Genomic DNA, 113610 nt, shown 5'->3' with positions numbered 1-113610 from the left:
CGCTGGCCGAGCGGGGCATCTTCGGCCAGGGGCAGGTCGCCACGCTGGCCGCCAGGGTGGAGAAGGTCGAGTCGACCCGTGCCGAGACGCTGGACCACTCGGCGGCCGAGCTGCGCCGCATCGAGCGGGACCTCCACGACGGTGCCCAGGCCAGGATTGCCGCGGTCGGGATGAGCGTCGGCCTCGCCGAGAAGCTGATGGCGACCGACCCGGACGCCGCCGCCGCGCTGCTGCGCGAGGCTCGCGAGACCACGGTGTCCGCGCTGGAGGACCTACGTGGAGTCGTACGCGGCATCCTGCCGCCCGTGCTCGCCGACCGTGGCCTCGTGGGAGCGGTCCAGGCCCTCACCGCCGGGCTGCCGCTGCCGGTCACCGTCGCCATCGAGCTGCCTGGGCGGCTACCCGACCCGGTCGAGTCGGCGGCCTACTTCGCGGTGGCCGAGTGCCTGGCCAACGCGGTCAAGCACTCCGGTGCCGACCGGGCATTCGTACGCGGCAGCCACAACGGGCAGCGGCTGCGGATCGTCGTGGGCGACAACGGCCGCGGCGGAGCCGACCCGACCGGGCACGGGCTCGGCGGCGTCGCGACCCGGCTGGCCGCCTTCGACGGCACCGTCGAGGTCGAGAGCCCCTCCGGCGGCCCGACCCTGATCACCCTGGAGGTGCCTTGCCGGATCTGAGGGTGGTCCTGGGCGAGGACCAGGCGCTGCTGCGCGTCGGCCTCACCCGGATCCTCGAAGCGGGCGGGATCGAGGTCGTCGAGGCCGTCGACAACGCGCCCGCCCTGGCCCGGGCCCTGGTCCGGCCGGACGTGGACGCGGCGGTGGTCGACGTACGTCTTCCTCCGTCCTTCACCACCGAGGGCATCACCGCGGCGATCGAGGCCCGGCAGACTCGGTCAGGGTTCCCGGTGCTCGTGTTGAGCCAGTACGTCGAGCCGCTCTATGCCCGCGACCTGCTCGCCGGGGGAGAGGGCGCGGTCGGCTACCTGCTCAAGGACCGGGTCGCCGACGTCGACGCCTTCCTCGCGGCGGTGCGCCAGGTCGCCGGTGGCGGGACCGTCCTCGACCCGGAGGTCGTCGCCGCGCTCCTCACCCGCCGCGAACGCCCGCTCGACCGGCTCACCGAGCGGGAGCGCGAGGTGATGACGCTGATCGCCGAGGGGCGATCCAACGCCGCCATCGCTGCCCGGCTCTTCGTCACCGAGAAGGCGGTCGGCAAGCACATCAGCTCGATCTTCACCAAGCTCGACCTGCCCCAGGCGAGCGACGACAACCGTCGCGTGCTCGCCGTTCTGGCCTGGCTCAACGACACCTGAGCGAGGCGTCACCTACGTCGGCCGAGACGTCGCTCCCGTCGGCCGAGACGGCAGGCCGGTGCCAACTCGGCCGACCGGGCTGACGCCTCGGCGAGGGGTGGTCAGTCGTCCTGGGTCTTGCCTGGCAGGTCGAGCATGCGCTGCAGGGCGAGCTTGGCGTAGCGCTCGGTGTCGGGGTCGACCTCGATGCGGTTGATGACCTGGCCCTCGACCAGGGACTCGAGCGCCCAGACGAGATGGGGGAGGTCGATGCGGTTCATCGTCGAGCAGTAGCACACGGTGCGGTCCAGGAAGACGATCCGCTTGTCCGGGTGAGCGTTGGCGAGGCGCTTGACCAGGTTGAGCTCGGTGCCGATCGCCCAGGCCGAGCCGGCGGGAGCGGCCTCGATCGTCGAGATGATGAACTCGGTCGAGCCGACCAGGTCGGCCTTGAGGACGACCTCGTGCTGGCACTCGGGGTGGACCAGGATCTGCACACCCGGGATCTCGGCGCGCAGGTCGTCGATGGTGTCGGCGGAGAAGCGGCCGTGGACCGAGCAGTGGCCCTTCCACAGGATCACCTTCGCCGCGCGCAGCTCGTCGGCGCTGAGGCCGCCACCGGGCTTGAGCGGGTCCCAGACCACGCAGTCGCCCAGCGACATGCCGAGCTTGAGGACCGCGGTGTTGCGGCCGAGGTGCTGGTCGGGGAAGAAGAGGACCTTGGCGTCGTCCTTCTGGTCGAAGGCCCACTCCAGCACGGCCTGCGCGTTGGAGGAGGTGCACACGACGCCGTCGTGGCGCCCGCAGAACGCCTTGATGTCGGCGGAGGAGTTCATGTACGTCACCGGCACGACCTGCTCGGCCACGCCCGCCTCGGAGAGCGCCTCCCAGGCCTTCTCGACCTGCCCCAGCCGCGCCATGTCGGCCATCGAGCAACCGGCGGCGAGGTCGGGGAGGATGACCGCCTGCGAGGGCGAGGTGAGGATGTCGGCCGACTCGGCCATGAAGTGCACGCCGCAGAAGACGATGTACTCCGCGTCCGGCCGGGCGGCGGCGTCGCGCGCGAGCTTGAAGGAGTCCCCGGTCACGTCAGCGAACTGGATGACCTCGTCGCGCTGATAGTGGTGCCCGAGGACGAACACCTTCTCGCCCAGCTTCTCCTTGGCGGCGAGCGCGCGCTTGACCAGGTCGGGGTCGGAGGCGGCCGGCAGGTCGCCGGGGCACTCGACGCCACGCTCGGAGTTCAGGTCGGTGCCGCGCCCCAGGGGGAGCAGCGGGAGGTCGACAGTCGTCATGATGACGATAATACATGTCGAGGGCTCGGGACCCTCGTGGCATGGGTCACATGGTGGTACGGGCTCAAACTCGCAGGGGGCGCACGGCATCCCATGCCGGGTCGGTGTCGACCCGGGTGACGACGTCGCCGTGGGCCCAGTCGTCGACCGTCTCCTCCAGTCGCTGCGGGGCTGCGGTGGTGGGGTCGACATAGGCGTGGAGAACGCGTACGCCGTTGGTGGTCTCGTGCGCCACGACGCGACCGTCGCGCCCGAGGGTCGTGGCGAGCCGGTCCTCGAGCTGGCCGAGCTCGCGCAGAGCGTCGGGCGAGGGGAGACCTCGCTCGGCGAAACCGACGTAGGGGACCATCACGCCGACGTGATGGGTCAGGTTGGGGGCGGTGACCGGGTGCAGGGGCACGACCGCGCTCGCGATAACCGGCCCCTGGGGGCTCTCCCCGTGGAGCAGCACCCAGGCCGGGTTGCCGTCGGGGTCGACGTACTCCTTGCGGAGATTGCGTACGGCGACGCTCAGCCCGTCGAGGCCGAAGCCGTCGCGGGGTCGGGCGGTGGTGGTCTCGACCTCGCCGATCCACAGCTCGGTGCTGGACTCGCCCAGCGTCGTGTCGAGAGCGTGGAAGGCGACCTGCAGACGGGCGTCGTCGGCGAGGTCGGGGAAGGCCGGGTGGAAGAGGGTGAGGTCGAAGTGGGCGCCGTTCTGCCGGGCGGCGACCAGCACGTCGGCCAGCCGGATCGCAGCGCCGCCGGGAGTGGTGAGCACCGCCTCGACCGGATCGTCGACGGGCGGGCGCTGGTCGCTGAACTCCCAGGGTGAGACGCCGTCGGGCTCGGGGGCGGCGAGCAGCCAGCGGCGTGCCAGCGCACGATGGTCGGGGTTGCCGCCGGCCGAGACGACCAACAGCCGGCCGCCCAGCGGCCCGGGGCCGACCTCCCAGCTCAGACCGGCCTCGATCGCGTCGACCCGTCGGGCCAGCAGCGAGACGAGAGCGTCCTGGTCGTCGGCGTCGAGCGCCGCACCACAGGCCAGAGCTCCCTTCTGGGCCCACCAGGTCCAGAAGCCGTTGATCCGCCTGGTCTCTGAGTCGCCGGCCCCGCGCCGCCCGAAGATCCGCACGAAACGACCTTAACGCGACGCATGCGGAATGGTTACGACACCAAAAATGTCAGGTGGAACACCTGGTGCTTCCGTGCGCGGGTAGGTTTCGGCCATGCGAGTGCTGATCGCCCCCGACAAGTACGCAGGCACGCTCACCGCCTCCCAGGCGGCCGCCGCGATCGCGGAGGGCTGGCGGCGTACGGCGCCCCGCGACGAGCTCTCGCTCGCGCCGATGGCGGACGGCGGACCGGGGTTCCTCGAGCTGCTGCACGACGTCCTCGGTGGCGACCTCCACGAGGTCGAGGTCAGAGGCCCGCACGGTGAGCCGGTGACGGCGCAGGTGCTGGTCGACGGCGAGACCGCCTACCTCGAGTCGGCCCAGGCCGCCGGCCTGCACCTGACCGGCGGAAAGGGGGCGGAGCAGGCGAGCTCGTACGGAGTGGGCCAGCTGCTGCTCGCCGCCCGTGACGCCGGCGCGAGCACGGTCGTGGTCGGCCTCGGCGGCTCGGGCACCAGCGACGGCGGAGCGGGGCTGCTCGCCGCGCTCGGCGCCACCGCGGACCGGCCGCTCGATGGCGGCGTCGCCGGGCTCGAGGGCATCACCGAGGTCACGCTCCCCGAGCCCCCGGGCCTCGAGATCGTGATCGCCAGCGACGTGGACAACCCGCTGACCGGGCTCTTCGGCGCGATCAAGGTCTACGGCGAGCAGAAGGGGCTGGCCGAGGAGACCATGCCTCGCTGGGACGGCGTGCTCCAGGACCTGGCCGCCGCCACGTCACGCAAGACCGCGACCGAGAAGGGCGCGGGCGCGGCCGGCGGGATCGGGTTCGCGCTGCTGCTTCTCGGCGCCACCCGACGTCCGGGGTTCGACGTCGTCGCCGACCTGCTCGGACTGCCCGAGCTGGCCGCCCGGACCGACCTGGTGATCACCGGTGAGGGCTCCTTCGACCCGCAGAGCGCGGCCGGGAAGGTGCCGGCCGGGGTCGCCAGGCTGGCCGAGCAGGCGCTGCGGCCCTGCATCGTGCTGGCCGGCAAGGTCAGCATGAGCGGGCGGGAGATGCGTACGCTCGGGATCGACGCCGCCTACTCGCTCGTCGACAGCGTCGGCGAGGAGCAGGCGCTCAGCCAGGCGTACGACTCCCTGGTCCAGGTCGCCGCCAGGGTGGCCCGGACGTGGTCCGCCGACCAGCGGGAATAACCGATGATGTGCGACGATTGACCTTGAGACACACCCGCACCCACGCACAGGGAGCCCAGCTACATGACCGAGCAGACTACCGAACGCCGCGCCGACTCCATCAACCTGAGCGACGTTGCCGCCGCGAAGGTGAAGAGCCTCCTTGAGCAGGAAGGCCGCGACGACCTGAGCCTGCGCATCTCCGTGCAGCCCGGCGGCTGCTCCGGCCTGCGCTACCAGCTCTTCTTCGACGAGCGCACCCTCGACGGTGACGTCGTCACCGACTTCGACGGTGTCTCCGTCGTCGTCGACCGGATGAGCGTTCCCTACCTCAACGGCGCCATGATCGACTTCGTGGACAGCATCGAGAAGCAGGGGTTCACCATCGACAACCCCAACGCCACCGGCTCCTGCGCCTGCGGCGACTCGTTCCACTGAGTCCCAGAACGTCAGCAGCCCCTGCCGCATAGGCAGGGGCTGCTCGTATTTGGTGGCCTCCACGTTTCCTGGAAGCCACCGAACATCAGGTCAGGGCGAGGTCGTCGGCGACGTGGCCGCAGGCCTCGAGCATGGCGGTGTCGCCCGGCTCGCGGGCCTGCATCCGCATGGCGGGCGCGGGGCGGGCCGCTTCACGCACCCGTGGCGCGGGTAGGCGAAGCGCGTTGTCGGCGGCGGCGCAGTCGGCGCAGAGCTGCGCGGGGCTGTCGAGGTCGTCGTACGGAACGCGCATGTCTGTCATGCAAACGACGGTAAGCACTACCAACGGGTAGCAGAAGGCCGACTCAGCGGTAATATTTCATCTGCTGTCTACGGTCGAGCCTTAACGTCGCCCGAGGTCTCGCCGGTAGGGTTCCGCGCATGTCCGGTTCACTCCTGATCGCAGGCTCCATCGCCACTGACCACCTGATGAGCTTCGGTGGAAAGTTCGCTGATTCGCTGGTCGCCGACCAGCTCGACAAGCTCTCGGTGAGCTTCCTGGTCAACGACCTCGAGATCCGCCGCGGTGGCGTCGGCGCCAACATCTCCTTCGGTCTGGCCAACCTCGGCCTGGCGCCGGTGCTCGTGGGAGCGGTCGGCGAGGACTTCGCCGACTACCGTTCCTGGCTCGAGCGCCACGGCGTCAACTGCGACCACCTGCACGTCTCCGAGACGCTGCACACCGCGCGGTTCGTGTGCACCACCGACACCGCGATGGCGCAGTTCGCCAGCTTCTACCCGGGCGCGATGGCCGAGGCGCGCGAGATCGAGCTCGGCCCGATCGCCGACAAGGTCGGCGAGCCGTCGTTCGTGCTGATCGCGCCGGACGACCCCGACGCGATGAAGCGCCACACCCAGGAGGCGCGCCAGCGCGGCTACACCTTCATCTCCGACCCGAGCCAGCAGCTCGCCTTCGGCGACGGTGAGCTCATCCGTGAGCTGGTCGACGGCGCCGCGTACCTGTTCACCAACGAGTACGAGTCGCACGTGCTCCAGCAGAAGACCGGCTGGTCCGCCGACGAGGTCCTCGCCCGCGTCGGCACCCAGGTCACCACGCTCGGCAAGGACGGCGTACGCATCCAGCGCAAGGGCGAGGACGCGATCGAGCTGCCCGCAGCCAAGAACGTCAACGCCGTCGAGCCCACCGGGGTCGGCGACGCCTTCCGGGCCGGCTTCCTGGCCGCGCTGGCCTGGGACTGCGAGCTCGAGCAGGCCGCCGAGGTCGGCTGCGTCCTCGCCGCCTACTGCGTCGAGACCGTCGGCCCGCAGGAGTACTCCTTCACCGCCGACGAGTTCGTCGCCCGGGTCCGCGAGTCCTACGGCGACACCGCCGCGGACCAGATCGCGCCGCACATCAAGGCTTGAACTTCTCTGGCAATTCCTGCACTTCTCGGGCAATGCAACGCCAGAGAAGTGAAGGGATACCCGGTTAACCGGGTATCCCTACCGCTTCGCTCAGCTCAGACGGCGTATCCGATAGACCGGTACGCCGTCTTCGGCTTCCACCTCGCCGACGAACTCCTGGCCGCGCATGCGGGCCCAGGCGGGTACGTCGTGGTGGGCGGCCACGTCGTCGGCGGCGACGGCGATGACCTCGCCGACCTCGACGTCGCCGAGGTGGCGGCCGAGCTCGATGATCGGTCGCGGGCAGGCCTGGCCGCGGCAGTCGAGAACGACTACGGGCGCGCTCACAGCCCGGCCTCGGCGCGCAGGTCCTTGACGATCCCGGGCAGTGCGTCGAGCACGCGCTCCACATCCTCTCGCGTCGTGTCGCGGGTCAGCGATAGCCGAACGTTACCGTGTGTCAGCGCTCCCATGGCAGCAAGCACCCGAGAGGGTTCGCGGGTGTCGGAGGTGCAGGCCGACCCGCTGGCGACACCGGCGCTGATGCGGTCCAGCGCGGTCACGAGCGCCTCGCCGTCGACGTACAGCGCCGAGAAGGTCACCAGGTGGGGGAGCCGGTCCTCGGCGGGCCCGGCGACATCCACGTCGGGGATCTCCGTCCGGACCCGTTCCCTGACCAGTGCGACCAGCTCGTGCTGGCGGGCGTTGACCTCCTCACGCTCGGCGACGACGGCCTGGAGCGCGGCCGCGGCCGCCAAGGCCCCGGGGATGTTCGTGAAGCCCTGATCCGTACGCGACCACTCGTCGCCCGGGAACGGCCAGCGCCAGCGGGCGGACCGGCGTACGACCAGCACTCCCACGCCACCGGGGCCGCCCCACTTGCGGGCGGAGCCGGCGATCGCGTCTCCGACCGACGGCAGCGGCAGCCGCCCCATGGCGGCGCCGGCGTCGACGAAGAGGGATGCCGTGCCGGCGGCGGAGGCGACCTCGTCGAGGGGCTGGAGCGTGCCGACCTCGTGGTTGGCCTGCTGGACCGCGATCACGTCGACGTCCCCGCTCTGCACCGCTTCCCGGACGGCGGCGACCTCGACCCGGGCCTCGCCGTCCACGGCCAGCTCGGTGACGGGGGAGCGCTGCGACCATCGTGCGGCGTCGATGACGGCCTGGTGCTCGACGGCACTGTGACCTATGCCACCTGATCCGAGCCCCAGCAGGCCGGCGTGCACGGCGGCGGTCCCCGAGGATGTGAAAAGCACCTCATCCCGACGCACCCCCAGCGCCTCGGCGACGACCTCGCGGGCGTTCGCGAGCAGCAGCCCGGCGTTACGGGCCGGCCGGTGGAGGCGGCGGGGGTCGGCGTACCCCTGATCGGCCGCAGCGAGCAGCACTTCCCGCGCGGCGGGATGGAGGGGCTCGGCCGAGGCGGCGTCGAGGTAGGTGAAGCGGTTGGTCACAGAACCCAACGGTAGCCATACGCGACATGAGGAACCCCTGAAGATGAATCCGGAGGCGGTCGCGGTAGTCTGCCGACATCTGAGTGTTCGCATGAGAGAGAGGCTCGTAGTGGGTCTGCACTTGCCAGGGGCCGGAACGACTCCGTCCCACGCCCGCGCCCGACGTGGTGCGCTGGTGGCGACGCTGACGGCCGGCGCCCTCCTGCTGAGTGGCTGTACGGACGAGGCGGCGCGTTTCGGCTTCCCCGAGCCACGTTCTGAGCAGGGGGAGCACAACCTCGCCCTGTGGCAGGGCGCATGGATCGCCGCGTTGATCACAGGTGTCCTGACCTGGGGGCTCATCTTCTGGGCGATCTGGCGCTACCGGCGCCGCAGCGATGCCGACGTCCCGGTCCAGACGCGTTACAACCTGCCGCTGGAGATCTTCTACACGATCGCCCCGGTCCTGATGGTGATCGTGTTCTTCGACCACACCGTCAAGGTCCAGAACGAGATGCTGAAGGACGGCAACCCGACCAACGTGATCGAGGTGACCGGCCAGCAGTGGCAGTGGACCTTCAACCACGGCATCGGTGAGCCCGACCTGAGCGCGGACGAGAACCTCGTCGACGACGAGTTCGCCTACGACAGCTACGGCTACGTCGTGGGCACGGGCTCGCACATCCCGACGCTGGTCCTCCCGGAGGAGACCACCACGCGGTTCAACCTGCGCTCGGCCGACGTCATCCACAACTTCGGCATCCCGGACTTCGGCATGAAGATGGACGTCATCCCGGGTCGGGTGAACCACTACTCGATCACCACGAAGGAGGCCACGGCCACCTTCGACCCGAGCGCGGAGGACCTCATCGAGGGCACCACCTTCCGCGGCGCCTGCTACGAGCTCTGCGGCGTCTACCACGCCCGGATGATCTTCAAGGTCGCGATCCTCTCCGAGAGCGACTACAAGTCCTACGTCGACACGCTGGCGCAGAACGGCTTCGAGGCCGAGCGCCCGCTGCTCGGTGGTGGCAAGTCCACCCGCCCCGCCGACGACATCCCCACTCACGAGGAGGAGGGCGAGTGACCGCCACCGCTGCGCGCCCGGTCACCGAGGGCCGCAAGCCGCTCGGAACGCAGATCTACCAGCTGCTGACCACCACCGATCACAAGCTGATTGGCAAGATGTACCTGGTCACGTCGTTCGTCTGGTTCCTGATCGGCGGCCTGATGGCGCTGCTGATGCGCTCGGAGCTGGCCTTCCCGGGCCAGCAGGTCGTCAACGACGAGCTGTTCAACCAGCTGTTCACGATGCACGGCACGATCATGCTGCTGCTCTTCGCGACGCCGTTGTTCTTCGGCTTCTCCAACGTGATCATGCCGCTGCAGATCGGCGCGCCTGACGTCGCCTTCCCGCGGCTCAACATGTTCAGCTACTGGCTCTACCTCTTCGGCAGCCTGATCGCGGCCAGCGGCTTCCTCACCCCGACCGGCGCGGCCGACTTCGGCTGGTTCGCCTACACGCCGCTGTCCAGCGCGCAGTACTCGCCGGGTGTCGGTGGCGACCTGTGGATCATGGGTCTCTACATGGCCGGTCTGGGCACGATCCTCGGCTCGGTCAACTTCATCACCACGATCATCTGCATGCGTGCGCCGGGCATGACCATGTTCCGGATGCCGATCTTCACCTGGAACACCCTGATCACCGCGCTGCTCGCGCTGATCGCGTTCCCGATCCTGGCCGCCGCGCTGCTGATGCTCGAGTCCGACCGCCAGTTCGGCTCCCACGTCTTCGACGCCGCCCACGGTGGCCCGATCCTGTGGCAGCACCTGTTCTGGTTCTTCGGTCACCCCGAGGTCTACATCATCGCGCTGCCGTTCTTCGGCATCATCTCCGAGATCCTCCCGGTCTTCAGCCGCAAGCCGATCTTCGGCTACGTCGGCCTGGTCGCCGCGACCCTCGGCATCGCGATCCTCTCGGTGGCGGTGTGGGCGCACCACATGTTCGTCACCGGCGCGGTCAACCTGCCGTTCTTCTCCGGCATGACCTTCCTGATCGCCGTGCCCACAGGCGTGAAGTTCTTCAACTGGATCGGCACGATGTGGGGCGGATCGGTCAGCTTCGACACCCCGATGCTCTGGTCGATCGGCTTCCTGACGACCTTCCTCTTCGGTGGTCTGACCGGCATCATCCTGGCGAGCCCGCCGCTCGACTTCCAGGTCTCCGACTCCTACTTCGTGGTCGCGCACTTCCACTACGTGGTCTTCGGAACCGTCGTGTTCGCGATGTTCGCCGGCTTCTACTTCTGGTGGCCGAAGATGACTGGCCGGATGCTCGACGAGCGTCTCGGCAAGGTTCACTTCTGGCTGCTGTTCGTCGGCTTCCACGCGACCTTCCTGGTCCAGCACTGGCTGGGTGTCGAGGGCATGCAGCGACGCATCGCCGACTACCTCCCGAGCGACGGGTTCACCTTCCTGAACCAGTTCTCGACGGTGGGCGCGTTCCTGCTGAGCCTGTCGATGCTGCCGTTCTTCTACAACCTCTACATCTCGCGCAACGCTCCCAAGGTCGAGGTGGACGACCCGTGGGGTTGGGGCCGCTCGCTGGAGTGGGCCACCGCCTGCCCCGCGCCGCGCCACAACTTCGTCTCCATCCCGAAGATCCGTTCGGAGTCCCCGGCCTTCGACCTCCACCACCCGGAGATCGCCGCGCTGGAGCACGATGAAGACGATCTCGCCTCCACCAGCTCCAACAAGGAAGGCTGACCCCGATGAAGTCTGAAGCCTGGATCTTCGTGGTCTGCACCGCCTTCATGGTGCTGGTCACGCCGGCCTACTGGTTCGTCACCGCGGCCTCCGAGGAGGGCGGCGACTGGACCGGCACCTCGGCGCTGGTGATGTGCACGCTGCTGTTCGCGATGATCACCGTCTACCTCGGCTTCCACGCCATCAAGATGGACCCACGTCCCGAGGACCGTGAGGACGGCGAGATTGCTGAGGGCGCCGGCGAGTACGGCTTCTTCCCGCCGTTCTCCTGGTGGCCGCTGTGGGCCGGCCTCACCTTCGGCCTGGTGGTCCTCGCAGTTGCGATGGCCGCCTGGTGGCTCCTCATCATCGCCGCCGTGCTCGGCCTGCTGGCCCTCGCCGGCTGGAACTTCGAGTACTACCGAGGCGAGTTCAAGCACTGAGCAGAGGAACGTACGCGGGGCCTGATCCGAGATGGATCGGGCCCCGCTTCCCTTCTTGGGAAGCTCTTGGTGATGCCCGGTAGGGTTATCGCGCCTACGTCCCGGTTCAGGGCGTCGGGGTAAATGAATCAGGTCTGGAGCAGTCTCACCGTGTCAACGCAGTCACCGTTTCGCCGCCCGTCCGTGTTTGCCCGCCGCCGGGTGCTGTTGACCACCGCAGCGGCAGCCCTCGCGCCGGTGCTCGCCGCCTGCGGGGCGGACCCGGCCTCGAAGGAGCCCAAGAAGCCCGCCGAGCCGACGGTGCAGATCACGTCCAACATCGAGGACAACGCCACCGGCGTCGCGGTCGACAAGGTCGTCAAGGTCGATGTGGCCAAGGGGCGTCTCGACGAGGTCATGCTGACCGGCGCCAAGGGCACCAAGGTGCGGGGCACGATCACCGAGGACGGGCTCAGCTGGAGCGCGGGTGAGGTGCTCGAGCCGACCGCCTCCTACACCCTCGCGGTCACCGCCACCGGCGACGACGGTCTGGAGCAGACGAGCCAGATCAAGTTCTCGACCGAGGACCTCGGCCTGGACCGGCAGACCTACCCGTCGATCGCGCCGCTCGACGGCGAGACGGTCGGCGTCGGGATGCCGATCATCGTGACGTACGACCTGCCGGTGAAGAACAAGGCCGCCTTCGAGAAGAAGATGATCGTCGAGTCGACCCCGAAGCAGGAGGGGTCGTGGTACTGGGTGAGCGACAAGGAAGTGCACTACCGCCCGCGCACCTACTGGCAGGCCAACTCCACGATCAACGTGAAGCTCAACATCAACTCGGTCCCCGCCGGTGGCGGCATCTTCGGCCAGAAGGACCGCGAGATCACGTTCAAGACCGGTGACGCGCACATCTACCGGGCCAACGCGCAGACCCACCAGATGGAAGTCTTCAAGAACGGGCAGAAGATCCGGACCATCCCGATCACCACCGGCAAGGAAGGGTTCATCACCCGCAGCGGCGTGAAGGTGATCATCGAGAAGTTCAAGCGCAAGACCATGAACTCCGAGACCATCGGGATCAACCAGGGCGACCGGGAGTACTACAACATGGAGGGCGTGAAGTGGGCCATGCGGCTGACGTTCTCCGGTGAGTTCATCCACGGCGCGCCATGGTCAGTCGCGCAGCAGGGCAACGCCAACGTCTCCCACGGCTGCACCGGGATGAGCGACGAGAACGCCAAGTTCCTCTACGACATGACCCGCCGCGGTGACGTCGTCGAGACCGTCGGCACCAACCGCCAGATGACCTTCAGCAACGGGTGGGGCGACTGGAACACCTCCTACGACGAATACCGGGCGGGGTCTGCCCTCGCCTGAGTCGACATTGTGCATTGCAGTAATTAGCGTGCGACATCGTGTGGTTGATGCTTGAACCTGATGGCGACTTTACCTACGTTCCACCTAACACGTAATCGCGTTGCGCAGGGCTGACCCCGACGGCCCGCGCCGCCTTGGAAGGTGGACTCGTTGCCTCGGCCTGTGCTGGTGCTCGACCTGGACGGCACGGTGTGTCTCGGAGACACACCGGCACTTCTCTACGCCACCCGGGTGGCGGACCTCACCGACGCCCCTGAGGCGCTTCTGGAGACCGCAGCGGCCTTCCTTGGGCAGAGACTGCCCGAGACCGCTCCGAAGACGCTGATGGGCGCTCAGGACGGCTATGAGGCGGTCAAGATCCTGGGCCTGGCGGCAGGGGTTTCCGAGGAGCAGCTCAGCGCTGCGTACGTCGCGAGCCGGGAGGCGATCAGCGAGCAACCGGGCGACATCCGCACGCCCGAGGGGCTCATCGACCTGCTCGACGGGATCGACGCGCACCGGGTGATCCTGACCAACTCACCCGGCGGCCGCGGCCTCGACGCGATCCTGGAGCACCTCGGCGTACGCGACGTGGTCGACGAGGTGTGCACCGACGCGCTCAAACCGACCCGGATGAAGGGGCACCTGGACGGCTTCCTCGACCACGTCGGTGCCGCTGACACACCCGAGTGGTTGATGTCGGTCGGCGACATCTGGCGCAATGACCTTGCCCCCGCCGTCGAGCGTGGTTGTGTTGCTGCATACGTTGACGCCTTCGACCGCCGGCAGGGACCGGCACATGTTCGTGCAGGATCGTTCGTGGACCTGTACCCCGCAGTCTCGGACTGGTCGAGTGACCCGTCATCCTTCATAGCAGCTCACCCCCTCAAGGAGTCTGTCCAATGTTGAGAACCCCCAGGAACCGGTTGCTGGCGGTCGGTGCCGCCGCATCGCTCGCCCTCTCGCTCGCCGCCTGCGGTGGTGGTGAGGAGAGCACCGCGCCCGCGGAGGATCCCGACGAGATCGTGCTGTCGCTGGTGCCCTCCGGCGACGTCGACTCGATCACCGAGAGTGCGAAGGGCCTGGAGTCCTTCCTCAGCGACAAGATCGGGATCCCCGTACGCGCCGAGGTGACCGAGAGCTATGCCGCCGCGATCGTGGCGATGAAGGCCGACCAGGCCCAGGTCGCGATGCTCGGCCCGATCGGCATGGTCCAGGCCGAGGACCAGGCCGGCGCGGTGCCGGTGCTGCAGTCGGTGCGCTTCGGCTCGGGGACCTACCACACCCAGTGGTTCACCAACGACCCCGAGACCTACTGCGCCGACGAGGTCAAGGTGGTCGAGGGCTTCAAGTACTGCAACGGCACCGATGCCGCCAAGACCGGTCCCGCCGGCGAGGAGGCGCTCGCCAAGATCAAGCCCGGCACCTCGATCGCCTTCGTCGACCAGGGCTCCGCCTCTGGCTACTACTACCCGGCCACCCAGTGGGGTCAGGTCACCGGCGGCGACGCCTTGGTCGACCTCGACGCGCAGTTCGCCGGCGACCACGACGCCGCCGTCCTGGCCGTCGCGCGCGGTGACTACCCGATCGGGGTGAGCTTCGACGACGCCCGCGAGGAGGTCGCGGCCGACGAGCCGAAGGTGGCCTCCGAGGTCGTGGTCTTCGCCTACTCCACCGAGATCCCCAACGACGGCATCGTCGTCGCTGCCGGCCTCTCCAAGGAGCTGCGTACGAAGGTGACCGACGCCTTCACCGCGATGGCGAAGGACCCCAAGGGGCTCAAGACGCTGGAGGCGGTCTACGAGATCGAGGGTCTGGAGAAGGTCGACACGGCCGCGCTGAAGAAGGCGAAGTCCGTGGAGGAGAACTTCGGCGAATGAGCATCGTCTTCGACGACGTCTCGGTGGTCTACCCGAACGGCACCCGCGGCCTGGACAAGGTCTCGCTGACCATCCCGGCGGGGGAGTTCGTCGTGGTCGTCGGGCTCTCTGGGGCCGGCAAGTCGACGCTCGTCCGTACGATCAACGGCCTGGTGCCGGTCACCTCGGGATCGCTGTCGGTGGGCGGGACCGAGGTGGCCACGGCGCGCGGGCGACGGCTGCGGCGGCTGCGCGCCGAGATCGGGATGATCTTCCAGGGGTTCAACCTGGTCAGCCGCCGCTCGGTGATGGGCAACGTGCTCACCGGGCGGCTGCACGCCCAGTCGTGGGCGCGGTCGGCCCTCGGGCTGCACACCAAGGCCGACAAGGAGATCGCCTTCGAGGCGCTGGAGCGCGTCGGGATCGTCGAGAAGGCATGGGTACGCGCCTCCCAGCTCTCCGGCGGGCAGCAGCAGCGGGTCGCGATCGCTCGCGCGCTGGCGCAGCAGCCGTCGGTGGTGCTCGCCGACGAGCCGGTCGCCTCCCTGGACCCGCCGACGGCCAACCTGGTCATGCGTGACCTGCAACGGATCAACCGCGATCTCGGTATCACCACTGTGGTCAACCTGCACTTCCTCGATCTCGCCCGGCGTTACGCCGATCGGATCATCGGCATGCGCGCGGGTGAGGTGGTCTTCGACGGTCCCGCGGCCGAGGCCGACGACGCCGTCTTCGAGAGGATCTACGGCCGCTCGCTGACCGCCGAGGACGTCCTGACATGAGTCAGGCGACCCTCGAGCGCCCGGGCGGCTCGCCGAAGCAGGAACGCCCGCCGCAGCCGCCGCCGAGCCCGCTCCTCATCGGGGGCATCCTGGGCGCGGTCGCCGTGACCGTGGTGGCGGGTTGGGCGATCGACTTCTCGCTCACGCCGGTCGTCGAGCAGTGGCCGATGCTGACGATGATCCTCGAGGAGGTCGTGCACCCCGAGTGGGCGGAGATCACCGACCCGTCCTCGCGGCTGTGGACCGCGCTGATGGAGACCGTGGCCATCGCGGTCATCGCGACCTTCGTGGGCTCCCTGATCGCCCTCGGGGTGGCTCTGCTGGGCTCCAAGGTGAGCGCGCCGCCCGCGGTCTACCGGGTCACGAAGCCGGTGATGTCGGTGATCCGGTCGCTGCCCGACATGGCTTACGCGCTGGTCTTCGTCGCCGTCGTCACCGGTCCGCTCCCGGGGATCCTGGCGCTGACCATCTTCAACATCGGCATCGTCGCCAAGCTGACCTCGGAGAGCATCGACGCCGTCGATCCCGGCCCCCTGGAGGCGCTCGACGCCGCCGGGGCGACCCGCTGGCAGCGCGCCCGGGTCGCGATCGTGCCCGCCGTGCTGCCCAACTACGCCTCGTACGTCCTCTATGTCTTCGAGCTCAACATCCGCGCCTCCGTGGTGCTGGGCGCGGTCGGGGCTGGCGGGATCGGGCAGCTGATCATCCTCTACTTCACCCGAGGCGACTACCCGCAGCTCGCGGCGGTCGTGATCGTCATCTTCGCGGTCGTCGTCGGGATCGACCTGCTCTCCCAGTTCCTGCGCCGGAGGCTGGTATGACCCCGGCGCCCGCGACCACGCGGCCGAAGCCGCCGCCGAAGTGGCCCTACACCGCGGCCGGCTTGGCGCTGATCGGCATCGTGCTGGTGGCCGGATGGTCGCTGGACGATGCCAAGTGGGAGCGGCTGCCGCAGTTCCCCGGGGAGATCCTGCAGTACGCCGGCCAGATGCTCGACGGCGTGCTCACCTGGCCGGGGGCGCATCCCGAGGGCCAGGCCGACCCGGAGCTCACCTACGGGGACTGGTGGCTGCAGGCGCTGAAGCTGATGGGGGAGTCGGTGGCGCTCGCCTGGATCGGCACCTGCGTGGGGGCGCTGTTCTCGTTCCCGCTGGCGTTCCTGGCCGCCTCCACCACCGCGCCGCTGGTCGTACGCCTCCCGGTGCGGCTCTTCTTCAACGCCATCCGCGCGGTGCCGGAGATCCTGCTCGCGGTGATCGTGATGCTGCCGCTCTTCGGGCTCAACCCGATGGCCGGAGCGATGGCGATCGGCATCCACTCGATCGGCTCGCTCGGCAAGCTGACGCTGGAGAACATCGAGGCGGTCGACCCACGTCCCGTCGAGGCCGTCACGGCGGCCGGTGCGACGTGGTGGCAGCGGATCCGCACGGCCGTCATCCCGCAGATGATGCCGGAGACCGTGGCCTTCTGGCTCTACCGCTTCGAGGTGAACATCAGGGCAAGCGCGATCCTCGGCGTGGTGAGCGCCGGTGGAATTGGTGCGTTACTAAACCGTGTCCTTCGGGGCCGTGAGTGGGAGTGGGGTGGAATCATGCTAGCTGTGATCATCATCGTGACGATCCTGGTAGACCAGCTGTCAGCAGCGCTGCGTCACCGGATCCTGCACGGCGCCGAAGCCACTGTGGTGGCGGCATGAGCGAGCGCCAGCGAGCAACCAGAGGGCCGGTCATGCCGGCGCGTCCGTATTCTCAGTCTCTTCGAACGGAGGCGCCGGCATGACCAGCGCGCCGGTTCTTCCAGCCATCAGGGCCGCGATGCCGCGGCTCAACCCTTCCGAGCGTGCGGTCGCCGAGGTCGTGCTGACCCGTTCGGAGTGGGCCATCGAGGCGACCACCGCCGAGATCGCCGCCGAGGCCTCCGTCTCGACCGCGACCGTGGTCAGAGCCGCGCAGAGACTCGGGTTCCGCGGTTTCCCGCACCTCAAGGTGCTGCTGGCGCGCGACCTGGGAACGGCCAAGACCGAGACGACCGAGGGAGGCAGCCCGCTGACGGTGGTGCGTTCCTTCTTCGCCGACATCGCCGACTCCGCCTCCGACATGGTCGGGCTCCTCTCCGAGGAGCAGGTCACCCGGGCCGTGGAGCTCCTCGCCGAGGCCCGATCGATCCTGGTCGCCGGCACGGGCGTCTCCTCGCCGGTCGCCCAGGACATCGCGATGCGACTGGGCTCTCAGGGACTCAGCACCGTCGCGCCCAGCGACCATCTCGACCAGCTCATCCGGGCCCGTCTGCTCCAGCCGGGCGACGTCTGCGTCGTCGTCAGCGGCACCGGCGCCACCGCGCCCACCATCCAGGTCGCCCAGGCGGCCGTCGCCGGGGGAGCGGCCGTCATCGCGCTGACCTCCTTCACCGGCACCCAGCTGACCAAGCTCGCCGAGGTCGAGCTGGTCACCCCGCAGGGCGGTCGCGCCGGGTTCCGCCAGGAGCTCGACTCGATCATCCGGATCCCGCAGCTCATCCTCGGCAACGCACTCGTCGCCGCCGTGGCAGCCCGCGACCCCGAGGCCGCGGCCAATGTACGCGCCCGGGTACTCGAGGTCGTCGGCGGCGAGCTCGACCCGCAGGGCTGAGCACCCCAACAAGGCCGAGTCGGCGCGTTAGAACGCGCCGACTCGGCATTCTTCAGAGGTACGCCGCGAGAAGGTCTGCCTCGGCGCGGAGCTGCTCCGCCTTCTCGCCCGCGCCGTGGGACTCCAGGTCCGTCGCGGCGCTCAGCCGCTCGGTCTGCTCCGCGGAGATGATGCCTCGGACATCGTCATCGGTCAGGTCGCGTCTCGCGGCCTCGGTGGCACCGACGCCGCTCGCGGCGCCGGCGATCGGTCCGTCGCTCACGAGGGCCTCCTGCGCCACCGGGAGGGCCTCGGCGTTGGCGATGGCGGAGAGCGTCGAGCGGAGCACGGCCGTAGCCGTGGTGTCGCGCGCCTTGCGGGCGGTGAGGAGGTCGGCTCGGAGTCGAGCCTGGAGGCCGGTCATGTGCTGGACCCTAGGATCCGCGTCGAGTCGCGAGCAACCGGGTTTCTGCCGCTGGAACGCTCAGAAAACGCACGTGGCGCCGTTCCCCGCAGGGAACGGCGCCACGTGGCGTACGGCTTCAACCTCAGCGGCTGAGGGGCTCCTCGATCGCCGAGTGACGGTGATCGTCGAAGTCGTGACCGTCGACCTGGTGACCCTCGTGGGCGGCCAGCTCGTGGGCCACGTGCTCGGCGTGGTGGTGTGCCTCGCTGAGCTCCTCGGGGGTCGGCTTGTCCACGTCGTGGTCGTAGTAGAAGGCCCGGAGCTTCGCGCGGAGCGACAGCTTGCCGTTCTTCTTCAGCTCCGGCTCGTCGCCGGCCCGGCCGCGGTCGCGGACGGTCATGGCGAAGGCCTCGTCCTCGGGAAGCGGGAGGTGCTTCTCGTGGTAGGCGCCCTCCGGCGTACGGATGACCGTGCCGGTCTCGTAGCCGTGCAGCAGCTTCTCGTTGTCGTGACGCTGCAGCGAGATGCACCAACGACGCGTGATGATGAACGCCGCGATCGGACCCAGGAACACGAACGCCCGCAGGAAGTAGGTGATCTGGTTGATCGAGAGGTCGAACTTGATCGCGATGATGTCGTTGCCGCCGGCTGCCCAGAAGCCCGCGTAGAACGTCATCAGCGCGACGAACGTGGCGGTGCGGGTCGGAGCGTTGCGCGGGCGCTGGAGCAGGTGGTGCTCGCGCTTGTCGCCGGTGATCCAGGCCTCGATGAACGGGAGCATCAGCACGACCATCCAGGCCGCCATCGGCAGCACGATGACCGGGAAGAAGATGTTCCACGACCAGGTCGAGCCCCAGAAGTGCGACTCCCAGCCCGGCATGATGCGCAGCGCGCCGTCGGGCCAGCCCATGTACCAGTCAGGCTGCGAGCCGGCGGTGACCTTGGTCGGGTCGTAGGGCCCGAACTTCCACACCGGGTTGAGCGAGAAGAAGGCGCCGAGCAGGGCGGTCACACCGAAGGTGATGAAGAAGAAGCCGGTCATCTTGGAGATGTAGTTCGGCACCATCGGGTAGCCGACGACGTTCTTCTCGGTGCGTCCGGGTCCAGGCCACTGGGTGTGCTTGTGGTAGATCAGCAGGATCAAGTGGGCACCGATCAGCGCCAGCAGCAGCGCCGGGATCAGCAGCACGTGGATCGTGAACAGGCGTGGAATGATGTCGTCGCCTGGGAACTCGCCTCCGAACAGGAAGAACGAGATGTACGTCCCCACGATGGGGATCGCCATCATGAACCCGTCCGCGGCCCGGATGCCGGTGCCGGAGAGCAGGTCGTCGGGGAGCGAGTAGCCGGTGAAGCCCTCGAGCGTGCCGAGGAGCAGCAGCGTGGCGCCGATGACCCAGTTGATCTCACGCGGCTTGCGGTGCGCGCCGGTGAAGAACACGCGCATCATGTGGATCATCATCGAGGCGATGAACAGCATCGCCGCCCAGTGGTGGACCTGGCGCAGCAGCAGGCCGCCGCGCACGTCGAAGGAGATGTCCAGCGTCGAGGCCATCGCCTCGGACATGTCGATGCCGCGCAGCGGCGCGTAGGAGCCCTGGTAGGTGATCTCGGCCATCGAGGGCTTGAACCACAGGGTCAGGAAGGTGCCGGTGACCAGCAGGACCACGAAGCTCCACAGCGCGATCTCACCCAGCATGAACGACCAGTGGTCGGGGAAGATCTTGCGGGAGAGGAACTTGCTCAGTCCGCCGATGCCGAGGCGCTCGTCGGCCCAGTTCGCGGCCGCGCCTGCCTTGGTCGGCTTGCCCGCCGGGGCAGCGGCTTCGGTGCCGTTGCTGGCGGCAACCTTGGACGTGTCGGTGCTCACTGGCCGCCCTCCTTGTAGCCGTACTGCTCAGCATCGGCGGCGTGGTCCTTGGACCAGTCGTCGAAGATCTCGTCGATGTCGTAGGTGTTGCGCTCCCAGTAGCTGACGCCCACAGGCTCAGGGTAGTCCGAGAGGGCAACCAGGAAGCCGTCCGCGTCGACGCCCAGGGGCAGCTGCGGGAGGTGGCGTCCGGCCGGGCCGAAGATGACCTTGCCGTGGTCGGCGAGGTCGAAGGTCGACTGGTGGCACGGGCACAGCAGGTGGTGCGTGGTGCGCTCGTTCAGCGAGATCGGGCAACCGACGTGGGTGCAGATCTTGGAGTAGGCCACGATGCCGTTGACCGACCAGTTGCGGGTCACGTCGTTGTCGATGTCGTTGGGGTCCATCCTCAGCAGGATGGTGGCCGCCTTCGACTTGGCGATCTGCAGCGGCGCGCCGTGCAGGCTGCCGTCGAAGATCGTCGCCGGCTCGGCGTTGACCAGGTCACCGATCTCCAGGTCGCCCGGGCGGATCGGGGTGCCGACCACGTCGCGTACGACCCGCACGCCGGCATCCCAGACGGTGTGCTCGAGGCCGGCGCCCGGGTAGGGCTGCTCCTCGGTGATCTGGGCGTTGGTCTGGCCCAGGTCCCTGAGGATGACGACCGCGGGCAGGCCGAGGAGGGCGGCCGAGCCGATCATCGCGTTGCGGATGAAGGGGCGGCGAGCCATGCCGGACTCGTGGAGCGCGGCCTTGAGCTCGGCGACGGCGGCCTCGCGGGTGGCGGGGGAGGAGGCGGCCGGGTGACGGTCCTCGGTGTGCTCGATGTCGACGACGAGCTTGCGGGCCCACTGGATGACACCGATGCCGAGGAAGAGGAGGGCGAAGCCGAGGCTCGATCCCAGCGCCAGGTTGGAGGCGCCGAAGCCGGCCCAGACGTCACCGTCGTAGCCGGGCTCGATGGTGAAGTAGGCGACGACGAACAGCACCGAGCAGATCGCGGAGAGAGCGAAGAAGGCGCTCACCTGGCGCTCGGCGCGCTTCTCCGCCTTGGGGTCGACGTCGGTGGGACGCCAGTGATGCTCGTGCATGCCCGGGTCGGGCAGCAACGCGTCGGTGTGCGCGTTGAGCTCGGGGTGCGAGTCGTCGTGCTTCTCGATCTCGCTGAGGTCGCTGCTCACTTGGCAGATCCCTTCTTGGTCTGGTTGGTGCGCGTGGTGTGCGCGGCGATCCAGACGGCGAACGCCACCAGGACGCCGAGCCCGACGACCCACGCGACGATGCCCTCGGTCACCGGACCGAGCGAACCGTTGTTGAAGCCGCCGTAGTCGGGCTGTTCCTTCATCGACTCGACGTAGGCGATGACAGCCTTCTTCTCCTCCGGGCTGATGTTGCCGTCGGAGAAGGTGTCCATGGACTGCGGACCGGTCAGCATCGCCTGGTAGATGTGCTTCGGGTCGGTGTTGAGGATGCTCGGAGCCTCGCCGCCGCGCGGCATCGCGCCGCCGGCGCCGGTGAAGTTGTGGCAGGCGGTGCAGTTGGTCAGGAAGATCTGGCCACCGAGGGCGACCGCCGCCTCACGCTCCTCCTCGGAGGCGAAGGTGTCCGGGTCGTACTGCTCCCGGTCCGGGACGGCCGGGCCGGGGCCGAGGCTGGCGACGTACGCGGCCAAGGCGTCGATCTCGTCCTGGTTGAAGCTGGGGTCCTTGACCTCGACCTGGGCGCCGGGCTGGGCCATCGGCATCCGGCCGGTGCCGACCTGGAAGTCGACGGAGGCGGCACCCACGCCGATCAGGGAGGGGCCGTAGAGCTTCCCGTTCTGGGTGGTGATGCCCTCACCGTTGGAGCCGTGGCAGGTGGAGCAGTTGATCATGAAGAGTTCTTTGCCCTCGGCGACGAGAGCAGCGTTGTCCTTCTCCTGCTCGGCCTGGGAGGCCGGGGCGAGCGCGGCGTACGCGCCGCCGGTGCTCAACAGGGCGACCAGGAGCACGGCGGCACCGGCCAACGGGCGGCGACGGTGCCGCGACAGTCGACCGACGGAGCGGTTCAGTAGACGCACATTCAGTCCTTGGTCACTTGAGGAGGTAGATGGTCGCGAACAGGCCGATCCACACCACGTCGACGAAGTGCCAGTAGTAGGACACGACGATCGCGGAGACGGCCTGCTCGTGGGTGAAGCGCTTGGCGACGTACGTCCGGCCGAGCACGAACAGGAAGGCGATCAGGCCGCCGGTGACGTGCAGGCCGTGGAAGCCCGTCGTCAGGTAGAAGACCGAGCCATAGGGGTCGTCGGGACCGGTGATGCCGCGGTTGAGGGCGATGCCCTCCTGCACCAGGGCTGCGTACTCGGTCGCCTGGCCGGCGATGAAGACCGCGCCCATGAGGTAGGTGAGGATGAACCACTCACGCAGGCCCCACAGGCGGACCGCGAGCAGGGAGCCCTTACGTCCGACCTGGCCGCGCTCGGCGGCGAAGACGCCGAACTGGCAGGTGAACGACGACAGCACGAGGATGGTCGTGTTGACCGCCGCGAACGGGATGTTGAGCCCGGAGGTGTTGGCTTCCCACACCTCGGGGCTGACCGCGCGGATCGTGAAGTAGGCCGCGAACAGCGCCGCGAAGAACATCAGCTCGCTTGCGAGCCAGATGATCGTCCCCACGCTGACCATGCTCGGACGGTCGTGATGCCCGTGCAGGCGGGCTGTTGGAAGAGTCGATACTGTCGCCACGCCCGCCATTATGTCCTGCCCCCTTTCCAGAGTCTTCTTGGGACCCTGTGTGTCGTGTTTCAGGGTGCTGCTACACCCTTAGACACCGCTCAGGTTCGGTGTGTGACATGTGGCCGCGGGGCATGGTGTTGGCGCTAGCATCAGGGTGTGACCGACACCACCTCGAAATCACTGAAGATCCTCGTCTACAGCGACGACGTCGACGTACGCAAGCAGGTGATCCTCGCTCTGGGGCGCCGCCCGCATCCGTCTCTGCCGGAGGTGGAGTACGTCGAGGTGGCCACCGAGCCGGCCGTGCGTGCGCAGTTCGATGCCGGTGGCCTGGCCCTGGCCGTGCTCGACGGTGAGACCGCTCCGGCCGGCGGACTGGGGATCGCCAAGGCGGTCAAGGACGAGGTGAAGGACGCTCCGCCGATCGTGGTCCTCATCGGTCGTCCTCAGGACGCGTGGCTCGGCACCTGGTCGCGTGCGGAAGCCACCGTGCCGCACCCGCTCGACCCGTTCGAGCTGGCCCGGACGGTCGTGGGACTGCTGCGGCCCGTTAACGTTGGCGCATGACGTCCGCGCCCAACTCCTGGCCCGAGGTCCTCACCACCCTGGTCGCGGGACAGTCCCTGTCCGCGCACCAGGCGGCGTGGGCGATGGGGGAGATCCTCTCGGGTGAGGCGACGCCCTCGCAGATCGCCGCCTTCGCGGTGGCCCTGCGTGCCAAGGGTGAGACCGTCGACGAGCTCGCCGGGGTCGCCGACGGGATGCTGGCCAAGGCCAACCCGATCTTCGTGCCGGGGCGCGTGCTCGACATCGTCGGCACCGGTGGTGACCGGTCCTTCTCGGTCAACATCTCCACGATGTCAGCGATCGTCGCGGCCGGTGCCGGGGCCAAGGTCGTCAAGCACGGCAACCGGTCCGCCTCCTCCAAGTCGGGATCGGCGGACGTGCTCGAGGCCCTCGGCATCCGGCTCGACCTCGATGTCTCCCGGGTCGGCGAGGTAGCCGAGGAGGCCGGCATCACCTTCTTGTTCGCCGCGGCGTTCCACCCCGCGATGCGCCACGCCGCCGCCGCGCGGCGTGAGATCGGCATCGCCACCGTCTTCAACCTGCTCGGTCCGCTCACCAACCCAGCCCGCCCCGCCTCCTCCGCGATCGGCTGTGCCGACGCCTCCGCCGCGCCGGTCATGGCCGGCGTCTTCGCCCGCCGTGGCGTCGACGCCTGGGTCTTCCGCGGCGACGACGGCCTCGACGAGCTCACCACCACCATGACCTCGCACGTGTGGATGGTCTCGCAGGGGGTCGTGACCGAGGCGACCGTCGAGCCGCTCGACCATGGCATCGGCCGCGCCACCGCCGAGGACCTGCGCGGCGGCGACGCCGCCTACAACGCCGCCGTCGTCCGCCGTCTGCTCGCCGGGGAGAAGGGCGCCGTACGCGACGCCGTCGTGCTCAACGCCGGTGCTGCTCTCGCTGTCCATGACGCCGGCTCCGGCAGCGTCGACGAGCGGCTCGCCGGGGGCATCGCCCGCGCTGCTGACGCGATCGACTCCGGGGCTGCTCAGGGTGTGCTCGACCGCTGGGTTGCTGCTACCGCGCGTTGAGGGTTTTCCTCGTGCTGTAGGGGATTACGCGCCGAGTCGGCGCGTCTTTGCGCCTCGCCCGCTTCGCTTCGCGGTGGGCTGTAGATGATTACGCGCCGAGTCGGCGCATCCGCACGCATCGCTCGCTTCGCTTCGCTCCAAGCGTGCAGATGCGCCGACTCGGCTCCACGGACGGGCTGCGCCCGCTAGTCCAGACCGATGGAGAACGCGGCCTCGAGGTCGACCTGGGAGTAGGTGCGGAAGGCGATGTGGGTCTCGGTCTCGAGCACGCCGGGGACCTTGTTGACCTTGTCGGCGACGACGTTGGCCACGTCCTCGTGGGCACGGACGCGGACCAGGGCGATCAGGTCGATCTGGCCGGTGACGGAGTAGACCTCGCTGACGCCGTCGATGGCGGCCACGGCCTCGGCCACCTCGGGGATCTGGGAGACCTCGGCATTGATGAAGACGATCGCTGTGATCACGCAGGTCACGTTAGCCGATCCTCCTAGAGCGCCGCTGCCCGCCGGCCCGCACCGCCGATCGGACAGGTCCACTCGCCCTCCACGTGGGCGAGGCGTACGCCTGGGGACTCCAGCCAGCGCAGCACCAGCTCGGTCTCCTCGGCGCTCGCGGCCGGCACCGGGCCGGGGGCGGGCAGGACCGTCTCGGCGCTGAGCTGGAGGTCGGCGACGTAGGCGTGGGCGTTGGCCTCACGCGGGATCACCCCGGCCCCGGCGAGGCGCCCGTGGCGGACGACGTGGACCGCCCAGCGGCCGTCGTCCTCACGCCGGATCGCGGTGAGGCCGGGCAGCCGGGTCAGGCCGGTGAGTCGTTGGGTGCGCGCGGCGGCGCGCAGGTAGGAGGTCAGCCGGTCGCGGTGGACGGCCGCCTCCTCGAACCGCTCCTGCTCGGCCAGGCCGGTGAGCCGCTCGGTGACCGTCTCGACCACCTCGTCGGGCCGGTGGAGCAGCGACTCGCGAACCCGGGACACCAGGGCCGCGTAGGTCTCGGACGGGACGCTCTGGTCGCACGGGCTCAGGCAGCGGTGGAGCTCGGCGAGGACGCACGGGGTCCTGCGCGGCAGCAGCGGGAGCCGGTCGGCGCACTGCCGGATCGGGAACGTGTCGTGGAGCGCCTGGAGCGCCTTCTCGGCGACCTTCTTGGAGCCGAACGGGCCGAGATAGTCGGCGTCGTCGTCGAGCACCTGCTTGACCAGCGACAGTCGGGGCCATGGCTCCTGGGTGAGCTTGACGAAGTGCATCTTCTCCGGGCGTCGCGAGCGGCGGTTGTAGGGCGGCTTGTGCTCGGCGATGAGCCGCAGCTCGCGCACGCCCGCCTCCAGCGCCGTCGCGCACTCGATGCCCTGCACGGTCGCGGCCAGTCCGACCATCTCGCCCATCCGGGAGCGGGTCTCGGAGGCGGTGAAGTAGGTGCGTACGCGAGTGCGGAGGTCCTTGGAGGTGCCGATGTAGAGCACCCGGCCCCTGTCGTCCTTGAACAGGTAGACGCCGGGGGCGTGCGGCAGGTCCTCGGCCAGATGGCGCTTCTTGCGCTGGGCGGTGGTGACCTTGGCCGAGAAGACGGCCAGGTCCTCGAGGGTCTGCACGCCGATGTTGCCGAGGCGCTCCATCATGCCGTGGAGGACGTCGACCGTCGCGCGGGCGTCGGAGAGGGCGCGGTGGTTGGGGGTCGTGGGGGAGCCGAAGACCCGGGCCAGCGAGCCGAGCTTGTGGTTGGGCGCCTCGTCGCGGGTGACCACCCGGCGGGCGATCTTCACCGTGTCGAGCACCTCGAAACGCGGCCAGGGCCGCTCCTGCTTGGCGGCGAAGTGCTTGAGGAAGCCCACGTCGAAGGGGGCGTTGTGGGCGACCAGCACACAGCCCTCGGCGAACTCGAGGAACGCCGGGAGCACCGACTCGATGGTGGGGGAGGAGGCGACCATGGAGTTGGTGATCCCGGTCAGCACGGCGATCGAGGGCGGGATGCCGGTGTGGGGGTTGACGAGGGTCTGGAACTCGCCCAGCACCTCGCCGCCGCGCACCTTCACCGCGCCGATCTCGGTGATCATGCCGCCGTTGTCGGGGCTGTTGCCGGTGGTCTCCAGGTCGACCACGCAGAAGGTCAGGTCGCGCAGCGGCCTGCCGAGCTCGTCGAAGCCCCGCTGAGCCTCCCAGCCTCCGGTGGCCTTCTCGCGCTGGCGACGCGCCACGGCACGGGCGTGCATCTCCTTACGCGCCTCCCGCACCGCGCTACTACTGCCCATGCGAACACATTAGCGAGTGCCACCGACACTCTTGCGGCACTAGGGTGTGGCGCACCTGACAGGGGAGGTGTGGGCGATCGTAGGGAGAAACAGCGGCATCGAGGGGGCGGCGTCCGGCAACGAGGATCGTCCCTGGGCGCGCTGGTTCGCTCGCTCGGGCTCGTTGCAGGTCGAGCCGGCCGAGGCCGGCGAGCAGGCCAGGACGCTGCTGAGCGAGGACGGCCAGACCGCGGCGCTGCGGTTCAACGAACGTGTGCTCGACACGCTGACCGGCGATCTGGCCGGCCTGGTCGAGTACGTCACCGTCCTCGACGGCGCCCAGGCCGACGAGGTCCTCAACACCCAGAAGCTGATCGACAACGCCTTCGCCAGGGTCTCCGCCCAAGGCGTCGACCGGTTCGTGGCCTGGCTCTCGGAGCTGCGTACGCAGGGCCATCCGGCGATCGCGGTCCAGGCGCTGCACGCCTACGGCCGGCTCGCGGACGGCGATCTGGCCGCCCTGGCGACCTCGCTGGAGTCCGCCGCGGACCCCGTGATCCTGATCGCCGCCGCCGCCCTGCACCGCCCGCCCGAGGACGCGGCCCGGCTCGCGATCGAGAACGAGCACGACACCTCCATCGCCCACGCCGTCATCCACGACGTGCTCCGTCAGCGGACCGTCCCCGACATCGCCCGGTTCCTCCGGGCGCTGCACCTGCTCGGGGCACCGGACCTGGTCAACGACACGGTGAAGCAGTTCGCGGCCCCTGCCAGCGGTCGCTCGAACCTCGACAAGGCCCTTCTCTACGTCGCGCTGTACGCCAGCCCGAGGCTGCGTGAGATCGCCCTGGACCTGCTCTGGCGCACCCTCGGCGCGATCGGCGACCTCGGCCGGGCGCCGGGTCCCGCCCAGCAGCAGGATCTCGTCGCGGCGTTCTGGGAGCTGTGCCCGGGCGGACGCGTGCTCGAGGACTGGTTCAAGCTGCGCCTCGACGGCAGCGAGAACGCCGAGGAGGCGCGCGAGCACGTGGTGCTGCTGCTGCGAGGCAGCCGGGGACCCGGCCGCGACAGCCTCCTGGCAGCCATGGCCGGTGACGCGACGCCGATGAACCTCAAACGCATCTGCGAGACCCTCATGGAGGAGGGCGACGAGGCCCAGGCGGCGATGCTCGTCCGTGCGATCGCCCACAGCGGCCACATCGAGCGGCTCGGCGACTTCCTCGACCGGTGGTCGTGGGCGCAGCCGTCCGCCGAGACCACCCGGAAGCTTCTCCACTGGGTCCTCACCCCGGAGGGCGCGGACCGCGCGCCGATGGGATCCGCCGTCGTGGAGGGTGTCGCCGGCTATCTGGCCGACGGGCACGGCAGGACGCTGGGGGAGGACCTTCGCCGGCAGGCCGCGACCCTGGTCAGGCTCCGCCCGGCCGAGGAGATCGTGGGTCTGCTCGGCCACGTACCCTCCCGGGTCGGGAGGCGGGGCCGTTCGGCCGTCGCCGCAGACGTCGGCTGGAGGCTGGCCGAGGATCTGCTCGTCTACCCGGCGCCGACCGAGGAGACGTACGTCGCCTGGTACGCCGAGTGCCTCGTCGCCCTCGAGGAGGCCGGCTTCGCCGACGCGGTGCGTACGTCCTGGCACCATCTCGCCGACGAGGCGATCAACCGTCGTGGCGCCGGGCCGACGATCGCCGAGACCGCCCACCAGCTCCGGCGCAAGGAGCTCGCCGGCACGGCCGACCGGCTGCTGATCCGCTATCTCGATCAGGCGCAGAGCGTCACCCCCACCGACATCGTTGGCATCACCACCCGGCTCCGCCTGCACCGCTATCCGGAGGCGAGTCGCGCCGGGGTCCTGCGCCGCTCGGTGGGGCGGTGGCAGGACCGGGCCCGGGTCGATGCCGTCGTGGAGGCCCTGGTCGCGGCCGGACAGGAGGAGGAGGCCGAGTGGGTCAGGGCCGGGTTGTCGTGAGCCGGGTCTGCCTGAGGTAGCGGCGCCCGGCGCCGACGAGGAGGACGAACGCGCCCGAGGCGACGATCATCACCAGGGCGCGCAGGCTCCACACGCTCCACACGGAGTCGTCGTCGATCCGGTGGCGGACGGCGCTCAGCAGCGTCAGCGCGACCAGGTACAGCGCGAGCACGACGAACGGACGGTTCGCCGGGTCACGAGAGACCAGGCGCGCGCCGTGGTTCTTCGCGTCGTACCAGCCCAGGCCGGGGACCCGGAGATGATGGAGCCAGGGGAGCACGAGCAGGACGAGCGACCCCCAGCCGATCACCGCCACGCCCTTCCACACCCGGTCCCACGCGGACTCGTTGACGACCAGCGCGATGACGACGAAGGCCGCGTACGCCGCGAACGGGAGCAGTCGCTGGGCACCCGTCCCGAGCAGGTCGGAGCGCACGGCCAGGACGACGCAGGTGACCGCGTACAGGATCAGGATCGGGATGGTGTTGAGCACGGCCAGGGTCTGCCAGTCGCCGCCCACCGCGACCAGGACGACCAGCGCGAGCACCAGGTTGACGAGCAGGATCAGCCAGAAGGAGTCGCCGGTGCGGCCGGGGAGCCGTGATGCCCGCGGCTCGTGCAGGCCGCTGGGGACGTACCTCTCCGCGCTCAGCGCGTAGACCTCGCGACTGAGGGCGTAGGTGAACACGATGCCGGACCCGATCGGGGCCAGGATCGCGGCGATCCGGACCAGCACGACCAGCCAGTCGAGCGGCGCCCCGGCCAGCGTGGCCGCGTCGGTCAGGCGTGCGTAGGAGGTGCCGTGCTCGGCCCCGGAGCCGGCCATGTGCTCGGCGTAGACCAGCTGGAGGGAGGAGTAGAGGAGGAACGAGCCGACGACCGTGCCGTAGACCGCCCAGCGCACCCGCCTGGCCACCTCGCGACGGCCGCCACGGACCTCTCCGGTCACGTCCAGAGGAGCCTGGAAGCCGATGTAGGCGTAGATCACGCCGCTGGTGATCAGCGCGCTGAGCACGCCGGTCGTGGTGGGCCCGGCCGCGGTTCCCGGAGCCGTGGGCCGGCCCGGGGCCGCGAGCGCCAGGAACACCACGAAGATCACCGGGATGGCGATCTTGAGCAGCGTCAGGGCCGCGTTCGTACGCAGGACGAGCCGTCGGGGCAGCAGGACGAAGGCGATGATCGCGGCGGTCACCAGCACCGCCAGGGTCGACCCGATCCCGGTGAGCCCGCCGTCGCCGGCCAGGGCGGGGACGATCTCGGCCAGCCCGTTGACCGCCGCGGCCGCCTGGGCGGCCGGGTTGATGGCGTACGAGATCCACAGCGACGCCGCGAGGATGATCACCACCAGCGGCCCGAAGGCGTCGTGCGGATGGAACAGCAGCCCGCCGGTGCGCTGGGAGATGAGCCCGAACTCGACCATCACGACCGCGATGGTGAGCATGAGCAGGCCGCCGGCGGCCCAGCCGAGGAGCGCGGCCTCGCCCAGGCTCTCGTGAAGGGTGGGAACGGCCAGGAGCCAGCCCGATCCGATCACGCCGCCTGCGGCGAGGCCGACGACCTCGACGAGGCTCAGCTTGTCGGCCTGATCGGCGGGTCGCTCGTCCCTCTCGTCCTTCGCGGGTTCATCGGGGGTCACGGGTGTGACGGGTGTGACCGGCGTGACGGGCTCGGTGGGCTGCGGAGCGGGAGCCGCAGGGACCTGGGCGCGTCGCATCGCCTCGAACGCGATCGCGGTCATCAGACCACCGACGGCCGCGACCCAGAAGCTCGACTCGTGCAGCAGCTCGCGGAATCCCGGGGACTTGAGGGCATTGAGCTGGACGCTGCCGTAGATGGACATCACGAATCCCGCGGCGCACAGGATCATCCTGGCGATCGCGCTGAGGGTGTGCCGCACGCGCTGGTCTCCCACTCCCGATGATTCGAACGTCGGGAGAACCTATCGAATCAGGCCGGTGTGGCGCAGGAAGCCTGCGGGATCAACCGAGCAGGGGCGAGAGCGAGGAGAGCGGAACGGTGCGGGCGCCGGCGCGGCGTACGTCCTTGACGACCTCGGCGTCGTCGGTGGCGACCAGGATGACGCGGCCGGCGGGCTCGGCGTCGACGAGGTCGCGGATGACGTCGTCGGCGATGACGCCCTCGGGGGAGAAGAGGACCTTGACGCCGCGCGGAGGCACCGCGGTGGGGCGTACGGATGCGGAGTGGGCGTCGAAGACGACGGTCGTCTCGGCACCGGTGCGGGCGGCGATCGGCGCGATCGCCCGCAGCAGCCGCAGCCGCTGGGCATCGAGCGCCGAGTCGGGCCACAGCGCCTTGGAGACGTTGTAGCCGTCGACGATCAGCCGGACCCGCGGCATCGCCAGGAACTGCTCGAGGTGGGCGCTGCTGGTGACCCCGGCACCGGCGGCGGCGTCAGCGGAGGCCAGCTCGGCCTCCACCCGCTCGCCCGGGGTGCCGGTGACCGGCGGCAGCGCCAGCTCCCGACGCAGGCCGCCAGCCGCGTCGAGCAGCGTGTCGAGCAGGAACCGGGCGCGCAGCGAGGCGTCCTCACGGTCCGTCTTGGACGTACGCCGCTCGGCAGCGGCCTCGCGTTCCAGCTTGTCGATCTGGCTGCGGAGCTGCCGCAGCTGGCGGTCACGTGCGGCGAGCTCGTCCTCGGCGCGGGCGAGCGCCGTGCGGGCCTCGGTCAGGGCCTCGTCCAGCCCGGTGCCGGCCTCGCGTGCGGCGGCCCGGGCCTCGCCGAGCTTGCGTCGCAGCGCGGTGTTGTCGGCCTTGAGGTCGTCGAGGCGGGCCTTGCGGTCGGCACGCACCTCGCGGAGCTCGTCCTCGGCCGCGGCGAGCTTGCCGCGCAGCCTGGCCACCTCGGCGTCGACCACCGGCACCGCGGCGGCTTCCAGCCGGTCCAGGGCCTCCTTGAGCGAGACCTCCCAGCCGTCGGGGCGGATGAGCCAGACGACCGCGGCCGCCTCGGCCGGATCCTCGGGGAGGACCACGTCGTCGGCGGAGCCCTCGGAGACGTACGCCGGTCGCAGCTGGCTGCCGACCTTCTCCCGGACCTCGTCGTCGCTCTCGAGCACCGAGGCGATCATCGCGCCGCCGGCCTTGGCCCGCCGGGCGGGCGCGAAGTCGGCGATCCGCTTGAGCGCGGGCGGCAGGCGCACCACGTCGGGAAGCACCCCGGCCGTGAGCGCGACGATGCGCCCCCGGACCGTGTCGGGGAGCGTCGCGTACGCGGAGACCTCCATGTGCCAAGTGTAGGGACCCGGTCCGCGATCGCCGCCTCGAATACCGTGCTGCGATGGTGGTGACACGCCGGACGCAACCGGACGAAAGCAAAAATGTCGGTGCTCGGTGAGACCGTCACTCACATGACGACGAGAATCGACTGTGACACCTGCCTCGTGCGCGGTTTGGCGTGCCACGACTGCGTGGTCACCGTGCTTCTGGGGCCACCGCCGGAGCTGACCATCGAGGACGACGAGCGCCGGGCGCTCGACGTGCTGGCCGAAGGAGGCATGGTCCCGCCGCTGCGCATGGTGGAAGGGATGTAGCCGAACTTTTGGGCGTGGGTGGTTGGCAGGTGGGGGATGCCGTCGGCTAGTGTGCGCAGGAACTTGGCGCTCGTGGAAGTGGGTCAACCGGCCCACGCGAGTGTCGCGCTTAGTCCAGGCCCGCTTCGGGGCGGGCCAGGAGCCGGGGAACCACACCGGTCGTACGCCGCGAACACGGAGTGCGATCACCTGGGGTGCATCCGCCGCAAGGGCGATCTGGGAGACCAGATCGAGGAGCGGTGGTAAGGCAGGTCGTGCCTGAACCCGTCAGCTCACCCGGTAGGCGTCAACGACTACACACAAGGAGACCGTCCGCTCGTGACACGCGACCGGAAGCGACTCATTGCCGGAGCAGCCGGCATCGCCGCCATCGGAGTCGCCGGGATCATTCCCGCAGCGACCCCCGCCCAGGCAGACCCTGACATCGACGACGTTCGCAAGAAGGTCGACAAGCTCTACACCCAGGCCGAGGCGGCCAACGAGGACTACAGCAACGCCAAGCTGCGGCTGCAGGACCTCAAGGACCAGCTCGAGGACCTCAACTCCGACGAGAAGCGTCAGAGCAAGGAGCTCGACAAGATCCGCGCCGAGCTCCGTGACTCCGTGCTGCGGCAGTTCGAGGGCTCCGACGTCTCTGCCGTCGGCCAGGTGATCACCTCCGAGGACCCGCAGGAGTTCCTCGCCGGTCTCTCCACCGTCTCGTCCTACAACGCGCTGCAGGCCGACCTCCTCGCTCGGTACAACACCGAGGCGGAGGCCCTTCAGGTTCGTCGCGAGGCCACCGAGGACGCCAAGTCCCAGATGGCCAAGATCAAGACGACCATGCAGCAGAAGAAGAGCGAGATCGACAAGAAGTACGAGGCGGCCCAGGCCGAGCTCGACGAGCTGGAGGCCGATGAGCTGGAGGAGTTCCAGTCCACCGACACCAGCATCCCCTCCAACCTGCCGCCGCCCTCGGGTCGCGCCAAGGTGGCCGTCGACTACGCCCTCGCCCAGGTCGGCGACGCCTACGTCTACGGCGCCACCGGCACCGAGTCGTGGGACTGCTCCGGCCTCACCATGGGTGCCTGGGGCCAGGCCGGCGTCTCGCTCCCGCACTCCTCCTCGGCGCAGTACAGCAGCGGACCCCAGGTCTCGCGCGACCAGCTCGCCCCCGGTGACCTGGTCTTCTACTACAGCCCGATCAGCCACGTCGGCATCTACATCGGCAACGGCATGATCGTGCACGCGTCCAACCCGAGCACCGGTGTGAAGGTCTCCCCGATGGACGAGATGCCCTACACGGGCGCTGTCCGCCCGGGTTGAGTTTGACCCAGCACCCCGAAGAGGCCGATCGTTCGCAGGTGCGAACGGTCGGCTCTCTTCTTTCTCGCCCGGCCCTGATCGGGGCCGCGCTGGTGCTGGTGATGCTGCTCGCCGGGTTCGTCGGCTGGCGGCTCACCGGCGGGGGCGAGTACGTCGCCCCGACCCCGAGCAGCGCGCCGGACGTGCGCGCCGACACCGAGGGTGCCCGGGCCTCGCTGGATGCCCTGGTCGACGGCGTACGCGACGGGGCGGAGCCCGAGGGAGAGGACGCCGCCTCGGTGGCGGTACGCAACGCCCGTGCCATCGGCCTCGGGGACGTCACCGCGAGGTACGTCGCCGAGTCGGGCAACGTGGAGCCCGACGGCTCCTGGACGGCCGACGTCGAGATGTCGTGGCGCAGCCCCGGTGACCCGGTATTGACCGAGGAGCTGAAGGTCGGCTTCGACGCCGAGGGCGCGATCACCGGTTTCTCGGCGGCCCAGGGCACCCGCGTGCCGCTGTGGCTCAGCGGCCCGGTCGAGGTGCGCCGCACCGGCTCCACCCTCGTCATCGCCCAGGCCTCGGCCGACGTAGCCGACCGCTACGCCGAGCTGGCCAGCACCGCTGTCGCCGGGGTCCGCAAGGTGATCCCCTGGAAGAACCCGCGCCTGGTCCTCGAGGTGCCCGCGAACGGCCTCGACTCCGCGCTCGGCGCGCAGCCCGGGACCTACGCCGCCGTCGCGGCGGTGACCGCGACCGTCGACGGCTCCACGAAGGCCGGGACGCCGCTGCACGTGTGGGTCAACCAGGGCGTCATCGGTGACCTCGACGCCCCCGGCGCCCAGATCGTCATCACCCATGAGGCCACCCATGCGGCCACCGACGCCGCGACCAACACCCGTCGGCCGATGTGGCTGGTCGAGGGCTTCGCCGACTACGTCGCGCTCCGCGACACCAAGCTGCCGCTGTCCAAGACCGCCGGCCAGATCCTCGCCCAGGTCCGCGAGAACGGCGCCCCCGACCACCTCCCGGGCAAGGCCGAGTTCAACACCCGCTCGGAGCACTTCGGCGCCGAGTACGAAGCCGCCTGGCTCGCCTGCGAGGTCCTCGCCGAGGCCGGCGGCGAGCAGGCCCTGGTCGACCTCTACGAGGAGACCGGTCGCGGCATCGGCCTGGAGAAGGCGCTGCAGGCCGGCTTCGGCTTCGGAGAAGAGGAGCTGACCGCCCGCTGGCGGACCCATCTGTCACACTCGGCTCGATGAGTCGGGCGGAAGTGAGTGCAACGCGACGTACGTCGTGGGTGGTTCTCGTCCTCGGGGCGGTGGCGTTCGTGGTGCTCGCCTGGGCGCTGATTCCGTGGCATCCCTACCCGGGCGGCGCGCTCGACCTGCCCGACGAGCGTGACGTGTTCACGCCCGAGGAACTCGAGCGGATGCTGGCCTACTCCGGCACCGCCCGCTGGATCAGCCGGGCGTCGCTCCTCGTCTCTCTGGTCGTCGCCTGCGTGCTCGGGTTCACCTCGCTCGGCCGGCGCCTGGTGGCGCGGCTGCCCGGACCATGGCTGCTCCGGGTGGTGCTCGCCGTCGCCGTGGTCACGCTCCTCGGCTGGATCGCGACGCTGCCGTTCGGGGTGGCCATCCACCGGCTGCAGATGCGCCACGGACTCTCCCGGCAGGCGTGGGGACCCTGGCTGGGCGACTCGCTGCTGAACCAGGTCGTCGGCATCGTGACCACCTCCGTGGCGCTGCTCGCCCTCTTCGCCTGCATCCGCCTCGGCCGGCGTTGGTGGCCGGCGGTCGCCGCCGCCCTGGTCGCTGCCCTGGTGGTGGTCGGCTCGTTCATCTATCCGGTCGTCATCGAGCCGCTGTTCAACGACTTCGAGTCGCTGCCGCGCGGCCAGTTCCGGACCGAGGTGATGGCGATCGCCGAACGTGAGGGCGTCGAGCTCGACGACGTCCTGGTGGTCGACGCCTCTCGGCGTACGACCTCCCTCAATGCGTACGTCACCGGCTTCGGCTCCACCCGCCGCGTCGTCCTCTACGACAACCTCGTCGACTCGCAGCGGGGCGCCGCCGCGCGCGGGGCGGTCCTCTCCGTCGTCGCCCACGAGCTCGCCCACGCCAAGCACGACGACGTCCTGGTCGGCACGGTCATCGGCGCCGCCGGTGCGGTCGCCGGCGTCGGTCTGCTCGGCCTGCTGCTGTCCTACCGGCGCCAGGACGAGTACGCCACTCCCGAAGCGGTCCCGATGCTGATGGCCGTCTTCGCGCTCGCGAGCGTGCTGGCGATGCCGATCCAGAACGGCCTCAGCCGACACGTCGAGGCCCGCGCCGACGTCGAGGCGCTCCATGCCACCGGCGACCTGGAGTCGTTCACCCGGCTGCAGCACGACCTCGGTGCCCGCTCGCTCTCCGACCCGTCACCGCAGGCCTGGTCGCAGTGGTGGTTCGGCTCCCACCCGACGACGCTGCAGCGGATCGCTATTGCTCATCGGGTTCTCGACTGAAATAGGCCGAGTCGGCGCATCTTGACGCCTCGCTCGCTTCGCTTCGCTCCAAGGCGTCAAGATGCGCCGACTCGGCGGCACGAGCAACTACTTTGCGTACAGCGCCTCGACCTCGTGACTGAACTCGCGCATGACGACGTTGCGCTTGAGCTTGAGGCTGGGGGTGAGCTGGCCACCCTCCTCGGTCCAGGATTCGGGGATGATCACGAACTTGCGGATCGACTCGGCCTTGGAGACCGCCTTGTTGGCGTCGTCGACGGCGCTCTGGATGGCGGCACGCAGGTCCTCGTCCTCGACGAGGTCCTCGATGTCGCCGGACTTGCCGTTGGCCTCGGCCCAGGTTGGCAGCGCCTCGGGGTCGATGGTGACGATCGCGCCGATGAACGGCTGGCCGTCGCCGACGACGATGCACTGGTCGACGAGCACGTGGGCGCGCAGGCGGTCCTCGAGGACGGCCGGGGCGACGTTCTTGCCGCCGGCGGTGACCAGGATCTCCTTCTTGCGGCCGGTGATCTTGACGAAGCCCTCGTCGTCGACCTCGCCGAGGTCGCCGGAGTGGAACCAGCCGTCCTCGGTCTTCGCATCCGAGGTGGCGGCCGGGTTCTGCCAGTACTCCTTCAGCACCTGGCCGCCCTTGAAGAGCAGCTCGCCGTCATCGGCGACACGCACCGAGGTGCCGGGAATCGGCCGGCCGACGGTGCCGATCTTGAACGCCTCGGGCAGGTTGACGGTGAGCGCGCCGGTCGTCTCGGTGAGGCCGTAGCCCTCCAGGACGGTGACGCCGATGCCGCGGTAGAAGTGGCCCAGGCGGTCGCCGAGCGGCGCTCCGCCGGAGATCGCGTAGGAGCAGTTGCCCCCGAGCGCGGCGAGCAGCTTGCCGTAGACGAGCTTGGAGAACAGCTTGTGCTTGGCGGCGAGCAGGAACGGCGCCTTGCCGGTCTCGGTGGCCCGGGAGTATTCGATGGCGACCTCGGTGGCCATGTCGAAGATGCGGCCCTTGCCGTCGGCCACGGCCTTCTGCGAGGCGGTGTTGTAGACCTTCTCGAAGACCCGCGGCACGGCCAGCACGAAGGTCGGCTGGAAGGTGCCGAGGTCGGCGACGAGGTTCTTGATGTCGGGTGTGTGGCCCAGACGGGTGCGGGAGGTGATGCAGCCGATCTGGATGATCCGTGCGAAGACGTGCGCGAGCGGCAGGAACAGCAGCGTGCTGCGGCCCTCGATGTTGAACAGGCCGTCGAGCGAGTCGACGACGACGCCGAGCTCGAACATGAAGTTGCCGTGGGTCAGCACGCAGCCCTTCGGGCGCCCGGTGGTGCCGGAGGTGTAGATCAGCGTCGCGGCGTCGTCGGGGGTGACCGCGCTGCGGCGGGCCTCGAGCTGCTCGTCGGTGATGTCCGCGCCGAGCTTGACCAGCAGGTCGACGGCGTTGTCGTTGATCGACCACACGCTGTTGAGCGCGGCGCAGCCCGCGCGGACCTCGCTGATCCGGCTCATGTGGCCGGCGTCCTCGGCGACGATCGCCACGGCGGCGGAGTCCTGGAGGATCCATGCGATCTGCTCGGCGGAGGAGGTCTCGTAGATCGGCACCGTCGTCGCGCCGGCGAACCAGATCGCGTAGTCGATCAGCGTCCACTCGTAGCGCGTCTTCGAGAGCAGCGCGACCCGGTCCCCAGCGCCTACACCAGCCGCGATCAGTCCCTTGGCGACCGCCGAGACCTCAGCGAGGAACTCGGACGACGTCACGTCGACCCAGGAGCCGTCGGCGCCTGGCCGGCTGAGGACGGCGGCATCGGGTGCCTCGGCGGCGTTACGCACGACGTCGTCGCTCAGACTGCCGGTGGGGGGAACAACGTACGTCGCGGGCGTGGAGAACTCGCGCACTAGGGCCTCCGCATACTGATGGTAGGTGGGTACGAACCGGAGGTTACCCCCGTCACAGCCCGACCATTTCACCGGGATGCTATCCGGTACGCTCCATGGCACCTAGCAAGTCAGGGAGTGAGGACACCACCGATGGCCGATCAGACCACCTCGACGATCGTGATCGAGGCCGCGCCCTCGGCAGTGATGGCGGTGATCGCGGACTTCAAGTCCTATCCGGCCTGGGCCAAGGGCATGCAGGAGGTCAGCGTCCTCGAGACCGGGGTCGACGGGCGGGCCGAGCAGGTCCGGTTCGTGCTGGATGTCGCGCCGATCAAGGACGAATACACCCTGGCGTACGACTGGGACGACGACCGCCAGGTGACTTGGTCGCTGGTCAAGGGCAACCTGCTGCGGTCGATGGACGGCGCCTACGTGCTGCGCGACCTCGGCGGTCGCACCGAGGTCACCTACCGGCTCGCGCTCGACCTGAGCATCCCGCTGATCGGCATGCTCAAGCGCAAGGGCGAGAAGGTCCTGATCGACACCGCGCTGCGAGGCCTCAAGCAGAGAGTCGAGAAGCAGGGCATGCCTTCGTGAGAATCCTCCTCTTCACCGGCAAGGGCGGCGTCGGCAAGTCCACCGTCTCGGCCGGCACCGCGGCGATGTCCGCAGCCCGCGGCCTGCGCACCCTGGTCCTCTCGACCGATGCCGCCCACTCCCTGGGCGACGCGTTCGCCCTCCCTGGGCACAGTGAGGGCGCGTTGGGTTCGGAGCCGGTCCAGGTCACCGAGCACCTCTACGTCCAGCACGTCGACGCCCAGCGCCGCTTCGAGGAGTCGTGGGCGGAGGTGCAGGGCTACCTGCTGAGCGTCCTGGACACGATCGGGGTGGACCGGATCGCCGCCGAGGAGCTGACCATCATCCCGGGGGCCGAGGAGGTCTTCGCGCTCCTGGAGCTGCGCCGGATGGCGGTCTCGGGGGAGTGGGACACGATCGTGGTCGACTGCGCCCCGACCGCCGAGACGCTGCGGCTGCTCGCCCTTCCCGAGGCCCTGGGCTGGTATCTCGAGCGCATCCTCCCGGTGCAGCGCAAGATGGTGAAGGCGCTCAAGCCGGTGCTGACCAAGGCCGCCGGTGTGCCGATGCCCGGCGACTCGGTCTTCGACGCCCTGGTGCGGCTCCACGACGAGCTCGCGGAGGTCCGAGCCCTGCTCTCGGGCCCCGAGGCGTCCGTACGCATCGTGCTGACCCCCGAGCGCGTCGTGCTCGCCGAGGCACGACGGTCCTGGACGACGCTGTCCCTCTACGGCTACCGCGTCGACGGTGTGGTCGCCAACCGGATCTTCCCGGCCGGCGGCTCCGACGACTGGCGCGCCGGCTGGGTCAAGGCCCAGGACGACGTGCTCGGCGACGTCGGCGCCTCCTTCGAGGGGCTGCCCGTGTGGCGCTCGTTCTACCGGCCGACCGAACCGGTCGGGGTCGAGGACCTGCGCGAGGTCGCCGAGGCCGCGTACGCCTGGTCCGGCAGCATCGATCCGCTGGCCGTTCCCGAGACCGCGGCTCCGTTCCGCACCGAGACCACCGGCGAGACCACCATCGTCCATCTGGCGCTGCCCGGGCTGGCCCAGTGGGTCGAGCGCGACCAGGTGCGGCTGGGCCGCAACGGCGACGAGCTGGCGATCACGGTGGGGGCGTACCGACGGCTCCTGACCCTTCCCGCCGCACTCGCCCGGATGCGCGTCAGCGGGGCGCGGGTCGAGGGCGGGGAGCTGCGAGTAACGTTTTCTCGTCAGACGACGAACACCGAGAGTGAGAAATCGTGAGCGAGCAGCGCCACGAGTGGGCGGACGAGCCGTTGGGGTCGACCGCCGAGGAGCTCGGCCGGCTGATGGAGGCCATCGGCGAGTGGGCCAAGGACTCCCGGATCGGCCACTTCACCGAGGCGGTCGGAGAGCATCTCGATACCGGGGCACCGGAGTGTGCCTACTGCCCGCTGTGCCGTACCGTACATGTCCTCCGGGAGTCGAGTCCGGAGGTCAAGGTGCACCTGGCCAGCGCTGCCGCTTCGTTGATGCAGGCCGCGGTCACGGTGCTCAACGCGGCGGCCACGAGTCCGGGTGCTGGCCCTAGTGAAGGCGAGGATGCTCACAGTGATGGCGTGCGGGCTGAGGAAGATGCGACCCGGGACTGGGCGCAGCGCTCCGAGAAGGTCGAGCGGATCGATCTCGACGGCTGGAGCTGAGTCATGACGACGACGAAGAAGCTCGCCTGTGGTGTCGACGTCGGTGGCACCAAGATCCTCGGCGGCGTCGTCGACCATGACGGCAACATCATCGAGGACCACCGCGTCGAGTCGCCGGCGAAGAGCCCAGAGGCCATCGAGGCCGCCATCATCGAGGTGGTCCAGGAGCTCAAGACCCGCCACCCGATCGAGTGCGTCGGCATCGGTGCCGCGGGCTACATCGACAAGGGCCGCTCGACGGTCATGTTCGCGCCCAACATCGCCTGGCGCGACGTACCGCTCAAGGAGCGCCTGGAGAAGGTCCTCGAGCTGCCGGTCGTGATCGAGAACGACGCCAACGCGGCCGCGTGGGGCGAGTTCGAGTACGGCGCGGGCGCCGAGGTCGACAACATGATGCTGGTGACCGTCGGCACCGGCGTCGGCGGCGGCCTGGTCCTCGAGGGCGAGCTCTACCGCGGCGCCTTCGGTGTCGGCGCCGAGATCGGCCACATGCGGGTCGTGCCCAACGGCCACCTGTGCGGCTGCGGCAACCGCGGCTGCTGGGAGCAGTACGCCTCGGGGTCGGCCCTGGTGCGCAACGTCCGCTCCGCCGCGCGCGGTGGGTCCCTGCTGGCCCGCGAGGTCCTGGACCGGGCCGAGGGTGACCTCGACAAGATCAAGGGCCCGCTGATCACCGAGGCGGCCCGCGACGGGGACGCCTTCGCGATCGAGGCGCTGACCGACCTCGGCATCTGGCTCGGCGAGGGGATCGCCTCGATCGCCGCCGTGCTGGACCCGGCCGTGGTGGCCATCGGCGGGGGAGTGGCCGAGGCCGACGACCTGCTGCTCGGGCCTGCTCGGCGCGCCTTCCAGGCTCAGCTGACCGGCCGCGGACATCGGCCGATGCTCGACGTACGCAAGGCCACGCTCGGCAACCAGGCAGGGTTGATCGGCGCTGCGGACCTGGCTCGCAAGTGAGCCAGCACCAGTGAGCCTGCACATCGGTGTCGACATCGGCGGCACCAAGGTGCTCGCGGCAGAGGTCTCTCCGGACGGTGAGGTGCTCCGCACCGCTCAGCGCAGCACGCCCGGACGCCGGGTCGAGCTCGAACTGGTGGAGGACGCGCTGACCGAGGCGGTCACCGAGGTGGCCGCCGGCCGGCCCGTCGCCGGCGTCGGCCTGGCCGCCGCGGGGTTCGTCGACGCGGCCGGGGAGCGGGTCATGTTCGCTCCCCACCTGCCCTGGCGAGGCGAGCCGACTCTGACCCGGCTCTCCTCGCGATGGGGCACCCGGGTGGCGCTCGACAACGACGCCAACTGCGCCGCGTTGGCCGAGCTGGAGCTCGGTGCTGCCCGCGGCGTCGACTCGGCCCTGCTCATCACCCTCGGCACCGGCATCGGCGGCGCCGTGATCCTGGACGGCAAGATCGTCCGGGGCCGCAACGGCATGGCCGGGGAGTTCGGCCACATGCAGGTCGTGCCCGGCGGGCTCCCGTGCGAGTGCGGCCTCACCGGCTGCTGGGAGCAGTACTCCTCCGGCAACGCGCTGGTCGCCTTCGTGCGCGCCCGCGTGGAGACCGAGGAGTACGCCGGCTGCGCGCTCGACGAGCTGGCCGCCGGCGACCCGCTCAAGATCACCGGCCCCGCGGTCACCGCCGCCGCGGCCCGTGGCGACGCGCTCGCGCTGGCTGCGTACGAGTCGGTGGGGTCGTGGCTGGGGGTCGGGATGGCCGGCCTCGTGGCCGCCTTCGACCCCGAGATGTTGGTCGTCGGCGGGGGAGTCTCCACCGCGGGCGACCTGCTGCTGGCGCCGGCGCGCACGGCGCTGGAGGCCTCGCTCGTCGGTCGTCTCCATCGTGAGGTCCCGCCGATCGTGGCGACCGCCTTCGGTGCCGAGGCGGGCGTCGTGGGGGCGAGCATCCTGGCTCGCCGCCTCACCTCGAGCCAGAGCCAGACCTAGACGCGGGCGCCGTCGTCCCAGGGGTCGCGGGGCTCGGACGGCATGGTCGCGAGCAGGTAGACGAAGCCGGCCAGGAAGGCGGCGACCAGGCCACCGATGACCCAGCTGTTGAAGTGCCGGCCGGTGACCTGGGTGACCACGATCAGGACCAGCACGGCGACCGGCGCTCCGAGCACCCCGATCCAGGCGAGCAGGCGCGCCGGGGTCGGCCTCGGGAGCGGCGGCGGAGGAGGTGGGACGTAGCCCTCCTCGTCGTCGCGCCACATGTCGTCATAGGCGTCCGGCTCGTCGACGGTCTCGACGATGTCGATCTTCTTCTCGAAGAGATCGCGGGCGACGGGCTCCTCCTCGAGGGCGGGGCGGTCGCCGTAGTTCTCGACGATCTCGCGCCATGCTTCGTCGTCCGACGGCTGGCTCTCCGAGGGCACGGAGGCGTCGTCTGGGGCCCCGGTCGCGTCCTCGGGCCGGTCGTCTCGGTCACTCACTCCTCAAGCCTAGCCGGATCCCATGACAGGGTGCGGGAGTCGAAGTACCTGTCTCGTTATAGGCTCATCGGTCGAAGGCAATTAGGGAAGGCGATGGGGTGTCGACGAAGCTCTTCTACTCGTTCTTGAAGTGGGTGGCGATCGGGCCTCTCCTGCGAGCGGTTTTCCGTCCGTCCTATGAGGGCACGGAGAACATCCCGCGCAAAGGCCCGGCGATCATGGCCAGCAACCACCTCTCCTACGCCGACTGGCTCTTCATGCCGCTCGGGATGAAGCGGATGGTGCGTTTCGTGGCCAAGGCGGAGTACTTCACCGGAACGGGCCCCAAGGGCTTCCTGCAGAGGGTCTTCTTCTCGGGCACCGGCAACGTGCCGATCGACCGCGGTGGGGCCACCGCCGCCGAGGGGGCGCTCATCGCCGCCAAGCGGGTCCTGGCCGAGGGCGAGCTCTTCGGGATCTACCCCGAGGGCACCCGCTCCCACGACGGCAAGCTCTACCGGGGACGGACCGGCATCGCCAGACTGGCTCTGGACACCGGTGCGCCCGTGATCCCCGTCGCCGTGATCGGCACCGACGTGATCGCGCCTCCGGGCAAGAAGTTCGGCAAGCTCGTGCACCCGCGGGTCATCTACGGCAAGCCCCTGGACTTCTCGCGCTACGAGGGCATGACCAACGATCGCTACATCCTGCGCGCGATCACCGACGAGATCGTCTACGAGATCCTGAAGCTCTCCGGCCAGGAGTACGTCGACATGTACGCCACCGAGGCCAAGAAGCTGGCCGAGGGCAAGAAGCCCGCGAAGAAGCCCGCGAAGAAGTCCACCGGGCCTACCAAGGACGTAGCCTGACGATCCACTCGTCCCACCCGTTCCCGACGCCGGAGGATCCGGTACGCCGGTTGCGCGGTCGTCTGGGTGGGCGGGTGTCGCTGTGGACCTCGGGCTCTGCCGATTCCTGGGCGGGGCTGACGGTCTCCTCACTGATGGTGGCCAACGGGTCGCCCGGCGCCGTCCTCGGTCTGCTCGATCCCGACTCGGATCTCCGCGACGAGCTCGAGGAGACCGGCGTAGGGGTCGTGTCGCTGCTCCACTGGCGCCATCGCGACCTCGCCGAGGCGTTCGGGGGCACCGCTCCCGCTCCCGGCGGCGCGTTCCGCTTCGGGTCGTGGGAGACGACCGAGTTCGGCCGTCGCCTCGCCGATGCGCCGACCTGGGCAGGCGTACGCCTGGTGTCGATGCAGGAAATCGGCTGGTCTGCTCTGGCGACCTGCGAGATCGTGTCGCTCGAGGTCGGTGACGACGCCGACCCGCTGGTCCACAGGCACGGGAGGTATGAGCGATGATCGAGGGCTATCTGCGACGGCTCGGCATCGAAGGGCGGCCGGACGCGACGTACGAGACGCTCGTCGATCTTCATCACCGCCATCTCGACACGCTTCCCTACGACAATCTCTCGATCATGCTCGCCGCCATCGGGGCCGTGGGGGCGCCGGACCCGGTGGACCCCGAGGTGACGCTGGAGCGGGTCGCGGCCGGGGGCAATGCCGGCTACTGCTTCCACAACAACGGGGTCTTCTCGCTGGTGCTGGAGGAGCTCGGTTTCGACGTCGTACGCCGCTTCGGCCAGATGCTCGAGGCGACCGGTCCTTCGGGGGCCTTGGACCACCTGGCGATCGAGGTCCGTGGACTGCCGACCTCATCGAACCCGGCTGGCCGGTGGGCTGCCGACGTGGGCTACGGGGACGGCTTCCGTGACCCGTTGCCGCTGGTCGACGGGCATTTCCGACAGGCCGGCTTCGTCTACCGGCTGGCGCGGGTGGGGGAGTCGGGGTGGACCTTCCACCACGATCCTCACGGTTCGTTCAACGGGAGCTTCGTCCGCGGCGACGTTGCGCAGGACGCGATCGAGACGTCGCACCTACGGCTCTCCACGCCGCCCGAGGGCGACTTCACTCGCAAGCTCGTCGTGCAGCGGCGTGGCGCGACGGGTGCTGACACCGTTCGCTCGATCCGGCACACGCGGACCGGACCCGGGGCGTCGACGCGTGAGCTGCGGAACTTCGACGAGTGGCGCGCAGCCCTGGGTGGTCTCGGGCTGTCGTTCCTGGGTGCTGAGGAGGACGCGCTGCGCGAGCTCCACAAGCGACAGGCCGCCGACTACGACGAGTGGTTGCTGACGCGCTAGTCGCCGACGTGCTGAGATGGCGGACATGAGCGACGAACCTGCCCCCGAGCTGCTCGACATCGCGGCCGAGCTCTACGGGCTGCCGCTGGCCGACTTCACGCCGGAGCGCGACGCGCGGGTCAAGAGCCTGAAGGGCACGCCGCTGGCGGGTCCGGTCAAGGCGCTGAAGAAGCCCTCGACCGCGGCGTGGGTGGTGAACCTGCTGGTGCGCTACGAGACCGAGCAGGTGGAGCAGGTGATCTCGGTCGGCGCTCTGCTGCGCGAGGCGCAGACGGGCATGGACGCCGCTCAGCTGCGGGAGCTCACCAAGCAGCGCCGCCAGCTGACCGCGGCGGTGACGACCCGTGCCCGCGGGCTGGCACGCGAGCACGGTCTCCGGGTGACCGAGGCGGTCGCGACCCAGGTCGAGGCCACCTTGACCGCGGCCATGATCGACGAGTCCGCCGCTCAGGCCGTACGCAGCGGCCTGCTCGTCTCCGCATTGGCCGCCACCGGGGTCGACGCCGTGAACGCGGCGTCCGCCGTCGCTCTTCCGGACGCCCTGGGCTTCGAGGTCCCCGAGGTCGTCCCGCCTCCTCGGGAGCCGCTGCGGGCCGTCCCGGACCTGCCCGACACCGCCGCCCTCGACGAGGCCCGGGAGGCGCTCACGGAGGCCGAGTCTGCGCTCTCCGGTGCGGAGGAGCAACGCGACAAGGCGATGTTGGCCTTCAAGGATGTCGAGGCGAGGTCGCTCCAGGTGAAGTCGGAGATCGAGGACCTACGCCGCCGGCTGGCCGACCTGGAGTCCGCCGCCGCCGACGTCGACGACGAGCTCACCGAGGCGGAGGACGCCCGCGACTCCGCCGAGCACGCGGTCGCGGAGGCCGCCGCTGCTCGCGACTCCGCAGCCGCTGAGGTGGAGCGCCTCGGCGGCTAGGTGGCTCCGGCCCACGGACGCTGTCAATGTCGAGTTTTTCAGTCGACTATTCTGGCCGGATGACCGAGACCGTCACCGACTCCGCCGTCTCTGCCCGCTACCGCGACCCCGCTCTCGCTCACCTGGCGACGACCAGCGCGGTGATCGAGCATCAGCTCGGGCACCGGTCGGTGCGCTCGTTCCTGAGCGACCCGGTCACCGACGACCAGCTCACCGCCATCGTCGCGGCCGCCTCGTCGGCGCCGACCTCCTCCAACCTGCAGACCTGGAGCGTCGTCGCAGTACGCGACCCGGCCCGCAAGGCACGGCTCGCCGAGCTGGCCGGGGACCAGGCGTTCATCGAGGCGGCACCGCTCTTCCTGCTCTGGGTCGCCGACCTCAGCCGCGCCCGTGGGCTCGCGGCGGCCGCCGGGACCCAGGTCGAGGCGACCGACTACCTGGAGTCGACGCTCCTCGGGGTCATCGGCGCCACCCTCGCCGCTCAGAACGCCATCGTCGCCGCCTCGTCGCTCGGCCTGGGCACGGTCTGCGTCGGTGGCGCCCGCAACAGTCCCGAGGAGATCGCGGCCGAGATCGGCCTGCCTCCGGGGGCGTTCGTCGTCTTCGGCCTAGCGGTCGGCGTGCCCGACCCCACCGAGGAGGCCGGCGTCAAGCCTCGGCTCCCGCAGTCTGTCGTACTCCATCACGAGACCTACTCGTCCCCGGGTGCCGACGACCTCGCTGCGTACGACGATCGGCTCGGCGGCTACAACGCCACCTACGGTCTGGACGGCGGCTGGTCCGAGCGCGTCCTGACGCGTCTCGTCGGACCCGCCAGCATGTCCGGTCGCCATCGGCTTCGGGCTCAGCTCGAGCTCCTCGGGCTCGCCGGCCGCTGAAGGGATGCTTCTCCCACGGCTGTGCCGGAGCGGATGTTCTCCGCTCGCTGAGCGTCAGACGGCGAACGTGTCCCCGGGCTCGGCCGTGATGCTCTTCCGCATCCGGACCAGCGGGACGGGTGCGCCGCCACGGTCGTCGGTGATCCGCTCGACCGGTTCGAAGCCGTACGTCGTGTAGAGCGGCTCTCCGGACAGGGTGCCCATCAGCTCGAGCGTGGTGAAGCCCTCCGCTGATGCGGCGCGCTCGCAGAGGTCCAGGATCAGCCTGCCGACGCCGCGTCGGGCGAAGGCCGGGTTGGTGTACATCGCCCGGACCCTGGCCGGGTCCGTCTTCGGGTCGAGGAGCTTCGGCTCGCGGCCCGGGGTGTGGTCGCCGCCGTAGAGCGTCGCCCTCCTGCTCCAGCCGCCGCAGCCGGCGATCTGGTGGTCCTCCTCGACCACGAAGTAGGTGCCGTCCTCGATCAGCTGGGTGTCGATGCCCATCACCGTTCGGCTCGAGGTGATCTGGGCCGCGGTCAGGAACCCCTTCTGGAGCTCTCCGATCGACACGTTCATGATCTCCGTCAGGGCCGGGATGTCTTCGTGGGTCGCGATGCGGTGGGTGAAGGGCACGTGTCAAAGCGTGTCATGACACTGCGGTCTCGCTGCCGGGCGGCCCGAAACAGGAATCCTGTGTGAGGTAGGTCACGTCAATTCGACCGAATCTATTGACGCTATAAAACGATGTCGATAACGTTTTCCAGCGAGTTCGCGCGAGCTCTGAGGTACCACCGACCACCTTTCATTCCGGGAGAACAGGATCGATGATGACCCGAGTTCGTGTCAGACCCCTGCACGCCATGAAGGCCAGAGGAACCGCCGCCTTCACCACCCTTGCCGCCCTGGTGATCACCAGCGGCATCGCCATCACTGCCGTCGCCGGCCCCGCTCTGGCCGACGGCTCCACCCTGCAGGCAGCCGCGGCCGAGTCCGGCCGCTACTTCGGCACCGCCATCGCCGCGAGTCGGATGTCCGACTCGCAGTACACGACCATCGCGAACCGCGAGTTCAACATGATCACCGCCGAGAACGAGATGAAGATGGACGCGACCGAGCCGTCGCCGAACCAGTTCAGCTTCTCCTCCGGGGACCAGATCGCCAACTGGGCCATCCAGAACGGCAAGCGGGTCCGTGGGCACGCGCTGGCCTGGCACTCCCAGCAGCCGGGCTGGATGCAGAACATGGAGGGCAGCTCGCTCCGCAGCGCCATGCTCAACCACATCGCCGGGGTCGCCGGCCACTACCGCGGCAAGATCTACGCCTGGGACGTGGTGAACGAGGCCTTCGAGGACGGCTCGTCCGGGGCGCGCCGCAACTCCAACCTGCAGCGCACCGGCAACGACTGGATCGAGGCCGCCTTCCGCGCCGCCCGCTCCGCCGACCCGAACGCGAAGCTCTGCTACAACGACTACAACACCGACAACTGGAGCCACGCGAAGACGCAGGCCGTCTACAACATGGTCCGCGACTTCAAGTCGCGCGGCGTACCCATCGACTGCGTCGGCTTCCAGGCCCACTTCAACTCGGGCAACCCGGTGCCGAGCAATTACCACGTCACGCTGCAGAACTTCGCCGACCTCGGCGTCGACGTACAGATCACCGAGCTCGACATCGCCGGCTCCGGCACCTCGCAGGCCGAGCAGTTCCGCGGTGTGACCCAGGCCTGCATGGCTGTGACCCGCTGCACCGGCATCACCGTCTGGGGCGTACGCGACACCGACTCGTGGCGGGCCTCGGACACCCCGCTGCTCTTCGACGGCTCCGGCAACAAGAAGCTCGCCTACGGCTACGTCCTCGACCAGCTCAACACCGCCGACGGCGGGTCCACGCCGCCGGCGGGGAGCTGCACGGTGAGTGTCACCCGGACCGAGTCCTGGAACGACCGGTTCAACACCGTGTTCACCGTCAGCGGCACCGACGACTGGGTGGTCCGGATCAGCACCGGCTCGGGCCAGAGCCTGCAGAACTCCTGGAACGCGAGCATCTCCGGTACGTCGGGAACGCTCACGGCCACGCCGAACGGCAACGGCAACCAGTTCGGGATCACGCTCTACTCGGGCGGGAACACCGCGACACCGACCGCGACCTGTACCGCGGCCTGACGCACGATACGCCTGAGGCCTCGGCTGCGGATGATCCGCAGCCGAGGCTGCGTCGTCGAATAGGTGGCGCGCCTCAGAGCTCCTCGAGGGCGTCCTCTCCGGAGGCGGGGTCGTAGAGGTAGACCTGCTCGCCCGCACGGGGGTCGCGGGCGGAGAGGACGTGGAAGGTGGGGGAGGCCGGGTCGGCGAGGTCGACGACGCTCGCGCCGGCACCGAGCACGCCGCGTACGAGATGCGGGGGAGCGGTGGTGTCGATGCGGGTGACGATGCCGGGGGTCACCCAGACGGGTACGCCGGCAAGGAATCCGCTGACCTGGAAGTGCAGGTGGCCGGTGAGGATGGCGCGTACGTCGCTGCTCCGCACCACCCGGCCGAGGGCGGAGATGTTGCGCAGGACGACATCGGTGACGTAGGGGACCGAGGCGAGGTGAAGGGGCGGATGGTGCAGGACGAGGACGGTGCCGTCGCGTACCGGAGTGGCCAGCTCGTCGGCGAGGCAGGCCAGCTGGTGCTCGTCGAGGAAGCCGTGGGTCTTGCCCGGGACCAGGCTGTCGATGGTGATGACCCTGAGCTCGCCCAGGTGGCTGACCGCCGCGCACAGGTCCGAGTCCGGGTCCAGCAGCCGGCCGCGGTCGCTCCCGTCGGGATCGCGATGTCCGCTGCCGAGCACCTCGCGGAACGGGCCGCGGGCATCGTGGTTGCCCGTCGAGTAGAGGTGCGGGATGCCGCGCTCGGCCGCGAACGCACCCACCCGCTCCATGACGGAGCGGCAGCCCGCAGCCGATCCGTCGTCGGCGATGTCGCCGCTGACCACGACGGCGTCCAGGCCGGGCAGGTGGCGGGCGTCGTGCAGGATGCGCTCCAGCGCGGCGACGGCGTCGACACCGTCCATGTCGATGCCGGTCGCGGAGACGTGGGTATCGGAGAGATGCAGGATCCGGGTCACGTGGTGAAGGCTGCCATGAGGACCTCGGCGACGCCGTCGTTCTCGCTCAGGACGGCGACGTCCAGGTAGTGGGCGTCGATCTTGTCCCCGACCTGGGTGAGGTCGACCTGGGCACAGGCGACCGCGTCGTCGGTGCAGCCGGCCCCGTCCAGCACCGGCGAGCCGGGTAACTGGGCGAGCCAGGCGTCGAGCTCGGCCCGGGGGACCGTCATCGCACCCTCGATCTGCCAGTCCTGGAACCCGATGTAGGTGCAGCTCGCCGCGGAGGTCCCGTCCGGCAGGTCCGGCGCTCCCACCGCATGCGCGAGATCGACGCAGTCGGCCGGCTGGTCCTCCGCCGCCTCCCGCAGGTCGGTGCCCACCCGGGCGACGACCAGTGCGACGACCGCGACCAGTACCGCGACGACGAGCAGCGTGCCCGCCATGAGCGTCCACGCCCACCAGGGAAGCCCGCGCGGCGGACTGCTCATGCCCACTGTCGGGAGCGCTCGACCGCCCGGGTCCAGGAGGCGTACGCCTCATCGGCCGCATCGCGACGCGACGCGTCGGGGGAGAAGGTGCGGTCCAGGGCCCAGGTCTCGCGGATCTCGTCGAACGAGGACCACACACCGACCCCGAGGCCGGCGAGGAAGGCCGCGCCGAGACCCGTGGTCTCGACGTGGCGAGGGCGAGAGACGTCGACCCCGAGCTGGTCGGCCTGGAGCTGGCACAGCAGGTTGTTGGCGGCCGCGCCGCCGTCGACGTTGAGCGAGGCGACGGGCGTCGGCATGGTCGCCATCACGTCACGTACCTCGAAGGTGATCGCCTCCAGGGTCGCCCGCACGATGTGGGCGCGGGTGGTGCCGCGAGTGATGCCGATGATCGTGCCGCGGGCGTCGGGGTCCCAGTGGGGCGCACCGAGGCCGGTCAGGGCGGGCACGAACACAACGCCCTCGGACGAGGTGACGGTGCTCGCCAGGGCCTCGGTCTCCGCGGCCGAGCCGATGATCTGCAGGCCGTCGCGCAGCCACTGCACCGCAGCGCCGGTCACGAAGATCGAGCCCTCGAGGACGTAGGTGACCTCTCCCGACGGTGACATCCAGCCCGGCGAGGTGAGCAGCCCGGACTCCGACCGCTGCGGGGTGGTGCCCGTGTTGGTCAGCACGAACGAGCCAGTGCCGTAGGTGCACTTGGAGTCGCCCACCTCGAACGCCGCCTGCCCGAACAGCGCCGCCTGCTGGTCCCCGGCCACTCCGGCGATCGGCAGCGAGAGATCCAGGAACGAGCGCGGGTCGGTGACCACGCCCTCGCCCCAGTTGGGACCGATCTCCGGAAGCGCGTCGCGCGGCACGCCGAAGAGGTCGCACAGCTCGTCGGACCAGTCGTTGGTGTTGATGTCGAACAGCAGTGTCCGCGACGCGTTCGAGACGTCTGAGACGTGGTGCATGCCGCGGGTCATCCGGGCGATGAGGTAGGAGTCGACGGTGCCGATCGCATAGCGCCCCGACTCCACGTGCGCCCACGTGTGCGGCTCGTTCTCACGGATCCAGGCCAGCTTCGTCGCGCTGAAGTAGGGGTCCAGGCGGAGCCCGGTCAGCTCCCGGACGCGGGCGTCGTGCTCGGCCATCGAGGCGCACATCGCGGTCGTACGCCGGTCCTGCCACACGATCGCCCGCCGCGGTGACCCCAGGGTCTCTCGGTCCCACAGCACGACCGTCTCGCGCTGGTTGGTGATGCCGATGCCGACGAGGTCGTCCTTGCCGTGGGCCGCGAGGACCGTACGGCACGCCTCCAGGGTCGCCTGCCAGATCCCCTCGGGCACGTGCTCGACCCGGCCCGGGCTGGGGAAGTGCTGGTCGAACTCCTCATAGCCCCGCGCCGCGACCTCGCCCTTCTCGGTCACGATCAGGGCGGTGACGCCGGTGGTGCCGGCGTCGATGGCGAGGATCGCGCTCACTTCGGCGTCCTGACGATGTCGAGGATGCGCCGGTCGATCCAGGACAGGTCCTCCGCCACCCGCATCTCGTAGTTCTCGGTGGCGACCCAGGCGAGGAAGCCCGAGGCGCCCTGCGCCGCGGCGTACGTCTCCACCTCGGCCTCGATCTCGGGGGTGACCTGCACCTTCTCGGCCTCGGTCGACGCGGTCAGGTAGAAGTCGCTGAGGTCCAGGAGCCGCTTCAGCTCGGTGATCGGCGCCGCGTGGTCGTCGACCCGGAGGTCGGCAGCGATGTCGTCGTTGCCGCCGTAGCCGGCCTCCTCGCGCACCACCAGGAGGGCCGCGCTCTGCCGGCCGCGGCTGTCGCCGCCGGCCTCGTCGCCCGCGGCCAGGGCTGCCAGCAGCCGGTGCTGCAACGGCTCCTCCGGGGAGGAAGCCAGCCAGGCGGCCTCCATCGCCTCGACCACCTCGGGGCCGGTGAGGATGTTGCCCTGGATCGCGTACGCGCCATTCTCGGTGGAGCCGGTCCGGCCACCCGCCCAGGCGAAGCAGGACGGCCCGGTGTGGGACGCGGCGTTGCCGTCGACGTCGACGATCCCGACCTGACGGTGGTCCCGCCGCTCGTCCTCCTCCAGCAGCCTCTCGAGGGCGACCGAGGCGGTCGCACCCTCGTCGAGGTGAGCGAGCGCGAGACCCTTGTAGGCGACGTTGGCCTCGGCCTGGGTGGCGATGGCTCCGACGCCCGCGACGGCGGCCGGGACGGCCGATCCGACGGCGAGGAACTTCGAAGCGACGGCCACACCCCAGGTGGGCTCCCCGGTGCCTGGATCGACTGCTCGGGCGACGATGGAGAAGGTCATGGCGTGACCCTATCCACGAAATTTCGTCCGGTTACGGCGTGTTGACGAATTGTCGTACACCTGACGGCGAGGTTGGGCTTTGATTGAGGGATCCCTTCATCCCAATTTCGGAACTGAGTTTCGAACGTGACCAGGAAGGACATCATGACAACCCTGGCGAAAGAAGAAACACCTGAGCTGAAGAGAGTGATGGGGCCCTGGCTCCTTCTGCTCTTCATCGTCGGTGACATCCTGGGAGCCGGCGTCTACGCCGTCACCGGGACCATGGCCGGCTACGTGGGCGGCATCCTGTGGCTGCCGTTCCTGCTCGCCTTCGTGGTGGCCACCATGACGGCGTACTCCTACTTGGAGCTGGTGACCAAGTATCCGAGCGCGGCCGGCGCCGCGCTCTACACGCACAAGGCGTTCGGGTTCCACTTCCTCACCTTCATGGTGACCTTCGCGGTCGCCTGCTCGGGCATCACCAGCGCGTCGACCTCGGCCAACACGCTGGCGCAGAACTTCTTCGGCGGCCTGGAGATCAACGGCTGGATGGACGCGCCCAGCGAGGGCGCCGTCACCCTCTTGGCGCTGGGCTTCATGGTCCTGCTGGCGCTGATCAACCTGCGTGGTGTGGGCGAGAGCGTGAAGTTCAACATCATCCTCACCGTCGTCGAGATGGTCGCGCTGTGCATCGTCATCGGCGTCGGCTTCTTCGTCATCGCCCAGGGCGAGGCCGACATGGCCGAGCTGATCTCCTTCGACGACTACAACGACATGGGCGTGGTCTTCGCGGTCACCGCCGCCACCTCGGTGGCGTTCTTCGCGATGGTCGGGTTCGAGGACGCCGTCAACATGGTCGAGGAGACCAAGGAGCCGGAGAAGATCTTCCCGCGCACGATGTTCATGGGCCTGGGTGCGGCCGCGCTCCTCTACATCCTGGTCGCGGTCTCGGTCGTCAGCGTCCTGTCTCCCGGAGAGCTCGAGACGATCCGTGAGTCCGAGGGCCGGGCCCTGCTCGAGGTGGTCGCCAAGGGTGCTCCCGACTTCCCGATCGACAAGGTGTTCCCGTTCCTGGCGGTCTTCGCCGTCGCCAACACCGCGCTGATCAACATGCTGATGGCCAGCCGGCTCGTCTACGGCATGGCCAAGCAGCGGGTGCTGCCCAAGCAGCTGGGCGCGGTCCTGCCCAGCCGCCGTACGCCCTACATCGCCATCATCTTCACCACGGTGCTGGCGCTCTGCCTGATCTGGTACGTCTCCAGCGACCCGGACAGCAACATCGTCTCCAACCTCGGCTCGACGACCGCGCTGCTCCTGCTGTGCGTCTTCGCGATCGTCAACATCGCCTGCGTGGTCCTGCGCAACCGACGTGCCGACACGGACAAGGCGTTCTTCACCGCGCCGAGGTGGCTGCCGCCCATCGCCGCGATCCTGTGCATCTACCTGGCCGGCCCGTGGGTCGACCGCGACGGGATCGTCTACGAGATCGCCGGCGGCCTGATGGTCATCGGCGTGATCCTGTGGGCCATCACGTGGCTCATCAACAAGTTCGCCAACAAGGACGACGAGCCGCCCCACTTCCAGGACATCGAGCACATGGACGTAAACCCGGAGGACGACAAGTAACCGGGTGACTTCGGTCAGGGCCGGCGTACGTTCTCTCGAGGACGTACGCCGGCCCTGCCGTGTCTGAGATGACTTCGTAACAACCGGGTGATCCGCGTACCCTGAGGCTCGTGAACGACGCCTTCCCCTCCCTCGAGCAGCTGCACGCCATCGGAGCCCTTCAGCAGCCGACCTATTCCGACCCGGCCGCGCTGGCCGCGGCGGTCGAGAAGCTGAGGAACCAGCCGCCGCTCGTCTTTGCGGGGGAGTGCGACCAGCTCAAGAGCTCGATCGCCGCCGCCGGCCGTGGTGAGGCGTTCATCCTGCAGGGCGGCGACTGCGCCGAGGTCTTCGCCGAGGCGACCGCCGACAACACCCGCAACAAGCTGCGCGTGCTGCTGCAGATGGCAGTGGTCCTGACGTACGCCGCCTCCGTCCCGGTCGTGAAGATCGGCCGGCTCGCGGGGCAGTACGCCAAGCCGCGCTCCTCCGACACCGAGACCCGTGACGGGGTGACGCTGCCGGCCTACCGCGGCGACGCCGTCAACGGCTTCGAGTTCACCGAGGAGTCCCGCATCCCCGACCCGCAGCGCCTGCTGGACGTCTACCACGCCTCCTCCTCGACCCTGAACCTCGTGCGCGCGTTCACCACCGGTGGCTACGCCGACCTGCGCCAGGTGCACACCTGGAACTCCGAGTTCGTGCGCAACTCGCCCGTCGGCGCGAAGTACGAGGCGATGGGCTCCGAGATCGAGCGCGCGATCGCGTTCATGGAGGCCATCGGCGCCGACCCGGAGGAGTTCCACCGGGTCGACTTCTACTCCTCCCACGAGGCGCTGCTGCTCGAGTACGAGCACGCGATGACCCGCATCGACTCGCGCACCGAGACGCCGTACAACGTCTCCGGCCACTTCGTCTGGATCGGTGAGCGCACCCGTCAGCTCGACGGCGCCCACGTCGAGTACTTCCGCCACCTCAACAACCCGATCGGCTGCAAGCTCGGCCCCACCGCGACCCCCGACGACGCGCTCGCGCTGGCCGCCAAGCTCAACCCGAAGAACGAGGAGGGCCGGCTCACCTTCATCACCCGCTTCGGTGCGGGGAAGGTGCGCGACGGGCTTCCCGGGCTGGTCGAGAAGATCACCGCCGAAGGCGTCAACGTCACCTGGATCTCCGACCCGATGCACGGCAACACCTTCTCCACCTCCAACGGCTACAAGACCCGCCGCTTCGAGGACGTCCTCGACGAGGTCCAGGGCTTCTTCGACGTCCACCACGCCCTCGGCACCGTCCCCGGCGGCATCCTCGTCGAGAACACCGGCGACGACGTCACCGAGATCATCGGCGGCGGCGAGGAGCTCGACGAGGCCGGTCTCGTGCACCGCTACGAGTCCGTCGTCGACCCGCGCCTCAACCGCGTCCAGTCGCTCGAGATGGCGTTCCAGGTCGCGGAGATGCTGCGGTCCCGCTAGTCACATGCGTCGCAGGAATACCCGGTTAACCGGGTATTCCTGCACTTCTCGGGCATTGCAACACCTGAGAAGTGCAGGTTTCACCGGTGAACCGGGTATTCATTCCCGCGCCCAGGCGAGCTGCATGATCTCGTCGCCGTCGTGGAGGATGCTGCGGTTGTGGGTGTCGGTGAAGCCGGTGCGCTCGTAGAGGCGCTGGGCGCGCCGGTTGTCGGTGCGGGTCCAGACGCTGAGGCCCTCCCAACCGCGTGACTGGAGGTCGCGGATCATCTCGGTGCCGACGTGGGAGCCCCAGACGGCAGGATCGACGAAGACCATCGAGATGTGGCCGTAGCCGGGGAGAGGTACGCCGTCGACGAGGTAGGTCTCGGCCACCAGCATCCCCGCAGGGCGGGTGCCGTAGTGGGCGAGCAGCGCCAGCTCGGCGGAGTCCAGCTTCTCGCGGACGCGGCGGATCCGGGCCTCGGTGGCGGTGCGACGGCGGGCGGCGTTGGCCGCCCGCCAGACGTCGAGCGCAAGGGCGCGCTGCTCGTCGCTGCTGATCTCGGCGACGATGATCCTCGGCATCTAGGCGGCTACAGAGTCATCAGCCAGATGCCGAGCACGAGCATCACGATCATGAAGATCGCGCCCACCCACAGCAGCACGATCCAGGTCGAGGGGTTGTCCTCGGGCTCGGTGGCCATCAGCGAGGAGACGTACTCCTGCTGGGCGCCGTAGTCGCCGAAGTCCTGCTCGATCGGTTCCGGCTCGGCGACGTAGCCGTAGCCGGTCTGCCAGTCGCCGGCCTCCTCGCCGGCGTAGGCATCCTCCGCGTAGCCGGTCGCGTAGGCGGGCTCGGGCTCGTAGACCTCGGCCGCGGTCTCCTGCTCCTCAGGCGGGGCCCAGTGGCGGACCTGACCGTTGCGCGACTCCTGGACGAGCATCCCGGAGGGCTGGACGAAGGGCTGGTACGCCGCCTCGGCCGTGGCCTCGGAGACCGGCTCGGGCTCGGGGACGGGCTCGGGCCCGGGAAGCGGACCAGGCTCCGGGGTCGGGTCGGGGACGGGCTCCGGGTCGGGGACGGGCTCGGGCTCCGGGACCGGCGTCGGCTCCGGGAAGGGCGAGGGATCCGGGATGGGCGACGGCTCCGGCTCGGGGATCACGGCCTGCTCCGCGGCGGCCGGCTCGTGTCCCGGCGGGGGAGTGGCCGGCGGCGGGGCGGTCGGCGGGGCGTACGCCGGGCGGACCGCGGTGGTCCCGTCGGGCTCGTCGTCGGTGTCGAGCTTCTCCTCGACGGACGGCGCCTGGCGCCTCGAGGTGCGCTCGGTGGGCTCGTCGTTGGAGGCCGAGGATGCCGGTCCCGGCACGTTGTCGTCGCCGTAGGCGCTGATCCGAGGCAGGCTGAGGGAGGTCTGCGCCGCGTCGGGCTCGTCCTCGACGGCCTCCGGGGCGGTCGACTGGACGGGTTTCCGGATCACGGTCGACTCGTTGGGCTCGTCGAGCTCATCGGGCTCGGGCTTCGCTTCAGCAGCGTGCATGGCTTCGGGCTTCGCTTCAGCAGCGGACACGGGCGGCGTCCTTTCCTCTACATCGGTGGAGTCAGCCTCGGCTGCTCGGTCGGGATCCGTGGCGACCTCGAGTCCGCACATCGGGCACGCCGGCTCATCGGACAGCCGGTGTCCACACTGTGCGCAGCTGGTCATGCCACCCCCATGGCGTCGAAGATCACTCCCGTGCGTTCCCAAGCCTAGGTCACCCGCCTTAACCTTGGGCCGATGCCCGCAGATCGCGGAGCAGGGGGATATCGGGGTTGTCCGCGTCGCGAGAACCGGGAGTCTCCAGGATGAAGGGGACTCCGTCGGTCGCCGGATGCGCGAAGAGCTCCTCGAAGGCCTTCGTGCCGATGTGGCCGCGGCCGATCTGCTCGTGGCGGTCGAGGTGCTTGCCGCGTACGTCCTTGGAGTCGTTGGCGTGGATCAGCCGAAGCCGCCCGGGGCCGCCGATCTCGACGATCCGGTCGACGCACGCGGTCGCGCCGCCACGTTCGTCCAGCGGGGCGCCGGCGGCGAAGACATGGCAGGTGTCCAGGCAGATCCCGGCCTTGGGGTGGAAGTCGACGGCCGCCAGGTAGGCCGGCAGGTCCTCGACGCCCGCGCACAGCGAGCGTCCCTGGCCGGCGGTCGGCTCCAGCAGCAGCCAGGGCGCGTCCTCGGCGGCGATCTCGTCGAGCACCGGCAGCAGCGCCTCGCGTACCTGCTTCATCGCGACGGCGTGCTTCTCGGTCGCATCCCCGTCGGGCGAGACGAAGGAGCCGGTGTGGATGACAACCCCTTCGGCGCCGATGTCGGCGGCGCGGCGGAGGTTGTGGGCGACCAGGGCGGCCGACTTCTCGTAGGTGGCCGGAGTCGGTGAGCCCAGGTTGACCAGGTAGGGGGCGTGGACGAAGGCACGCATACCGCGCCGTTCGATCTCTGCCCGGAACGCCTTGTCCTCGGCGGGCTTCCCGGCCGAGAGCGCCCAGCCGCGTGGGTTGCCGACGAAGATCTGCAGGGTCTCGCCGCCGACCGCGTCGGTGTTGGCGAGGGCCCCGGCGACGAGACCCTTGCCGACCTGTACGTGGGTGCCGATCGGGTTGCGAAGAGAGGTCCGAGAAGAGGTCAAGGTCAGTTCAGCCAGATCGTGATCTCGGAGCCGTAGGGCGCCTCGCCACCGGCGGGCTCCTGCCGGGTCACGAAGTTGAGGCCGAGCGCGAAGTCGTCCTTCTCCTCCTTGACCTTGAAACCGGCGGCCTCGAGGGTCTGCTTCGCGGTGTCCTTGCTGCTGCCGACGACGTTGGGGACGGCGACGGCGTCGGGGCCCTTGGCGACCACGAGGGTCACGGTCTCGCCCTTGGGGAGGGTGCCGGAGTTGGGGCTCTGGCTGAGCACGGTGCCGGGCTGGATCTCCTGGTTCTCCTCCTCCTGGATCTCGACCTTCAGACCGTCGGCCTCCAGCGACTTCTTGGCGCGCTCGGCGCTACGACCGGTCCAGTCGACGATGTCGACGGGCGCCGGGCCCTTGCTGATCACGAGCACGATCGCCTTGCCGGGCCGCACCAGCGTGCCGGCGCGCGGCTGGGAGTTGATGACGTAGCCCTCGGGGACGTTGTCGTTGAACTTCTCGATCGGGTCGCCGATGCCGAGGCCCTTGTCGCGGATCTCGTCCTGAGCGTCGTCGGCGAGCATGCCCTTGAGCTTGGGCACGGAGTATTCCTCGACGCCCTTGCTCACGCTGATCTCGACCGTCGATCCGGGCAGCGCCTTGTCGTCGCGGCCGGGGTCGGAGTCGATCACCACGCCCTCCTCGACGGTGTCGGAGAACTCGGTGTTGGCCGAGACCTCGAAGCCGGCGTCCTGCAGCTGCGTGGTCGCTGCGGCCTTGCTCAGACCGGCCACCGAGGGCACCCGCTCGTAGCGGCCGTCGATGAACCACCACAGGCCGCCCGCCACCAGCGCGACGGCCACCACGGCGGCGCCGATCGCGATCGGGCCCTTCCACGTCGCCGGCATGCTCCAGCGCTGCTTCGGCTGCGTGGGGGTCGGGGCGATGCGTACGTTCTCCTCGGGCTCGCTCAGCGAGAGCCGGGCACCCGCGGGGAGCCCGACGCCCGGAGGCGGTCCCGGCGGACCCGGGGGACGACCCGGCGGCGGACCGGACGGTCCGGACGCTCCCAGGCCGAGAGCGGGCAGGACGGCGGTCGTCTCGGCGGCGGACTCGTCGCGAGCCCGGGCCGGGGAGTCGGTGCCACCAGCGCCCTGGGCGCCCTGATCGGGTGCGCCGGGCCGGGGGAGCGCCAAGTCGGCGGTGAGGTCGGGGTCGTCGAAGATGCCCGCGGACAGGGTGGCCATGACCCGGTTGACCATGCGCAGCAGCACCCCGGCGTCGGCTGGTCGCAGCTCGGGATCACGGGCGGTCGCCCGGGCGACCAGGGCGTCGACGTACCGGGGGATGCCGGGGGCGGCCTTCGAAGGCGGCGGGACGTCCTCGTGGACGTGCTTGTAGGCGATCTCGACCGGCGAGGGGCCGCTGTGCGGCTTGCGGCCGGTGAGCAGCTCGTAGAGCACGACGCCGGCGGCATAGACATCGGAGCGCGGCCCGGACCTGGACTCGGTGACCAGCTCTGGCGCGAGATAGGAGACGGTGCCGACCAGGTTGCCGGTGGTGGCGTCGTTGGAGTTGTTGTTCATCACCCGGGCCAGACCGAAGTCGGCGACCTTGACCCGCTGCGAGATCGAGGCGGCACCGGTGGTGATGAGCACGTTCTCGGGCTTGATGTCGCGGTGCACGATCCCGATCGCGTGGGCGGCGGTCATCGCGCTCAGGATCGGCTCGATGTAGGCCAGCGCCTTCGCCGCGCCCAGGGGAGCCTGTGAGGCGATGGTGTCGCGCAGGGTGTGTCCCTCGATGTACTCCATCGCGAGGAAGGCGACGCCGTCGTCCTCGTCCTGGTCGTAGACGGCGACCACGTTGGGGTGGGAGAGCTTCGCGGCAGACCTGCCCTCGCGTACGAACCGCTCGGCGAAGTTGCCCTCCTCGTCGAGGTCCTGGTGCATGACCTTGACGGCGACGATGCGGTCCAGCCGCATGTCGTGGGCCACGTAGACCGTCGCCATGCCGCCCTTCGCGACCTTCTCGACGATCCGGTAACGCATCCCCAAGACCTTGCCCAGAAGGGGGTCGGATGCGGTAGCCGAGCCTCCGCCGTGGCGCCCGATGACGTCGTCACGGGGGTCCGCCTCACTAGCCACGCGATCCTCCTGTCTCCGGTCGGAGAAGTATTCCGGACCGGGCAATGGTACGGACCAGCGGGTCCCACTCACGACTTTCCGGACCGGCTACCCGGGCCGGTAATGTGATTGTTATGAGTGAGTTGCGGTTGGCGGAGCAGGACCTGGGTGCCCTGGTTGACGAGTGGATCGACTGGGCTACGGCCGCGTCGCTGCTCGGAGTGACCGTGGGGAAGGTGCGCACCATGATCCGCGAGCACGAGCTCGCTGCGGCAGTGCCTCCGGGGATGAAGGGCCAGCACATCCCGGCCCTGTTCATCCAGGACGGTCTGCCGGTCAAGGGTCTGAGCGGGCTGCTGCATGTGCTCCACGACGGACGCTACGACGACCGTGAGATCATCGCCTGGCTCTTCCTCGACGACGACCTTCCCGGCCGCCCGATCGACGCGCTTCGGGAGAACCGCGGGTCGGAGGTCAAGCGCCGGGCCCAGGCCATGGCACTCTAGACGACCAACCGTTCCGTACGTCTCGGAGGAACCTCGTGAGGTCGAAGTCCGCCCTGATCGGCCTGCTGCTCGCCGTCCTGATGGCGCTGGTCGCCGGTTGCGGCGGTGACTCCGGGGCGGACGGTGGCGCGAGAACAGGCACCGACCCCGAGAGCGGGCTCGCCTGGATCGCGGAGTCGGACCTGCCGCCCGAGGGCGTGGAGACGCTCGAGCTGATCGACGCCGGCGGCCCGTTCCCCTACCCGGGCAAGGATGGCAGCACCTTCGGCAACCGCGAGGGGATCCTGCCCGAGGAGGCGTCGGGCTACTACGCCGAATACACCGTGCCGACGCCTGGCTCCGATGACCGGGGCGCGCGGCGTATCGTCACAGGCGAGGGTGGGGAGTTCTACTTCACCGAGGACCACTACGAGTCGTTCTCACGGATCGACCGGGGGTGATGGGCACATGAGTGGACTGGCAGGACTACTGGCAGGGAAGGTCGATCCCGGCGTCTATCGCTGGCACACCGAGCTGGCCGCGGCCGACCTCTCCGAGTCGGTGACCGGCGCCGGCTGGTCGCTGGCGCAGATCGCAGACGTTGCCGAGACCAAGGACGAGGTGCTCGGTGCCATCGGCACCGCGCTGGGCTTCCCGGCCCACTTCGGCCGCAACCTCGACGCGCTCTGGGACTCGCTGCGTGACCTCTCCGCGCCCACGGTGCTGCTGTGGGAGACGTGGGGGTGCGCTGCGTACGCGGATCGTGCCGGCTTCGACAAGATCGTCCGGGTGCTCCAGGACCGGTCGGCGGAGATCTCCGAGGACCGGCCGGCGTTCACCGTGCTGCTGCGCGGGGACGGTCCGGAGACGGACCTGACCGACCTGGGCTGATCACCCGACGTTGACCGTACGAGTGGGGTAGCCCGTGGCTCCGTCGGGAGCGGGCGGTGCCTCGTCGGCTGTCTGCGGAGTGCCGGTGCGGTCGTAGGCCCGCGCCTGGATCTGGTGCTCGCCCTCGGTCGCGTCCCAGCGGTAGGTCCACTGGCGCCAGGTGTCGATGCTGTCCTCGGCGGCGAGCGTGGCGGGCTGCCAGGGGCCGTCGTCGATGCGTACCTCGACCTTGCTCACACCCCGGTGCTGCGCCCAGGCGACACCTGCGATGGTGCGTTCGCCCGGCATGACGTCGTCGCCGGGCAGGTCGATGCGGCACTCGGTCTTGATCGGGCCCTCGGCGGACCAGCCGCGGTCGGTCCAGTAGGCGCGGAAGTCGGCGAAGCGGGTCACCTCGAGCTCGGTGAGCCACTTGGTCGCCGAGACGTAGCCGTAGAGGCCGGGGACGACCATGCGGACCGGGAAGCCGTGGTCCCGGGTCAGCGGCTCGCCGTCCTGGGCGATCGCGAGCAGGGAGTCGCGGCCGTCGGTGAGCGCCTCGAGCGGGGTGCCGATGGTGATGCCGTCGGCACCGGTCGACTTCACCGCGTCGGCGTCGGGAGAGACGCCGGCGCGCTTGAGGACGTCGCGGATGCGTACGCCGGTCCAGGTCGCGTTGCCGATCAGGTCGCCGCCCACCTCGTTGGAGACGCAGCAGATCGTCACGCGGCGCTCGTAGAGCGGCATCGCGAGCAGGTCCTCGTAGGTCAGCTCGACCGGGTCGTCGACCAGGCCGTGGATCTTGAGCCGGTAGTCGGCGATGTCGACGCGTGGGGTGAGCAGGGCGATGTCGATGCGGTAGAAGTCGTCGACGGGGGTCAGGTGGGGCGTGAGCCCGTCGATCCGGAGCTCCGCGCCCGCCGGGAGGGGCGCGGCGGGGGAGACGGCCGCGGGGATGGCCACCCTCGTCGCGGGGAGCCGGCGTGCGGTGACCACCTTGGCGCCGACCCCGCCGGCCGCACCCACCGCGGTCACCGCCGCGGCGGCGACCAGGAACCTGCGACGGTCGAAGCCGTCGGGTGCCTCGGCCTCGGTGGGCGGGCTGTCGGCGTCGCGTAGGGGCCGGGTGAGGAGGATCAGCGCGGTGATCCCGACCGCGAGGCCGATCACGATCGCGACGATCCCGGTCGTCCCGTTGCCGGCCCGGTCGGCCAGGAGGGCGGCGATGTCGATGGCCCCGAGGAGTATCAGCATGCCCGCGCCGAGGGCGGGTCGGCGTACGGCCAGTGCGCCGGCGACCCCGAGCAGGGCCAGCGTGACCAGCCCGACGCAGGCGAGCAGGATCGGCTTGTCGGCGGTGCCGAAGGTGGCGACCGCCGCCTCTTTGAGCCAGCGCGGGGTGAGGTCGATGACCCGGTCGCCGAGCGCGAGCAGGGGCGAGGCGCCGCCGGCCAGGGCGGCGATGAGCTCGGCGACGCCGAGACCGAGTACGCCGGCGGCGATGCCCGCGAGGGGGCCGTAGGGAAGACGCGGTGCCGAAGCGGAGCTCGAGGTCTTCTGCTCGGCGAGGTTGCCGGATGTCATGCTGTGGGTTCGTGGCCGATCGATGGGCGGATGGGACCAATCCTCCCACTCTTCGGCTGCGAACCCGGGATGAGATCTGTGATGTGTCGGAAGGAGTGTGGATGCGGCGAGCGCTGCGGGTCGTGGGCGACGAGTCGTTGCCCGACCCCGATGACGACCTGGACCCGGCGGCGGTGCTCGCCGCGGTCGCCGGCGGCGACCTCGATGCCTTCGGCCGGCTCTACGACGAGCTGGCTCCGCTGGTCTTCGGCGTCGCCCGGCGGGTCGTGCGCGACCCCTCGCGGGCGGAGGAGGTGACCCAGGAGGTGTTCACCGAGCTGTGGCGTCAGGCCGCCCGGTTCGACCCGTCGCGCGGCTCCGTCCGGACCTGGGTGCTGACGATCGCGCACCGTCGCGCGGTCGACACCGTGCGCTCCACGCAGGCCTCGCGGACGCGGGAGGAGCACGTCGCCCGGCGTGAGCCGGTGGACGTCGCCGGCCCGGAGGAGGCTGTGGTCACGGCGTCGGAGCACGAAGGCGTACGCCGCTGCCTGGACTCTCTCACGCCGCTGCAGTCCCAGGCCGTGCGGCTGGCCTACTACCAGGGCTTCACCTATCCCGAGGTCGCCGAGCTGCTCGGCCGGCCGCTGCCGACGGTGAAGTCGCGGATGCGCGACGGGCTGATCCGTCTCAGGGACTGCCTGGAGGTGCGCGATGGCGCCTGACGTACACGGTCTGGTCGGGGCCTACCTGCTCAACTCGTTGGAGGACGAGGAGCGAGCAGAGGTCGAGGCGCATCTGGCAGCCTGCCCCGACTGCCGCGAGGAGGTCGACTCGCTGCGTTCGGCGACCGCGTCGCTGGCCGATGAGGTCGCCGAGACCCCGCCGGCGTCGCTGCGCGCGAGCGTGATGCGTACGGCCTCGGAGACTCCGCAGCTCCCGCCCGTGGTCGCCGCGGGCCGCGCTCGTCGTCGCTGGTTCGCGGGCGCGATCGCCGCGGTCGCGGCCCTGGTCATCGCCGTCGGCGTGACGGTCGGCGTCGTCGTACGAGATGACGATCCGCCCGCGATGACCGCCGCCCAGGTGATGTCGGCCCCGGACGCGCGGATGCACAAGGAGGAGACCTCCGACGGCGAGCTGATGGTCGCGATGTCCCACGAGATGCACATGGTCGCCGTCGACACCGCCCACCTCGACCGTCCCGCCGGGATGACCTACCAGGTCTGGTGGCACACCGACGCCGGGATGGAGTCCGCCGGCGTCCTCGATGAGGAGATGGCCGTCGCCGTACCGGTCGAGGACGGTGACCTGATGGTCACCATGGAACCCGAGGGCGGCTCCGACCAGCCCTCGGAGAAGGTCCTCTTCCAGATGCCTGCCGAGCGCCTCTGACCGCGGTCAGACCGTGCGCTGGGTGGCGGCTGTGGCGAGGGCGCGGAGGACTTCGGCGGCGCTGGCGTCGAGGGCGCCTGACGACTTGGCGTCGTCGAGGGCGGTGAGTCCCTGGTCGGCGAGCTCGGTGATGGTCTTCTCGACCTGCTGCTCGGCGCCGGAGGAGGCGATGATCGTACGCAGCGCCGCGACCTGGTCCGCGGCGAGCGGCTGGCCGAGGGAGCGGTCGAGGAGGTCGGCGTCGGCGGGCGGTGACGCCTTCAGGGCGAGCGCGACCAGGACGGTGCGCTTGCCCTCGACGAGGTCGTCGCCAGCCGGCTTGCCGGTGACCGACGGGTCGCCGAAGACGCCGAGGAGGTCGTCGCGGAGCTGGAAGGCCTCGCCGACGGGGAGTCCGTAGGCCGAGAGCGCCTCGATCTGCTCCGGGGAGGCTCCGGCCAGGGCGGCGCCGACGTGGAGGGGGCGCTCGACGGAGTACTTGGCCGCCTTGTAGCGCACCACCTTCATCGCCGCCTCGACGTCGGCCGCGCCGCGGGCCTGGACGGTGATGTCGAGGAACTGCCCAGCGATCACCTCGCTGCGCGTGTGGTCGAACACCGAGAGCGCCGCAGAGGTCTCGGAGCCCTCGAACCCAGAGGTACGCAGCAGCTCGTCCGACCAGGTCAGCAGCAGGTCGCCGAGGAGCACGGCCGCGGCGTCGCCATAGGCACGGGACCGGCCCGGCCAGCCCGCGGCGGAGTGGTCGGCCTCGAACGCGCGGTGCGCGGACGGCGCTCCGCGCCGGGTGTCGGAGTCGTCGATGACGTCGTCGTGCACGAGCGCCGAGGCCTGGAGCAGCTCGAGCGCGGCGGCCGCCCGGACGAGCGACTCCTCCTCGGCCGGCGAGGGGGAGGGGTGGACCGCGTGGAAGCCCCAGTAGCAGAACGCGGCCCGCAGCCGCTTGCCACCGGACATCGACTCGCGAGCCCGGCGCAGCAGCGGTTCGACCTCGTCACCGAGCGGCGCCAGCCGCTCGGACTGCGTCTCGAGAAAGGTGTCCAGTGCCCCCTGGACGCGACGGCGGAATTCATCGGCGTCCCACGTTTCATTCACTCTCCGAGCCTAGGGCACTCACTACGATGGCCCGATGGTGACTGGACGTGGACGCTCCCTGGCGGAGCTGATCAACCAAGGCGAGCGCTCGTTCTCCTTCGAGTTCTTCCCGCCGAAGGACGAGGCCGGCGAGGAGCAGCTGTGGAACGCCGTGCGCGCACTGGAGCCCTACCGTCCCACCTTCGTGAGCGTCACCTACGGCGCCGGCGGCTCGACCCGTGACAAGACGGTCGCCATCACCGGCCGGATCGCTGCGGAGACCGAGCTGCTCCCGGTCGCCCACCTGACCTGCGTCGGCCACACCCGCGACGAGGTCGCGGCGATCCTGGACGCCTACGCGGCGAAGGGGGTTGCCCACGTGATGGCCCTGCGCGGCGACCCCGCCGAGGGGCCGCGCGCCGAGTGGACCCCGACTCCGGGCGGCCTCGACTACGCGGTCGACGTGGTGAAGCTGGCCCGCGAGCGCGGTGACTTCCGCATCGGCGTCGCCGCCTTCCCGGAGGGCCACCCGAGTGCCGAGTCGCTCGAGGCCGACGCCGACGTGCTGGTCGCCAAGGCGAGGGCCGGAGCGGAGTTCGCGGTCACCCAGATGTTCTTCCGTGCCTCCGACTACTTCGGCCTCGTCGACCGGGTCCGTACGCGCGGCGTCGACATCCCGATCCTGCCCGGGATCATGCCGATCCTGAACCTGGCAGCCATCCGCCGCCAGAGCGAGCTGATCGGCGCCGAGGTCCCCGAGGAGATCGTCGAGCGTCTCAGCGCCGCCGGCCCCGAGCCCGCCGACATCCGTGCCGAGGGCATCGCCGTGGCCGCCGAGCTCTGCCAGGAGCTCCTCGACGGAGGCGCCCCGGGGCTGCACTTCTACACCCTGAACCGCTCCAAGGCGACGCTGGAGATCTTCGCCAAGCTCAACGTGACGGTCTAGCCTGCGCTCATCTCTCGGCAGGCCCGATCGACTGCGCGACCAGCGCGGACGAGAGCCCGGCGTAGGGCAGCCCGGAGCCGGGGGCGGCGTGGGCGCCGGCGGCGTAGACGTTGGGGAGCGGGGTGCGCGGCCCGAGGCGCTGGAACACCGTGCCGCGTCCCGCCCACTTCACGCCCAGCGGTGACCCGCGCCAGCGGCGTACGAGCTCGGCGGCGCCCAGGTCGACACGGTGCACGACGTGCTCCCGCAGATCGATCTTGTGGCGCGCCAGCGCCAGCAGGACGTCCTCCATGAGCTTGCCGTGGGAGTGGATCGTCCAGGCGTGCTGCCCCTCGGGGGCGAGCCCGCGGGTGCGTACGACCAGGGTGGGCTCGCCGTGGAGTACCAGCTCATCGGGAAGGTCGAGGAGGTGCTCGGGCAGCGAGGAGAGCCCGAGGTGGAAGGTCATCGGCGGGATCGCCGGCAACGTACGTTCCACCAACGGCCGCAGGGCCGGCAGCGAGCGCGGGTCGAAGGCGACCACGACCGCTCCATCGGCGCCGAGATCGATCTCCCCGGCGGTGGTGCTGACCGCGACCGCCCGTCCGTCACGTACGACGATGTCCTCCACGCGGGTCGCGGTCTGCACCGAGACCCGGCGGGTGGCCATCCGGGCGGCGAGCACCTCGGCCACGACCCCCATCCCGCCCTCGACCCGCCAGGCCCCGAAGCGCTGCTCGAGATAGGCGGTGAGCCCCGCCCAGGCAGGTACGTCACGCAGCTCCTGCCCAGCCGCGACGAACGGGTGCGCCGCGACCAGCCGGAGACGCTCGTCCTTGAACGTCTTGCGCAGCCGCTTGTGGAGGGTCTCGCGCGACCGGAACCGCTCCGCGACGGCCGAAGGCAATGCCGTGGGCTCCCACGGCACCTCGAAGTAGTGCTGGCGCAGCACCTCCCAGTCGTCGTTGAACCGGGCGACGTAGTCGGTCCACTGCTTGCCCATGCCCGGGCCCAACTCGTCGAAGGCCGCCAGCTGGGCGCCGCGGGTGCCGCCGGGCACCGAGACCGAGCTCTTGTCGGCGAACCGGTGCTCGCGGATGACGTCCATCGGCACCAGCTCCAGCTCACGCTCAGCCGGCCGCCCGGACTTGCGGAACAGGTCGCGCATCACCGCGGGCAGCAGGGTCGAGGTCGCCGAGGCGTCCCAGGTGAACCCCTCCTCGCGCACCGGCACCAGGGCGCCGCCGAGCTGACCGGAGGCCTCGAGAAGGGTCACCGAGTGGCCGAGCTTGGCCAGCCTGGCGGCGCTGGCCATCCCGGCGTACCCGCCCCCGAGGACGACGACCGCGGTCACTGGACGGGGTAGGGCTTGGTCGTGCCGTCTGACGGGCCCCCTGGAGGAGGGGCGCCACGTCGTCCGCGCCGGGTCAGCCTGCGCCAGCCCCCACGCACGGCGCGGAGGAGGAGATAGACCAGCACCAGCCCGGCGACCAGCAGGATCGCGGCGATGCCGGCGGCTGCCAACGGGTGCTGGGTGGCGAACCAGACCACGCCGAGGACGAGGCCGTCCTCGGCCAGGCTGACCACCGAGTTGGAGACCGGCTCGGGGGAGGAGTTGACCGCCAGCCGCTCGCTGGCCTTGACCACGTGGGACATGAACGCCGACGTGCCGCCCACGACGCCCCCGACGGCCGCGTTGAGCGAGTCGGCCTCACCGGCGAGCAGGACGCCGATCACGGCGCCGATGGTGGGCCGGATCACCGTGGAGATCGAGTCCCACGTCGAGTCGACGTAGGGCACCTTGTCCGCGACGAACTCGATCGCGAACATCGCCCCGGCGGCCGCCAGCACCGGCCAGGTGCCGAGCACGTCCGGGATCTCCTCGGCCCCCGTCGTACGCTGCACGACGCCGAGCACCAGCACGACCAGATAGGCGTTGATGCCACTGGCCCACCCGCTGGAGAAGGTCAGCGCTAGAGATTCCATGGGGACATCTTGGCGTACGACACCGACATCCGAGCCTGCGACCGCGCGAGGAACGAGCGCGGCCGCAACGGGAGGAGGTCGAGCGAGCGCAGCGACTGAGCTTGCGAAGCCGCGAAGCGGGTCGAGACCGAGTCACGTCGGCCCGAGACCAGGCGCACCCGATCCCGTATTTACCTCCGTTGTGCCCCGTGCGGCAGAATGGGCTGATCAACGCAGAGTTCCCCCCACGTCGCAAGGAGACCGGATGACCATGACGACACCCGACGAGAACGAAGGTGTGGTCGTGAACGAGGACCTGGAGACCGCTGTCGAGGTGGCGGCCCTCGCTGCTGAGCCCGTGCCGCGGGAGATGACGTGGGCGGTCCGGCTGATCGTCGGTCTGATCGCGTTCAGCGCCGTCGTGGTCGTGGTCATGGTGCTGCGTTCCGATGACCTGGTGCGCGCGTGGGCGGAGGGCAACGCCTCGGCCAAGCGCATCCTGGAGACCGAGGGGCTCGAGGCCCTCATCAACCCGCCCACCGACAACCGGGTCAGCGCGCCGGCCTTCATCGCCCCGGCGATCACTCTGTTCGGTGTCATGGCCGGCATGCTCGGTGTGCTCGCGGTCTTCCTCCGCAACGGCTTCGAGTGGGCCCGCATCACGATCACCTTCCTGGTGTTCATCTCCGCGGTGGCCAGCGTCGGCGGCATCCTGACCGGCCCGCCGGTGATCATCAGCGTGCTCACCACGATCGCGATCGTCATCGCCGCGGGGCTGCTGGTGGTCATGTGGCTGCCGGCCAACACCCGCTACATCCACCCGCCGCACCTCATCCGCGGCGCCGTCGCCGACGACTGAGCGACCCGCACCACCCCTCGACACGCCCCGTCCTCGATTCGTCCTTGTGACTGTCGGTGGCGGGGTGTAGTTTGATCACGTGTTCGAACAGATGTTCGAACAACCAGGCTCTGGCGGGCGTCGTCCTCGACCCCCGACGCCCGCCGGAGCCGTCCACTGCGGGGTCGACCGTGAGCGAGAAGGACGACCCGATGCATCTGCTGCCGGCCACGACGCACAGCTACCTCTTCCGAGCCACCGAGACCCTCGCGGAGGCGATCGTGGCCGACGACGTGCCGAGCAGGTACGCCATCGCTCACGTCGCCGCGCTCCAGGCCGCCGCCGCGCTGATCGCCGCCCGCACCGATCCCGTCGAGGCCGCGAGCCGCGCCGGTCGCCGTCGCCCGTGGAACGCCTGGGTCCGCCTCAAGAAGGTCGCGCCCGAGCTCTCGGAGTGGGCCGACTACTTCGCCGCCGGCGCCGCCAAGCGCGCTGCCGCGGAGGCCGGCTCGATCCGTGCGGTCACCGCGGAGGAGGCCGACGAGCAGGTGCGTGACGCCGACCGGTTCCTCGCCGTCGTCGAGGAGTCGCTCGGGCTGATGGCTCACACCTCGCAGGCCACCCTGTCCCGGCACGACCGCCTCGTGGGCTGATCCAGGTGTGGCGTACGCAGGGTGGGAGGCAGGGCCTACGCTTGGCCTCATGTCAGCTGGCTCCGCTTCAACCAGTCGTCGGGCAGGCGCCCGGACCGTCGCCGTCTGGGACGCGCTCGACCCGGTCCTGGCCTCCGGCCCGCTCGACGTCCTCGACATCGGCGGCGGCACCGGCACCTCAGCCGTACGCATCGCCGGGCTCGGCCACCGGGTCACCGTCGTCGACCCCAGCCCCGATGCGCTGGCCGCGCTCGACCGCCGGGCCCGCGAGGCCGGCGTCTCCGTCGACGCGCGCCAGGGCGACCTCGCCGCACTCTCCGACGTCGCCGACCCCAGCGGTGCCGACGTGGTGCTCTGCCACGGTGTCCTCGAGGTCGTCCCCGACCCCGCAGCGGCGCTGGCAGGGATCCGCGAGGTGCTCCGTCCCGGCGGCACGCTCAGCCTCCTGGTCGCCCAGCGCACCGCCGCCGTCCTCTCCCGCGCTCTGGCCGGCCACTTCGCGCAGGCCGCCGAGCTCCTCGACGACACCACTCCGCAGGGGCGCTCCGGCCGCCGCTTCGCGCTCGACGAGGTCACCGGGCTGCTCGAGGCCGCGGGCTTCGAGGTCACCGACGTTCGTGGCGTACGTGTCTTCGTGGATCACGTTCCTGGGTCATTGCTCGATGTCGACCCTGGTGCAACCAGCGCTCTCGTCGAGCTCGAGCAGCGGGCCTCGACCCGCGCGGACTACCTGCCGCTGGCTTCGCAGGTGCATCTGCTCGCTTCGCTTCGCTAGGCACAGCCTCGGAGGTCCGGGGTGACCGGCACCCCGATCCTCCATGTCGACATGGACGCCTTCTTCGTTTCTGTGGCTATCAGGCACCAGCCCGAGCTCTGGGACCAGCCGGTCGTCGTCGGGGGTCACGCAAGGGGAGTGGTGACCTGCGCCAACTATCCGGCACGCGCCTACGGGGTCAAGGCCGCGATGCCGGGGTCGATGGCGAGACGGCTGTGCCCTCAGCTCGTCTCGGTCCGTCTCGACTTCGGTGAGGTCGCCGAGGTCTCCCATCAGGTCCGCGAGATCTTCCGTCGCGCCACCCCGCTGGTGGAGGTGGTCAGCGTCGACGAGGCGTTCCTCGACGTACGGGGAGCGACAAAGCTCTTCGGGAGCCCTGAGAACATCGCCCACCGGATCCGCCGCCAGATCGCCGAGGAGCTGAGCATCACCTGCTCGGTCGGCGTCGCGCCGACCCCGAGCGTGGCCAAGGTCGGCAGCCGCAAGGCGAAGCCCGACGGCGTCGTGGTCGTCCGGCCGGAGGAGATCCCCGGCTTCCTCCACCCGCTCGACGTCGGTGAGCTCTACGGGGTCGGCCCGAGCACGAGGACCCGGTTGCGGCGGCTCGGGTTCGAGACGGTGGGCGACATCGCCCGCACCCCGGTGCCGACCCTCCACCAGATCCTCGGCCCGCGCCTCGGTGGCCACCTGCACCGGCTCGCCACCGGCACCGACCAGCGCGAGCTGACCGGGCGGCTGGGCCCCGACCTGCCCGACCGGTCCACCGGCGCCCAGGAGACCTTCGGACACGACCTGAGCGACCGCGAGGACATCGTCCGCGAGCTGCTGCGCCTCTCGGCCCGGGTCACCCGGCGGATGCGGCGGGCAGGCACGGTCGGCCGCACGGTCGCGCTGACGGTGCGGTTCACCGACTTCAAGACCATCTCACGCTCGCGCACGCTGCCTGATCCCACCGACGTCACCCAGGAGGTGCACGCCACCGCGGTCCGCCTCTACGACGAGCTGAATCTCCGCGGCCGGGCCCTGCGCCTGGTCGGGGTCCGGGTCGAGCACCTGGTCGCCCGCGAGGGCACCGACCGGCAGCTGGTGCTCGGCGAGCGGGAGCGGGGCTGGTCCGAGGCCGACCGCGCCATCGACCAGGTCGCCGAACGCTTCGGATCCAGCCTCGTAGGCCGCGCGAGCCTGCTCGATCAGGGCCGGGGTTGACGCACCCGCCACTTTGCTTGACACAATCGGTCCTGGTTGTGCCATGTGGCAGAACGTCAAGGGGCAAGAATTTTCTGGGCTCACTACCGCCTTCAGGGTGGCCAGCCTAGACTTGGAGATGCCCCAACAGGACATGGGAGGTACGGTGCCACTCTCGGAAGAGGAGCTTCGCCTGCTCGAGCAGATGGAGCGCGCGCTCTCGGCGGAGGACCCGAAGTTCGCCTCCGCCCTCCGAGGCACGGCCCTGCGCCGTGCCCAACGTCGACACGCGGTCATCGCGGGCATCGTGCTCGCCGGTGGTGTCGCGTTGCTGATGACCGGTGTGATCTCACGGATGTGGATCGTCGGGGTGGTCGGCTTCCTGGTGATGCTGGCCTCGACCTCCGTGCTGCTCACCGCTCTTCGTGGTGCTGCCGCGGTCGAGGAGGACGACGGGGACCACACGCCCCGCAGCTCGTTCTTCGACCGGGCCAGCGAGCGCTGGAAGCAGCGCCGCCGCGACAACGACCTCTGAGAGAACGACCTCTCAGAGGGACCATCTCTAGGACGAGATCAGCTCCCGCTCGGACCGCGCAACCGGTCCGTCGGAGGCTGGTGCCGGCGGGCGGCGGAAGACCGACGCCGGCCACAGGCGTGCCCGGCGACGGGCGCGCCGATCGGCATGCTCCCTGAGCGCGGCCGAGACCAGGCGTACGTCGTCCCCGATCGCCGCGGTGTCGCGGTGCTCCGCATAGCGGTTGCGCTCGACGGCGGCCACGATCCGCTGCAGCGCGAGCATCGGCTCGCGATCCTGCAGATGCGGGGCCAGGCCGGTGGCCTCCTCCCGGGGTGAACGGGTCCCGGTCCAGGGGAGACCGAGGTCGATCGCGGTGTCGCCCAGCTCGCTCCAGCCGGCCTCGGCGTCGCCCGCCAGTCGAGTCGTACGCCGCCGGCGCCGGATCACCGCCGGCGCCGCGAGCGCGACCAGGCCGACCAGGGCGACGATCCCCAGACCGGTCCAGACGGCGCCGGCGTTGGACTCCTCGGTGCCGGTGTCGGCGACCTCGGGCGTCTCGGGCGCCTCGCGCTGCGGACGGTTGGGCACGGGCGCGACGCTCGTGCCGGCGCTGGGAAGAGGCGCCTCCGGCTCGTTGCGGGCGTTGCCCAGCGCACCGGTGGTGTAGTTGGGCTCGCTGGTGTCGGCGGCCGCCGGGGTCGGCTCGAAGCGGATCCAGCCGATGTCCTCGAACCACAGCTCGGGCCAGGCGTGCAGGTCTCGGCCGCGGAACTGCCACACGCCGTCCTCGTCCTGGTCGCCGCCCAGGAAGCCGAAGGCGACCCGGGCCGGGATGCCGAGCTCGCGAGCGAGCACGGCCATGGCTGTGGCGTACTGCTGGCAGTAGCCGACCTTGTTGTCGGTCAGGAAGTCCAGCAGGGCCGCGCTGTCGGAGCCGACGTCACGCTCCAGGCTGTAGGTGAACTCGCCGCTGTGGCGGAACCAGTTCTGCAGGGCGACCGCCTTGGTGAACGGCCGGTCCTGGCCGGCGGTCCGCTCCAGGGCGATCTCCTCGATCTCGTCGGGGAGCAGCGGTAGGTCGGTCATGCCCGGAGGGGCGCCGACCCCGGGGTCGCCGGCGGCCAGGAGGCGCTCCTGGGACGGCTCGACGGGGGCGGCGGTCATCCGCCAGCTCTGACCGGCGACGGTCTGGTCCCTGCCCTCAGTGGACATGAAGTCGAGGGTGTCCTCGTCGTAGCGCCACGGCCCCCGGGCGGTGACCTCGAGGGGATGGGCGAAGATCGGCAGCCAGGTCGACTGGAACTTCGCGCTCGCCCGCAGCTGGTAGGTCGTGGGATCGCCGAGCAGCGTCGCGTCGGACATCGGCGGCTCGAAGGTGGCCACGCCGCTGTGGTCGGAGGGCACGTCGCGGTTGCCCGAGGTCCACTCCGTGCCGGTGAACTTGGTCAGGGCTCCGACGCGGAGATAGGACGGGGGAGTCTCGGTGTCGCCGTAGACGGGGGTCACCGACACCATCACCTGGTCGCTCTGCCGGCGCAGGTCGTCGTAGAGCCCGACGGTCGGGTTGATCACGCGCAGCGGGCCGTTGCCGTCGCCCGGACCCAGACCGGGAAGGGAGACGTTCGGGCTGGGCAGCCACGCCGGGGTGAGCAGCGCGATCACGACCGCCGAGACGCCGATGACCGCCGGCCCGGCGGCAGGCACCACCGGGAGGTCGTCGTCGAGGCGCCGGCCCCAGCGGCTCAGCTGCTGGGCTCGGTCGAGGCGCAGCATCACCAGGAACGAGATCGCGGTGAGCGCGAAGACGACCCAGGAGACCCCGCCCCAGCCGCCGGCGCCGATGATGCTGAACGGCACCGTGAAGATGCCCAGCACCACGAGCCCCATCATCGGCGGCCGCCGCAGCGAGACGGCGAGGATGTCGGCCAGCAGCACCGCCGCGACACCGCCCGGGATGAGGTAGGGCGCCACCTCCGACCCGGACATCGGCAGGTCGAACGGATTGAACGCGACGTACGCCTCGGTCATCTCGGCCGTGACCTGGGCCCGGCCGCCGCCGGTGACGGGGAAGGGGTGCTGCACGACCAGCAGGCCGGTCGCGATCGTGCCGAGAAGCACCTGCAGCAGGACCACGACCGCGTCGTGCACGCGCAGCAGCCGCGCGGAGATGCCGGTGCCGACCACGAGCAGGCCGGCGACCAGGATCGGGCCGAGGTAGGGGAACCGGGTGCTCGTGAACGAGCCCCACGACGACAGCGCGAACAGAACGGTCAGGAAGCACGTCAGCGGCACCGCCATGGCGGGCACGACGCCGCGCGAGTCTCGGGAGGTCATCATCGCGCCGCCCCCGCTCCGGCTGCCGCGCCGCGGGTGCCGAGCTCGCGCCAGCGGGTGGCCACCGAGTCGCCGACCCCGAGCTCGACCGCCTTCCAGCCGTGCTGGATGAGCAGAGGTACGCCGCTGGGCCGCCGTTGCTCCGGCGCCAGGTGCACCGCGCTCCAGCCGTCGACGGCGAGCGAGAAGGCGAGCGCGGCCCCGGTGTGGTGTCGCACCCGGCGAAGCACGCCGGCGTCGTCCTCGTCGAGGGAGCCGAGCACCGCCACGGTGACTCCGCCCTGCCCGGCCTCGCCGATCCAGGAGGCGTCGATGCGGTGGTGCTGGACGGTCTCGACCACGGCGAGCGCCTCCAGCAGGGCCGCCGCGTCGGCCTGGCCCTCGCGGTCGTGCCAGCCGGCGTTGAGCTCGCCGCTCCCCGCGGCGCCGGGGGTGTTTCCGCCGGAGGTCACCAGCCGCACGGAGTAGCCGGCCTCGACCAGGTGCACGGCGACCGAGGCGGCGACCACGACGGCGTGCTCGAAGGAGGAGCCCGCGCCCTGGCCGCGGTGGACCGAGCGACGGTTGTCGAGGAACACGGTGGCGCGGGCCTGCCACGGCTGCTCCTCGCGGCGCACCATCAGCTCGCCCAGGCGGGCCGAGCTGCGCCAGTGCACCCGCCGCAGCTCGTCGCCGCGGCGGTACTCCCGCACCGTGACGTCCTCCGCGCTGCCACCGAGGAACGCCCTCGGCCGGGAATCGCCCGACGAGGTAGCGTTGCCGGTCAGGGGAGTCGGCGGCAACGGGACCACTCTCGGTGTGACGGTGAACGGGACCGTGGACTGGAAGGCGCGGTTGAGCTCGACCAGGCCGAACGGGTCGGCCACGGTCACGCGCATCGGGCCGATGTCGAAGCGGCCCCGGATCTCGGAGCGGATCTGGTAGCCGAGCTTGTGGCGCCACCCGAAGCCGATCCGGTCGACCACGAAGCGCGGGCGGCCACCCAGGGCGTACGGCACCGTCTCCTCCAGCAGCAGGGTCCCGGTGGGGATCCGGCCCTCGTTGGCGATGGTGAGCTCGACCCTGGCCGGCTGACCGGCCTCGGTCAGGTGGGGCTCGATGTGGCGCACCAGCGCGAGCCGGTAGCGGCCCCAGGCGGCGACCACCGCTGTGACCAGCGGCAGCGCGACCAGCAGCATCCCGATCCGGGACAGTGTGGCCTGGTCCAGCAGGATCCCGCAGACGATGGCGGTGATCCCGGCGGCCAGGAAAGCCCGGCCCCGGATGGTCAGTCCGGACAGCGCCTCACGCATCGCGCCCCTCCTTGAAGTCGGCCCGAGGGTCAGGTCTGTGGCACCGGGACGGCGGACACGACGGACTCGAGGATGTCGGTGACCGACCGGCCGTGCATCGCCGCGGAGGCGCTGGGGAGGAGACGATGGGCAAGGACCGGACCGGTCAGCCTGCGTACGTCATCGGGGAGGACGAACTCGCGTCCGTGCAGGGCGGCATGGGCCTTGGCGGCCCGGAGCAGGTGGAGGCTCGCCCGCGGCGAGGCGCCGAGGGCGAGCTCGTTGTTGGTGCGGGTCGCCGCGGTCAGCGCCACGGTGTAGCGGCGGACCGCCTCCGAGACGTAGACCTGGTTGACGACGCCGACGAGCTTGCGGATCTCCACGGCGTCGGTGACCGGGTCGAGGTCGTCGAGCGGGTTGGCCGCGCTGTGGCTGGCCAGCATCGCGATCTCGGAGCCGACCGGCGGATAGCCGACCGAGACCCGCGCCATGAACCGGTCGCGCTGTGCCTCGGGGAGGGCGTACGTCCCCTCCATCTCGATCGGGTTCTGGGTCGCGATCACCATGAAGGGCGACTCCAGCTGGTAGGTCACGTTGTCGACGGTGACCTGATGCTCCTCCATGCACTCCAGCAGCGCCGACTGGGTCTTGGGGGAGGCACGGTTGATCTCGTCGCCGACCACGATGTTGGCGAAGATGCCACCCGGGCGGAACTCGAACTCCCGGGTGTTCTGGTTGAAGATCGACACCCCGGTGACATCGCTCGGGAGCAGGTCGGGCGTGAACTGGATGCGACGCACCGAACAGTCGATCGAGCGCGCCAGCGCCTTGGCGAGCTGGGTCTTGCCGACCCCGGGCACATCCTCGATCAGGAGGTGTCCCTCGGCGAGCAACACGGTCAGCGTGGAGTCGACGACGTCGGTCTTTCCTTCGATCACCTTCTCGATGCTGTCGCGAATGCGGCCCGCGACCCGCACCAATGTCTCGATCTCTGCCCCATTCGATGAGGCCTCCAACGGCGTCGTCACGTCGCGTCCTTCCGACTCACCCTGCTTATGGGAACACCGTACGGGGTAGCGCCTACGGGCGTCTGCGTCATTCACCCGACTGTGACCTGTAGGCGGTACGCCGCCGGCCTCCGCGGCACGCGGGCCGGGGGAGCGGGCGGTGGTGGGAAATCACCTCGTGGGGGAGGAAGGTGGTTTGAATGTGGGGGATTGTGGGGTACGGTGGGGCAAAGTGGAGGAACGATCCACGTTGAGCTGACCGCGGGGGCGAGCACATGTTCTTCATGGGCACGTACACGCCGAAGCTCGATGAGAAGGGCCGGATCTTCCTCCCGGCAAAGTTCCGAGATCGACTGGCGGAGGGGGTTGTCGTGACGCAAGGTCAGGAGAACTGCCTCGTGGTGTGGCCCGAGGACGTCTTCATGCAGGAGGCGCAGCGGGCCCAGCAGACGCCGCTCACCTCTCGGGACGCACGTGACTACGCCCGTGTCCTCTTTGCGGGGGCCGAGCAGACGACACCCGACAAGCAGGGCCGGATCGGCATTCCGCCGCTCCTGCGCGACTACGCCGGGATCGTCAAGGACGTGGTCGTGATCGGTGTGATGGACCGGATCGAGATCTGGGACCCGGCCAAGTGGGCGGAGTACTCCGCGGGTGCACAGGCCAAGTTCGCAGACCTCGACGAGTCGACGGACTGACAAAGGGACAGATCGACAAAGCGACAAGCAGCAGAGCTGATCAGAAACGAAACAAGTCAACAGCGGATCCGCAGGACGAGGTCTCAGTCCCGCTCCACTCATCCAGCCATCCGGGGCACCTTCCCCGGCTCCGGACGGCACCTAGTGGTGACGGAGCGGGCATGAGACCTGGCTCTGCGGATCCGTGGCGTTGTCAGCCCGTGGCTCTACCGAAGAGCCGGGGAGAACACACCAGACGAAGCCGTGCGATGGGGGTCGAGGCGGTGACGAACCAGAAGCACGTGCCGGTGATGCTCGACCGCATCGTCGACCTGCTCGCACCGGCGCTCGCCGATGGCGGCGTGCTCGTCGACTGCACGACCGGTCACGGTGGTCACACCGAGGCCGTTCTCGAGCGCATTCCCGGGTCGCGGGTGATCGGCATCGACCGAGACACCTACGCCCTCGGCATCGCGGGGGAGCGGCTGGCCCGTTTCGGCGACCGGTGGACAGGCGTCCACGCGGTCTACGACGAGATCCTCGACGTCGTCGCCGGGCAGGGCCTGGCCGAGGTCCAAGGGGTCCTCTTCGACCTCGGTGTCTCCTCGATGCAGCTCGACCAGCGCGAGCGTGGCTTCGCCTACGCGGAGGACGCGCCGCTCGACATGCGGATGGATGCCACCCGGGGTCAGACCGCGGCGGACGTGCTCAACAACTACTCCGCGGCGGACCTGACCCGGATCCTGCGGGACTACGGCGAGGAGAAGTTCGCCAAGAAGATCGCCTACGCCATCGTCAAGCGTCGCGAGACGGTGCCGTTCACGACGAGCGGGCCGCTGGTGGAGCTTCTCTACGCGGAGATCCCGGCACCTGCCCGTCGCACCGGCGGACACCCGGCCAAGCGCACCTTCCAGGCGCTGCGGATGGAGGTCAACGACGAGCTCGGGGCGCTGCGTACGGCACTGCCGGACTCTCTCGAGGCCGTCGGCGTCGGTGGCCGGGTGGTGGTCGAGTCCTACCACTCGCTCGAAGACCGGCTCACCAAGCGGGCCTTCGCCGAGGCGACGAAGCTGGACGTACCTCCCGACATGCCCATCGTGCCGCCCGAGGCCGAGCCGTCGTTCCGTCTGCTCACCCGTGGTGCCGAGCAGGCCAACGAGGCAGAGATCGAGGAGAACCCGCGCGCCGCCTCGGTGCGACTGCGCGCCGTGGAGCGCACCAAGCCCCGAACCAACCTTCCCAAGTCGAACCCTGGAGCAGCCAGATGAGCATCTCCGCCGCGCCGCAGGCGCCCGTACACAGCCCGGACCGGGCCACCGAGACGACCCAGGCACGGCTCACCGCCGTGCCTGCGCCGCTGCCTGCCCCGATGGCGCCGCGGCTGCCGTTCGTCGTGCTCGTCTCGATGCTGCTCATCGGTGGCGTCGTGGGTCTGCTCGTCTTCAACACCTCCATGCAGCAGTCGGCCTTCCAGGAGCAGCGTCTCCAGGAGCAGGCGACCACGCTGGCCGCCCGGGAGCAGGCGCTCGACGGTGAGCTGAAGAAGATGGAGGACCCGCACAAGATCGCCGCCAAGGCGAAGGATCTCGGCATGGTCGTCCCGCAGAACGCGGCCATGCTCCGGGTCCCCGAGGCGAAGATCGAGGGGGAGGCGGCCGCGGCCGACCGGTCCGCGACGCCGCCGCTGCACCCGAAGGTCGCCAAGCCCTACAGCGTGCTGCTCGCCGAGCAGAAGGCTGCCGAGGCGGCCGCCGCGAAGAAGAAGGCGGCCGAGCTCGCCGAGAAGAAGCGCGACCAGGAGGCGGCGGAGAAGCAGGCGGCCGAGGAGCAGCGTACGTCTTCGGGCGAGGCACGGTAGGAGAGCGGAGCGATGGCCCAGCGACAGGTCAAGCGGAAGGTCCGCCGGCCGGCGCGCCGCCCTGCCCCGAAGTCCACGCCGAAGGCGACGCAGCGACGCGGGCCGGTGCACATCCGGCTCCGCGTCGGCTTCATCCTGGTGGCGATGGTGCTCTCGGTCTTCGGCGGCCGGCTGGTGCAGCTGCAGGGCATCGACCCGCACTCGTACGCCGCGATGGCGGCCGCCGAGAACGTCGTCGACGTCGTGCTGCCGGCCGAGCGCGGCGAGATCCTCGACCGTGACGGCGAGGCGCTGGCCGACTCCTCCGACGGGCTGATGGTCCTGGCCGACCCGAAGCAGACGAAGAAGGACGCCCCGGCGATCGCCGCGTTCCTGGCCAAGGAGCTCGGCGTCGACTACGCCTCGGCGTTGGCCAAGCTCCGCAAGGACGGGAGCCGGTTCCAGTACATCGACCGTCAGGTCGTCGCGACCAAGGCCACCGACGTGGTGGAGCGCGCCAAGGCCAAGGGCTACCAGGGGCTGTGGACCAGCCGTGACCCGCTGCGCAACTACCCCAACGGCGACGTCGCGGCCAACCTGGTCGGCTTCATGGGCAACGACGGCCCCCTCGCCGGCCTCGAGGCCGCCTTCGACAAGCACCTGGCCGGCAAGGACGGGCACGCCGAGTACGACGCGACCAGCCCGGTCAGCGGCACCCGGATGCCGCTGGGCACCAACAACCGCGTCGACCCGGTCGACGGCAACGACCTGACCCTCACCATCGACCGCGACCTGCAGTACTACGTCCAGCAGACCCTGATGGACGCCGTGCAGAAGTCGCGCGCGGAGTCGGGGATGGCGGTCGTGATGGACACCCAGACCGGCGAGATCCTGAGTCTGGCCGACTACCCGACCTTCGATGCCCGCGACCCGGCCGCCTCGCCGAAGTCGCTGCGCGGTAGCAACGCCCTCTCCAACGTCTACGAGCCCGGCTCGGTGCAGAAGGTGCTCACCGTCGCCGGCCTGCTCGACCAGGGGCTCGTCTCGCCCTCGACCCGGCTCAAGGTGCCGGGGTCCTACCGCTCGGGCGACGCCGACATCCACGACTGGTACGAGCACGGCATGGAGAAGCTCACCCTGGCCGGGGTGATCGCGAAGTCCTCCAACATCGGCACGGTGATGGCGGCCGACAAGTACGAGGACGGCCAGCTGCGCGATTACCTGGCCGCCTTCGGACAGGGCCGGCGCACCGGCCTCGGCCTCGACACCGAGTCGGCCGGCCTGCTCGCCTCGCCCGAGACCTGGAACCCGGCCGACGAGGACCGCATCGACTTCGGCCAGTCGATCTCGGTCAACGCCGTGCAGATGACCGCCGCTCTCAACACGATCGCCAACGACGGCGTACGCATCGACCCCAGCCTGATCGCCGGGAGCGCCACCAACAACTCCGGCGCCGAGGTCGGCACCGACACCGCCCAGCGCACCCGCGTGGTCTCCGAGGAGGCCGCCTCCCAGACCGCGGAGATGATGGAGCGGGTCATCAACGACCCCGTCAACGGCACCGCCAAGCAGGCCGCCGTCCCCGGCTACCGCGTCTCCGGCAAGACCGGAACCGCGCAGCGGGTCAACTCCGAGTGCAAGTGCTACGACGGCACCACCACGGTCTCCTTCGGCGGCTTCGCCCCCACCGACGACCCGCGGTTCACGGTCTACGTGGCCATCCACAACCCCGGCAACGGCGGTGGCGGTGGCACCGTCACCGGCCCGGTCTTCTCCCAGATCATGTCCTTCGTCCTGCGCCGCTACGGTGTCCCGCCGACCGGCACCGAGCCGTCGAAGATGCCCACTGGTTGGTGAGCTGCGCGGTTGCAGGAGTACCCGGTCAACCGGGTATGCCTGCACTTCTCTGGCAATGCAACACCAGAGAAGTGCAGGCATTGCCTGTGCGCTGTGACGGAAGAGACAGTTGGTTCACTCCGAATGCATAACATAGGTATGTTATGTTTCTTGGGTGAGCACGACTTCAGCCTCCGGACGTGACCTCTCGCTCGCCCTCGAGAAGGTGGTGCGACTGGTGCGGGAGGTGTCGACGGCGGGGGACGTGTCGCCGACGGCGGCCACGGTGCTGGCCGGACTGGCGAGGACCGGGCCGCAGCGGGTGACCGACCTGGCGCGGGTCGCCGGGGTTTCCCAGCCCGCGATGACGCAGCTGGTCAACCGGCTCACCCAGCAGGGGATGCTCGCCCGGGTCGCCGATGACGCCGACCGCCGGGCGGTCCTCGTCGAGGTCACCGACTCCGGACGAGAGGTCCTCGAGACCAGGCGCGGGCAGCGAGCCGGTGTGCTCGACGCAGCCCTGGCCAGGGTCTCCGCCGAGGACCGTGCCGCCATCGCGGCGGCGCTGCCGGCCCTCGACCGACTCGTTGACGCCGTGCTCGACTCCTGACGCGCCGGCGGCCCGGCGACGCGTACGAAACCAACGTCTGAGAAGAGGCAAGAACAATGAGCTCCCACCAAGGGGCAGCTGCCGCAAGTCCGTTCAAGCAACCACGCGCCGTGTGGGCGGTCGCGTTCGCGTGCGTGGTGTCGTTCATGGGCATCGGGCTCGTCGACCCGATCCTCCCGGTGCTCGCCGAGGAGCTGGCCGCGACGCCCGCGCAGGTGTCGCTGCTGTTCACCAGCTACCTCGTGGTGACCGCCGTGGCGATGATCGGCGTCGGCTGGGTCTCCAGCCGGATCGGTGCCAAGTGGACGCTGATCTTCGGCCTGGTGCTGATCGTCGTGTTCGCCGGGCTGGCCGGGACCGTCGACGGTGTCGACGGCATCGTCGGCTTCCGGGCCGGCTGGGGCCTGGGCAACGCGCTGTTCATCTCCACCAGCCTCGCCGTCATCGTCGGCTCCGCGACCGGAGGGTTCGCGGGGGCGATCATCCTCTACGAGACCGCGCTCGGCCTCGGCATCGCGGTCGGTCCGCTCCTCGGCGGCGTCCTCGGTGGCATCTCCTGGCGCGGCCCGTTCTTCGGTGTCTCCGCGCTGATGGCGATCGCGCTGGTCGCCACGCTGGTCTTCCTGCCGCCGACGCCCAAGCCGGAGAAGAAGGTCACCCTGCTCGCGCCGCTCGCCGCGCTGCGCCACCGCGGGCTGCTGACGATGGGCATCATGGCGCTGCTCTACAACTGGGGCTTCTTCACCCTGCTCGGCTACGCGCCCTACCCGATGGGCCTGCACGACCCGCTCCAGCTCGGCTGGGTCTTCTTCGCCTGGGGCATCCTGGTCGCCGTCTTCGCCGTGTGGGGCGCGCCGTGGGCGCAGCGCCGCTTCGGCACCGCGCCGACCCTCTACGTCAACCTGCTCGGTCTCGGTGCCCTGCTCGCCGTCATCGGCCTCGGCGTCTCCTCGCCGACCGTGGTCATCGTGGCCGTGATCCTGTCCGGCATCTTCGTCGGCCTCAACAACACGCTGACCACCCAGGCGGTCATGCTGGTCTCACCGGTGGAGCGGCCGATCGCGTCGTCGGCCTACGGTTTCGTACGTTTCATCGGAGGCGGTCTGGCACCCTTCGCCGCGGGCAAGATCGCCGAGGCGACCGACCAGTCGGTGGCCTTCTACGTCGGCGCCGCCGCGTTCCTGATCGCGATCCCCGTCCTGGCCAGCGGCCACCGGCTGATCACGGCCGCCGAGTCGGCCGAGACCGCCGAGCCGGTCGCGCCGACGCTCGAGCCCGTCGGACCGGTCCGCGGTGAGGGCCGTCCCGTGCTGGTCGCCGTCGGCGCCACCCTCGACGCCGACGCGGTCGTCGACCGGGCCGCCGAGATGGCCGCCGCCGAGGGCGCGCCGCTCGAGGTGGTCCACGTCCGCGAGACCGAGGTGGTCGAGGAGCTGGCGATCGACGCCGAGGAGCCGGAGATGGCCGCCGCGACCGTACGCGCCCACCTGGACCGCCTCGCCGCCCGCGGCGTGACCGCGACCGGCCTGGTCCTGCACCGCGTCGGCGACCACGCCAGCGCCGGGATGGTGCTGGCCAGGTACGCCACCGAGGCCAGGGTCCGCACGATCGCGCTCGGCTCCTCGCCCCGCGGTCGTGCCGCGCAGCTCGCCGACGGCTCGATCACCTCCGCGGTCGTGCGGAACGCCGGCGTACCTGTCGTGCTCGTCGTTCCCGGCCAGGAGCCGCACGAGCTCAGCGCTGCAGCGTTGACCCAGCTACGCCACGCCTGAACGCCACGCCAGGGTCGGCCCGGCGGGACCTGGTCCCGCCGGGCGGATAACCTTCGCCTGGTGAGCAGTGCGTACGAGACGGCGGATCCGAAGAGCCCGACCCGCCCGCGAGTGACCGAGCCGGTGACGCTGGCCGAGCTGGCCGGCGAGTTCGGCCTGGAGGTGCGCGGCGAGGCCCGTGTCACCGGAGTCTCGCTGAGCTCCCAACGGGTGCTGCCCGGCGATCTCTACGCCGCCCTTCCCGGGAGCCGGGCGCACGGCGCCAGCTACGCCGCCAGTGCCGTCGAGGCCGGAGCGGTCGCGGTGCTCACCGACGCCGCCGGTGCCGCCGAGCTGGAGGTCCAGGGTCTCGGAGAGGTGCCCGTACTGCTCGTCGAGAGACCGCGCACGGTGCTCGGCGCGCTCTCGGCCCGCGTCTACGGCAACCCCTCGGGCAGGCTGCGGCTGATCGGGGTCACCGGCACCCAGGGCAAGACGACGACCACCCGGCTGGCCGAGAGCGCGCTGCTCGACGCCGGCCACCGCGCCGGCGTCATCGGCACCGTCGGCACCCGGATCGGCGGGCGCGACGTGAAGACGCCGCTGACCACGCCCGAGGCTCCCGACCTGCACGGTCTCTTCGCCCGGATGGTCGAGGAGGGGACCGAGGCGTGCGCCATGGAGGTGTCCTCCCACGCGCTGGTGATGGGCCGCGTCGACGGGGTCGTCTTCGACGTCGCCGTCTTCCTCAACCTGGGCCGCGACCACCTCGACTTCCACGAGACGGTCGAGGACTACTACGCGGCGAAGGCCGACCTGTTCACCCCGGAGCGAGCGATGTTGGGCATCGTCAACATCGACGACGAGCAAGGCCGCCGCCTCGCCGACGAGGCGACCATCCCGATCCTCACCTACGCTCTGCACGACGACACCGCCGACTGGCGCGCCACCGACGTCGAGCTGCGCCCTGACGGCTCCACCTTCACCGTCCACGGCCCCGACGGCCTGGAGTTCCCGGGCGCCAGCCCGCTGGCCGGCGACTACAACGTCAGCAACACCTTGGCCGCCCTGGCGAGCATCCACCACGCGTACGGCGACGAGACGGTGGTGCGCGACGTCGCCACCGCCCTCGCGAAGGGCTCCGGCGTCCCGGGCCGGCTCGAGCGGATCGACGAGGGCCAGCCGTTCACCGTGGTGGTCGACTACGCGCACAAGCCGGACGCGGTCGAGGCTGCGCTCGGCACGCTCCGCCCGCTGACCGAGTCCCGGCTGATCGTGGTGATCGGTGCCGGGGGAGACCGCGACACCGGCAAGCGGCCGATCATGGGGGAGATCAGCGCGCGGCTGGCCGACCATGTGATCGTCACCGACGACAACCCGCGCACCGAGGACCCGGCGAGCATCCGGCGACAGGTGCTGGAGGGCACGACCGGCGGCAGCGCGAGCGTCGAGGAGATCGGCGACAGGCGGGCCGCGATCGAGCGTGCGATCAGCCTCGCCGAGCCCGGCGACATCGTCGTTGTCGCAGGTAAGGGGCACGAGACGGGCCAGGAGATCAACGGCGTCACGCACCCGTTCGACGACCGCGAGGTCGTCCGTGAGGCGCTCGCCAGACGCTGAATCGGCGGGGCGCCGCCGAGGCTGTCGAGACGTAGGGAAGAATGCCCGGGGCCGGTGTCTTCGCTATGCACACCGGCCCGGGGGCAAGGACCAGGAACGGCATGGCAAGGAAGGCACCCGGCTGACATGAGAGCGATCTTGCTGAGCGGAGCGATTGCGCTTCTGTTCTCGCTGCTCGGCACCCGATTTGCGATCGTACAGTTCACGAAGTTGGGCTACGGCCAGGAGATCCGCGAGGACGGCCCGACGACCCACCGCACCAAGCGCGGCACCCCGACCATGGGTGGCGTCGCGATCGTGATCTCGGTCGTCGTGGGCTACTTCGCGGCCAAGCTGTTGACCGGGGACGCCCCGAGCGCGACGGCCTATCTGCTGCTCTTCCTCCTGGTGGGCATGGCCGCGGTCGGCTTCGTCGACGACTTCATCAAGGTCTTCATGCAGCGCAACCTCGGTCTGCGCGCGTGGTCCAAGATGGTCGGGCAGACGCTGGTCGCGGTGGGCTTCGGCGCGGTGGCGATCCATCCCGGCCTGGCCAACGCCGACGGCATCACGCCGGCGGCGGACCAGCTCTCCTTCATCCGTGACTTCGGTCCACACTTCCTCGGCGGCGACGGGATCCTCTACTGGCTCGGTGGCGCCCTGCTGCTGGTCATCTTCTGGATCATGGTCACCGGCACGTCCAACGCCACCAACCTCACCGACGGCCTGGACGGGCTGCTGGCGGCGTCCTCGGCGATCGTCTTCGCCGCCTACACCATCATCTCGATCTGGCAGAACAACCAGCGCTGCGGCCGCCCGAGCGTCGAGATCGGCACCTGCTACGAGGTGCGCGACCCGCTCGACATGGCGATCCTCGGCGCCGCGATCAGCGGCGCCTGCATCGGCTTCCTGTGGTGGAACGCCAGCCCGGCGCGGATCTTCATGGGCGACACCGGCTCGCTCGCGCTCGGCTCGGTGCTGGCCGGGTTCGCGATCCTGTCGCACACCGAGTTCCTGCTGATCATCCTCGGTGGCCTCTTCGTCACCGAGACGGTCTCGGTGATCCTGCAGACGGGCTGGTTCAAGATCACCCGCAAGGTGACCGGGACCCCCAAGCGCATCTTCCGGATGACACCGATCCATCACCACTTCGAGATGCTCGGCTGGGAACAGGTGACCGTGGTGATCCGTTTCTGGATCATCACCGGCCTCTGCGTCGCGGCCGGCCTGGGAATCTTCTACGCCGAATGGGTGGCGACCATCTGATGGACCTCACAGAACTCGACAAGCTCGGCCGCAACGACTCCTGGGAGGGCGTGAAGGCGGTCGTGGCCGGCTTCGGTGTCTCCGGTTTCGCCGCCGCCGACAACCTCACCCACCTGGGTGCCTCGGTGATCGCGCTCGACGAGTCGCCCGGCGACGAGGAGCGCCAGGAGAAGGCCAAGCTCCTCGGCATCCTGGGTGCCGACGTACGCCTCGGAGAAGGCGCCACCCACGTGCTGCCCGACGACGTCGACGTCGTGGTCACCTCTCCTGGCTGGAGGCCGACGGCTCCGCTGCTCGCCCAGGCGCGCGAGCGCGGGGTCCCGATCTGGGGAGAGGTCGAGCTCGCCTGGCGGCTGCGCGACCCCGACAACGCCGCCCCCTGGCTGGCGGTCACCGGCACCAACGGCAAGACCACGACCGTGCAGATGCTCGACAACATCCTGCGTACCGCCGGGCTCCGGTCCGTCGCCGTCGGCAACGTCGGCCTGCCGATCGTCGAGGCCGTGATGGACCCCGAGCCCTACGACGTCTTCGCCGTGGAGCTCTCCTCCTTCCAGCTCCACTACACCTCCTCGATGGGCGCCGAGGCCGCCGTCGTCCTCAACGTCGCCGAGGACCACCTCGACTGGTACCCCTCGATGAAGGAGTACGCCGCCGACAAGGGCCGCGTCTACGAGGGCGTCGAGCGGGCCTGCGTCTACAACGTCGCCGACGAGGCGACGCTGCACCTGGTCGAGGAGGCCGACGTCGTCGAGGGCGCTCGCGCGATCGGCTTCACCCTCGGCACCCCGGCGGTGGGCCAGCTCGGGATCGTCGAGGACATCCTGGTCGATCGGGCCTTCATCGAGGAGCGTCAGACCTCCGCCGCGGAGCTGTGCCAGATCTCCGACCTCGCCTCCGCCGCGCCCCACTACGTCCAGAACGCGCTGGCCGCGGCCGCGCTCGCCCGGGCGCACGGGGTCTCCCAGGCCGCCGTACGCGACGGGCTGAAGTCGTTCCGTCCGGACGGCCACCGCATCGAGGTCGTCGCCGAGGCCGGCGGCGTCACCTGGGTCGACGACTCCAAGGCGACCAACCCGCACGCCGCCCAGGCCTCGCTGCAGGCCTACGACCCGGTGATCTGGATCGCCGGCGGGCTGGCCAAGGGCGCCCGCTTCGAGGACCTGGTCGCCTCCATCCACGACCGGCTGCGGGCCGTGATCCTGATCGGTCAGGACCGCGACGTCATCGCCTCCGCCCTCGCCGCCCACGCCGGCGACCTGGAGATCGTCGAGCTCGACGACCCCGACGGCGTGGCCGCCCTCACGGAGGCCGTCGAGATCGCCGCCGCGCTGGCCAAGCCCGGCGACACCGTGCTCCTGGCCCCCGGCTGCGCCAGCCAGGACCAGTTCCGCGACTACAAGGCCCGCGGCGACGCGTTCGCCGACGCCGTACGCCGCCAGCTCTAGGTCGCTGGTCGAGCCGCGAGCGCCAGCGAGCGTGTCGAGACCAACACGGTCCTGTCGGCGCTCGATGGGACCGTGTTGGTCTCGACACGCCTCCGCCTAGCGGCTCCGGCGGCTCGACCGGCGTGAGGGCGACACGCGGGGGAGATGCGCGGCGAACGCGGAGACGGCGGCGAGAATGTAATGGACGTACGTCGCACCGCAACTGGGAGGTAGGCCGTGACGACCACCAGCCCCGACCAGACCGGTTCCGGCTCGGCCGAGCAGGCCAAGGCGTACCCGAAGTCGGTCCTCGGCTACCTCAAGGCCTGGTTCCACGCGCTGAGGGTGGCGCTGAACCGGCCGCTGGCCGCCTACTACCTGCTGCTCACCAGCACCGCGCTGCTGCTGACCATCGGGCTGATCATGGTGCTGAGCGCCTCGAGCGTGTGGGCCTACACCCAGATGGGCAACTCCTACGCGATCGTCGGGCGGCAGGTGCTGTGGGTGATCATCGGCATCCCGTGTGCGTTCATCGCCTCCCGGATCCGGCCGAAGCATCTGCGACGGCTGGCCTGGCCGGGGTACGTCATCGCCTGCGTGCTGCTCTTCCTGACCATCTTCTTGGGCCACGACGTCAACGGGCAGCAGAACTGGATCGGGGCCGGCCCGGTCAAGATCCAGCCGAGCGAGATCGCCAAGCTGGGGATCGTGCTGTGGGCTGCCCACGTCTACGCGCTCAAGGAGCGCCGGCTCGACAGCCTCCACGAGGTGCTGATGCCGGTCCTGCCGGGCATCGCGCTGGCCACCGGGCTCGTCCTCGCCGGCCGTGACCTCGGCACGGCGCTGGTCTTCTTCGCGATCGTGCTCGGGATGCTGTGGGTCGTCGGGGCGCCCGGTCGGCTCTTCGGGATGGCGATCTCGATCATCGGCGTCTCGGTGCTGTTCCTGATCAGCACCGACACCGAGCGGCTCGCCCGGCTGACCAGCTTCGCGGACCCGTTCAAGGACTACCACGGACAGGGCTGGCAGCCGTCCCACGGCCTCTACGCACTCAGCTCGGGCGGCATCCTGGGCCAGGGGATCGGGGCCTCGCAGCAGAAGTGGGGCGACCTGCCCGAGGCCCACACCGACTACATCTTCGCGGTGCTGGGCGAGGAGCTCGGCCTGGTCGGCACCCTGCTCGTCGTCGGCCTCTTCCTGACCCTCGCGTTCGCGCTGGTCAAGGTCGCGCGCCAGACCGACCGGCCGTTCGTACGCTACTTCAGCTTCGGCGTGCTGGTCTGGCTGCTGGGCCAGATGATCATCAACGTCGGCATGGTGCTCGCGCTGCTGCCTGTCATCGGCATCCCGCTGCCGCTGGTCTCCTACGGCGGCTCCGCGCTGATCCCGTCGATGGTGGCGCTGGGCGTCGTTATCGGCTTCGCCCGTCGTGAACCGGCGGCAGCCGCGGCGCTGAAGCAGCGTAAAGCCTTGGCAAAGGATCGGGCCCGCCAGGCAGCCGCTTACCGGTCCGCTCAACGCAACCGCTAAGTTCGGACGCATCATGAAGGCCCTCCTCGCCGGTGGTGGCACCGCCGGACACACATCCCCCCTGCTCGCCACGGCTGATGCCCTGCGCCGTCTGGACCCCAGCGTGGAGGTGACCTGCCTCGGTACGCCTCGCGGCCTGGAGAACCAAGTCGTTCCCGCCGCCGGCTACCCCCTCGAGCTGATCCCCCCGGTCCCGATGCCGCGCCAGCTCAGCAGCGACCTGCTGAAGGTGCCGGTCAACCTGAAGGGCGCGGTCGACGCGACCTACGAGGTGCTCGACCGAATCCGGCCAGACGTGGTCGTCGGCTACGGCGGGTACGTCTCGATGCCGGCCTACCTCGCCGCGAAGCGGCGCCACATCCCGATCGTCGTGCACGAGGGCAACGCCATGCCGGGCCTCGCCAACAAGGCGGGCGCCCGGGTTGCCGACCGCGTCGCGGTGAGCTTCCCGGACACCAAGCTGCCCAAGGCCGAATACATCGGGCTACCGATCCGCCGGATGATCTCGACGATGGACCGCTGGGCGCTGCGCGCCGAGGCACGCAGCTTCTTCGGGCTCGACCAGCACCGCCCCACGATCGTGGTCACCGGTGGCTCCCAGGGAGCCCGGACGATCAACGAGGCGGTCTCCGGCGCCTACCCGGCCCTGGCCAGCAACGGGATCCAGGTGCTCCACGTGATCGGCCCGAAGAACGAGCTGGCCTCGCCCGGCCCCGGCTACCACGTGCTCAACTACGTCGACCGGATGGACCTCGCGCTGGCCGCCGCCGACCTGATGATCTGCCGCTCCGGCGCCAACTCGGTGATCGAGGCGAGCGCCGTCGGGGTCCCGGCCGTCTACGTACCTCTCCCGATCGGCAACGGCGAGCAGGCCCTCAACGCCCGCGCCGTCGTCGACGCCGGTGGCGCCGTGCTCGTCTCCGACGCCGACATGAGCGCCGCCTGGGTCACCAGTCACGTACCTCCGATCGTCACCGACCGCGCCCGCCTCGAGGCGATGTCGAAGGCGGCCAGCGACCTGGTGCCGCGCGACGCGGACGAGCGGCTGGCACGGATCGTCCTGGAGACCGCACAGCGTGGAGGTTCCCGATGAGAGTTCCCGTTCCTGAGCACATCCTGCCCGCCGAGCAGCTGGGCAGGGTCCACTTCATCGGCATCGGTGGGGCGGGCCTGTCCGCGATCGCCCGGGTCATGCTGGCCCGCGGGATCGAGGTCTCCGGCAGCGACGGCGCCGACTCGTCGATGGTCGCGGCGCTGCGCGAGGAGGGCGCGACCGTCTACGTCGGCCACGCGGCCGAGCAGGTCGAGGGCGTCGACACGCTGATCGTCTCGACCGCGATCCGCGAGGACAACCCCGAGTACGTCGCGGCCGTCGAGAAGGGGCTGCGGATCTACCCGCGCTCGGCCGGTCTGGCCTCGGTGATGGAGGGCCGCCGCGTCCTCGCCGTCGCCGGCACCCACGGCAAGACCACCACCACCTCGCTGCTGACCGTCTCCCTGCAGGCCGCGGGCGCCGCGCCGACCTACACCGTCGGTGGCGAGCTGGCCGCCTCGGGCACCAACGCCGCCGAGGGTTCGGGCGACCTGTTCGTCGCCGAGGCGGACGAGTCCGACGGCGCCTTCCTGGTCTACAAGCCGTACGCCGCGGTCGTCACCAACGTCGAGGCCGACCACCTCGATCAGTGGGGGACCGAGGAGGCCTACCGCGAGGGTTTCGCCCAGTTCGTGGGGCGGTTGGCTCCCGACGGGTTCCTGGTCGCGGTCATCGACGACCCCGGCGCCGCCGACCTGCGTCACGTCGCCCATTCGCTCGGCCGCCGCTTCATCGGCGTCGGCGAGTCGGAGCTGGCCGACGTACGCGCCGTCGACATCGTCCTGGAGGGCACCACCTCCTCCTTCACCGTCGTCGACGGCCTCGACGAGCTGGGCCGGATCACGCTGCAGATCCCCGGGCGCCACTACGTCGCCGACGCGTTGGCCGCGCTCACCGTCGGCCTGCGTCTCGGTCACTCCTTCGACCTTCTCAAGGCGGGGCTGGAGTCCTTCACCGGCACCCGGCGGCGGATGGAGCGCAAGGGAGAGGCCGAAGGCGTACGCGTCTACGACTCCTACGCCCACCACCCCTCCGAGATCGCCGGCGACCTCGTCTCCGGCCGGTCCGTGGCCGGGCAGGGGCGGCTCATCGTCGCGTTCCAGCCGCACATGGTCTCCCGCACCCGGATCTTCGGCGAGGAAATGGGCCGCGTGCTCGGCGCCGCCGACGAAGTGGTCGTCCTCGACGTCTATCTCGCCCGCGAGGACTACGACCCCGAGGTCACCGGCAAGCTCGTCGCCGACGCGGTGCCGCTGCCGCCCGACCGGGTCGTCAGCGTCGCCGGGCTCGAGGAGGCCGCCGCCGAGCTGGCCCGCCGCGCCCGACCGGGTGACCTCGTTCTGACGCTCGGGGCAGGTACCGTGACCGAGGTGGGCCCGATGGTGCTCGCCAGGCTACGTACGGCAGGGCAGTAACGCTGGGGGAGGCGAGCATGGGGGACAAGGGGTCCGACGCCGAGATCGCCGAGGCCTTGGAGATCGCCCGATCGGCGTCCGGGGAGCGCGAGATCGACCTCGCCTCGGAGGAGGCCAAGGCCGAGGCTGAGCCGAGCACCGAACCGGAGCCGGAGGAGTCTGAGGACGAGCGTGCCGCGGTCGACCCGGCGACCCTGAAGAGCCGCAAGGCCTTCGCCCGCCGCCAGTGGCGCCGCCGCTGGCTGGCGTGGCGCTATCTGATCGTCGGCACCCTGGTCATCGCGCTCCTGCTCGGTGGGATCTGGGCGGTCTACTTCTCCACCTGGCTGCAGGTCAAGGGCACCTCGGTGCACGGCACGATGAAGATGACCAGCGCGAAGCAGGTCGTCGAGTTCGCGGCCGTCCCGGTCGGCGAGCCGCTGGCCACCGCCGACCTCGAGGCCGTGCAGGTGCGGGTGCTCAACGGGCTGCCGATGGTGCGCTCGGTCAACGTCTCGCGGGAGTGGCCCGACAAGATCCGGGTCGACGTCACCGAACGTACGCCGGTGGCCGTCGTATCGATCGGCGGCCGGCTCCGTGCACTCGACGAGACCGGCACCGTCTTCTGGGACTACAAGAAGGCGCCGCGAGGTCTGCCGATGGTGAACACCGTGACCGGCACCAACTCCGACGCCCTCCGTGAGGCCGCCGCGGTGGCCTCCGCCCTCCCGGCAGACCTGGCCAAGACGGTCGACCACGTCGAGGTGACCACCGTCGACTCGATCTCCCTCGAGCTGCGCAACGACAAGCGGGTCGTGTGGGGGAGCAGCGCCCAGTCCGACACCAAGGCCGACGTGCTGGTCGCGCTGATGAAGGCCGAGCCCGACGTGGCCCGCTACGACGTCTCCGTGCCCGGCCAGCCGGTCACCAGCAAGAGCGTCGACTGATCCGGCGTAGGGATCTTCCCTACCGGACGGCAACGGATGGGCACAACTGATCCGCGTCCGCGTGTCGCGCCAGTTTGAGGACGTACGTCTGCCTACTGTTCTGAGAACGGCGAGGTTGACATAACTATAACCCTCAGGTTGAGGGTAAGGGTTGAGAAGCCCGCCGTAAGTACCAACCAGCGATCGAAGGGGCGACCACCGTGGGAGCTGCACAGAACTATCTGGCGATCATCAAGGTCGTCGGCATCGGTGGCGGCGGCGTCAACGCTGTCAACCGGATGATCGAGGTCGGCCTCAAGGGGGTCGAGTTCATCGCCATCAACACCGACGCCCAGGCGCTGCTGATGAGCGACGCCGACGTCAAGCTCGACATCGGTCGCGAGCTGACCCGCGGTCTCGGTGCCGGCGCCAACCCGAGCGTGGGGGAGAGCGCCGCCGAGGACCACGCCGACGAGATCGAAGAGGTCATCAAGGGCGCCGACATGGTCTTCGTGACCGCCGGCGAGGGTGGCGGCACCGGCACCGGTGGCGCCCCGGTCGTGGCCCGCATCGCCCGCTCCCTCGGCGCCCTGACCATCGGTGTGGTGACCCGCCCGTTCGCCTTCGAGGGCCGCCGTCGTGCCAACTCCGCCGAGGAGGGGATCAGCAAGCTCCGCGAGGAGGTCGACACCCTCATCGTCATCCCCAACGACCGGCTGCTGTCGATCTCGGACCGCAACGTCTCGGTGATGGACGCCTTCCGCCAGGCCGACCAGGTGCTGCTGCAGGGTGTCTCCGGCATCACCGACCTGATCACCACGCCCGGCCTGATCAACCTCGACTTCGCCGACGTCAAGTCGGTCATGTCCAACGCCGGCTCGGCGCTGATGGGCATCGGCTCCGCGCGCGGTGACAACCGCAGCGTCGAGGCCGCCGAGATGGCCGTCTCCTCGCCGCTGCTGGAGGCATCGATCGACGGCGCCCACGGAGTCCTGCTCTCGATCGCGGGCGGCTCCGACCTCGGCCTCTTCGAGATCAACGAGGCCGCCGCGCTGGTCGCCGACGCGGTCCACCAGGAGGCCAACATCATCTTCGGCGCGACCATCGACGACGCGCTCGGCGACGAGGTCCGGGTCACGGTGATCGCCGCCGGCTTCGACGGCGGCATGCCCAAGCGCCGTGAGGGCCAGTCGGCGCTCGGCAGCGTGCAGGGCCGCTCCACCGGCTCCCAGTCGGCCAACAACGGCGAGACCGCCGCGGTGGCCACCGCGGTCGCGACCCGCCGCGAGGAGGCCGAGGAGACCCCGGAGCCCGCTCCCGCCAAGCCTGCCAAGCCGGCTCCGGCCACGCCTCCGCCCGCGGCTCCGCCGGCCGAGCCCGCTCCGGTCGCCAAGAAGCCCGCTCCGAGCGTCCAGTACAGCGATGACGAGCTCGACGTTCCCGATTTCTTGAAGTAGGTCCCGCGCTTGTATTCGTTCCGAGCCTCAGCAGGCCTCGTCGACCTGGCATTCACCGACAGGTACGGCGGGGTCAGTCTCGCTCCGTACGCCGAGCTCAACCTGGCGGTCAACGGCTCGGACTCGCCGGAGGCGAAGGCCGAGAACCATCGGCTGCTGCTGGCCGACTTCGCCGGCGGCGCGCCCTACGCCGACCTCTACCAGGTCCACGGCAACACGGTCGTCGACGCGGAGTGCGGCACCCGCCCCGAGGCGGACGGGATCGTCACCACCGAGCGTGACCTGGTGCTGCTGGTCCGCACCGCCGACTGCGTACCCGTGTTGTTCGCGGACGAGGCGGCCGGGGTCATCGGCGCAGCGCACGCCGGACGCAAGGGGATGGCGGCCGGGGTCGTGCCCGAGACCATCGCCCGGATGCGCGCGCTCGGCGCGACCCGGATCAGCGCCTGGGTGGGGCCGCACGTGTGCGGCAAGTGCTACGAGGTACCTGCCGAGATGCAGGAGGAGATCGCCGCGGTCGAGCCGGCCGCGCGCGCCACCACGAGCTGGGGCACCCCGAGCCTCGACGTCGGCGCCGGAGTGCTCGCCCAGCTGGCCCGCGAGGGCGTCGAGACCGTCGACGCCGGCCGCTGCACGCGCGAGTCCGACGACCTCTACTCCTACCGCCGCGACGGCGCCGGCATGTCGCTGGGCGCCCTGATCCGGCTGCGAGGTGCCTGATGGCGACCGATCGCGCCGATGAGATCGCCGCGAGGCTCGCCGAGACCCGCGAGCGGATCGCGGCGGCCGCCAAGGCCGCCGGTCGGCCCGCTGACGACGTCCACCTGGTCGTGGTCACCAAGTTCTTCCCCGCCTCCGACGTACGCATACTGGCCGGCCTCGGTGTCACCGACGTCGGCGAGAACCGCCACCAGGAGGCGGCGGCCAAGGCGGCCGAGTGCGCCGACCTCGGTCTGCGCTGGCACTACATCGGCGGGCTCCAGTCCAACAAGGCGGCCGCCGTGGCCGGCTACGCCGACGTGGTCGAGTCCGTCGACCGGCCGTCGCTGCTGCCCCGGCTCAGCCGTGGCGCGGGCGAGCGCGGCCAGATCCTCGACGTGCTCCTGCAAGTGTCCCTCGACCCGCCCGGACGCGAGGGTCGTGCCGGGGCGGATCCCGGTGACGTACGCGACCTCGCTGCTGAGGTCGAGACGACCGACGGGCTCCGGCTGCGGGGCCTGATGGCGGTAGCGCCTCTCGGTGAGGAACCGGAGCCGGCATTCGTCCGGCTCGCGCGGATCCGGGAGGACTTCCTGGTCGAATATCCCGAGGCGACGGTGCTGTCGGCGGGGATGAGCGGCGACCTGGAGCAGGCGATTGCCCATGGCGCGACACACGTACGTGTCGGGTCTGCGGTCCTCGGAGAGAGGCCAACTGTCAAGTAATGTCTCGGACAGCAATACTTTGGGGAAGGTGGGAACATGAGCGGCGCGATGCGCAGGTTCGGTGAATACCTCGGCCTGCTCGAGGACACCGGTTACGACGACGATGTCTACGAGGGCGACGACGACGAGACCCGCTCCCACGAAGCCGTCAAGGCGCCGGTGCGGTCCAAGCAGTCCCGCCCGGCTCCGGTGGCTGACCTTTCCGAGCGGCGACGAGCAACGGTGGTGCCCGCGGTGACCGAGCTTTCCAAGATCATCACGCTGACCCCGACGTCCTACAACGAAGCGCGTCAGATCGGCGAGAACTACCGCGACGGCACGCCGGTGATCATGAACCTCACCGAGATGAGCGATCCGGACGCAAAACGGCTCGTCGACTTTGCGGCCGGCTTGATCTTTGCTACCTATGGGAACATCGAGAGGGTCACCAACAAGGTGTTTCTTATCTCACCTGCGAACGTTTCGGTCACGGCTGAGGCCAAGCAGAGGATCGTTGAGGGCGGCTTCTTCAACCAGAGCTGAGGCCTTCGACACCTGCTCGTAGGTGGCTGGATGCGGTCCGCATCTGGCATGTCTACGGACAGGCGCTAGAGTTTCGACAGCATTACCTGATGCCGCCCCCCGGCGGTGCAGTCCGTACGTCTGAGTCAACCGAGTAATGAATGGGTGAGGTCATGCCGCTGACGCCAGAGGACGTGAGCAACAAGCGCTTTACTCCCGTCCGGCTCCGCGAGGGCTACGACATGGGCGAGGTGGACCAGTTCCTCGACGAGGTCGAGGCCGAACTGGCACGTCTCACCCGGGAGAACGACGACCTTCGCGGGAAGTTGGCATCTGCGCAGTCGGGTGGGGGTCCGTCCTTCCCGATGGCTCCCGAGCCGCCTGCTCCTGAGCCGATGCCTGCTCCTGAGCCGGTCTCGCACCAGATGCCGATGTATCAGGAGGCACCGCAGACCGGCGGCATCGAGACGATCCGGGTCGAGACCGTGCCGGAGGCGTCCAACGCCGCCGCGCGCCTGCTCGAGCTGGCCACGCGCAACCACGACGCGCTCATCGACACCGCCAAGAACGACGCCGACAAGATCGTCGGCGAGGCGCGGACCAAGGCCGAGCGCCTCGAGGCCGAGTCGAAGTCGAAGGCCGACCGCATGGAGGCCGACGCGCGCACCCGTGCGCAGATGCTCGACAGCGAGACCGCCGAGCGTCGCCAGCAGCTCTTCGGCGAGCTCGAGCGCGAGAAGGACAACCTGACCACCGAGGTCGACACCCTGCGCAACTTCGAGCGTGAGTACCGCTCCCGCTTGAAGAGCTACTTCACGCAGCAGCTCGACGCGCTCAACAACTCGGCTGAGTCACAGGCGCCCGTGATGGCCGCCGCCGTCAACGAGTCGGGCCCGGCGCCCAAGCGTCTGCGCTCCATCCTGGGGGAGGACGAGGGCTGAGGTCCTCGTAGTCAGGCTTCCATCGGCCGGTCCCGCTTCGCGGGGCCGGCCGATGCGTACGTCCGCTGCGTTCCTTCCGGCGCCCCGCCGGCTGCGACAGGAACGCGTTGTAGCAGGTGAGGCGGGTCCTGTAAGTCGATTTCGGAGTTTTTCCACGCTGCGGACCAATATGCGTGGAGTTTCGGTGTGTTAGTTGAGTGGAGCCGAATCCCGGGCTACATTCCGGGCACGCACTCCGCACCGACTCGGCGGCGCGAAGTGACGGCAGGAGAAAGGGGACTCCATGTCTGTACCGATGAGGTGTCGCGCCAGCGCGGCAGTCGGGTGCGTCCATGTGGCGACGCCCGAGCTTTCTGGGAATACCAGCTCCTACGTCACGGCTTCCACGTCGGTGGCCGCGGCGAGCGCCTAAGCCAAACCTGACCACCGTGCGGCCCGGGGGGGCCGTGTCTCACACCAGAAAGCGAGTGCCGTGCCTAAGAAAGCAACCAAGACCGTCGTCTCTCCTGACCAGCTGAAGGTCAAGGACGGCGAGGACCCGTGGACGAAGGATGAGCTCAATGAGGTCATCGACGAGCTTCACGAGATGAGGGCTCACAGCCTCGAGGTGCTCACCGCTCTCGAAGCCGAGCTCTCCGGCCTGATGAAGGACTCCGGCGACGGCGCCGGCCAGGACCAGGCCGACATGGGCGCGACCAGCTTCGAGCGTGACCACGAGCTGACCGTGGTCAACAGCGAGAAGGACAAGCTGGCCCAGATCGAGCGTGTCCTGGGATACCTCGAGGACGGTTCGTACGGCATCTGTGAGTCGTGTGGGGAGCCGATCGGCAAGATGCGGCTCATGGCGTTCCCGCGTGCCACACTGTGCATGACATGCAAGCAGCGCGAGGAGCGTCGCTGAGCGACGCACATACCGGTCCTGAGTCCGACGTGCGCCCTGTTCGGTGGGCCGAGTTCGCGACCGTCGCAGTGTTTCTGCTGGTCATCGACCAGATCACGAAGCTCTGGGCGGTCGCGACGCTCGTTCCCGGGCAGCCGCAGGAGCTGATCGGCTCGGTGCTCCAGCTCAACATCATCCGCAACCCGGGCGCGGCCTTCTCGACCGGGACCGGCTACACCTGGGTGTTCACGACGCTCTCGATCGCGGCCACGATCGGTGTGCTCTGGTTCGCGCGCCGGGTGCGCCACCGGGGCTGGGCCATCGCGCTCGGCATCCTGGTAGCCGGCATCAGCGGCAACCTGGTCGACCGGCTGATGCGTGAGCCGGGCTTCTACGTCGGGCACGTGGTCGACTTCCTGCAGCTGCCCAACTGGCCGATCTTCAACGTCGCCGACATGTGCATCAACGTCGCCGCGGTGCTGATCGTGATCTTCTCGTTCAAGGGGATCGGGCTGGACGGGTCGATCGACGGCGGTGCCGCGGACACGTCCGATGACACCTCGGACGAGCCCGAGGGCGAGAAGAAGTGAACTTCGGTCACGCCGACCAGCGCACGCTGCACGTCCCGGACGGTCTGGAGGGGGAGCGGGTCGATGCCGCCATGGCGCGGCTGTTCGGCCTCTCCCGCACCCGCGCGGCGGAGCTGATCGCCGAAGGGTTGGTGACCGTCGACGGCTCGGTCGTGGCCAAGAGCGACCGGGTCAGTGCCGGGTCGATGCTCGACGCGACGATCCCGTCGCAGGCAGACCCTCTGGAGATCAAGCCCGAGATCGTCGAGGGCATCAAGATCATCTACGACGACGACGCCTTCGTGGTGATCGACAAGCCCGTCGGCGTGGCAGTCCACCCTTCGCCGGGCTGGCAGGGGAAGACCGTCGTCGGTCACCTCGTCGCGGCCGGTTTCCGGATCTCCACCTCGGGGGCCAAGGAGCGCGAGGGCATCGTCCAGCGCCTCGACGTCGGCACCTCGGGCGTGATGGTGATCGCCAAGTCCGAGCACGCCTACTCCGTCCTCAAGAACGCGTTCCGGCAGCGTACGGTCGACAAGACCTACCACGCGCTGGTCCAGGGCCACCCCGACCCGCTCGAGGGCACGATCGACGCGCCGATCGGGCGCAACCCGAAGTACGACTACAAGTTCGCGGTCCGCGCGGACGGGCGTCACTCGGTGACCCACTACGAGACGCTCGAGGCGCACCGGTTCGCCTCGCTGCTCCAGATCCACCTCGAGACCGGGCGCACCCACCAGATCCGCGTCCACATGTCGGCGCTGAAGCACCCCTGCGTCGGCGACCTCACCTACGGTGCCGACCCGGCTCTGGCGCGGCGCGTCGGGGTCGAGCGGCAGTGGCTGCACGCGGTGAAGCTCGGCTTCGAGCACCCGGAGACCGGTGAGTACGTCACCTTCGAGTCGACCTACCCCGACGACCTCCAGCACGCGCTCGATGTCATCCGCGACTCCCACTGAGGCGGTGCTCCGTCCGGCGGAGTCCGAGGACATCGCCGAGATCGTCCGCGCCTACGTCGAGGCCCGTGCCGCCGCGCCCATGCCGGCGCCGATCTACCCCGAGTCGGACATCCGGGAGTGGCTCGCGGTCAAGGTCCTGGCGCCCCAGAAGGGGTCGCAGGTCTGGGTCGCGGAGGTCGACGGCGTCGTCTCGGCCTTCGTCGCCTTCACCCCGACCTGGCTCGACGACCTCTTCGTCCACCCCCGCGCCCAAGGCACCGGCCTCGGCACCATGCTGCTCGACCTGGTGAAGTCGCTGACCCCCGACGGCTTCGGCCTGTGGGTCTTCGAGATGAACACCCCGGCGCGAGCCTTCTACGCCCGACACGGACTGCGCGAGGTCGAGCGCACCGACGGCTCCGCCAACCAGGAGAAGACCCCCGACGTACGGATGGCCTGGCCCTAACCCGCCGAGAAGTCGCTTCCGTCGGTCGAGATGGCACGCCGATGCCTACTCGGCCGACGTACCTGACGCCTCGGCCTGCAGATGTGACATCTCGGCGGCGATGAGGGCGATCTCGCGCGGGCCGACGCGGCAGCAGCCGCCGACGTACGCAGCCCCGGATCGCGCCCAGGACAGGGCCTCTCCGGGCCGGAAGTGAGGGGTGCCGGTCCAGGCGCCGTCGGCGTAGGTTTCGCCCGTGTTGGGGTAGACGACGGCGGGCTCGCCGGTGGCGGTGGCGAGCTGGACGGCGGCGGGTACGTCGGCCGGGTCGCAGCAGTTGACGCCGACGGCGACCACGGAGCGGATGCCGGCGGCCAGTGCGAGCGCGTCGGCCAGGGGCTGGTCGGCGCGGGTGCGGGTGCCGGCGCAGGAATAGGAGAACCACACCGGGAGACCGATGTCGTCGAGGAGGTCGACGAGCACCTCGGCCTCCTCGATGTCGGGGATGGTCTCGACCGCGATGAGGTCGGGGTCCTCGGTCTCGAGCAGGGCCAGCCGGGGCGCGTGGAAGTCACGCAGCACGGCCGCCGAGACGCCGTAGCGGCCGCGGTACTCGGACCCGTCGGCCAGGTAGGCGCCATAGGGCCCGACCGAGGCGGCGACCAGGCGTCCGGGAGCCTCCTCGGCGACCTCGCGCGCGACCCGGACGCTGCGGCGCAGCAGCTCGGTGGCGTACGTCTGGGTCATCCCGGCCTCCACGAAACCGGGCACGCTGGCCTGGTAGCTGGCGGTGGTGGCGACGTCGGCGCCGGCGGCGAAGTAGGCGCGGTGGACCGCGGCGATCTCCGCGGGGGACTCGTCCAGCAGCCGGGCCGTCCACAGCGCCCCGGAGACATCGTGACCGCGTGCTTCCAGCGCGTTGGACAGGCCGCCATCGAGGATCGTCACCACAACTCAAGACTGTACGGCCAGCCGCCCGAAAAACTGTCGGTGGCGCCAGATAGTCTGTAGTCCTTCCCCCAGGTCGTCCGTTTGAGCACGGGCTCCTGCGCCCGCTCCATCCGTTCGACCTCGAGGAGGGCTCCACGCCAATGGCGGCCGGCTCCAAGGACTCTTTCGTCCACCTGCACGTCCACACCGAATACTCGATGCTGGATGGTGCCTCGCTCCTCGATGGTCTCTTCAAGCGGACCAGCGAGCTCGAGATGCCGGCGATCGCGATGACCGACCACGGCAACATGCACGGGGCCTACGACTTCTGGAAGAAGGCGAAGGCCCACGACGTCAAGCCGATCATCGGCATCGAGGCCTACATCACGCCGAACACTCCGCGAGGCGAGCGCAAGCGGGTGCGGTGGGGCAAGGGCGACCAGGCGCAGGAGGGCGGCGACGACGTCTCGGGTGGTGGCGCGTACACCCACATGACGATGTGGGCCGAGTCCACCGAGGGGATGCACAACCTCTTCCGGCTCTCGAGCCGCTCCAGCCTGGAGGGCTACTACTTCAAGCCCCGAATGGACAAGGAGATCCTCGCCGAGCACTCCAAGGGGATCATCGTCTCCACCGGCTGCCCCTCGGGCGCGATCCAGACCCGGCTGCGGCTGGGTCAGTGGGACGAGGCGCTCAAGGAGGCCGGCGAGCTGCAGGACATCTTCGGGAAGGACAACGTCTTCCTCGAGCTGATGGACCACGGCATCTCCATCGAGAAGCGGGTCCGCGACGACCTGCTCAAGCTCGGCAAGGCGATGAACATCCGCCCGGTCGCGACCAACGACTCCCACTACAACAACCCCGAGGACGCCGCCGCTCACGAGGCGCTGCTGTGCGTCCAGTCGGGCAGCCGGATGACCGAGCCGCCCTACTCCAAGGGCGGCAAGCGGTTCGCGTTCGAGGGCACCGGCTACTACATCAAGACCGCCGCCGAGATGCGCGAGCTGTGGGGCCAGCAGGACCTGATCGAGGCCTGCGACAACACCCTGCTGATCGCCGAGCGCTGCGATGTCCAGTTCACCGAGTCGACCGGTGGCTACATGGCGCTGGCCGACATCCCCGAGGGCGAGACCGAGGAGTCGTGGCTGCGCAAGGAGACCTGGCGCGGCATCGAGCTGCGCTACCCGGGCGAGAAGACGACCCAGGAGGTCCGCGACCGCGTCGAGTTCGAGATCGACGTCATCCTGCAGAAGGGCTACCCGGGCTACTTCCTGGTGGTCGCCGACTTCATCCAGTGGTCCAAGGACAACGGCATCCGGATCGGACCGGGCCGTGGTTCCGGTGCCGGCTCGATCGTGGCGTACGCGCTGCGGATCACCGATCTCGACCCGCTCGAGCACGGCCTCTTCTTCGAGCGGTTCCTCAACCCCGAGCGCCCCTCGATGCCCGACTTCGACATCGACTTCGACGACCACCGCCGCGGCGAGACGATCAAGTACGTCACGGAGAAGTACGGCGCGGAGAAGGTCGCCCAGATCGCCACCTTCGGCCGGATCAAGGCCAAGCAGGCGATCAAGGACGCCGCCCGCATCCTCGACCACGGCTTCGCGATCGGCGATCGGATCACCAAGGCGCTGCCGCCCGACGTGATGGGCAAGGGCGTCCCGCTCAAGGAGCTGTTCAACCCCGACCACAAGCGCTACGGCGAGGGCGGCGACTTCCGGGCCCTGCACGACACCGACCCCGACGTCCGCAAGATCTACGAGACCGCGCTCGGCCTCGAGGGCCAGATCCGGCAGACCGGCATCCACGCCGCGGGCGTGATCATGGCCTCCGAGCCGATCATCGACATCGTCCCGCTGATGGAGCCCAAGCAGGACGGCCAGGTCGTCACGCAGTTCGAGTATCCGACCTGCGAGGCGCTCGGCCTGGTCAAGATGGACTTCCTGGGCCTCTCCAACCTCCACACCCTCGAGGACGCGCTCGGCAACATCCGCGCCAACCGCGGCATCGACCTGGTGCTCGAGGACGTCCCCTTCGACGACAAGCCCACCTACGAGCTGATGCAGCGCGGCGACACGCTCGGCGTCTTCCAGCTCGATGGTGGTGGCATGCGCGCGCTGCTGCGCTCGATGCTTCCCGACCGGTTCGCCGACATCACCGCGGTCTCCGCGCTCTACCGGCCGGGCCCGATGGGCGCCGACTCCCACAACAAGTACGCCCACCGCAAGAACGGCCGCGAGCCGATCGTGCCGATCCACCCCGAGCTCGAGAAGCCGCTCGAGGAGGTGCTGGGGGAGACCTACGGCCTGATCGTCTATCAGGAGCAGGTGATGTCGATCGCCCAGGTCCTGGCGGGGTTCTCGCTCGGACAGGCCGACAACCTGCGCCGCGCGATGGGCAAGAAGAAGAAGGCCGAGCTCGACAAGCAGTACGCCGGCTTCCAGGCCGGCATGCTCGAGCGCGGCTACTCCCAGAAGGCGATCGACACGATCTGGGAGATCCTGCTGCCGTTCTCCGACTACGCCTTCAACAAGTCGCACTCGGCGGCCTACGGCGTGGTCACCTACTGGACCGCCTACCTCAAGGCCAACTACCCGACCGAATACATGGCTGCGCTCTTGACCTCGGTCAAGAACGACAAGGACAAGATGGCGATCTACCTCAACGAGTGTCGCCGGATGAAGATCGCGGTGCTGCCGCCCGACGTCAACGAGTCGGCCCACGACTTCACCGCGGTCGGCAGCGACATCCGCTTCGGCCTCACCGCGGTCCGCAACGTCGGCGCCCAGGTGGTCGACGGCATCGTCGAGGCCCGCACGTCCAAGGGCCGGTTCGAGGACTTCAACGACTATCTCTCCAAGGTGCCCGAGCGGGCCTGCAACAAGCGCGTGATCGAGTCGCTGATCAAGGCCGGTGCCTTCGACGACATGAAGCACCGCCGCCGCGCGCTGGTCGCGATCCACGAGACCGCCGTGGACCAGTACATCGACATCAAGCGCAACGAGGCGATCGGCCAGGACTCGCTCTTCGGCGGCCTCGACGAGGACGGCGGCGACGGCTTCGGCGTCTCGGTGGCCATCCCCGACATGGACGAGTGGGACAAGATGACCCTGCTCGGCCATGAGCGGGAGATGCTGGGCCTCTACGTCTCCGACCACCCGCTGATGGGCTTGGAGCACGTCCTCGCCAACGGCACCGACTGCACCATCGGTCAGCTGATGACCGACGAGACGCGGCCCCACAACACCACCGTCACGGTCTCCGGGCTGGTCACCAACGTCAACCGGCGGATCACCAAGAAGGGCGACGCCTGGGCGACGGTGACCCTGGAGGACCTCGAGGGTTCGGTCGAGGTGCTGCTCTTCCCGTCGTCCTACCAGCTGGCCGCCCCGCATCTGGTCGAGGACTCGATCATCCGGGTCAAGGGCCAGCTCTCCCGCGACAAGGACCAGCCCGAGCTGCGTGGCCAGGAGGTCACCGTCCCCGACCTGACCGGCGGCCCGGGTGCCGCCGGGGGACCGGTGGTGATCTCGCTGCCGTCGACGCGGTGCACGCCGCAGGTGATCGCGTCGCTGCGTGACGTACTGACCACCTATCCCGGAGTAGCCGAGGTCAGGCTACGGTTGATGACACGGGACGCGACCCGGGTCATGAAGCTCGATGACCGGCTGCGGGTGGCACCGACTCCCGAGCTGTTCGCCGACCTCAAACAACTCCTCGGACCAGGATGCCTGACAATCTGATCGTGCCGCCGCCGCCCAGTCTCTACGCGACCGGCCACCGCTCCGCCCGCCCCGACCTGTCCCGCCCGGTGCTGGTCCAGGTGGCCATCATCGTGGCCGCCTTCATCGTCGGCGGCCTGGTGGCCGGGCTCGCGGCGGCGACGTTGTGGACCCCGCCGACCGGGATGGTGCTCGAGGACAAGTGGTACCGCGGGCTCATCTCGATCGACCCGCCCGCCATCGGGCAGAACATCGATCAGGGCGTCTTCGCCGCGACCGCCTGGTTCTCGGTCTGTGCGATCGTGCTCGGCCTGCTGGTCGGCATCGCGGCCGCGGTCTGGCTCAACCGCTCCGAGCTGGTCACCTTGGGCGCGCTGATCGTCGGCGGTTCGATCGGTGGCGGCCTGATGCTGCTGGTCACGTCGCTGCTCTCGCCCGAGGACCCCCATGGTCTCGCCAAGGGTGCCGCCGACGGCACCGTGCTCGAGGACAGCTTCCAGCTGGCCTCGCCGTGGCTGATCCTGCTCGTCCCGGGCTCGGCGATGCTGGCGCTGATGGTCATCTTCCTGATGTGGGCGCCGCACCCTCCCGCGGATCACGAGCTCGACGTGCAGCAGGCCGCGACCGAAAGGTAAATTCGGCGGACAGCCGCCGTCGGGCGGCGTAGATTCAACAGGTTGGACGGTTGGCACAATGCCGACCGACAGAACCTGAAAGTCACTGATGTCAGAGAACACGCCTGGTCGGAACCCGTCCGGACCGGAGGCGACAGAGATCCTCGATCTCGGCGGGGATCGTGCCGGAAAGAGCAGGAAGCCGCTGATCATCGGAGCGGCAGCCGTCGTCGGCGTCGCTGCGGTGGCGACCGCCGGCACCCTCACCGCGGTCGCACTGAGCAACGCCGGTGGCTCCCCGGCAGAGGCGTTCCCCGCCTCGACCGTGGCCTACGCCGAGATCGACCTGACCGAGGCCAAGAACGCCCTGCCGACGCTGCGCAAGCTGCCTTCGCTCGAGAAGGAGCTCGGCCTCGACAAGGGCGAGGACCCGCGCGAGTCGCTGTTCACCAACGCCTGTGACGACCTCGACTTCGTTAAGGACGTCGAGCCGTGGATCGGCTACAAGGCAGCGGTCGGCGCAGTCCCGACTGACGCGGAGCCGGTGGTCGCGTTCGCACTCCAGGTCACCGACGAGTCCGACGCCGAGGCCGGCCTCCCCAAGCTCGTCGACTGCGGCGGCTCGGAGGCGGCCTGGTCGGTCGGCGACGGGTGGGCGCTCATCGCGGAGACCGACGACGACCTCGCCGCGATCGAGAAGGCGGTGGAGGCCGGCACCCTGGCCGAGGACGCCGGCTTCGAGAAGTGGACCGGTGACGTCGGCGGCACCGGGTTCATCACGGCGTACGCTGCCAAGGAGCTGCCGGACGCCATCGCCGACGCGGCCGAGAACGGCGCGTTCGACGAGGCCGAGGGTGAGCTCGCCGAGAACCCGATGGGTGGGATCGCGCCGTTGCCCGACCCGGCTGCCCTGGCCGACACGATTCGGTCGGCGATGAAGGACTTCGGCGGCGCGGCCTTCACCGTACGTGCCGAGGAGAACGCCTTCGAGCTCGAGGCCGCCTCGTCGATGGGCGCGCAGGCCGAGTCCATGGAGGCCGGCACCATCGCCGGCACGCTGCCGAAGGACACCACCGCGGTGATCGCGGCCAACCCGGCCGACGGCTGGCTCACGACCGGCCTGGCCGAGAGCGGCGCCGAGGACCAGTTCACGCAGATGCTCGGGATGGCGCCCGGTGATCTCGAGAAGCTCCTCGGTGACAGCTTCGCGATCGCCGCAGGCGAGATCGACCTGAGCGCTCCGGACTCCCTGGACATCGGGATCAAGCTCGACGGTGCCGACCCTGCCGACGTCGAGAAGTTCGTCGGCGACCTTACCGCGGGCTTCGGCGCCGACGGCATCGTCAGCGTCGACAGCGAGGGCGAGGTGACCTCCGTCGGGACCGGGGACTACAGCAAGGACCTGCTGGCCGACGGCGGCCTGGCAGAGACCGACAAGTTCAAGAACGCGGTCCCCAACGCCGAGGACTCCTCCGGCGTGGTCTACGTCGACTTCGACGGCCTCGACGAGCTGGTGACGGCCGAGGCTCCCGAGGTCGCCGACGACATCGAGGCGCTCGGCCAGCTCGGCTTCAGCGCCTACCTGGACGGCGACACCTCGCGAGCTCTGGCTCGCATCACCGTCGACTGATCTGCCGAACCGACTCGGCGCGAACTAACCCATCGCCGAGTCGGCTCGTCATGACGAGCCGACTCGGCGGGGTCATCTGGCAATGGGCGCTGCGATGGCTTCCGTGATCTTGATCAGGTCGGCGGGGGAGAGCTCGATGTCCAGGCCGCGGCGGCCGCCGGAGACGTAGATCGAGTCGTACGTCGTCGCGGACTCGTCCAGGACGGTCGGGTGAAGACGCTTCTGGCCGACGGGTGAGATCCCGCCCGCGACGTAGCCGGTCGCACGCTCGGCCGCGGTCACCTCGGCCATCTGCGCCTTCGAGCCACCCAGCGCGCGGGCGAGCGCCTTGAGGTCGAGCTGGCCGGTGACGGGGACGATGCCGACGACGAGCTTTCCGTCCAGGGAGGCCATCAGCGTCTTGAAGACCTGCTTCGGCTCGACGCCGAGGGCCTCGGCGGCCTCCAGTCCGTAGGACTCGGCGCGCGGATCGTGCTCGTAGGGGTGCAGGGTGTAGTCGATGCCGGCCTGGGTGAGGGCCACGGTCGCGGGGGTGCCTCCGCCGGCCCGCTTCCCAGCCTGTTTCCCGGTCTGTTTCTTCGGCATCAGTTGGGGGACCACTTCGTGCGGGCGACCTCGGTCGCGGGCAGCGAGGGGATGACGTTCATCGCCTTGAGCTCGGACCGGAGCAGGTCGGTGGCCATGCCGAGGCGTACGCCGGCATCGGGTGCCTCCAGGAGTGCCTGCCGGTCGGGCATGGGCAGGGGAGTGGTGGCCGAGATGGTCCAGGAGAGGAACTCCGGGTCCTTCGGGAGCGCGCCGGAGAACGGGTCATCGCGGAACTCCAACAGCGCGGCCCGGTAGGCGGTGAAGGTCGCTCGTGCGGTGTCGACGATCGTGCTCGGGACCGCGACGTGGTCCTCGGGGAGGTCCTCCACGTCGGCGACGGGGAAGTCGCCCGAGCTGACCAGGCTGTCCATCCGGATCCGGTCGACCGCGAGCACCTCGAGGTCGAAGGAACCGTCCTCGTGCCGCTCCACCTCGGTGATCAGCAGCTTCACCCCGACGCGGTAGAGCGACTGGGCGCCGGTCTCGCCGACCTCGTAGCCCTCGCGGATCGCGACCGAGCCGAAGTGGCGGTCCTCCTCTTCCTGGCGGAGCAGGTGGTGCACCATCGCGCGGTAGCGGTCTTCGAAGACGCGCAGCGGCAGCGTCACGCCCGGAAACAGGACCGCGTTGAGCGGAAACATCGGTAGTCGGTCGGTCACGGAAACCAACCTATGGGGGCCGCGGGCGCACGCGCCCGCGAACCCCCGTGTTCTGTTCGCTGTCGACCCGAGCCGTCAGTCGTCGTAGACCGCCCGGTCGATCTTGGTGTGGTAGCGCTGGCCGCCGGCAGCGCCGAGGACGGCCCCGACGAGCATCACGGCCAAGAGGGCGATACCGGTGATCACGGCGCCCCAGCTGAGCTGGTCGGTGCTCAGCCCCACGCTGGGCAGGTCGACCTGCCGCATGATGTCGTAGCTGGCGCCGAACAGCGTTCCGGCGACGGCCGCGATGATCATCGCCACGATCGCCACGATCCACACGCCCAGGCCCTGTCGGCGGGCGTCGAAGCGGGACATCCGGGCGGCGACGTACCCGCCGGCGTAGTAGCCGACGAACATCACCACGGCGAGCGTGATGGCCGCTGCGATACCGACCGAACCGGACATCTCCTGCAGGTCGGTCTGGGTCCAGTTCTGGTTGGTGCCGATCGCCGACGCGACGGCGCTGATGATGGCTCCGAGAAGGACGGTGACTCCGACTGCTACCAGCCAGCCGAAGAAGCAGGCGCCCCAGTTCATGCCTCCGTAGGTGTCGTGGAGGGCGGCACGTCGGCCCTCCTCGGCGTGGCGGTGGTGCTCGACGGCGTCTCCCGCGCGCAGGTGGCCGGCCTCGCCCTCGGCGCTGTGCGGGCGCTCCACGCGGTCGTCGTGGCCGACGACCGCCGGGCCACCGGGTTGGTAGTCGCGGGTCGAGGCGTGGTTCTCGTCGACGCCGGGCTGGTTCTCGTCTGCTTGCTGGTGTTGTCGGTGGAACGGTCGTGTCAGTGCCATGACGATCCTCCTTTGGTGGGTCAGATTTCCCGAGTACCCGGATCGGGGCGCCGTATGCGTCTCTCCACCGCGTGTCGCGCAGCGTCCACGTGGCGTCGGCAGATCGGTTCCGGAGGCCGCCCACTCGTAGACTTGAGGCATGATCCGCCGCATCGACCTGAGGGGTGCCGACAGAGGCGCCGCTTCGACCATCGACTACCGCGCCGCCGTTCCGCGTGCCGAGTTCGACATCGAGGCGGCCACTCATGCGGTGCAGCCGATCATCGACGCCGTCCGGGTGCGTGGCCAGGAGGCGATCGCCGAGTTCTCCGAGCAGTTCGACGGTGTACGCGTCGAGGACATCCGGGTGCCGGCCGCGGCGCTGACCAAGGCGCTCGACGAGCTCGACCCGGCGATCCGGGCCGGACTCGAGGAGTCGATCGCGCGGCTGCGTACGACCTGTGCCGCCGAGCTCGAGAAGGACGCGGTCACCGACCTGGCGCCCGGCGCTCGGGTGACGCACCGCAAGGTGCCGGTGGGGCGCGTGGGGCTCTATGTGCCCGGTGGTCTGGCTCCGCTGGTCTCCTCGGTCCTGATGAACGTCGTTCCGGCGCAGGTCGCCGGGGTGCCGTCGATCGCGCTGGCATCGCCGCCGCAGAAGGAGTTCGGTGGGCTGCCGCAGCCCACCATCCTGGCCGCGTGCGCGCTGCTGGGCGTCGACGAGGTCTACGCCGTCGGCGGTGCCCAGGCGATCGCGATGTTCGCCTACGGGGTCGAGCCGTGCGAGCGCGTCGACATGGTCACCGGCCCCGGCAACATCTACGTCGTCACCGCGAAGCGCCTGCTCAAGGGCCAGGTCGGGATCGACTCCGAGGCGGGCCCGACCGAGATCGCGATTCTCGCCGACGAGACCGCCGAGGCCGCCTACGTCGCCGCCGACCTGATCTCCCAGGCCGAGCACGACCCGCTGGCCGCATCGGTGCTGGTCACCGACTCCGAGACGCTCGCCGCCGACGTCGAGGCCGAGCTCGACAAGCAGGTCGCCGCGACCAAGCACGTCGAGAGGATCCGTACGTCGCTGACCGGCGCGCAGTCGGGGATCGTGCTCGTCGACGACATCGACCAGGGCGTCGACGTCGTGAACGCGTACGCCGCCGAGCACCTCGAGATCCACACCGCCGATGCCGCCCGGGTCGCCGGCCGGATCCGCAACGCCGGCGCGATCTTCGTCGGCTCCTACGCTCCGGTGTCGCTGGGCGACTACTGCGCCGGGTCCAACCACGTGCTGCCCACCGGCGGCTGCGCCTGCCACTCCTCGGGGCTCTCGGTGCGAGCGTTCACCAAGTCGATCCACGTCGTGGACTACTCCCGCGAGGGGCTGGCCGCGGTCAAGGACCACGTCGTCACGCTCGCCGAGGCCGAGGACCTGCCGGGTCACGGCGCGGCGGTGTCGGTGAGGTTCTCGTGATGAGCTGGCCGCCGATCCGTGCCGAGCTCGCCGGGATCGAGCCCTACGGCGCTCCGCAGCTGGACGTCCCGGTCCAGCTCAACGTCAACGAGAACCCCTACCAGCCCTCCGCCGAGACGGTCGCCGACATCGCGGCCAGCGTCGGCGAGGCGGCGCGCACGCTCAACCGCTACCCGGACCGCGAGTTCGTCGCGCTGCGGGAGGGACTGGCTGCGTACCTCTCCTCGGACGTGCAGGCGCAGATCACGCCTGAGCAGGTGTGGGCGGCCAACGGGTCCAACGAGGTGATGCTGCAGCTGCTGCAGGCCTTCGGAGGTCCGGGGCGCACCGCGATCAGCTTCGCGCCGACGTACTCGATGTATCCGGAGTACGCCCGCGACACCAACACCGAGTGGGTCGTCGGGCACCGGGAGAGCGACTTCGCGATCGATCTGGAGAAGGCACGGGCGCTGGTCGAGGAGACCCGGCCCCACGTCGTACTGCTGCCGAGCCCCAACAACCCCACCGGCACCGCGCTGCCGCCGGAGGCGGTCACCGTGCTGTGCGAGGCCGTCGGTGACGGCGGCATCGTCGTGGTCGACGAGGCCTACGGCGAGTTCCGGCGGACCGGGGTGCCCTCGGCGCTCGAGCTGCTCTCCGAGCACCGCAACCTGGTGGTCACCCGCACCATGTCGAAGGCGTTCGCCGGGGCGGGGCTGAGGCTCGGCTACCTGGCGGCCGACCCGGCGATCTGTGACGCGATCCGCGTCGTACGACTGCCCTACCACCTCTCCGCGGTGACCCAGGCGGCGGCGAGCGCGGCCCTGCGGCACGCGCCGGAGCTGCTGGGCTATGTGGCCTCGCTTCGTGAGGAGCGGGACTCGCTGGTGGAATGGCTGCGTGACCAGGGGCTCGAGGTCGCCGACTCGGATGCCAACTTCGTCCTCTTCGGGCGCTACGCCGACCGGCACGCGGTCTGGCAGGGGCTGCTCGACCGTGGAGTGCTGATCCGCGAGACCGGGCCCGACGGATGGCTGCGGGTCTCGGTCGGGACGCCCGACGAGATGACCGCTTTCAAGCAAGCTTTGACCGATGTGAACGGAGCACGCGCATGAGTTCGGCAAGGACTGCCCGCATCGAGCGGGAGACCTCGGAGTCGAAGGTCGTCGTCGAGGTCGACCTCGACGGCACCGGACGGGTCGACGTCTCGACCGGGGTCGGCTTCTACGACCACATGCTGACCGCCTTTGGACGGCACTCTCTCGTCGACCTGACCGTGCACTCCGAGGGCGACGTGCACATCGACGCCCACCACACCGTCGAGGACACCGCGATCGTCCTCGGCCAGGCGCTGCGCCAGGCGCTCGGTGACAAGAAGGGAATCCGCCGCTACGGCGACGCGACCGTCCCGCTCGACGAGGCGCTCGTACGCTGCGTCGTGGACGTCTCCGGCCGGCCCTACTCGGTCCACACCGGCGAGCCGGAGGGCCAGCAGTACGTGCTGCTCGGCGGCTCGGGTGTGCCCTATCTCGGCTCGCTGACCCAGCACATCTTCGACTCGATCGCCCACCACGCCCACCTGACGATGCACGTCAACGTGCTCGCCGGGCGCGAGCCGCACCACATCGTGGAGACGCAGTTCAAGGCGTTCGCACGGGCGTTCCGCGACGCGATCGCCTACGACCCGCGCGAGACCGGGATCCCGTCGACGAAGGGTGCACTGTGAGTCTGCCGTCGGTCGTGGTGCTCGACTACGGCTCCGGAAACGTACGCTCCGCCGTCCGTGCCGTCGAGCGCGCCGGTGCCCGGGTCGAGTTGACCAGTGACATGGACGCCGCGATGGCGGCCGACGGTCTGCTGGTGCCCGGTGTGGGTGCTTTCGAGGCCTGCATGAAGGGCCTGCGCGCGATCCGCGGCGAGCGGATCATCGCCCGGCGTCTCGCCGGCGGCCGTCCGGTCATGGGGATCTGCGTCGGCATGCAGATCCTCTTCGAGACCGGCATCGAGCACGGTGTCGAGACCGAGGGCTGCGGCGAGTGGCCCGGCGTCGTCGAGCGTCTCCAGGCGCCGATCGTGCCCCACATGGGCTGGAACACCGTGGACGCGCCCTCGGGGACCTCGCTGTTCGCCGGGGTCGAGAAGGAGCGGTTCTACTTCGTGCACTCCTATGGCGTACGCGACTGGACCCTGGTCACCAACGACCGCACCGTCGCGCCGCTGGTCACCTGGGCCGAGCACGGTGGCGACCGGTTCGTGGCCGCCGTCGAGAACGGCCCGCTGAGCGCCACCCAGTTCCACCCGGAGAAGTCGGGCGACGCCGGCGCCGCGGTCCTGCGCAACTGGGTCTCCTCCTTGAAGGCGGCGTAGGTGGCCCAGACCGGAGCCCGGGCGAAGGCCCGTGCCGAGCGCGAGCGGCAGGCTGCCAAGGCCGCCGAGGAGCGTGCCGCCCGGGCGGCCAGGTCGGCGGAACGCCGAGCTCGTCGGGAGCGTCTGACCGGATGGGTTCCGGCTCGCCGGTCCCGGCCGAACAGTGCGCTCGCGGAGCGCCGGCGGCGCAACGTACGGATCCTGATCGTCGTCCTGCTCCTCCTCATCGCGCTCGTCTACCTGGTCACCGAGGACGTCGGCACGACCGCCTTCGCGGCCGTCGCGTCGGTGCTGGTCGCGCCCGTGGTCTACACGATGCTGTTCCGCCGCTAGAGTGGCCTGATGGCCACGACGACCTGGACCGACGCCGATCCGGTGGGTTTCATCGAGGCCGTCGAGCCTCCGGGTCGTCGTCGGGACGCCGCCACGCTGCTGGCGCTGATGCGGCGCGCCACCGGGGTGGAGCCTCGGATGTTCGGGTCCGCGATCGTGGGTTTCGGCGAGTACCACTACAAGTACGCCAGCGGCACCGAGGGCGACGCCCCGGCCGCGGGCTTCTCGCCCCGCAAGGCCGCCTCGGTCGTCTACCTGAACGACGGCATCTCGGCCCACGAAGACCTCCTCGCCCGCCTCGGCCCACACACCCACGGCGTCGGCTGCCTCTATCTCAAGGACGTCGCAGCGGTCGATCTGAGCGTTCTCGAGGAGATCGT

General features: G+C 69.9%; 113 protein-coding genes and 1 riboswitch (2 of these 114 cut by a window edge). Of the genes, 77 read left to right on the top strand and 36 right to left on the bottom strand.

What is annotated here, in order from left to right:
- Positions 1 to 680: the 3' portion of a histidine kinase gene (locus ACW14X_RS04890; RefSeq protein ID WP_457164902.1), read on the top strand. The gene continues 553 nt to the left of window position 1, outside the view; 680 of the gene's 1233 nt are visible here — the last part of the coding sequence; its start codon lies off the left edge, out of view; its stop codon occupies positions 678 to 680.
- Positions 677 to 1318 carry a LuxR C-terminal-related transcriptional regulator gene (locus ACW14X_RS04885; RefSeq protein ID WP_457166048.1) on the top strand — a complete coding sequence of 214 codons (642 nt, stop codon included), beginning with the start codon at positions 677 to 679 and terminating at the stop codon, positions 1316 to 1318. Before ACW14X_RS04890 ends, ACW14X_RS04885 begins: the two co-directional genes overlap by 4 nt.
- A gap of 101 nt (positions 1319 to 1419) precedes the next feature.
- Here ACW14X_RS04885 and nadA read toward each other — a convergent pair whose 3' ends face one another.
- Complete coding sequence (gene nadA, locus ACW14X_RS04880; RefSeq protein ID WP_350843670.1) at positions 1420 to 2592, bottom strand: quinolinate synthase NadA; 1173 nt, start codon at positions 2590 to 2592, stop codon at positions 1420 to 1422.
- Between the two features lie 64 nt (positions 2593 to 2656).
- Positions 2657 to 3706, bottom strand: a complete 1050-nt coding sequence (locus ACW14X_RS04875; protein ID WP_457164901.1) for a DUF695 domain-containing protein — start codon at positions 3704 to 3706, stop codon at positions 2657 to 2659.
- Between the two features lie 94 nt (positions 3707 to 3800).
- On the opposite strand from ACW14X_RS04875, the gene ACW14X_RS04870 reads away from it, so the two are divergent.
- Together ACW14X_RS04870 and erpA are read left to right on the top strand one after the other, a co-directional pair.
- Positions 3801 to 4886, top strand: coding sequence for a glycerate kinase family protein (locus ACW14X_RS04870; RefSeq protein ID WP_457164900.1), 1086 nt, complete (start codon positions 3801 to 3803; stop codon positions 4884 to 4886).
- A 63-nt stretch (positions 4887 to 4949) separates the two neighbouring features.
- Positions 4950 to 5303, top strand: coding sequence for an iron-sulfur cluster insertion protein ErpA (gene erpA, locus ACW14X_RS04865; protein ID WP_008363173.1), 354 nt, complete (start codon positions 4950 to 4952; stop codon positions 5301 to 5303).
- Positions 5304 to 5388: 85 nt separating this feature from the next.
- Here the strand turns inward: erpA and ACW14X_RS04860 are convergent, their stop codons facing one another.
- On the bottom strand, positions 5389 to 5604 hold the full coding sequence (locus ACW14X_RS04860; RefSeq protein ID WP_457164899.1) for a hypothetical protein: 216 nt from the start codon (positions 5602 to 5604) through the stop codon (positions 5389 to 5391).
- A 119-nt stretch (positions 5605 to 5723) separates the two neighbouring features.
- On the opposite strand from ACW14X_RS04860, the gene ACW14X_RS04855 reads away from it, so the two are divergent.
- Positions 5724 to 6707, top strand: coding sequence for a carbohydrate kinase family protein (locus ACW14X_RS04855; protein ID WP_160024396.1), 984 nt, complete (start codon positions 5724 to 5726; stop codon positions 6705 to 6707).
- 90 nt (positions 6708 to 6797) lie between these two features.
- On the opposite strand, the gene ACW14X_RS04850 is transcribed toward ACW14X_RS04855, so the two are convergent.
- On the bottom strand, positions 6798 to 7034 hold the full coding sequence (locus tag ACW14X_RS04850) for a sulfurtransferase TusA family protein (RefSeq protein WP_160024395.1): 237 nt from the start codon (positions 7032 to 7034) through the stop codon (positions 6798 to 6800).
- Positions 7031 to 8140: a cysteine desulfurase family protein gene (locus ACW14X_RS04845; protein WP_457164898.1), complete on the bottom strand. Its 1110-nt coding sequence runs from the start codon at positions 8138 to 8140 to the stop codon at positions 7031 to 7033. The genes ACW14X_RS04850 and ACW14X_RS04845 overlap by 4 nt, the downstream gene beginning before the upstream one ends.
- Positions 8141 to 8315: 175 nt before the next feature.
- On the opposite strand from ACW14X_RS04845, the gene ctaC reads away from it, so the two are divergent.
- From ctaC to ACW14X_RS04795, 10 genes are all read left to right on the top strand, one after another.
- On the top strand, positions 8316 to 9206 hold the full coding sequence (gene ctaC, locus ACW14X_RS04840) for an aa3-type cytochrome oxidase subunit II (protein WP_160024393.1): 891 nt from the start codon (positions 8316 to 8318) through the stop codon (positions 9204 to 9206).
- Positions 9203 to 10885, top strand: a complete 1683-nt coding sequence (ctaD, locus tag ACW14X_RS04835; protein WP_350718910.1) for an aa3-type cytochrome oxidase subunit I — start codon at positions 9203 to 9205, stop codon at positions 10883 to 10885. The genes ctaC and ctaD overlap by 4 nt, the downstream gene beginning before the upstream one ends.
- A 5-nt stretch (positions 10886 to 10890) precedes the next feature.
- Positions 10891 to 11307 carry a cytochrome c oxidase subunit 4 gene (locus tag ACW14X_RS04830; RefSeq protein ID WP_350661547.1) on the top strand — a complete coding sequence of 139 codons (417 nt, stop codon included), beginning with the start codon at positions 10891 to 10893 and terminating at the stop codon, positions 11305 to 11307.
- A gap of 201 nt (positions 11308 to 11508) precedes the next feature.
- Positions 11509 to 12666, top strand: a complete 1158-nt coding sequence (locus tag ACW14X_RS04825) for an Ig-like domain-containing protein (RefSeq protein ID WP_457164897.1) — start codon at positions 11509 to 11511, stop codon at positions 12664 to 12666.
- A gap of 150 nt (positions 12667 to 12816) precedes the next feature.
- Entirely contained in the window at positions 12817 to 13554 is a 738-nt protein-coding gene (locus ACW14X_RS04820) for an HAD family hydrolase (protein ID WP_457164896.1), read from the top strand.
- Positions 13548 to 14525, top strand: coding sequence for a phosphate/phosphite/phosphonate ABC transporter substrate-binding protein (gene phnD / locus ACW14X_RS04815; RefSeq protein ID WP_350843686.1), 978 nt, complete (start codon positions 13548 to 13550; stop codon positions 14523 to 14525). Before ACW14X_RS04820 ends, phnD begins: the two co-directional genes overlap by 7 nt.
- Positions 14522 to 15286 (top strand): phosphonate ABC transporter ATP-binding protein, encoded by a 765-nt coding sequence (gene phnC, locus ACW14X_RS04810; RefSeq protein ID WP_457164895.1) that lies wholly within the window; start codon positions 14522 to 14524, stop codon positions 15284 to 15286. Before phnD ends, phnC begins: the two co-directional genes overlap by 4 nt.
- Positions 15283 to 16107 carry a phosphonate ABC transporter, permease protein PhnE gene (gene phnE, locus ACW14X_RS04805; protein WP_160024388.1) on the top strand — a complete coding sequence of 275 codons (825 nt, stop codon included), beginning with the start codon at positions 15283 to 15285 and terminating at the stop codon, positions 16105 to 16107. The genes phnC and phnE (ACW14X_RS04805) overlap by 4 nt, the downstream gene beginning before the upstream one ends.
- Positions 16104 to 16982, top strand: a complete 879-nt coding sequence (gene phnE / locus ACW14X_RS04800) for a phosphonate ABC transporter, permease protein PhnE (RefSeq protein WP_457164894.1) — start codon at positions 16104 to 16106, stop codon at positions 16980 to 16982. Before phnE (ACW14X_RS04805) ends, phnE (ACW14X_RS04800) begins: the two co-directional genes overlap by 4 nt.
- 79 nt (positions 16983 to 17061) lie before the next feature.
- Entirely contained in the window at positions 17062 to 17913 is an 852-nt protein-coding gene (locus ACW14X_RS04795) for a MurR/RpiR family transcriptional regulator (RefSeq protein ID WP_091049949.1), read from the top strand.
- Positions 17914 to 17965: 52 nt separating this feature from the next.
- Here the strand turns inward: ACW14X_RS04795 and ACW14X_RS04790 are convergent, their stop codons facing one another.
- The 5 genes from ACW14X_RS04790 to ctaE form a co-directional block, all read right to left on the bottom strand.
- Positions 17966 to 18316: a hypothetical protein gene (locus tag ACW14X_RS04790; RefSeq protein ID WP_457164893.1), complete on the bottom strand. Its 351-nt coding sequence runs from the start codon at positions 18314 to 18316 to the stop codon at positions 17966 to 17968.
- 124 nt (positions 18317 to 18440) lie between these two features.
- The gene (gene qcrB / locus ACW14X_RS04785) at positions 18441 to 20168 is read right to left on the bottom strand and encodes a cytochrome bc1 complex cytochrome b subunit (protein WP_457164892.1); all 1728 of its coding nucleotides are present in this window, start codon (positions 20166 to 20168) and stop codon (positions 18441 to 18443) included.
- Positions 20165 to 21328, bottom strand: a complete 1164-nt coding sequence (gene qcrA, locus ACW14X_RS04780) for a cytochrome bc1 complex Rieske iron-sulfur subunit (protein WP_457164891.1) — start codon at positions 21326 to 21328, stop codon at positions 20165 to 20167. Before qcrA ends, qcrB begins: the two co-directional genes overlap by 4 nt.
- On the bottom strand, positions 21325 to 22206 hold the full coding sequence (qcrC, locus tag ACW14X_RS04775; RefSeq protein ID WP_201451064.1) for a cytochrome bc1 complex diheme cytochrome c subunit: 882 nt from the start codon (positions 22204 to 22206) through the stop codon (positions 21325 to 21327). The genes qcrA and qcrC overlap by 4 nt, the downstream gene beginning before the upstream one ends.
- Positions 22207 to 22219: 13 nt before the next feature.
- Entirely contained in the window at positions 22220 to 22885 is a 666-nt protein-coding gene (gene ctaE, locus ACW14X_RS04770) for an aa3-type cytochrome oxidase subunit III (RefSeq protein WP_160024382.1), read from the bottom strand.
- 138 nt (positions 22886 to 23023) lie between these two features.
- On the opposite strand from ctaE, the gene ACW14X_RS04765 reads away from it, so the two are divergent.
- Both ACW14X_RS04765 and trpD read left to right on the top strand, forming a co-directional pair.
- On the top strand, positions 23024 to 23434 hold the full coding sequence (locus ACW14X_RS04765; protein ID WP_160024381.1) for a hypothetical protein: 411 nt from the start codon (positions 23024 to 23026) through the stop codon (positions 23432 to 23434).
- Positions 23431 to 24468, top strand: a complete 1038-nt coding sequence (trpD, locus tag ACW14X_RS04760; RefSeq protein ID WP_457164890.1) for an anthranilate phosphoribosyltransferase — start codon at positions 23431 to 23433, stop codon at positions 24466 to 24468. The genes ACW14X_RS04765 and trpD overlap by 4 nt, the downstream gene beginning before the upstream one ends.
- A 185-nt stretch (positions 24469 to 24653) precedes the next feature.
- Here trpD and ACW14X_RS04755 read toward each other — a convergent pair whose 3' ends face one another.
- Together ACW14X_RS04755 and ACW14X_RS04750 are read right to left on the bottom strand one after the other, a co-directional pair.
- Complete coding sequence (locus ACW14X_RS04755; protein ID WP_141803873.1) at positions 24654 to 24932, bottom strand: Lrp/AsnC family transcriptional regulator; 279 nt, start codon at positions 24930 to 24932, stop codon at positions 24654 to 24656.
- Positions 24933 to 24955: 23 nt separating this feature from the next.
- Positions 24956 to 26674, bottom strand: coding sequence for a DEDD exonuclease domain-containing protein (locus ACW14X_RS04750; RefSeq protein WP_457166047.1), 1719 nt, complete (start codon positions 26672 to 26674; stop codon positions 24956 to 24958).
- Between the two features lie 106 nt (positions 26675 to 26780).
- On the opposite strand from ACW14X_RS04750, the gene ACW14X_RS04745 reads away from it, so the two are divergent.
- The gene (locus tag ACW14X_RS04745) at positions 26781 to 28658 is read left to right on the top strand and encodes a hypothetical protein (protein ID WP_457164889.1); all 1878 of its coding nucleotides are present in this window, start codon (positions 26781 to 26783) and stop codon (positions 28656 to 28658) included.
- Here ACW14X_RS04745 and ACW14X_RS04740 read toward each other — a convergent pair.
- Both ACW14X_RS04740 and ACW14X_RS04735 read right to left on the bottom strand, forming a co-directional pair.
- Positions 28639 to 30555 (bottom strand): APC family permease, encoded by a 1917-nt coding sequence (locus tag ACW14X_RS04740; protein WP_457164888.1) that lies wholly within the window; start codon positions 30553 to 30555, stop codon positions 28639 to 28641. The two genes, ACW14X_RS04745 and ACW14X_RS04740, sit on opposite strands and share 20 nt — an antisense overlap.
- An 82-nt stretch (positions 30556 to 30637) precedes the next feature.
- Positions 30638 to 31903 carry an NYN domain-containing protein gene (locus tag ACW14X_RS04735; RefSeq protein WP_160024377.1) on the bottom strand — a complete coding sequence of 422 codons (1266 nt, stop codon included), beginning with the start codon at positions 31901 to 31903 and terminating at the stop codon, positions 30638 to 30640.
- Positions 31904 to 32026: 123 nt separating this feature from the next.
- Between ACW14X_RS04735 and ACW14X_RS04730 the strand changes: the two genes are divergently transcribed.
- From ACW14X_RS04730 to ACW14X_RS04715, 4 genes are all read left to right on the top strand, one after another.
- Complete coding sequence (locus ACW14X_RS04730; protein WP_457164887.1) at positions 32027 to 32209, top strand: hypothetical protein; 183 nt, start codon at positions 32027 to 32029, stop codon at positions 32207 to 32209.
- A gap of 96 nt (positions 32210 to 32305) precedes the next feature.
- Positions 32306 to 32510: riboswitch (cyclic di-AMP (ydaO/yuaA leader) on the top strand.
- A gap of 17 nt (positions 32511 to 32527) precedes the next feature.
- Complete coding sequence (locus tag ACW14X_RS04725; protein WP_160024376.1) at positions 32528 to 33514, top strand: C40 family peptidase; 987 nt, start codon at positions 32528 to 32530, stop codon at positions 33512 to 33514.
- 38 nt (positions 33515 to 33552) lie between these two features.
- Complete coding sequence (locus tag ACW14X_RS04720) at positions 33553 to 34755, top strand: hypothetical protein (RefSeq protein ID WP_457164886.1); 1203 nt, start codon at positions 33553 to 33555, stop codon at positions 34753 to 34755.
- Positions 34752 to 35999 carry a M48 family metallopeptidase gene (locus tag ACW14X_RS04715; protein ID WP_457164885.1) on the top strand — a complete coding sequence of 416 codons (1248 nt, stop codon included), beginning with the start codon at positions 34752 to 34754 and terminating at the stop codon, positions 35997 to 35999. Before ACW14X_RS04720 ends, ACW14X_RS04715 begins: the two co-directional genes overlap by 4 nt.
- A gap of 87 nt (positions 36000 to 36086) precedes the next feature.
- Here the strand turns inward: ACW14X_RS04715 and ACW14X_RS04710 are convergent, their stop codons facing one another.
- Positions 36087 to 37880, bottom strand: coding sequence for an AMP-dependent synthetase/ligase (locus ACW14X_RS04710; protein ID WP_457164884.1), 1794 nt, complete (start codon positions 37878 to 37880; stop codon positions 36087 to 36089).
- A gap of 132 nt (positions 37881 to 38012) precedes the next feature.
- Between ACW14X_RS04710 and ACW14X_RS04705 the strand changes: the two genes are divergently transcribed.
- The 5 genes from ACW14X_RS04705 to ACW14X_RS04685 are packed head-to-tail and all read left to right on the top strand — an operon-like array spanning position 38013 to position 42043.
- Positions 38013 to 38459 carry an SRPBCC family protein gene (locus ACW14X_RS04705; protein WP_160024372.1) on the top strand — a complete coding sequence of 149 codons (447 nt, stop codon included), beginning with the start codon at positions 38013 to 38015 and terminating at the stop codon, positions 38457 to 38459.
- Positions 38456 to 39685 (top strand): ArsA family ATPase, encoded by a 1230-nt coding sequence (locus ACW14X_RS04700; protein ID WP_457164883.1) that lies wholly within the window; start codon positions 38456 to 38458, stop codon positions 39683 to 39685. Before ACW14X_RS04705 ends, ACW14X_RS04700 begins: the two co-directional genes overlap by 4 nt.
- A complete protein-coding gene (locus tag ACW14X_RS04695) occupies positions 39682 to 40104 on the top strand; it encodes a DUF5304 family protein (RefSeq protein WP_160024370.1) in 423 nt (140 codons plus the stop codon). The genes ACW14X_RS04700 and ACW14X_RS04695 overlap by 4 nt, the downstream gene beginning before the upstream one ends.
- Before the next feature lie 3 nt (positions 40105 to 40107).
- A complete protein-coding gene (locus ACW14X_RS04690; RefSeq protein WP_160024369.1) occupies positions 40108 to 41061 on the top strand; it encodes an ROK family glucokinase in 954 nt (317 codons plus the stop codon).
- A gap of 10 nt (positions 41062 to 41071) precedes the next feature.
- Complete coding sequence (locus ACW14X_RS04685; protein WP_457164882.1) at positions 41072 to 42043, top strand: ROK family protein; 972 nt, start codon at positions 41072 to 41074, stop codon at positions 42041 to 42043.
- On the opposite strand, the gene ACW14X_RS04680 is transcribed toward ACW14X_RS04685, so the two are convergent.
- Positions 42040 to 42528: a hypothetical protein gene (locus tag ACW14X_RS04680; RefSeq protein ID WP_457164881.1), complete on the bottom strand. Its 489-nt coding sequence runs from the start codon at positions 42526 to 42528 to the stop codon at positions 42040 to 42042. The two genes, ACW14X_RS04685 and ACW14X_RS04680, sit on opposite strands and share 4 nt — an antisense overlap.
- Positions 42529 to 42626: 98 nt before the next feature.
- Between ACW14X_RS04680 and ACW14X_RS04675 the strand changes: the two genes are divergently transcribed.
- From ACW14X_RS04675 to ACW14X_RS04655, 5 genes are read left to right on the top strand one after another with little or no spacing between them, the layout of a single operon-like run.
- On the top strand, positions 42627 to 43376 hold the full coding sequence (locus tag ACW14X_RS04675) for a lysophospholipid acyltransferase family protein (RefSeq protein ID WP_457164880.1): 750 nt from the start codon (positions 42627 to 42629) through the stop codon (positions 43374 to 43376).
- A 50-nt stretch (positions 43377 to 43426) separates the two neighbouring features.
- Positions 43427 to 43870, top strand: coding sequence for a flavin reductase family protein (locus ACW14X_RS04670; RefSeq protein ID WP_457164879.1), 444 nt, complete (start codon positions 43427 to 43429; stop codon positions 43868 to 43870).
- Positions 43867 to 44712: an arylamine N-acetyltransferase family protein gene (locus ACW14X_RS04665; protein ID WP_457164878.1), complete on the top strand. Its 846-nt coding sequence runs from the start codon at positions 43867 to 43869 to the stop codon at positions 44710 to 44712. Before ACW14X_RS04670 ends, ACW14X_RS04665 begins: the two co-directional genes overlap by 4 nt.
- 25 nt (positions 44713 to 44737) lie before the next feature.
- Complete coding sequence (locus ACW14X_RS04660) at positions 44738 to 45628, top strand: hypothetical protein (RefSeq protein ID WP_457164877.1); 891 nt, start codon at positions 44738 to 44740, stop codon at positions 45626 to 45628.
- Positions 45629 to 45687: 59 nt separating this feature from the next.
- Positions 45688 to 46506: an NADPH-dependent oxidoreductase gene (locus tag ACW14X_RS04655; RefSeq protein WP_457164876.1), complete on the top strand. Its 819-nt coding sequence runs from the start codon at positions 45688 to 45690 to the stop codon at positions 46504 to 46506.
- Positions 46507 to 46560: 54 nt separating this feature from the next.
- Here the strand turns inward: ACW14X_RS04655 and ACW14X_RS04650 are convergent, their stop codons facing one another.
- Positions 46561 to 47118: a GNAT family N-acetyltransferase gene (locus ACW14X_RS04650; protein ID WP_457164875.1), complete on the bottom strand. Its 558-nt coding sequence runs from the start codon at positions 47116 to 47118 to the stop codon at positions 46561 to 46563.
- 194 nt (positions 47119 to 47312) lie between these two features.
- Here ACW14X_RS04650 and ACW14X_RS04645 point away from each other — a divergent pair, with 194 nt between their 5' ends.
- Positions 47313 to 48647: an endo-1,4-beta-xylanase gene (locus tag ACW14X_RS04645; protein WP_457164874.1), complete on the top strand. Its 1335-nt coding sequence runs from the start codon at positions 47313 to 47315 to the stop codon at positions 48645 to 48647.
- Between the two features lie 73 nt (positions 48648 to 48720).
- Here ACW14X_RS04645 and ACW14X_RS04640 read toward each other — a convergent pair whose 3' ends face one another.
- Genes ACW14X_RS04640 through ACW14X_RS04625 form a run of 4 tightly spaced genes read right to left on the bottom strand, consistent with a single transcriptional unit; the run spans position 48721 to position 52368 of the window.
- A complete protein-coding gene (locus ACW14X_RS04640; protein WP_457164873.1) occupies positions 48721 to 49593 on the bottom strand; it encodes a metallophosphoesterase in 873 nt (290 codons plus the stop codon).
- Positions 49590 to 50063, bottom strand: a complete 474-nt coding sequence (locus ACW14X_RS04635) for a hypothetical protein (protein ID WP_457164872.1) — start codon at positions 50061 to 50063, stop codon at positions 49590 to 49592. Before ACW14X_RS04635 ends, ACW14X_RS04640 begins: the two co-directional genes overlap by 4 nt.
- Complete coding sequence (locus tag ACW14X_RS04630) at positions 50060 to 51529, bottom strand: FGGY family carbohydrate kinase (RefSeq protein ID WP_457164871.1); 1470 nt, start codon at positions 51527 to 51529, stop codon at positions 50060 to 50062. Before ACW14X_RS04630 ends, ACW14X_RS04635 begins: the two co-directional genes overlap by 4 nt.
- On the bottom strand, positions 51526 to 52368 hold the full coding sequence (locus ACW14X_RS04625) for a DUF1028 domain-containing protein (protein ID WP_457164870.1): 843 nt from the start codon (positions 52366 to 52368) through the stop codon (positions 51526 to 51528). The genes ACW14X_RS04630 and ACW14X_RS04625 overlap by 4 nt, the downstream gene beginning before the upstream one ends.
- 189 nt (positions 52369 to 52557) lie before the next feature.
- On the opposite strand from ACW14X_RS04625, the gene ACW14X_RS04620 reads away from it, so the two are divergent.
- A complete protein-coding gene (locus ACW14X_RS04620) occupies positions 52558 to 53976 on the top strand; it encodes an APC family permease (protein WP_457164869.1) in 1419 nt (472 codons plus the stop codon).
- 110 nt (positions 53977 to 54086) lie between these two features.
- Positions 54087 to 55427 carry a class II 3-deoxy-7-phosphoheptulonate synthase gene (locus ACW14X_RS04615; RefSeq protein WP_183545321.1) on the top strand — a complete coding sequence of 447 codons (1341 nt, stop codon included), beginning with the start codon at positions 54087 to 54089 and terminating at the stop codon, positions 55425 to 55427.
- Positions 55428 to 55526: 99 nt separating this feature from the next.
- Here ACW14X_RS04615 and ACW14X_RS04610 read toward each other — a convergent pair whose 3' ends face one another.
- From ACW14X_RS04610 to pknB, 4 genes are all read right to left on the bottom strand, one after another.
- Entirely contained in the window at positions 55527 to 55994 is a 468-nt protein-coding gene (locus tag ACW14X_RS04610) for a GNAT family N-acetyltransferase (protein WP_457164868.1), read from the bottom strand.
- Positions 55995 to 56002: 8 nt separating this feature from the next.
- A complete protein-coding gene (locus ACW14X_RS04605) occupies positions 56003 to 56977 on the bottom strand; it encodes a hypothetical protein (protein ID WP_457164867.1) in 975 nt (324 codons plus the stop codon).
- A gap of 193 nt (positions 56978 to 57170) precedes the next feature.
- Positions 57171 to 58070: a deoxyribonuclease IV gene (locus ACW14X_RS04600; protein WP_457164866.1), complete on the bottom strand. Its 900-nt coding sequence runs from the start codon at positions 58068 to 58070 to the stop codon at positions 57171 to 57173.
- Positions 58071 to 58072: 2 nt separating this feature from the next.
- Positions 58073 to 60196, bottom strand: coding sequence for a Stk1 family PASTA domain-containing Ser/Thr kinase (gene pknB / locus ACW14X_RS04595; protein WP_457164865.1), 2124 nt, complete (start codon positions 60194 to 60196; stop codon positions 58073 to 58075).
- Positions 60197 to 60309: 113 nt separating this feature from the next.
- Between pknB and ACW14X_RS04590 the strand changes: the two genes are divergently transcribed.
- The 3 genes from ACW14X_RS04590 to ACW14X_RS04580 are packed head-to-tail and all read left to right on the top strand — an operon-like array spanning position 60310 to position 61551.
- Positions 60310 to 60681, top strand: coding sequence for an Rv2175c family DNA-binding protein (locus tag ACW14X_RS04590; RefSeq protein WP_350841455.1), 372 nt, complete (start codon positions 60310 to 60312; stop codon positions 60679 to 60681).
- Between the two features lie 35 nt (positions 60682 to 60716).
- Positions 60717 to 61121, top strand: a complete 405-nt coding sequence (locus tag ACW14X_RS04585) for a ribonuclease domain-containing protein (RefSeq protein ID WP_457164864.1) — start codon at positions 60717 to 60719, stop codon at positions 61119 to 61121.
- Positions 61122 to 61128: 7 nt separating this feature from the next.
- A complete protein-coding gene (locus ACW14X_RS04580; protein ID WP_350841457.1) occupies positions 61129 to 61551 on the top strand; it encodes a barstar family protein in 423 nt (140 codons plus the stop codon).
- Here ACW14X_RS04580 and ACW14X_RS04575 read toward each other — a convergent pair whose 3' ends face one another.
- A complete protein-coding gene (locus ACW14X_RS04575) occupies positions 61552 to 63114 on the bottom strand; it encodes a molybdopterin-dependent oxidoreductase (protein WP_457164863.1) in 1563 nt (520 codons plus the stop codon).
- 101 nt (positions 63115 to 63215) lie between these two features.
- Between ACW14X_RS04575 and sigK the strand changes: the two genes are divergently transcribed.
- Together sigK and ACW14X_RS04565 are read left to right on the top strand one after the other, a co-directional pair.
- Positions 63216 to 63818 (top strand): ECF RNA polymerase sigma factor SigK, encoded by a 603-nt coding sequence (sigK, locus tag ACW14X_RS04570; protein ID WP_160024349.1) that lies wholly within the window; start codon positions 63216 to 63218, stop codon positions 63816 to 63818.
- Positions 63808 to 64485, top strand: a complete 678-nt coding sequence (locus ACW14X_RS04565; protein ID WP_160028983.1) for an anti-sigma factor — start codon at positions 63808 to 63810, stop codon at positions 64483 to 64485. The genes sigK and ACW14X_RS04565 overlap by 11 nt, the downstream gene beginning before the upstream one ends.
- A gap of 6 nt (positions 64486 to 64491) precedes the next feature.
- Here the strand turns inward: ACW14X_RS04565 and ACW14X_RS04560 are convergent, their stop codons facing one another.
- The gene (locus ACW14X_RS04560; RefSeq protein ID WP_457164862.1) at positions 64492 to 65577 is read right to left on the bottom strand and encodes a polyprenyl synthetase family protein; all 1086 of its coding nucleotides are present in this window, start codon (positions 65575 to 65577) and stop codon (positions 64492 to 64494) included.
- A 34-nt stretch (positions 65578 to 65611) separates the two neighbouring features.
- Between ACW14X_RS04560 and metF the strand changes: the two genes are divergently transcribed.
- Entirely contained in the window at positions 65612 to 66502 is an 891-nt protein-coding gene (metF, locus tag ACW14X_RS04555; RefSeq protein WP_457164861.1) for a methylenetetrahydrofolate reductase [NAD(P)H], read from the top strand.
- A 7-nt stretch (positions 66503 to 66509) separates the two neighbouring features.
- Here the strand turns inward: metF and ACW14X_RS04550 are convergent, their stop codons facing one another.
- Positions 66510 to 67835: a phytoene desaturase family protein gene (locus ACW14X_RS04550; RefSeq protein WP_457164860.1), complete on the bottom strand. Its 1326-nt coding sequence runs from the start codon at positions 67833 to 67835 to the stop codon at positions 66510 to 66512.
- Positions 67832 to 68467, bottom strand: coding sequence for a DUF4126 domain-containing protein (locus ACW14X_RS04545; RefSeq protein WP_160024344.1), 636 nt, complete (start codon positions 68465 to 68467; stop codon positions 67832 to 67834). The genes ACW14X_RS04550 and ACW14X_RS04545 overlap by 4 nt, the downstream gene beginning before the upstream one ends.
- Positions 68468 to 68711: 244 nt before the next feature.
- On the opposite strand from ACW14X_RS04545, the gene ACW14X_RS04540 reads away from it, so the two are divergent.
- From ACW14X_RS04540 to ACW14X_RS04520, 5 genes are all read left to right on the top strand, one after another.
- On the top strand, positions 68712 to 69305 hold the full coding sequence (locus tag ACW14X_RS04540) for a hypothetical protein (RefSeq protein WP_350718828.1): 594 nt from the start codon (positions 68712 to 68714) through the stop codon (positions 69303 to 69305).
- A 170-nt stretch (positions 69306 to 69475) separates the two neighbouring features.
- Entirely contained in the window at positions 69476 to 69937 is a 462-nt protein-coding gene (locus ACW14X_RS04535) for an SAV_6107 family HEPN domain-containing protein (protein WP_160024342.1), read from the top strand.
- A 49-nt stretch (positions 69938 to 69986) separates the two neighbouring features.
- The gene (locus ACW14X_RS04530) at positions 69987 to 70712 is read left to right on the top strand and encodes a methyltransferase domain-containing protein (RefSeq protein WP_457164859.1); all 726 of its coding nucleotides are present in this window, start codon (positions 69987 to 69989) and stop codon (positions 70710 to 70712) included.
- Positions 70713 to 70733: 21 nt separating this feature from the next.
- Positions 70734 to 71918, top strand: a complete 1185-nt coding sequence (gene dinB, locus ACW14X_RS04525; protein ID WP_160024340.1) for a DNA polymerase IV — start codon at positions 70734 to 70736, stop codon at positions 71916 to 71918.
- A 145-nt stretch (positions 71919 to 72063) separates the two neighbouring features.
- Positions 72064 to 72432 carry a DUF3040 domain-containing protein gene (locus ACW14X_RS04520; RefSeq protein ID WP_160024339.1) on the top strand — a complete coding sequence of 123 codons (369 nt, stop codon included), beginning with the start codon at positions 72064 to 72066 and terminating at the stop codon, positions 72430 to 72432.
- A 27-nt stretch (positions 72433 to 72459) separates the two neighbouring features.
- Here ACW14X_RS04520 and ACW14X_RS04515 read toward each other — a convergent pair whose 3' ends face one another.
- From ACW14X_RS04515 to ACW14X_RS04505, 3 genes are read right to left on the bottom strand one after another with little or no spacing between them, the layout of a single operon-like run.
- Positions 72460 to 74748: a transglutaminase family protein gene (locus ACW14X_RS04515; protein WP_457164858.1), complete on the bottom strand. Its 2289-nt coding sequence runs from the start codon at positions 74746 to 74748 to the stop codon at positions 72460 to 72462.
- Positions 74748 to 76040, bottom strand: a complete 1293-nt coding sequence (locus ACW14X_RS04510; protein ID WP_160024337.1) for a DUF58 domain-containing protein — start codon at positions 76038 to 76040, stop codon at positions 74748 to 74750. The genes ACW14X_RS04515 and ACW14X_RS04510 overlap by 1 nt, the downstream gene beginning before the upstream one ends.
- A 29-nt stretch (positions 76041 to 76069) precedes the next feature.
- Positions 76070 to 77047, bottom strand: coding sequence for an AAA family ATPase (locus ACW14X_RS04505; protein WP_350718818.1), 978 nt, complete (start codon positions 77045 to 77047; stop codon positions 76070 to 76072).
- Between the two features lie 254 nt (positions 77048 to 77301).
- Here ACW14X_RS04505 and mraZ point away from each other — a divergent pair, with 254 nt between their 5' ends.
- From mraZ to ACW14X_RS04395, 22 genes are all read left to right on the top strand, one after another.
- Positions 77302 to 77724 (top strand): division/cell wall cluster transcriptional repressor MraZ, encoded by a 423-nt coding sequence (gene mraZ / locus ACW14X_RS04500; RefSeq protein ID WP_008363047.1) that lies wholly within the window; start codon positions 77302 to 77304, stop codon positions 77722 to 77724.
- A gap of 248 nt (positions 77725 to 77972) precedes the next feature.
- Entirely contained in the window at positions 77973 to 78971 is a 999-nt protein-coding gene (gene rsmH / locus ACW14X_RS04495) for a 16S rRNA (cytosine(1402)-N(4))-methyltransferase RsmH (RefSeq protein ID WP_160024336.1), read from the top strand.
- Positions 78968 to 79561: a hypothetical protein gene (locus tag ACW14X_RS04490; protein WP_457164857.1), complete on the top strand. Its 594-nt coding sequence runs from the start codon at positions 78968 to 78970 to the stop codon at positions 79559 to 79561. The genes rsmH and ACW14X_RS04490 overlap by 4 nt, the downstream gene beginning before the upstream one ends.
- 12 nt (positions 79562 to 79573) lie before the next feature.
- Complete coding sequence (locus ACW14X_RS04485; protein WP_457164856.1) at positions 79574 to 81397, top strand: peptidoglycan D,D-transpeptidase FtsI family protein; 1824 nt, start codon at positions 79574 to 79576, stop codon at positions 81395 to 81397.
- Positions 81398 to 81551: 154 nt separating this feature from the next.
- The gene (locus tag ACW14X_RS04480) at positions 81552 to 81986 is read left to right on the top strand and encodes a MarR family winged helix-turn-helix transcriptional regulator (RefSeq protein WP_160024333.1); all 435 of its coding nucleotides are present in this window, start codon (positions 81552 to 81554) and stop codon (positions 81984 to 81986) included.
- 56 nt (positions 81987 to 82042) lie between these two features.
- Positions 82043 to 83758 (top strand): MFS transporter, encoded by a 1716-nt coding sequence (locus tag ACW14X_RS04475; protein ID WP_457164855.1) that lies wholly within the window; start codon positions 82043 to 82045, stop codon positions 83756 to 83758.
- Between the two features lie 60 nt (positions 83759 to 83818).
- The gene (locus ACW14X_RS04470; protein ID WP_457164854.1) at positions 83819 to 85357 is read left to right on the top strand and encodes a UDP-N-acetylmuramoyl-L-alanyl-D-glutamate--2,6-diaminopimelate ligase; all 1539 of its coding nucleotides are present in this window, start codon (positions 83819 to 83821) and stop codon (positions 85355 to 85357) included.
- A gap of 126 nt (positions 85358 to 85483) precedes the next feature.
- A complete protein-coding gene (gene mraY / locus ACW14X_RS04465; RefSeq protein WP_160024331.1) occupies positions 85484 to 86602 on the top strand; it encodes a phospho-N-acetylmuramoyl-pentapeptide-transferase in 1119 nt (372 codons plus the stop codon).
- A complete protein-coding gene (gene murD / locus ACW14X_RS04460) occupies positions 86602 to 88050 on the top strand; it encodes a UDP-N-acetylmuramoyl-L-alanine--D-glutamate ligase (protein ID WP_457164853.1) in 1449 nt (482 codons plus the stop codon). Before mraY ends, murD begins: the two co-directional genes overlap by 1 nt.
- 216 nt (positions 88051 to 88266) lie before the next feature.
- Positions 88267 to 89559 carry a putative lipid II flippase FtsW gene (gene ftsW, locus ACW14X_RS04455; RefSeq protein ID WP_160024329.1) on the top strand — a complete coding sequence of 431 codons (1293 nt, stop codon included), beginning with the start codon at positions 88267 to 88269 and terminating at the stop codon, positions 89557 to 89559.
- 13 nt (positions 89560 to 89572) lie between these two features.
- On the top strand, positions 89573 to 90652 hold the full coding sequence (gene murG, locus ACW14X_RS04450; RefSeq protein ID WP_457164852.1) for an undecaprenyldiphospho-muramoylpentapeptide beta-N-acetylglucosaminyltransferase: 1080 nt from the start codon (positions 89573 to 89575) through the stop codon (positions 90650 to 90652).
- The gene (murC, locus tag ACW14X_RS04445) at positions 90649 to 92067 is read left to right on the top strand and encodes a UDP-N-acetylmuramate--L-alanine ligase (protein ID WP_457164851.1); all 1419 of its coding nucleotides are present in this window, start codon (positions 90649 to 90651) and stop codon (positions 92065 to 92067) included. Before murG ends, murC begins: the two co-directional genes overlap by 4 nt.
- Before the next feature lie 17 nt (positions 92068 to 92084).
- Positions 92085 to 92993: a cell division protein FtsQ/DivIB gene (locus tag ACW14X_RS04440; protein WP_457164850.1), complete on the top strand. Its 909-nt coding sequence runs from the start codon at positions 92085 to 92087 to the stop codon at positions 92991 to 92993.
- 200 nt (positions 92994 to 93193) lie between these two features.
- Positions 93194 to 94429 carry a cell division protein FtsZ gene (gene ftsZ / locus ACW14X_RS04435; protein WP_457164849.1) on the top strand — a complete coding sequence of 412 codons (1236 nt, stop codon included), beginning with the start codon at positions 93194 to 93196 and terminating at the stop codon, positions 94427 to 94429.
- A gap of 9 nt (positions 94430 to 94438) precedes the next feature.
- A complete protein-coding gene (gene pgeF / locus ACW14X_RS04430) occupies positions 94439 to 95149 on the top strand; it encodes a peptidoglycan editing factor PgeF (protein WP_160024324.1) in 711 nt (236 codons plus the stop codon).
- On the top strand, positions 95149 to 95853 hold the full coding sequence (locus tag ACW14X_RS04425) for a YggS family pyridoxal phosphate-dependent enzyme (RefSeq protein ID WP_160024323.1): 705 nt from the start codon (positions 95149 to 95151) through the stop codon (positions 95851 to 95853). The genes pgeF and ACW14X_RS04425 overlap by 1 nt, the downstream gene beginning before the upstream one ends.
- Before the next feature lie 36 nt (positions 95854 to 95889).
- The gene (locus ACW14X_RS04420) at positions 95890 to 96375 is read left to right on the top strand and encodes a cell division protein SepF (protein WP_160024322.1); all 486 of its coding nucleotides are present in this window, start codon (positions 95890 to 95892) and stop codon (positions 96373 to 96375) included.
- 152 nt (positions 96376 to 96527) lie between these two features.
- Positions 96528 to 97295: a DivIVA domain-containing protein gene (locus ACW14X_RS04415; protein WP_229788310.1), complete on the top strand. Its 768-nt coding sequence runs from the start codon at positions 96528 to 96530 to the stop codon at positions 97293 to 97295.
- A 472-nt stretch (positions 97296 to 97767) separates the two neighbouring features.
- Positions 97768 to 98196 carry a TraR/DksA family transcriptional regulator gene (locus ACW14X_RS04410; protein WP_160024321.1) on the top strand — a complete coding sequence of 143 codons (429 nt, stop codon included), beginning with the start codon at positions 97768 to 97770 and terminating at the stop codon, positions 98194 to 98196.
- Positions 98169 to 98765: a signal peptidase II gene (gene lspA / locus ACW14X_RS04405; protein WP_350845505.1), complete on the top strand. Its 597-nt coding sequence runs from the start codon at positions 98169 to 98171 to the stop codon at positions 98763 to 98765. Before ACW14X_RS04410 ends, lspA begins: the two co-directional genes overlap by 28 nt.
- Positions 98762 to 99703, top strand: coding sequence for an RluA family pseudouridine synthase (locus ACW14X_RS04400; RefSeq protein WP_160024319.1), 942 nt, complete (start codon positions 98762 to 98764; stop codon positions 99701 to 99703). The genes lspA and ACW14X_RS04400 overlap by 4 nt, the downstream gene beginning before the upstream one ends.
- Positions 99681 to 100148 (top strand): N-acetyltransferase family protein, encoded by a 468-nt coding sequence (locus tag ACW14X_RS04395; RefSeq protein WP_457164848.1) that lies wholly within the window; start codon positions 99681 to 99683, stop codon positions 100146 to 100148. Before ACW14X_RS04400 ends, ACW14X_RS04395 begins: the two co-directional genes overlap by 23 nt.
- Positions 100149 to 100193: 45 nt before the next feature.
- Here the strand turns inward: ACW14X_RS04395 and mmuM are convergent, their stop codons facing one another.
- Entirely contained in the window at positions 100194 to 101075 is an 882-nt protein-coding gene (mmuM, locus tag ACW14X_RS04390; protein WP_457164847.1) for a homocysteine S-methyltransferase, read from the bottom strand.
- A 143-nt stretch (positions 101076 to 101218) separates the two neighbouring features.
- Between mmuM and dnaE the strand changes: the two genes are divergently transcribed.
- The 3 genes from dnaE to ACW14X_RS04375 all read left to right on the top strand — a co-directional run bounded on the left by dnaE (position 101219) and on the right by ACW14X_RS04375 (position 107026).
- Positions 101219 to 104803, top strand: a complete 3585-nt coding sequence (gene dnaE, locus ACW14X_RS04385) for a DNA polymerase III subunit alpha (protein WP_350718960.1) — start codon at positions 101219 to 101221, stop codon at positions 104801 to 104803.
- Positions 104788 to 105417, top strand: a complete 630-nt coding sequence (locus ACW14X_RS04380; protein WP_350841508.1) for a hypothetical protein — start codon at positions 104788 to 104790, stop codon at positions 105415 to 105417. Before dnaE ends, ACW14X_RS04380 begins: the two co-directional genes overlap by 16 nt.
- 88 nt (positions 105418 to 105505) lie before the next feature.
- Positions 105506 to 107026 (top strand): hypothetical protein, encoded by a 1521-nt coding sequence (locus tag ACW14X_RS04375; protein WP_457164846.1) that lies wholly within the window; start codon positions 105506 to 105508, stop codon positions 107024 to 107026.
- Positions 107027 to 107098: 72 nt separating this feature from the next.
- On the opposite strand, the gene ybaK is transcribed toward ACW14X_RS04375, so the two are convergent.
- The 3 genes from ybaK to ACW14X_RS04360 form a co-directional block, all read right to left on the bottom strand.
- Complete coding sequence (gene ybaK, locus ACW14X_RS04370; RefSeq protein WP_457164845.1) at positions 107099 to 107611, bottom strand: Cys-tRNA(Pro) deacylase; 513 nt, start codon at positions 107609 to 107611, stop codon at positions 107099 to 107101.
- Complete coding sequence (locus tag ACW14X_RS04365; protein ID WP_160024311.1) at positions 107611 to 108273, bottom strand: LON peptidase substrate-binding domain-containing protein; 663 nt, start codon at positions 108271 to 108273, stop codon at positions 107611 to 107613. Before ACW14X_RS04365 ends, ybaK begins: the two co-directional genes overlap by 1 nt.
- 75 nt (positions 108274 to 108348) lie before the next feature.
- Positions 108349 to 109104 carry a hypothetical protein gene (locus ACW14X_RS04360; protein WP_457164844.1) on the bottom strand — a complete coding sequence of 252 codons (756 nt, stop codon included), beginning with the start codon at positions 109102 to 109104 and terminating at the stop codon, positions 108349 to 108351.
- A gap of 139 nt (positions 109105 to 109243) precedes the next feature.
- Here ACW14X_RS04360 and hisD point away from each other — a divergent pair, with 139 nt between their 5' ends.
- The 6 genes in view from hisD to ACW14X_RS04330 are tightly spaced (at most 9 nt apart) and all read left to right on the top strand, a layout consistent with a single transcriptional unit that may run on beyond the window.
- Positions 109244 to 110551, top strand: coding sequence for a histidinol dehydrogenase (hisD, locus tag ACW14X_RS04355; RefSeq protein ID WP_350841512.1), 1308 nt, complete (start codon positions 109244 to 109246; stop codon positions 110549 to 110551).
- Positions 110551 to 111645, top strand: a complete 1095-nt coding sequence (locus ACW14X_RS04350; protein WP_457164843.1) for a histidinol-phosphate transaminase — start codon at positions 110551 to 110553, stop codon at positions 111643 to 111645. The genes hisD and ACW14X_RS04350 overlap by 1 nt, the downstream gene beginning before the upstream one ends.
- Positions 111642 to 112256 carry an imidazoleglycerol-phosphate dehydratase HisB gene (hisB, locus tag ACW14X_RS04345; RefSeq protein WP_160024307.1) on the top strand — a complete coding sequence of 205 codons (615 nt, stop codon included), beginning with the start codon at positions 111642 to 111644 and terminating at the stop codon, positions 112254 to 112256. The genes ACW14X_RS04350 and hisB overlap by 4 nt, the downstream gene beginning before the upstream one ends.
- Entirely contained in the window at positions 112253 to 112897 is a 645-nt protein-coding gene (hisH, locus tag ACW14X_RS04340; RefSeq protein ID WP_457164842.1) for an imidazole glycerol phosphate synthase subunit HisH, read from the top strand. Before hisB ends, hisH begins: the two co-directional genes overlap by 4 nt.
- Positions 112898 to 113230 carry a hypothetical protein gene (locus ACW14X_RS04335; protein ID WP_457164841.1) on the top strand — a complete coding sequence of 111 codons (333 nt, stop codon included), beginning with the start codon at positions 112898 to 112900 and terminating at the stop codon, positions 113228 to 113230.
- Between the two features lie 9 nt (positions 113231 to 113239).
- Positions 113240 to 113610, top strand: the 5' portion of a protein-coding gene (locus ACW14X_RS04330) for a DUF1801 domain-containing protein (protein ID WP_457164840.1). The gene runs 61 nt beyond the window's last position; 371 of the gene's 432 nt are visible here — the first part of the coding sequence; the start codon lies at positions 113240 to 113242; the stop codon falls past the right edge of the window.

The organism is Nocardioides sp. YJ-D4 (assembly GCF_054031495.1).
This window is presented reverse-complemented; position numbering and strand designations above follow the sequence as displayed.

Bases quoted from the DNA above. Each gene is read 5' to 3' on its own strand.
- ACW14X_RS04790 (WP_457164893.1), bottom strand. From the start codon at position 18,316: ATGACCGGCCTCCAGGCTCGACTCCGAGCCGACCTCCTCACCGCCCGC.
- murD (WP_457164853.1), top strand. From the start codon at position 86,602: ATGGACCTCACAGAACTCGACAAGCTCGGCCGCAACGACTCCTGGGAG.
- ACW14X_RS04540 (WP_350718828.1), top strand. From the start codon at position 68,712: ATGACCATGACGACACCCGACGAGAACGAAGGTGTGGTCGTGAACGAG.
- ACW14X_RS04860 (WP_457164899.1), bottom strand. From the start codon at position 5,604: ATGACAGACATGCGCGTTCCGTACGACGACCTCGACAGCCCCGCGCAG.
- ACW14X_RS04545 (WP_160024344.1), bottom strand. From the start codon at position 68,467: ATGGAATCTCTAGCGCTGACCTTCTCCAGCGGGTGGGCCAGTGGCATC.
- ACW14X_RS04475 (WP_457164855.1), top strand. From the start codon at position 82,043: ATGAGCTCCCACCAAGGGGCAGCTGCCGCAAGTCCGTTCAAGCAACCA.
- ACW14X_RS04380 (WP_350841508.1), top strand. From the start codon at position 104,788: ATGCCTGACAATCTGATCGTGCCGCCGCCGCCCAGTCTCTACGCGACC.
- ACW14X_RS04515 (WP_457164858.1), bottom strand. From the start codon at position 74,748: ATGACCTCCCGAGACTCGCGCGGCGTCGTGCCCGCCATGGCGGTGCCG.
- hisD (WP_350841512.1), top strand. From the start codon at position 109,244: ATGATCCGCCGCATCGACCTGAGGGGTGCCGACAGAGGCGCCGCTTCG.
- ACW14X_RS04735 (WP_160024377.1), bottom strand. From the start codon at position 31,903: ATGGAGGTCTCCGCGTACGCGACGCTCCCCGACACGGTCCGGGGGCGC.
- ACW14X_RS04645 (WP_457164874.1), top strand. From the start codon at position 47,313: ATGACCCGAGTTCGTGTCAGACCCCTGCACGCCATGAAGGCCAGAGGA.
- murG (WP_457164852.1), top strand. From the start codon at position 89,573: ATGAAGGCCCTCCTCGCCGGTGGTGGCACCGCCGGACACACATCCCCC.
- metF (WP_457164861.1), top strand. From the start codon at position 65,612: ATGGTGACTGGACGTGGACGCTCCCTGGCGGAGCTGATCAACCAAGGC.
- phnC (WP_457164895.1), top strand. From the start codon at position 14,522: ATGAGCATCGTCTTCGACGACGTCTCGGTGGTCTACCCGAACGGCACC.
- dnaE (WP_350718960.1), top strand. From the start codon at position 101,219: ATGGCGGCCGGCTCCAAGGACTCTTTCGTCCACCTGCACGTCCACACC.
- ACW14X_RS04420 (WP_160024322.1), top strand. From the start codon at position 95,890: ATGAGCGGCGCGATGCGCAGGTTCGGTGAATACCTCGGCCTGCTCGAG.
- ACW14X_RS04660 (WP_457164877.1), top strand. From the start codon at position 44,738: ATGAGCGACGAACCTGCCCCCGAGCTGCTCGACATCGCGGCCGAGCTC.
- erpA (WP_008363173.1), top strand. From the start codon at position 4,950: ATGACCGAGCAGACTACCGAACGCCGCGCCGACTCCATCAACCTGAGC.
- ACW14X_RS04705 (WP_160024372.1), top strand. From the start codon at position 38,013: ATGGCCGATCAGACCACCTCGACGATCGTGATCGAGGCCGCGCCCTCG.
- ACW14X_RS04625 (WP_457164870.1), bottom strand. From the start codon at position 52,368: ATGACCTTCTCCATCGTCGCCCGAGCAGTCGATCCAGGCACCGGGGAG.
- phnE (WP_160024388.1), top strand. From the start codon at position 15,283: ATGAGTCAGGCGACCCTCGAGCGCCCGGGCGGCTCGCCGAAGCAGGAA.
- ACW14X_RS04425 (WP_160024323.1), top strand. From the start codon at position 95,149: ATGGCGACCGATCGCGCCGATGAGATCGCCGCGAGGCTCGCCGAGACC.
- lspA (WP_350845505.1), top strand. From the start codon at position 98,169: ATGCAAGCAGCGCGAGGAGCGTCGCTGAGCGACGCACATACCGGTCCT.
- ACW14X_RS04510 (WP_160024337.1), bottom strand. From the start codon at position 76,040: ATGCGTGAGGCGCTGTCCGGACTGACCATCCGGGGCCGGGCTTTCCTG.
- ACW14X_RS04590 (WP_350841455.1), top strand. From the start codon at position 60,310: ATGAGTGAGTTGCGGTTGGCGGAGCAGGACCTGGGTGCCCTGGTTGAC.
- nadA (WP_350843670.1), bottom strand. From the start codon at position 2,592: ATGACGACTGTCGACCTCCCGCTGCTCCCCCTGGGGCGCGGCACCGAC.
- ctaE (WP_160024382.1), bottom strand. From the start codon at position 22,885: ATGGCGGGCGTGGCGACAGTATCGACTCTTCCAACAGCCCGCCTGCAC.
- ACW14X_RS04715 (WP_457164885.1), top strand. From the start codon at position 34,752: ATGAGTCGGGCGGAAGTGAGTGCAACGCGACGTACGTCGTGGGTGGTT.
- mraY (WP_160024331.1), top strand. From the start codon at position 85,484: ATGAGAGCGATCTTGCTGAGCGGAGCGATTGCGCTTCTGTTCTCGCTG.
- ACW14X_RS04610 (WP_457164868.1), bottom strand. From the start codon at position 55,994: ATGCCGAGGATCATCGTCGCCGAGATCAGCAGCGACGAGCAGCGCGCC.
- ACW14X_RS04530 (WP_457164859.1), top strand. From the start codon at position 69,987: ATGTCAGCTGGCTCCGCTTCAACCAGTCGTCGGGCAGGCGCCCGGACC.
- phnD (WP_350843686.1), top strand. From the start codon at position 13,548: ATGTTGAGAACCCCCAGGAACCGGTTGCTGGCGGTCGGTGCCGCCGCA.
- ybaK (WP_457164845.1), bottom strand. From the start codon at position 107,611: ATGCCGAAGAAACAGACCGGGAAACAGGCTGGGAAGCGGGCCGGCGGA.
- ACW14X_RS04830 (WP_350661547.1), top strand. From the start codon at position 10,891: ATGAAGTCTGAAGCCTGGATCTTCGTGGTCTGCACCGCCTTCATGGTG.
- trpD (WP_457164890.1), top strand. From the start codon at position 23,431: ATGACGTCCGCGCCCAACTCCTGGCCCGAGGTCCTCACCACCCTGGTC.
- ACW14X_RS04440 (WP_457164850.1), top strand. From the start codon at position 92,085: ATGGGGGACAAGGGGTCCGACGCCGAGATCGCCGAGGCCTTGGAGATC.
- mraZ (WP_008363047.1), top strand. From the start codon at position 77,302: ATGTTCTTCATGGGCACGTACACGCCGAAGCTCGATGAGAAGGGCCGG.
- ACW14X_RS04795 (WP_091049949.1), top strand. From the start codon at position 17,062: ATGACCAGCGCGCCGGTTCTTCCAGCCATCAGGGCCGCGATGCCGCGG.
- ACW14X_RS04690 (WP_160024369.1), top strand. From the start codon at position 40,108: ATGACGACGACGAAGAAGCTCGCCTGTGGTGTCGACGTCGGTGGCACC.
- ACW14X_RS04855 (WP_160024396.1), top strand. From the start codon at position 5,724: ATGTCCGGTTCACTCCTGATCGCAGGCTCCATCGCCACTGACCACCTG.
- ACW14X_RS04490 (WP_457164857.1), top strand. From the start codon at position 78,968: ATGAGCATCTCCGCCGCGCCGCAGGCGCCCGTACACAGCCCGGACCGG.
- ACW14X_RS04485 (WP_457164856.1), top strand. From the start codon at position 79,574: ATGGCCCAGCGACAGGTCAAGCGGAAGGTCCGCCGGCCGGCGCGCCGC.
- ACW14X_RS04620 (WP_457164869.1), top strand. From the start codon at position 52,558: ATGGGGCCCTGGCTCCTTCTGCTCTTCATCGTCGGTGACATCCTGGGA.
- ACW14X_RS04395 (WP_457164848.1), top strand. From the start codon at position 99,681: ATGTCATCCGCGACTCCCACTGAGGCGGTGCTCCGTCCGGCGGAGTCC.
- ACW14X_RS04565 (WP_160028983.1), top strand. From the start codon at position 63,808: ATGGCGCCTGACGTACACGGTCTGGTCGGGGCCTACCTGCTCAACTCG.
- ACW14X_RS04870 (WP_457164900.1), top strand. From the start codon at position 3,801: ATGCGAGTGCTGATCGCCCCCGACAAGTACGCAGGCACGCTCACCGCC.
- sigK (WP_160024349.1), top strand. From the start codon at position 63,216: ATGCGGCGAGCGCTGCGGGTCGTGGGCGACGAGTCGTTGCCCGACCCC.
- ACW14X_RS04655 (WP_457164876.1), top strand. From the start codon at position 45,688: ATGACCGAGACCGTCACCGACTCCGCCGTCTCTGCCCGCTACCGCGAC.
- ACW14X_RS04360 (WP_457164844.1), bottom strand. From the start codon at position 109,104: ATGGCACTGACACGACCGTTCCACCGACAACACCAGCAAGCAGACGAG.
- ACW14X_RS04575 (WP_457164863.1), bottom strand. From the start codon at position 63,114: ATGACATCCGGCAACCTCGCCGAGCAGAAGACCTCGAGCTCCGCTTCG.
- ACW14X_RS04350 (WP_457164843.1), top strand. From the start codon at position 110,551: ATGAGCTGGCCGCCGATCCGTGCCGAGCTCGCCGGGATCGAGCCCTAC.
- rsmH (WP_160024336.1), top strand. From the start codon at position 77,973: ATGGGGGTCGAGGCGGTGACGAACCAGAAGCACGTGCCGGTGATGCTC.
- ACW14X_RS04730 (WP_457164887.1), top strand. From the start codon at position 32,027: ATGACGACGAGAATCGACTGTGACACCTGCCTCGTGCGCGGTTTGGCG.
- ACW14X_RS04750 (WP_457166047.1), bottom strand. From the start codon at position 26,674: ATGCACGCCCGTGCCGTGGCGCGTCGCCAGCGCGAGAAGGCCACCGGA.
- ACW14X_RS04635 (WP_457164872.1), bottom strand. From the start codon at position 50,063: ATGAGCAGTCCGCCGCGCGGGCTTCCCTGGTGGGCGTGGACGCTCATG.
- ACW14X_RS04580 (WP_350841457.1), top strand. From the start codon at position 61,129: ATGAGTGGACTGGCAGGACTACTGGCAGGGAAGGTCGATCCCGGCGTC.
- murC (WP_457164851.1), top strand. From the start codon at position 90,649: ATGAGAGTTCCCGTTCCTGAGCACATCCTGCCCGCCGAGCAGCTGGGC.
- ACW14X_RS04415 (WP_229788310.1), top strand. From the start codon at position 96,528: ATGCCGCTGACGCCAGAGGACGTGAGCAACAAGCGCTTTACTCCCGTC.
- hisB (WP_160024307.1), top strand. From the start codon at position 111,642: ATGAGTTCGGCAAGGACTGCCCGCATCGAGCGGGAGACCTCGGAGTCG.
- phnE (WP_457164894.1), top strand. From the start codon at position 16,104: ATGACCCCGGCGCCCGCGACCACGCGGCCGAAGCCGCCGCCGAAGTGG.
- ACW14X_RS04665 (WP_457164878.1), top strand. From the start codon at position 43,867: ATGATCGAGGGCTATCTGCGACGGCTCGGCATCGAAGGGCGGCCGGAC.
- ACW14X_RS04375 (WP_457164846.1), top strand. From the start codon at position 105,506: ATGTCAGAGAACACGCCTGGTCGGAACCCGTCCGGACCGGAGGCGACA.